The following is a 108,913-nucleotide window of genomic DNA, read 5'->3' on the forward strand; positions in this document are numbered from 1 at the left end:
CACCGTTTCATGGATCTCTGGGTGATCTAACAAACGCTACGGAAACCCGCGCCGGTCGGCTTGCTTATCGATGCGTAGCGGTAAGCAGAAGGCCTCCGGCGCCCGCAAAGAATGCACCGGTGGCCTTATTGAGGCGGATCGCGCCGCGAGTGGTTCTAACCCAGCGGCGGATTTGTAGGCCAAACAGCGCATACACGAACGATGCTGCGTATTCCGCAAGCAGGTAAATGGCGCCGAGATAGACGAATTGCTCTGTCGTCGGCTGGCCCGGCTTTATGAATTGCGGGAATACGGCCGCGAACAGCAGGATTGCTTTCGGATTGCGGATACCAACCCAGAACTCCTGCAGCACTAATTTTCGGTAGGGCGCGCGTGCCTGCATCTCAGCCCGTGGCGGGCCGTCCTCCAGATCCAGACCGCAAAATACGCGGCTGCGCCAGCTCCGGATTCCAAGGTAGATGAGGTATCCGGCGCCGATCCACTTGATCGCGGTAAAGGCGGTTTCCGACGCCAGCAGCATGGCCCCAAGGCCGATGGCTGAGATGGCAAGAAAGAACGTGTAGGCCACCGCGCGCCCCGTCGTCCCAATGACTGCTGCCCTCACGCCATGGCGTATGCCGTGGTTGAGCGCACAAAAATTGTTGGAGCCGGGTGATAATGCAATGAGCACTGCCACGGGCGCGAACAGGACCGCATCCATCAAGGTCATCAAACCGCTCCGAGCCGTTATTTGAGTCGACGCTCGACCCCTTTTTCAACGAGGATCTTCGCGGATATCTCTTCGACAGAAAAATGCGTGGTATCGATATAGGCGATATTTTCGCGCTTGAACAGCAGTTCGACCTCCCGCACTTCGAAGTCGCATTGGTCGAAGCTTGCGTAGCGGCTGTTGGCGCGGCGTTCGTGTCGAATCGCGGCCAGACGCTCGGGGTCGATCGTCAGTCCAAACAGCTTGTGTCGGTACGTTTTCAGGGCGGCCGGCAATTGAAGACGCTCCATGTCCTCTTCGGTGAGCGGGTAGTTCGCTGCACGAATTCCGTATTGCATCGCCATGTACAGGCAGGTGGGCGTTTTTCCGCACCGTGACACGCCCACGAGGATGACATCGGCCTTGTCGTAGTGCTGGGTGCGAGCCCCGTCGTCGTTGTCCAGCGCAAAGTTCACGGCCTCGATGCGTTGCATGTAGTTCGCACCCTGGCCAATCGAATGTGACTTGCCAACCGAGTATGACGAGCTCGAAGACAGCTCATGTTCAAGCGGCGCGAGGAACGTCGAGAAGATATCGATCATGAAGCCGTTCGACTGCGCAAGGACGTCTCGTATCTCCTGATTCACTATCGTATCGAAGATGATCGGCCGTGCGCCGTCGCTTTCGGCCGCCGCATTGATCTGCTGGACCATTGCGCGAGCTTTTTCGATGGAATCGGTATAAGGCCGAGTCAGCTTATTGAACGTAATGTTCTCGAACTGGGCGAGCAGGCTCTGACCAAGGGTCTCTGCCGTGATGCCGGTGCCATCAGAGATGAAGAAGGCGGTTCTTTTCATAAGGGGAGCTCGATGCGGCCTCAGTTGTTTGCTCATCATAAGGCTCGGAGCGACGGTTCGTTAGACGCCTGCGACAAAAAAGGTAGTTGTGATTCGTTCGCACTACATAAGGTGTGACAGGCGGTGAACATTTGCGGCTATGATGAGTCGGAGATGTGTCTCGCGCCCGGGTCTCGACAGTTTCGAGCGAAACGAACGAGTCCGTCGGTGCTTGACGAACCAACAAAGGACAGCGGTTCAACCTATTGGAGAAATCACCTTGGTAGAGTACGTCGTTTCCCTCGATCAGCTCGGCAATCATGATGTTGAGCGTGTAGGGGGCAAGAACGCCTCGCTGGGCGAGATGATCAGCAACCTGGCAGGCGCGGGTGTCTCGGTACCAGGTGGTTTCGCTACCACCGCGCAGGCCTATCGGGATTTCCTGGAGCAGAGCGGTCTGAACGATCGTATCCATGCGGCCCTCGATACGCTTGACGTGGATGATGTGAACGCCCTGGCGCGCACCGGCGCACAGATCCGCCAATGGGTCATGGATGCTGAGTTTCCGGCCCAGCTGGACACGGACATCCGCGCGGCATTCGCCGACATGGCGGCTGGCAACGAGAACATGGCCGTTGCTGTGCGTTCCTCGGCGACGGCCGAAGACCTTCCGGATGCATCCTTTGCTGGGCAGCAGGAAACCTTCCTGAATATTCGCGGCGTGGATAACGTGATCCGTGCGGCGAAAGAGGTGTTTGCCTCGCTTTTCAACGACCGCGCAATCGCCTACCGGGTACACCAGGGCTTCGATCACAAGCTGGTCGCGCTATCGGCTGGCGTTCAGCGAATGGTTCGCTCGGAAACCGGTACGGCAGGGGTCATGTTCACCCTCGATACCGAGTCTGGCTTCCGTGACGTGGTATTCATCACAGGCGCCTATGGCCTCGGCGAGACGGTCGTACAGGGCGCAGTCAACCCGGACGAGTTCTACGTCCACAAGCCCACGTTAGAAGCGGGACGCCCCGCTATCCTGCGTCGCAATCTGGGCAGCAAGGCCATCAAGATGGTCTATGGCGAAGAGGGCAAGGCGGGCAAGTCGGTCAAGACTGTCGATGTGGACAAGGCGGATCGTGCACGCTTCGCCCTGACGGATGAGGAGGTCCAGAATCTCGCGCGCCAGGCCGTGATCATCGAGCAGCACTATGGCCGCCCGATGGACATCGAGTGGGCCAAGGACGGTGATGATGGCCAGCTTTACATCGTTCAGGCACGCCCTGAAACCGTCAAGAGCCGCTCGAACGCGACTGTCATGGAACGCTACCTGCTGAAGGAAAAGGGCAAGGTACTTGTAGAAGGTCGGGCGATTGGCCAGCGCATCGGCGCCGGCAGCGTGCGTGTGATCAAGGACGTATCGGAAATGGACAAGGTCCGCCCGGGCGATGTCCTTGTCTCCGATATGACCGACCCGGATTGGGAGCCGGTCATGAAGCGCGCCAGTGCGATCGTCACCAACCGCGGTGGCCGTACCTGCCACGCGGCAATCATCGCCCGTGAACTTGGGATCCCGGCGGTCGTCGGTTGCGGTAACGCAACGCAACTGCTGCAGGATGGCCAACGCGTCACCGTTTCATGCGCCGAAGGTGATACAGGCTTTATTTTCGAGGGTGAACTGGGTTTCGACATTCGCACCAACTCCATCGATGCGATGCCGGAGCTGCCGTTCAAGATCATGATGAATGTCGGCAATCCCGATCGGGCGTTCGACTTCTGCCAGCTGCCCAACGAGGGTGTGGGTCTGGCGCGCCTCGAATTCATCATCAATCGCATGATTGGCGTGCACCCCAAGGCGCTGCTCAACTATGGCGGGCTGCCTACCGATGTGAAGGAAAGCGTCGACAAGCGGATCGCTGGCTATGACAGTCCGGTCGATTTTTATGTCGAGAAGCTCGTTGAGGGTGTAAGTACACTCGCCGCGGCGTTCTGGCCCAAGAAAGTCATCGTTCGGCTGTCCGATTTCAAGTCGAACGAATATGCCAACCTCATCGGCGGCAAGCTTTACGAGCCTGAGGAAGAGAACCCCATGCTGGGCTTCCGCGGCGCTTCACGGTACATCAGTGAGTCGTTCCGCGATTGCTTCGAGCTCGAGTGCCGGGCGATGAAGAAAGTCCGCGAGGTGATGGGCCTTACCAACGTAGAGCTGATGGTGCCGTTCGTACGCACACTGGGTGAGGCCTCGCAGGTCATAGACATCCTCGGTCAGTTTGGTCTCAAGCGCGGCGAGAACGGCCTCAAGGTCATCATGATGTGCGAGCTGCCGTCCAATGCGCTGCTGGCCGACGAATTCCTCGAATACTTCGATGGCTTCTCCATCGGCTCGAACGACATGACCCAGCTTACGCTCGGCCTCGACCGAGACTCTGGGTTGATCGCGCACCTGTTTGACGAGCGCAACCCTGCTGTCAAGAAGTTGCTTGCCAGTGCGATTGCAGCCTGCAACAAAGCCGGCAAGTACATTGGTATTTGTGGCCAGGGCCCATCCGATCACCCGGACCTGGCGAAGTGGCTGATGCAGCAGGGCATCGAAAGCGTATCGCTCAATCCGGATTCCGTATTGGAGACCTGGTTCTTCCTGGCAGACGAGAAAGTCGCGTCGTAGTGCCGCGCCCCGGCCTCGTCCGTGTTTGGTGCGGGCGAGGCCATCTAGAGGAGATTACCGATGCACTATGTCACCCCAGATCTGTGTGATGCATATCCGGACCAGATCCGCGTCGTGGAACCTATGTTTGCCAACTTCGGCGGTCGCGTTTCCTTCGGCGGTCAGATCGTCACCATCAAATGCTTCGAGGACAACTCTTTCGTCAAGGAGCAGGTCGAGAAAGCGGGTGATGGAAAGGTTCTGGTCGTTGACGGCGGCGGTTCGCTGCGCTGTGCGCTCCTCGGCGACATGCTTGCCGAGAAGGCGGCTCGCAATGGATGGGAAGGCTTGGTGATCTACGGATGTGTTCGTGACGTCGATGTGCTGGCGCAGACGGAAGTAGGTGTCCAGGCATTGGCAAGCCATCCCATGAAGTCGAACAAGCGCGGGGTAGGCGAGCTGGACCTCGTCGTTACCTTCGGGGGTGTCACCTTCCGGCCTGGCGAGTATGTCTACGCCGACAACAACGGCATTATCGTTTCGCCTCACGCGCTGCAGATGCCCGCCTGACCCCATGGCGAACAGGGACGCCTTTCACTAAAGTAGCCACCCCCTCGGTTGCAGTGAGTGCGCTTTGTGAACAGTACGGCCAGTGAGCAAGGGTTGGTCCTCGGCTACCTTCTGGATGGTCAGGGCGGTGGACGACACCTTTTGCTCGGTGACCTGGGTGGCATTGATCCTGCGCCCGGCGAGTTTCTCTGGGTTCATTGGGATCGGAGCCACCCACAGGCGCAGACCTGGCTTCGGGATCAGTCCGGGCTCGACGAGTTCAGCTGCGATCTTCTTCTTGAAGAAGAAACACGGCCCCGGCTGCTGACGTCTGGCCAGCAGGGGATGCTGCTGTTTCTTCGCGGCGTGAACCTGAATCCCGGTGCGGACCCGGAAGATATGGTTTCCCTGCGTGTATATGGGGATGCCTCTCGAGTCGTGTCTCTTCGATTGCGCCCACTGCGGGCAATCGACCAGCTTCGAAAGGATATCGAACGTGGAGAGGGCCCCCGCAACACGTCCGAGCTGTTGCTCCAGCTGGCTTCGTATCTGACCGGCCGCGTCGATGACGTCAATGATGGCCTGTCAGACCAGCTTGATGCATTGGAAGAGGAAACCGACATGGATGAGCAGGCCTTGCCCAACCATGGAGAGTTGCTGGCTATCCGGCGTCGCGCTGCTGGCCTCAAGCGCTACCTTTCGCCACAACGTGAGATCTTCGCCCAGCTGGCCCGTCAGCGGTTTGAGTGGCTGGGTTTGCAGGATGCGGCCTACTGGAATGAGCTGCACAACAGCCTGACGCGCAACCTGGAAGAGCTCGACATGTCACGTGAGCGTGTCGCACAGCTGGAGAGTCTCGAGCAACGGCGGCTCGGCGAACGCACTAATCGAACGATGTACCTGCTTGCGATCGTGACGGGCTTTTTCCTGCCGCTGAGTTTTTTTACCGGCCTGCTCGGGATCAATGTCGGCGGCATTCCAGGTGGGGAAAACGACCATGGCTTCGCTTGGGCTTGCCTATTGGCGGGCGGAATTGCTGTCGTCCAGTGGGCAATTTTTCGCTGGCTTCGCTGGTTGTGATGTGACTCGCCCGAAATGTCACGCGTCTGTCACACCAGACCCGGTTAGTCATGTACGGAGGAAGCCGCATGCAAGACCCTTTTGAGCAATCCCTGCGAGAGCTGATGAATGCTCCCTCCGATACGCGTGACGACCGCGCAGCGCTGGGGCGTGTGCTCAAAACGGCCAACCGGCGCGTTGGTGCTGGCGAATTGTTCAGCCTGACCGGCCATTGGTTCGAAGCGATCATGATCGCACTGAATACCAAGGCGCGGCGCAGCGACGTTCGGCACTGCGCCGGCGAATCAACCGATCACCCATAAGGCAACTTTGACTATGCAATTCGAACCCTGGACGAACAGTCTGGTGAACGCGATGAGCACCATGTGGGCGTCCATTGCTAGCTTTATCCCCCGTTTGTTTGGCGCACTGTTGGTCGTGGTCATCGGACTGGTAGTGGCCAAGCTGCTCGACACGCTGCTCTCAAAGCTCCTTGCGAAGTTTGGGCTGGACCGCCTGATGGCGGGTACCGGTGTCACCAAAGTCCTGGCCAGGGCGGGGATTCATGCGCCGGTCTCAACGCTGATCGGCAAGATCGTTTACTGGTTCATCCTGCTGGTGTTTCTCGTGTCGGCGGCGGAGTCGCTCGGACTCGAGCGAGTTTCGGCGACACTCGATATGTTTGCGCTCTACCTGCCGAAGGTCTTCGGCGCGGCGCTTATCGTGCTTGCTGGGGTGTTGCTGGCACAGCTGGTCAACGGCGTGGTTCGTGGTGCCGCGGAAGGCGTAGGACTGGACTACTCGGCCGGCCTAGGACGAATTGCACAAGCACTGGTCATCATTATTAGCATTTCGGTAGCGATTGGGCAGCTTGAGATCAAGACAGACCTACTCAATACCGTTATCGCGATCGTACTCATCTCCTTCGGTGTTGCCGTAGCACTGGCTCTGGGCTTCGGCAGCCGTGAGGTCGTTTCCCAGATCATTGCAGGCATCTACGTGCGGGAACTCTATGAGGTCGGCCAGCAGGTTACGGTCGGGGAGGTGACGGGGCATATCGAAGAGATCGGTACTGTGAAGACGACGTTGTTGACCAACGATGACACCCACGTATCGGTAGCCAATCGTGCGCTGCTTGATCGCGAAGTGTCGAGCCGCTGAGCCGGGAACCTGATAACGTATGCCGCCCCCGATTCGGTGTCGCGCCGTGGCGCATCTTGGACCGACTGCTGAACTGTCTTGAAAACGCCTGCTTCGCCCTTAGGTTATGACCCCCGACTGCTCAGCGATGAGGAGCTGGTCGAGCGCGCGCGTGGCGAACTGTTTCATATCACCAGAGCATACGAAGAGCTGATGCGGCGTTATCAGCGCACGCTGTTCAATGTCTGTACACGGTATTTGGGTAATGAGCGTGATGCGGACGATGTTGCACAAGAAGTAATGCTTAAAGTGCTGTACGGCCTGAAAAACTTTGAAGGAAAGTCAAAGTTCAGAACATGGCTATATAGCATTACATATAACGAATGTACGACTCAGTATCGAAAAGAGCGCCGTAAGCGGCGACTTTTGGATGCATTGAGCCTCGATCCTCAGGAAGAGGCTTCGGATGAAAAATCGCCGAAAGTCGAGGAAAAAGGCGGACTGGATCGTTGGTTGGCGCATGTCAATCCGATCGACCGGGAGATCCTGGTCTTACGGTTCGTTGCTGAACTGGAGTTTCAGGAGATCGCAGACATTCTGCACATGGGCCTTAGCGCTACCAAAATGCGCTACAAACGGGCCCTGGACAGACTGCGAGAAAAATTTGCTGGCGAGGCTGAAACTTAACAAGATTTTCATGTCTCTATAGACCAGCAAGTTCGCTGAACTCCGCTGCCTGGTTGTCCATGAGATGTAAGGACAACGTACACCATCAAGATGGGGATTTAACGGAATGAAATTGAAAAACACCTTAGGCGTTGTCATTGGCTCCCTGGTGGCTGCCACTTCCTTGGGCGCACTGGCTCAGGGCCAGGGCGCGGTAGAGGTGGAAGGATTCGCCAAGCGTTACTTCACCGACAGCTATCGCCACATGGACAACGGCAACCTGTACGGTGCCTCGGTTGGCTACTTCCTGACCAACGACGTCGAACTGGCGCTTTCTTACGGTGAGTACCACGACATCCGTAGCGACCGTGACCGTGGCCACGACAAGATCAAGGGCAACCTGACAAGTCTGGACGCGATCTACCACTTCGGTACTCCTGGCGTTGGTCTTCGTCCGTACCTCTCGGCTGGTTACGCTTACCAGAGCCTGGGTCAGGCTGAGCCTCGCGGCGGCCGTAAGCACAGCAACTTCGCAAACATTGGTGCCGGTCTGAAGTACTACTTCACCGACAACTTCTATGCGCGCGCTGGTCTGGACGGCATGTACAACATCGACGACGACCAGGGCGAATGGGCCGCTGGCGTTGGCGTGGGTCTGAATTTCGGTGGCAACGCTGGTCAGCGTCAAGTCGCTGCAGTAGAGCCGGCTCCGGCTCCGGCCCCAGCTCCGGCTCCAGAGCCCGAGCCGACTCCTGAAGTCGTTCGCGTTGAGCTGGACGTCAAATTCGACTTCGACCGCGCTCAGGTCAAGTCGGAAAGCTACGCAGACATCCAGAACCTCGCTGACTTCATGCGTCAGTACCCACAGACTTCCACCACGGTTGAAGGTCACACCGACTCCATCGGTACCGAAGCCTACAACCAGCGTCTGTCCGAGCGCCGTGCAAACGCCGTTCGCGACGTACTGGTCAACCAGTATGGTGTCGAGTCGAACCGCGTCAGCTCGGTCGGTTACGGTGAGAGCCGTCCGGTCGCTGACAACTCCACTGAGCAAGGCCGCGCCGTTAACCGTCGCGTAGAAGCAGAAGTGGAAGCGCAGGTTAATCAGTAAGCTGCGACAGCGTGCCGGCTCAGTGAGCCGGCACCATTGATGATCTTCTGATCATTGAAGAAAACCCGGTCGGGTAACTGACCGGGTTTTTTATTGCTTCATTGATCTCAATGCTGGACTTCGAGCACAGGAACCTTCGTTTCGACCTCGTCGCGAAGTTTGCGTAGGACCTGGACAGGATCCCAGCGATTGGGATCGAACATGGCATAGGCTTCACCCTGATAGCCTACGATGTCGAGGCCCCGGTGATAGCCGGCTCGCTGAAAGAGTGCTTCGATTTCGGCGAAGCACGTATTGAAGTGCAGGCGTGTAAACGGTAACTCCGACTCGCTGATGAGCCCGTAGCGCTCAAGCGCATCGACCGCGCCTCTGATCTTGACGACGGGTGTCGCCTCCACACTTTCTTTAAGTTGCGCCAAGGCCTTCATGACTGCTGCTCCGGAACGGTTTATCGGTGCGCGGACATCATTCTCGCTACCTCGACGAAGTATACTGTACATCTATCCAGTGTTGGTCCATAGTTCTTCGCGTCCGAACCCTTCGGTCCAGTCGAACCTTCCGGTCAGAACGGAGACGCGTAGACAATGCAACATACTTTCATGATCGTTTTGTTAATGCTCGGTCTGTATGGCTGTGCACAGTCAGGTAGCGAGCCGGAGCGGCCTTCTGTGAAGGGGGCGTACCTTGTAATAGAAGGGCGCGACGCTTGGGCCGTATTAGTGGACGGATCCAGCCGCCATGAAGAGCGTGGTGTCGTCGTCAGTCGGATGATGATGAAGGGTGAGGGGGTGCAGCCCAGAGCTGCCTATGTTGTCCAAACCCCAAACTGCGGCGAGATCCAATGGTTGCCGGGTACTGGAAGGGCGGATGGAAGTACTGGCGGCGTACGCCTCTTCTTGCCGGCCGGTCAGAACACAATAGATTCTCCAGGATGCATACTGAGCCGCGTTCAGGCTGAGGGCTGGACCGCCTTGGACTACTCCGGTTGAGAAGGGCGCCTATGCGGCGCCCAAGCTCGTCCTAAGCGGTAGTAGACGCCCTAGTGCTGATGGAAGGGATAAGCCCGTCTGCGCGAAACATGGCTCTTAGTCCCCTCAGCGCCTGCCGGATACGATCCTGATTTTCGATCAACGCGAAGCGGACGTGGTCATCACCGTAATCGCCGAATCCAACTCCAGGCGACACGCACACCTTCGCCTCCGCGAGCAGTTTCTTCGCGAATTCAAGCGAGCCCAAGTGAGCATAGTGCGTCGGTATCTTGGCCCAGACATACATCGAAGCCTTGGGCTTCTCGACCATCCAGCCCATCTCATGCAAACCTTTCACTAGTAGGTCGCGACGACCACGGTATTGCTCCGCGATTTCCTTCACGCATGCTTGATCCCCTTCCAGTGCCGCAATAGCCGCGACCTGCAGCGGGGTGAACGTGCCATAGTCGTGATAGCTTTTGATCCGCGCTAGCGCACCCACGAGTTCTGGATTGCCGACCATGAACCCGATTCGCCAGCCGGCCATGTTATAGCTCTTCGAGAGGGTGAAGAACTCGACCGCGATGTCCTTCGCACCGGGCACCTGCATGATTGATGGAGCCTTCCAGCCATCAAACACGATGTCGGCATATGCCAGGTCATGAACCACGAGCACGTCGTAGCGCTTGGCCAATGCGATTACCCGCTCGAAAAAATCCAGTTCAACGCACTGTGCCGTTGGGTTGGATGGAAAGCCCAGAATCATCATCTTTGGCTTAGGGATGGACTCTCGTATCGCGCGCTCGAGCTCTTCGAAAAAGTCGATACCCGAAACCAGCGGAACGGAGCGGACCTGCGCGCCTGCAATCACGGCGCCATAGATGTGGATGGGATAGCTCGGGTTGGGCACCAGAACGGTGTCGCCATGATCAAGCGTCGCCAGCATCAGGTGTGCGAGGCCTTCCTTGGAGCCGATCGTAACGATGGCTTCGGATTCAGGATCGATATCTACCTCGTAGCGATCCGCATACCAGCGCGAGATCGCACGCCTAAGTCGTGGGATACCGCGCGACGTCGAGTAACCATGTGTATCGTCGCGCTGGGCGACGGTACAGAGTTTCTCAACGATATGTGGCGGGGTCGCTCCATCCGGATTGCCCATACTGAGATCGATGATGTCTTCGCCACGTCGGCGAGCAGCCATCTTGAGCTCAGCGGTGATGTTGAAGACGTACGGGGGGAGTCTATCGATACGCGCAAAGCGACGCGAAGCTTGATCAGCCATTTTATCCTCGGTTACGTAAGCGCCCGGAACCGTCCGAGCGACGCTGGCCATGTTGGGCCACTGCCGAAGATAAGCGAGGCGGCGTACGCTGTCGAGTCGCACTGTCGAGCCGTAGAGCGCCGTAGGAGCGCTCTACGAGTGACGCTGTGCTAACCGTTCAATCGTGGATGCAGGGAAAGTTGTCGACTCAGCGCTCAATGACTTGCTTCACATCGGTCATCGGGACCTGCTGCTTGCGACCCTCGTCGTCCTTGAATTCAAGCATGCCGGTCGTTTCATCGAACTGGGGCTTGCCCGAAGCGTTGAGCATGCGCCCGTCGTTGGTTGCGATGAAATAATCGCTCGCGCAGCCTGCCAACGTGGCTGCGCAGATCAGTGCTAGAAATGCTTTTCTCATTGATGCAATTCCTTGTAGTGCCGCGTTGCGGCGGACGCTTCATATGACACCGCAGCGAACCGTTCGCTCCCGGTCGGACTACCGTGTCGGCATGGCCACAATGAATTCTCGGCCCTGGCATCGGAGCGCATAAAAAAGCCCCGCACTAGGCGGGGCTTCTTCGTGATTGCTTGATCAGGCCTGGACGACCGGGATCTGCGCGTTCGATGCCGCTTCCTTGTACTCGGCGATCTGGTCGAAGCTCAGATAGCGATAGATGTCGCTCGCCATGCTGTCGATATTCGCCGCGTATTCCATGTATTCCTCGACACTTGGGAGCTTGCCCATAATCGAGGCTACCGCTGCCAGTTCTGCAGAGGCGAGATACACGTTAGCGCCATCACCGAGGCGGTTCGGGAAGTTACGGGTCGACGTGGAAACCACCGTCGAATTCGCCGCGACGCGCGCCTGGTTGCCCATGCACAGCGAGCAGCCCGGCATTTCCATCCGCGCGCCAGCCTTACCGTAGATTCCGTAGTAGCCTTCTTCGGTGAGTTGATGCTGGTCCATTTTGGTCGGCGGGGACAGCCAGAGGCGGGTAGGGATGCTGCCCTTGACCTTGTCCAACAGCTTGCCAGCGGCACGGAAGTGACCGATGTTGGTCATGCACGAGCCGATGAACACCTCGTCGATCTTGTCACCCGCGACCTGCGACAGCAGGCGTGCGTCGTCCGGATCGTTCGGTGCGCAGAGCACAGGCTCGTTGACCTCGGCCAGATCGATCTCGATGACCTCGGTGTACTCGGCATCCCCGTCGGCTTCTAGCAGTTCAGGGTTGGCGAGCCAGGCTTCCATGGCCTGAGCACGACGTTCGAGAGTTCGCGGATCGCCATAGCCTTCACCGATCATCCAGCGGAGCAGGGTGATGTTGGAGGACAGGTATTCGGCAATCGATTCCTTCGACAGCTTGATGGTGCAGCCGGCGGCCGAGCGCTCTGCAGACGCGTCCGACAGCTCGAAGGCTTGCTCGACGGTCAGGTCTTCCAGGCCTTCGATCTCGAGAATGCGGCCTGAGAAGATATTCTTCTTGCCCTTCTTCTCGACGGTCAGCAGACCCTTTTGAATCGCGTAGTACGGGATGGCATGTACCAGGTCGCGGAGGGTGATGCCAGGCTTCATCTTGCCCTTGAAGCGGACCAATACCGACTCGGGCATGTCGAGCGGCATGACGCCGGTCGCCGCGGCGAATGCAACCAGACCCGAACCCGCCGGGAAAGAGATGCCAATCGGGAAGCGAGTATGCGAATCGCCACCGGTACCGACCGTATCGGGCAGGAGCATGCGGTTCAGCCAGCTGTGGATGATGCCGTCGCCCGGGCGCAGCGAAACGCCACCGCGAGTGCGGATGAAGTCAGGCAGCGTGTGGTGGGTCTTGACGTCGATCGGCTTTGGATACGCCGCAGTGTGGCAGAATGACTGCATGACCAGATCAGCCGAGAAGCCAAGGCAGGCCAGGTCCTTGAGCTCATCGCGGGTCATCGGGCCGGTGGTGTCCTGGGAGCCGACGGTGGTCATCTTCGGCTCGCAGTAGGTACCGGGGCGTACACCCTGGCCTTCGGCGAGACCGCAGGCGCGGCCGACCATCTTCTGCGCAAGCGTAAATCCCTTGCCCGAATCGACAGGCGCTTCTGGCTTCTTGAACAGATCCGACGGCCCCAGGCCCAGTTCGGCGCGGGCTTTTTCGGTAAGGCCGCGACCAATGATCAGCGGAATACGGCCACCTGCGCGGACTTCGTCTAGCAGAACGTCCGTCTTGAGCTCAAACGTGGTGATGACGTCATCGGTCCCGTGCTTGCAAACCTTGCCGGCGTACGGGTAGACATCGATCACATCGCCCATCTCGAGGCTTGAAACGTCGAACTCGATTGGCAGCGCGCCCGCATCTTCCATTGTGTTGTAGAAGATCGGAGCAATCTTGGAGCCAAAGCAGAAGCCGCCGGCACGCTTGTTGGGAACGTACGGGATGTCATCTCCGAAGAACCACAGCACAGAGTTGGTGGCTGATTTACGCGATGAGCCGGTACCCACGACGTCGCCAACATAGGCAACCGGGAAGCCTTTCGACATGACCTCTTCGATCTGCTTCAGCGGTCCAACATTGCCGGGCTGGTCGGGTTCGATGCCATCACGCTTCATCTTCAGCATCGCCAGGGCGTGCAGTGGGATGTCAGGGCGCGACCAGGCATCTGGAGCCGGAGACAGGTCGTCAGTGTTGGTTTCACCAGGCACCTTGAAGACGGAAAGGCTGTACTTCTCGGCGATGGCGGGGCGCTTGGTGAACCATTCGCCTTCGGCCCAGGACTTCATGACAGCCTGCGCAGCGGTATTGCCCGCCTTGCACTTCTCTGCCACGTCGTGGAACGCATCGAACATCAGTAGCGTGTGCTTGAGTTGTTCAGCAGCCGTTGTGGCGAGCTCGGCGTCGTCCAGCAGTGCGACCAGTGTCTCGATGTTGTAGCCACCCTGCATGGTACCCAGCAGTTCGGTAGCACGCTGCTTGCTCAGAAGGGGGGAGGTCGCTTCGCCCTTGGCAATCGCCGACAGGAAACCCGCCTTCACATACGCGGCTTCATCAACGCCCGGCGGGACACGATTGGTGATCAGGTCGAGGAGGAATTCTTCTTCACCGGCGGGCGGGTTCTTCAGTAGTTCGACAAGGCCGGCGGTCTGTTCGGCGTTGAGCGGTTGGGGAACGATCCCTTGCTCGGCACGCTCTTCTACGTGTTTACGGTAGGCTTCAAGCACAGTAATACCCTCATCAGTGGTCCCGGAAAACGTCCGGGACGCTTATCCTGGTGCCACGACGGCTGCGCGTGGGCGCTTCTTGAGCGGGTCTGCCAGCACGTCCGTGGCTGCCATCCAGAAGCTGTTTTCAAAGTTTGACGCCAGCTAACGAGAGGGGCGGAGTGGGGCGACAAGGTGTCGCATCCCCGAACTCCGCTACATGTGCTGGATCTACTGTGCTCGTGACGCTTTGAAAACAGCTTCAAGGGGCGGTGGTGCCGTAAACGGCGCGCTTATTCTAAAGCAAAGCGTTGCTCAAGTTAAGCTGAGCGATCATTGGGCCGGCGTGACCGCGCCCAGACAAAAGTCTAAGATGGCTGCGTTTCAATACTGCCTGCCGCTGCCAATTCATGTCCAATCACCGCGTTAAAACCCCCTGTGTCGGTCTCTGCTCGACGGTTTTCGGCGACCAGGTTTGCCGGGGCTGTAAGCGCTTCCATCACGAGATCGTCAACTGGAACCTCTATTCTGACGAGGAGAAGCGTGCCGTCTGGGAGCGGCTCGAGGTTTTGCTTGTGCAAGTGATGCAGGGCAAGGTGATCGTATTCGACGACGACATGCTCCAATCGCAATTGGTGAGTCGTCAGATTCGCTTCAATCCGGCGCAGTCGAGTTATTGCTGGGCATATCAATTGATCTCGCGCGGTGCGCGAGCTATCAATCAGCTCGATGCCTACGGTCTTGCGCTCATGCCGGAGTTCCGCGATTGGGCGCTGCCTGATTTGCGAGACGCGATCGATCGCGAATTCTTCATCCTTTCAGAGGCCCACTACGAGCGATACATTGCCCCTCGCTTCCTGCGAGAAGGCATGGAAATTCGCGTCTGACTCAGCGCCGCCTTATCATCGGCACTCTTCAACCTGCATGTTGCCTTATGACCATTGCCGCTCCTGCGCTGGCCGATACCCAAACCGCCACCGCCTATCCCGAACTTCACGCCTTCCTGGGCTGTGCCACGCCTCAATCCTGGGTTGAGGCCGCATTGGACGATCAGGAAACAATGCTGATTGACCACAAGAATTGCGAATTCAAGGCGGCTTCGACAGCCCTTTCGCTGATTGCGCGGTACAGCGGCCATCTCGACTTGGTGAACGCCATGTCACGGTTGGCGCGGGAAGAATTGCGTCACCACGAGCAGGTACTGGCGTTGATGAAGAAGCGCGGTATTGGGCCACGCCCCGTCTCCGCTAGCCGCTATGCGTCTGGATTGCGCAAGGTCGTACGGACATCGGAACCGTACAAGCTGGTCGACACACTGGTAGTGGGTGCGTTTATCGAGGCACGCTCATGCGAGCGCTTTGAAGCGTTGGTCCCGCACCTCGATGCGGAGTTGGCCAAGTTCTATTTTGGCTTGCTAAAGAGCGAAGCCAGGCATTTCGAAGGCTACATGAAGCTTGCTTATCGCTACGGCGACGAGGCTGACGTGCGCACCCGAGTGGCGCTCGTTCGAGAGGTCGAGCAGGAGTTGATTCTGGGTACAGACGATACCTTCCGATTTCACAGCGGCGTGCCTGTCTGAGTTTCGATATTCACTGAACAGGGTCGATCTCGAACGCCTCAAGATCCAGCACGCCTGACTCATTGCAGGTCAGCACCCAGCCCTTGCGGTCCCAGTCGCCCAGCACGATACGTGTGGCTGGCGTACCGTCCGATCGGGTGACGGCGTGCGCGGCAGGACGGTGTGTATGGCCGTGGATCAGCGTTCGGGTGTCGTATCGTTCCAGTAGGGGCGGCACCTCTTCTTCTGTCACGTCGATGATGTCGGACGCCTTCATCTTCGTCTTGGCTTTGCTCTCGCTGCGCAGCTTGCGCGCGAGTTTTCTGCGGGTCGACAAAGGGAGGTGCGTCAGTAGCCAGAGTACGACTGGATTTCTCAGCCAGCGCCGCAGACGTTGGTAGCCTTCATCGCGTGTACACAGGCTGTCGCCATGCATCAGCAGAACGGCGGTACCGTTGAGCGTAACTCGGCTTGGATCAGGCAGAAGCTCGCAACCGGCGCGGCGGCAGAAGCGTTCGCCGATGAGGAAGTCCCGGTTTCCATGCATCAGGTAGATGGACGTACCCGCGTCGCTCACATCGCGAAGGGCGTCAGCGATACTCGCCTGGTAGGGGGTCATACCGTCGTCACCGATCCAGGCTTCGAAGAAGTCGCCGAGAATGTAGAGTGCCTGGGCGTGGCGAGCACGGTTTTGCAGAAAATAGAGAAACGCCCGGGTTAGGTCCGGGCGTTCTTCCTGCAAATGCAAGTCAGAGATCAGCAGGATCACGTCATTCCTCGACGATTTCTGCCTTCTCGATCACGACGTCTTCAACCGGGACGTCCTGGTGGCCGGCTTTCGAGCCAGTCGACACGGCCTTGATCTTCTCAACAACGTCCATGCCTTCGACAACCTCGCCGAATACGGCGTAGCCCCAGCCCTGGGAGGTCGGTGCGGTATGGTTGAGGAAGCTGTTGTCGGCCACGTTGATGAAGAACTGCGCGGAGGCCGAGTGTGGGTCCATCGTGCGCGCCATGGCCACGGTGCCGACCTTGTTCGAAACGCCGTTGTTCGCCTCGTTCTTGATCGGTGCGCGGGTGGGCTTTTGCTTCATGCCGGGCTCGAAGCCGCCGCCTTGGATCATGAAGTTACCGATCACACGGTGGAAGATGGTGCCGTCGTAGTGGCCCGACTTCACGTACTCGCGGAAGTTGGCAGCAGTCTCTGGGGCTTTGTCATCGAACAGCTTCAGTGTGATAACGCCATGGTTGGTATGCAGCTTGATCATTCGGACGGATTCTCCGTTGGGGGCTGAGCGCGGCACGCGTGCGTCGTAGCAGGTGACGCGTGCCGGGTGTCAGGGGTTGACCGGTTGGGTATGATACGGACTTTGACATGACCGGCCTACCGGGCCGCGGCATTTCCGCGCGAAAGATCGCACGTAGCCGCCGACTGTCATTCACGCCTACTTGAAAGCAAGGACCCCATGAGCACCAAGCCCGAGACAGCTGTCGCCGCGAACTTCCTTCGACCCATCGTCCAGGCCGACCTGGAAAGCGGCAAGCACGCCAGGATCGTCACGCGTTTCCCGCCTGAGCCCAATGGGTACCTGCACATCGGTCATGCGAAGTCGATCTGTCTGAACTTCGGTTTGGCCAAGGAGTTCGGTGGTGAATGCAACCTGCGGTTCGATGACACCAATCCCGCGAAGGAAGACCAGGAGTACATCGATGCGATCAAGGCCGATGTGCGCTGGCTCGGGTTTGAGTGGGCAGGTGAAGAGCGCTATGCGTCGAACTACTTCGACCAGTTGCACGAGTGGGCCATCCATCTCATCAAGGCCGGCAAGGCCTATGTTTGTGATCTCTCGCCCGAAGAAGTTCGCGAGTTTCGCGGCTCGCTAACCGAGCCTGGCCGTAACAGCCCGTTCCGCGATCGCTCCATTGAAGAGAATCTTGATCTGTTTGCGCGGATGAAGGATGGCGAGTTCCCGGACGGCGCCCGGGCGTTGCGCGCAAAGATCGACATGGCCTCCCCAAACATCAACTTGCGTGATCCGTTTCTATATCGCATTCGTCATGCTCACCACCACCAGACCGGTGACAAGTGGCGCATTTATCCGAGCTACGACTTCACTCATGGTCAGTCGGATGCTATCGAAGGCGTGACGCATTCGATCTGCACACTCGAGTTCGAAGACCACCGTCCACTTTATGAATGGTTCCTCGCCAATCTGCCCGTGCCGGCTCAGCCACGTCAGTACGAATTTGCCCGCCTGAATCTGAACTACACGATTACCAGCAAGCGCAAGCTCAAGCAGCTCGTTGACGAAAAGCACGTCGACGGCTGGGATGATCCCCGCATGTCGACACTGTCCGGCTATCGCCGCCGCGGCTATACGGCGGCGTCGATTCGTACATTCTGCGACATGGTGGGCGTTAACCGTGCCGGTGGGATCGTCGACATCGGTATGCTGGAATTCGCGATTCGGGAAGATCTGGACGCCAATGCCACCCGCGCCATGTGCGTACTCAAGCCGTTAAAGGTCGTGATCACGAACTATCCAGAGGGCAAGGTCGAGACCTTGCAGCTGCCGCGCCACCCGAAGCAGGACATGGGCGTACGTGAACTGCCGTTCAGTCGCGAGCTGTTCATCGATGAGAGCGACTTCGAAGAAACACCGCCTGCAGGCTACAAGCGCCTGGTGCCGGGTGGCGAGGTGCGACTGCGTGGCAGCTATGTGATCCGTGCGGACGAAGCCATCAAGGATGCCGAAGGCAACATTATCGAACTGCGCTGCAGCTATGACGAGAACACGCTGGGCAAGAACCCAGAGGGGCGTAAGGTAAAAGGCGTTATCCACTGGGTGCCTGCTGCCGAAAGCGTCGAGTGCGAGGTTCGACTTTACGATCGCCTGTTCCGTGCCGCGAATCCGGAGAAGTCGGATGAGGGAGGTACCTTCCTGGACAACATCAATCCGGAATCCCTGACGGTGCTGAAAGGATGTCGTGCGGAGCCTTCTTTGGCGAGCGCCGGTGTGGACGACCGCTTCCAGTTCGAACGCGAGGGTTACTTCTGCGCTGACTCGAAGGATTCGCGTCCAGGCGCGCTGGTTTTCAACCGTACCGTGACGCTGCGCGACTCGTGGGGTGGCCAGTAATGGGTTTGGCGCTTTACAACACGCTTACCAAGCGCAAGGAGCCTTTCGCTCCGCTCGAGGGTAACCACGTACGGATGTACGTCTGTGGAATGACGGTCTACGATTTTTGCCACATCGGGCATGCTCGCGTCATGGTGGCATTCGATGTCGTTGCGCGGTGGTTGCGCTCGAGCGGCTACACGCTGACCTATGTGCGAAACATCACGGATGTTGATGACAAAATCATCAGGCGTGCGCGTGACAATGGCGAATCCTTCGAAGCGCTTGTCGATCGCATGATTGCGGCAATGCACGAGGACGAAGCCCGGCTCAACGTCTTGAGGCCAGATGAAGAGCCGCGCGCAACCGGCCATATCGCCGGGATGCACACGATGATTCAAACGCTCATCGACAAGGGCTTCGCCTACGCGCCGGGGAACGGCGATGTCTATTACCGGGTGGGAAAGTTCGCTGGCTACGGAAAGCTTTCGCGCAAGAAGATCGAAGATCTGCGTATCGGTGCGCGCATCGAGGTGGACGAGTCGAAAGAAGACCCGCTGGATTTCGTGCTCTGGAAGGGCGCCAAGCCTGGTGAACCCAGCTGGGCGTCACCATGGGGCGATGGACGCCCGGGCTGGCATATCGAATGTTCGGTGATGTCGACGTGCTGCCTCGGGGACACCTTCGACATACATGGAGGCGGACCTGACCTGGTATTCCCGCACCATGAGAACGAGATCGCTCAGAGTGAGGCTGCTACGGGCAAGCCCTACGCCAACGCATGGATGCATGCCGGCGCGGTACGTGTCGACGGCGAGAAGATGTCCAAGTCGTTGGGCAATTTCTTCACTATTCGTGATGTGCTGGAGAAGTACCATCCGGAGGTCGTTCGCTACCTGCTTGTCTCCAGCCACTACCGCAGCCCCATCAACTACTCTGAGGAAAGCCTCAAGGAAGCCAAGGGGGCGTTGGAGCGTTTCTATAATGCGCTTAAAGGCTTGCCTGAGGTTCCAGCGGCGGCAGGGGGCGATGCCTTCGCCGATCGATTTGCGCTTGCGATGAATGACGACTTCAATACGCCAGAGGCATGTGCGGTCTTGTTCGAGATGGCGCGTGAAGTGAATCGGCTTCGGGAATCAGACGCAACGGCCGCGGCCGGGCTCGCTGCTCGTCTGCGCGCATTGGCATCGGTCCTGGGCGTTCTTCAGCTCACACCTGAAGCTTTCCTTCAGGCTGGGGCGGAAGGGCGAGTGGATGCCGAGAAAGTCGAAGCGCTCATCGCGGCCCGTCTGCAGGCGAGAAGCGAGAAAAACTGGGCAGAGTCGGATCGCCTTCGCGACGAGCTGACCGCAATGGGAGTTGTTCTGGAAGACGGCAAAGGCGGCACGACCTGGCGACTCGCCGAGTGATCAACCCTTCATCTGGAGCTGATGCATGACCATCCCGTTCTGGTGCCTGTTCATTAGCGTACTGCTTATCTATGCCAGCAAGCTCCCTGTCGCAAAGGCAATGAGCGCAGAGGGCAAAGGGTACGACAATAGTGATCCACGCGGCCAGCAAGGGCGTCTGACTGGGCGAGGGGGACGGGCAGTGGCCGCCCACCAGAACGGGTTTGAAGTATTCCCCATCTTTCTTGCCGGTGTCATGGTGGCTCATGTCACCCAAACCCAAGGCTGGCTGATCGATACACTGGCGGTTGTGTTCGTGGTCAGCCGTGCGCTCTACGTCGTTCTGTATCTTGCCGATCTCGCCTGGCAACGGAGCCTGGTGTGGATCGCTGGGCTCATTTGTTGCCTTTTGCTGATGCTCAGTCCATTGCTGCGGTAATAAAAAAGCCCGCTAATGCGGGCTTTTTTTTTATTTACTGCTGTGGGGCGCGAGGTGCGTCAGGCTGCGGAGCGTTAGCCGGGGGCGGCGTCGGCTCATTGTTGTCCTGAGCTTCCTCAGCCGCCTTTTCATTGGCTTCCTGCGTCGCCTCAGCGGCTTCTTGCTGCTCTTCAGCTGCCTCTTGCATGTGCTCTTGAGCGTTCTCGGCGTGATCCTGCGCCTTTTCCATCTTGTCTTCAGACGAGTCGTTGCAGGCAGCGAGGCCCATGGTGGCAGCGAGCAGCAGCGAATAGAGAAGGGGTTTTTGCATCGGGGGGCTCCTTACGGCTTTCCTTGTGTATGCGGCTTGGATCGACTGCTCCCCGTCAAGTTCCTTACACCATTACTGTGAACCGAATCATGTGATTCGGCTAAGCACTTGAAATTTCGACTGAAGCCCACATGTTGGCGGCAAGCGTCGCCTCGGGTGAAGGCGGCATAAGCCATCGATGTGGAGTTTGACGACCATGAGTGTGGAAACTCAAAAAGAGACCCTCGGCTTTCAGACCGAAGTGAAGCAGTTGCTTCATCTCATGATTCATTCCCTGTACTCGAACAAGGAAATCTTCCTTCGCGAACTGATTTCCAACGCATCCGACGCGGCGGACAAGCTGCGTTTCGAGGCGCTGGCCAAGCCGGAGCTGCTCGAGGGCGGTGCGGATCTGAAGATTCGATTGTCGTTCGACAAGGACGCTCGCACCGTTACGATCGAAGACAACGGTATTGGAATGAACCGCGAGGAGGTCATCGCTCACCTTGGGACAATCGCGAAATCCGGTACAGCGGATTTTCTGAAGAACCTGTCGGGCGATCAGAAGAAGGACTCGCATCTGATCGGCCAGTTCGGCGTCGGTTTCTATTCAGCCTTCATCGTAGCCGACCAGGTCGATGTCTATAGCCGCCGCGCCGGCGACGCTGCCTCTGAGGGCGTGCATTGGTCCTCGAAGGGCGAAGGCGACTTCGAGGTCGCTACCGTCGAAAAGGCTGAGCGCGGCACCCGTATCGTGCTGCATCTCAAGAGTGGCGAAGACGAATTCGCCGATGGCTGGCGCCTGCGTAACATCATCAAGAAATACTCCGATCACATTGCGCTTCCCATTGAGTTGCCAAAAGAGCATATGGGTGAGGAGGCCGACAAGCCGGCCGAGCCTGAGTGGGAAACCGTTAACCGTGCCAGCGCCCTCTGGACACGCCCTCGTACCGAGATCAAGGACGAGGAATACACGGAGTTCTACAAGCACGTCGGCCACGATTTCGAGGACCCGCTTGCCTGGAGCCACAACAAGGTCGAGGGCAAGCTCGAATACACCTCGCTTCTCTACGTTCCAGGGCGCGCGCCGTTTGACCTGTACCAGCGCGAAGCACCACGCGGCCTTAAGCTGTACGTCCAGCGCGTCTTTATCATGGATCAGGCTGAGCAGTTCCTGCCGCTGTATCTGCGCTTCATCAAGGGTGTGGTCGACTCGAACGACCTGTCGCTGAACGTCTCGCGCGAAATTCTCCAGTCGGGCCCGGTTATCGACTCGATGAAATCTGCGCTGACCAAGCGTGTGTTGGATATGCTGGAAAAGCTGGCGAAAAACGAGCCGGAGAAATACACAACGTTCTGGAAGGCGTTTGGCCAAGTGCTGAAAGAAGGCCCGGCCGAAGATTTCGCCAACAAGGAGAAGATCGCCGGTCTTTTGCGCTTCGCCTCTACGCATGATGCCTCCGGTGATCAGTCGGTTTCCCTCGCCGACTACGTCAGCCGAATGAAGGAAGGTCAGGACAAGGTCTACTTCCTCACCGGCGAATCCTACGCGCAAGTCAAGAACAGCCCGCATCTCGAGGTCTTCCGAAAGAAAGGCATCGAAGTGCTGCTGCTGACCGACCGTATCGACGAATGGCTCATGAGCTACCTCACCGATTTCGACGGCAAGCAGATGGTCGACGTTGCCCGTGGCGATCTCGACCTCGGCAAGCTTGACACCGAGGAAGACAAGAAAGCCCAGGAAGAAGTCGCTAAGAGCAAAGAAGCGCTGGTCGAGCGCTTGAAAGGCGCGCTAGGTGATCAGGTCGCTGAAGTGCGAGTGTCGCATCGTCTGACCGACTCGCCCGCTATCCTCGCGATTGGTGAGCAGGATCTGGGCCTGCAAATGCGGCAGATCCTCGAAGCCAGTGGCCAGAAGGTACCCGAGTCCAAGCCGATCTTCGAAATCAATCCGTCGCACCCGTTGATCGAAAAGCTCGACGCTGAGCCAGACGAAGATCGCTTCGCTGACCTTTCCCTCGTGTTGTTCGATCAGGCCGCGCTCGCGGCCGGCGATAGCCTCAAGGATCCGGCGAGCTACGTACGCCGACTCAACAAGCTACTGATCGAGCTGTCTGCCTGATCGGATCGCCCGATACCGAAAGCCCACCGCGATGCGGTGGGCTTTTTCATTTTGGGGTCGTTATTTTGTCTGCAAGAAAGCGGGCTATGCTCAGTCGGTACTTCTTACCCGAAGGCCGCACCGGTGCTTGATTGCTCGATGCGCCATCCTCAGAAACGAAGGATCTGCTCATGATGATCAAACGATTGCTGCCATTGTTGCTCGCTGGCTCGGCTGGGCTTACTCATGCCGCGACCATCAATGAGGAGGTAGCCTACGAGATCGATGGCAAGCCTTACCAAGGCGTGCTGGTCTACGACGATTCGATCGAGACGCCACGGCCAGGCTTACTGATGGTGCCGAACTGGATGGGCGTGAGTGAGGCCGCCGTCAAGAAAGCTACGGAAATCGCCAGTGATCGCTACGTGGTGTTCGTGGCCGATCTCTACGGCCGCGATATCCGCCCGAAGAATGCTGACGAAGCCAAAGCGGCTGCGACAACCGTGCGTAGCGACCGATCCATGATGCGTTTGCGCGCCAACGAGGCGGTAGAAGTGTTCGGTCAGGAAGCCAGGAAACACGGTCTTCCTATGCAGGGGATGGCGGCGATTGGCTTCTGTTTCGGCGGCGGTACGATCCTCGAGCTTGCGCGCAGCGGCGCACCGCTGAAAGCGTTCGTGTCCTTTCACGGTAACCTGGACACACCGACGCCCGACGATGCCAAGCAGGTCAAGGCGCCGATCCTCGTGCTTCACGGTGCGGATGATCCGTCCGTACCGCCTGCGCAAGTTGATGCATTCGTGAAAGAGATGCAGGCAGCAAAGACCGATTGGCAGCTGGTGAGTTATGGTGGTGCAGTCCATTCCTTCACGGATCCGGACGCGAATGTGCCTGGCCGCAACCAGTATCATCCTGTGGTGGCTGCTCGTGCATTCCGCGAGATGAACAACCTCATGGATGATGTCTTCGACAATTGACTGCCGACCGACCGTGACCATTTAGCGTGGGTCCGCCCAGCGAATTAAATCTTTGCGTGTCACCGCCGATACTCCTTCCACGGCATCAAGGCGCTCGCTGTAGCGCCCTTGAGCTTTAAGAGGGATGGCTATCTAATGTCACTTTGCGTCGGTTACAGCGCGGCGAATACTCGCCGGCGTCAGCATGCGGCCAGCTGTGCCCGCATCCGTTCGCGCCCTATTTGCCTTGGCGGTACGGAGACGTAATGCGGTACTTGGAAGGGTTTTTCTTTTCCTCTGATCAGCCCGATGCGCTGCTATTCGGTAGCCATGATCCATGGTTGGTCGCCCTGTCGGTCTCCATCGCGATCCTGTCCTCTCTCATGGCCTTGCAAGTGGCCGGCATTGCCCGTCGGGCGCAGAGTGGCTGGCATCGTCACGTTGCACTGCTCAGCGGTTCCGTTGCCTTGGCAGGCGGCATCTGGTCGATGCACTTCATCGGCATGCTCGCCTTTAGCTTCTGCACGACAGTCCACTACTCGACAGGCCTAACCCTCGTCTCGATGCTACCGAGCCTTGCAGCCTCGTGGGTGGCGCTACATGTGTTGACTAGGCCACGTATTGGCGCAGCTACCCTAATTCTTGGCGGCTCGCTTATGGGGGCTGGGATCGGAGCGATGCATTACAGCGGCATGGCCGCGATGCAAATGGCTCCTTTGCTGCGCTATGACCCATTCGGATTCTTGCTGTCGGTCTTCGTAGCGATCGCATTGTCCATGCTCGCCTTATGGATTCGATATGGCCTCAAACGCTGGATTTCTTCGGGAAGCTCCCTTGTTATAAGCGCGATCGTGATGGGGCTCGCGATAAGCGGTATGCACTATACCGGCATGTCTGGCGCACGCTTCGTCGGCGCCGAGGAGGTGGGTGCGGGCCGTTCGGACGTGGCATTCCTGGCAGGCGCTGTAACCGTCGTCACGTTGATGCTGACAGTGCTGGTCGCCATCACCAATGGCTTATTAAGGTTCCGCCAGCTCTACACCCAGCTGCAAGCGCATGAATCCAGGCTTCGCGCCACGCTCGATACCGCTGTCGATGGCGTCGTCACGTTCGACGACAATGGCCGCATACAGGCATGCAATCCCGCACTCGAAAAGATGCTGGGATACGACGCCAAAGCGCTCATAGGGCAGTCGGTGGCCCGTATCATTCCCAGTCTGGATCGAGACTCTACGGTCGGCGCAGTCGTTCCTGAGAAAGGCGCCGTCGGAAAAGGCCGGCAGGAGACGGCGATCCGCTTTGATGGCGCCGAAGTGCCGGTGCGTCTTGCGTTGGGTAGGGCAGAGCTACCCGATGGGGCGCTTTATCTTGGCTACGTAACGGACCTGACCGAGAGCAAGCAGATGGAACAGGCGCTGCGCGACAGCGAGCTGCAGTTCAGGTCACTGATCCGAAATATTCCTGGCGTCTCGTTTCGATGCCTGATGGACGAAGACTGGAGTGTCCTGTTCATCAGTGACGCCGTAGAACGTCTGACAGGCTGGCCAGCCGAGGATTTTGTTACCAAGCGGCAGTCATTCATCAGGCTCTTCCATCCTGACGACTTAGGTCGGGTAGAAGCAATCATCCGTGAAGCCATCAAAAAAGGGGTTGGCTACACGGCCGAATTTCGACTCTTCGACCGGGCGGGCCGTGAGCGTTGGGTACAGGAAAGCGGTAGCGTCATTCTCGATCAGAGCGGATGTGTACGCTGGATTGATGGCGTGATGCTGGACATCACCGACACCAAGCGCAGGAACGCGGAATTCGAGGCAACGGTGCGGGCTATCAGCCGCGCGCTGGGCGTCATCGAGTTCGACATGAATGGGATCATTCTCACCGCGAACGACAATTTCCTTCGGATGATGGGATACCGCCTGGACGAATTGCAGGGCCGGCACCACCGCATGTTCTGTGATCCAGAATACATCTACGGCCCGGCTTACCAGGAATTCTGGCACTCACTGGCGAGCGGCACCCTCAACGCTGGCGAGTACCGCCGCCGAGGCAAGGATGGCCGTGTACGTTGGATTCAGGCCACTTATAACCCTGTTTTTGACAGTGATGGCAAGCCTTTCAAGGTCGTAAAGTTCGCAACTGACGTCAGCCTGCGGCACGAGATGGAAACCGCTCTGCGCGAGGCCAAGGACAGAGCCGAGCAGGCAGCCGCGTCCAAGACCACCTTCCTGGCCAACATGAGCCACGAGATCCGGACTCCGATGAACGCCATCATCGGGTTCACCGAACTGCTGCTCGATTCTGAGCTGGATAGCGCCCAACGGGGCCACCTGAATACCGTCCGCTACTCGGCGCGGTCGTTGCTCGGTTTGCTAAACGACATCCTGGACACCGCAAAGCTGGAAAAGGGTGCGCTCGAATTGGAGCAGGTCGACTTCTCGCTCTTCGACCTCTGTCAGCATATTTGCACGTCTCTCAGGCTCAGTGCCCAGGCGAAGGGGCTGACACTGACACTGGATTACCAGCCTGGCCTCGCCCGTTATTTCAATGGGGATCCTCTGCGTATCCAGCAGGTGCTGACCAATCTGGTGGGCAATGCCGTGAAATTCACCGAAACCGGTGGCGTGCGCCTTGAGGTTTCGGAAGAGGGGGACGAAATTCACTTTGCGGTTCGCGACTCGGGCATCGGCATTCCGGAAGACCGCCTGGAGCGAATTTTCGCGCCATTTGCCCAGGCAGACGCTTCGATGAGTCGTCGCTTTGGTGGAACAGGACTAGGCACAACCATCGCACAGCAGCTCGTCGACCTCATGGATGGGCGGTTGCGCGCCGAAAGCAAGCTGGGCGAGGGAAGCGTCTTTCACGTATTCGTTCCGCTGGCGTTCGCCTCCGGTGCCCCGGAGCGGGAGGGCACGTTTAACGAGAACCTCTCACCTCTGCATATCCTTGCGGCCGATGATGTCCCGCAAAATCTTCAGTTGCTTAGCCTGAGCCTCGAGCGTCGGGGTCACACCGTCGTGACTGCACGTAACGGAGAGGAAGTAGTTGTAGCCTTCCAGCAAGAGCAGTTCGATCTGCTCCTGCTCGATGTTCAGATGCCGGAAGTTGACGGTCTCGAAGCGGCCAAGCGAATACGCGCGCTAGAGGTAGGCCAGTCACGTCCGCGCGTTCCGATCATCGCGCTGACGGCCAGCGTTCTGGAAGAGGACCGTGTGGCGGCGCGGAATGCAGGAATGGATGGGTTTGCCTCCAAACCTCTGGAAGTGGACAAGCTTATCCGGGAAATCGCGCGCGTAACGGGCCATCATCCCTCCTTCCCAGAAGTCGTTGCAGCCGTGGAGCTTACCGATCCGCACGCCATTATCGATTGGGCACAGGGATTACAGCTATGGGGTGGGCGCGACAAACTGCTTACGGCGGTTCGCCGCTTCTACGGTGACAATCGGCGCGCAGCGGTATCGATCGCCGAACTGAACGCTAATGGTCTTTTTGTCGAGGCGTCCGAGGCCATCCATAAGATCCGGGGTACCTCGGGCAATCTATCGCTCGTTCATATCTGCAAGCTGGCGGGGCAACTTGAGCATGCGTTCAGAGGCAAGCCAAAGACGCGCCCCATTGAGGTACTCATCGAGGAACTTGCTGGCGCGTTCGATGCGCTAGGACATGAACTCGACCGATTGGCGCCGCCGGCTAGGCTTTCGTCGGCCGTTGATGGCATCGAGCCTTCAGAGCTGGCCACGCTTGCCGAACAATTGCGTCAGAGCCTTCAGCGCGGTGAGCTTGACGATCAGGTACTTGAATGCCTGATCGGCGTATTGGTCGCCCAGGGGCGCCGCGACGAGGTCGACGACATCGACCGTGCAATCAACGATTTCGACTTTGCGTTGGCAGATGAGCTGCTTGGCAAGCTCATCGCCACGCTCAGTCCGGCTGCTGAGGAATGCTGAATATGCCCTCAATCGACAACCGGCCCAAGCTTTTGTTGGTGGACGACGAGCCCTTGAATCTTCAAGTGCTTCGCCAGATCCTCCAGGAATCGTATCGGCTGTTCTTCGCCAAGGACGGGATTCGTGCAATTGAGCTTGCCGAACAGGAGCACCCGGATCTCATCCTGTTGGATATCATGATGCCCGGGCTGACGGGCTATGAGACATGCAGTCGACTCAAGCAGAACAGGGCAACCGCTGCGATTCCCATAATCTTCGTGACGGCGCTCTCGGATATTGCCGATGAGGCCAGGGGCTTCGAGGTTGGCGGGGTTGACTACATCGCCAAGCCAGTGAGTGCTCCGATCGTCCGGGCCAGGGTAAAGACACATCTCTCACTGGTTAGAGCAGATGAGTTACGTGAAAGCCGCCTCTACATCGTCCAATGCCTCGGACTGGCCGCAGAGTACAAGGACAACGAAACCGGGATGCATGTCATCCGGATGAGCCACTACTCCAAAATACTCGCTCTTGCCGCAGGGCTCAGCGAGGCGGATGCAGACGAACTGCTGCACGCTGCCCCCATGCACGACATCGGCAAGATCGGCATCCCGGATCGCATCCTCCAGAAGCAAGGAAAGCTCGACGACGAGGAATGGCGAGTCATGCGTCAACACGTGCAGATTGGAGCCGACATCATCGGCGTGCATGAGCGCGGGTTATTGAAGATTGCGCGACTCGTGGCGCTTACCCATCACGAGAAATGGGATGGGTCAGGCTATCCAAATGGACTGAAAGGAGAGGATATCCCGCTGGAAGGGCGCATCGTTGCGATAGCGGATGTCTTTGACGCGCTCACAAGTGTCAGACCATACAAGAGGGCATGGTCCGAGAGCGAAGCGCTGGAGCTTCTTGTCCGGGAGAAGGGCAAGCATTTCGATCCGCGCCTGGTGGATCTATTTTTGACTCAGCTGCCCGCGATTCGTGAAGTGCGCCTGCGCTGGCCAGATGTCGAGGAAGAACTGGCCGCCCTGGTACCAGAAGCGACTCCGGCAGCATGAAAAAAAGGCGCTTTTCAGCGCCTTTTTTCTTCCATCGCGAGCTGACTGGCTTAAGCCTGATAGCGCTTCAGCACGAGCGTGGCATTGGTGCCACCGAAGCCGAAGCTATTGCTCATCACGGTATTCAGCGTCGCGTTCTCACGGGTTTCTCGCAGGATCGGCATGTCGGCGACTTCGGGATCCAGCTCGTCGATGTTCGCAGAGCCGGCCATGAAGTTGCCTTGCATCATCAGCAGGCAGTAGATCGCCTCCTGTACGCCGGCCGCACCGAGCGAGTGACCCGACAGGCTCTTCGTGGAGCTGATCGCAGGGACCTTCTCGCCGAACATGTTACGTACGGCTTTCATTTCGGCTACGTCGCCCACTGGCGTAGAGGTTCCGTGGGTATTCAGGTAGTCGATGGGCGTGTCTACGTTCTCCATCGCCTGCTGCATGCAACGCAGCGCACCCTCACCGCTCGGCGCGACCATGTCGTAGCCGTCGGACGTTGCGCCGTAGCCGACAATCTCAGCATAAATCTTGGCGCCACGAGCAAGGGCGTGCTCAAGCTCTTCCACGACGACCATACCGCCGCCACCGGCGATAACGAACCCGTCTCGCTTGGCGTCATAGGCACGTGAAGCCTTTTCAGGCGTCTCGTTGTACTGCGTGGACAGTGCGCCCATGGCATCGAATAGGCAGCTCTGGCTCCAGTGCTCTTCTTCGCCACCACCGGCGAAAACGACATCCTGTTTGCCCAGCTGGATCTGCTCGACAGCGTTACCGATGCAGTGCGCGCTGGTCGCACAAGCCGAGGAGATCGAGTAGTTGATACCCTTGATCTGGAAGGGCGTGGCGAGGCAGGCCGAAACCGTGCTGCCCATGGTGCGGGTTACCCGGTAGGGGCCAACGCGCTTCACGCCTTTTTCACGCAGGGTGTCGATCGCTTCCATCTGATTGAAGGTCGACGCACCACCAGAGCCAGCAATCAGGCCGGTACGTGTGTTAGAGACCTGCTCGGGCGTCAGGCCCGAGTCCGCGATAGCCTGCTGCATGGAGAGGTAGGCATACGCTGCCGCATCACCCATGAAGCGGAACAGCTTGCGGTCGATCAGTTCTTCCAGGTTCAAGTCAACGGAGCCGGATACATGGCTACGCATACCCATCTCGGCATAGCTCGGGTTGAAGCGAATCCCCGGCTTGCTTTCGCGCAGGCTTTTGGAAACGGCTTCTTGGTCATTACCCAGGCAGGAAACGATGCCCAGGCCGGTGATCACGACGCGACGCATTGAAGAGTCCTTCAGAAACTGTCTGTGGAAGTGAAGAGGCCGACGCGCAGCCCTTCTGCACTATAGATCTCACGTCCGTCCACGGCGACATTGCCGTCGGCGATGCCGAGGACGAGGGAGCGGTTGATCGTGCGTTTGATGTGAATGTTATAGGTAACTTTCTTGGCCGTGGGCAGAACCTGACCGAAGAACTTGACCTCGCCGGAGCCCAGGGCACGGCCGCGGCCAGGGTTGCCCTGCCAGCCAAGGTAGAAACCTACCAGCTGCCACATCGCGTCCAGGCCAAGGCACCCCGGCATGACAGGATCGCCTTCGAAGTGGCAGCCGAAGAACCAAAGGTCCGGATGGATATCGAGCTCGGCCACGATTTCGCCCTTGCCATACTTTCCGCCGACGTCGCTGATATGTGTGATGCGGTCCATCATCAACATGTTGGGGGCGGGCAGTTGCGCATTACCCGGGCCGAATAGCTCGCCGCGACTGCAGCGCAGCAGGTCTTCCCGGGAAAAGGCGTTCTGTTTGGTCATGCGTGCTCCTCAATAACCCCTTGGCAGGGAACCCATATTTACGGTGCTAGCGAAAGGCAAAGCCGGCGCCGTCAGCCTAGTCATAGACTGTCTTATAGTGATTCAGGTCACAGCGGTAACTTTCCCGCCATGAACGTCTGGGCGCTGCACCTCGAAATCACCTGATTTCGGTTTCGGCGCGGGATAATGGACATCTTGGCTCGTATTTCCAAGTGTTGTTTGCCGACCGGCACATCGGTCGAACACATAGGCCCTGGAAAAAAGGCCGCCAGCATAGCCGGAAATGGCTGGTTCCGGGCAGCATCTGAACGATAAAAAGTCAAAATTACGCCGAGAACGGCGCGGCAGGGCATAAGTTCGACACAGGACCCGGGTGGTGGGTCCTGCCGGGGGCCTTATAATAGTCGCACAAGCCTGTCGGCCAATCGGATGACGCATGACATCACAACAACCTATTGCCGTGCTCGGTGGCGGAAGCTTCGGCACTGCACTTGCAAATCTGCTGGCCGAAAACGGCCACCACGTAAAGCTCTGGATGCGTGACGGAGAGCAGGCCGAGGCAATTCGCCTCCACCGCCGCAACCCGCGCTATCTAAAGGATATAGATGTCCACCCCGCCGTTAATCCAACGACGGATCTCTTCGGTACAGTATCCAGCACGGACCTTATCTTCGTTGTGCTCCCGTCAAGCGCCCTGCGCAAGGTCTTGTCACCGGTAGCCGAGCAGCTTGCGGGCAAGTATCTGGTCAGTACGACGAAGGGGATCGAGGCCGAGACCTTTATGCTCATGAGCCAGATTATCGAGCAGATTGCGCCCAAGGCACATATCGGTGTCATTTCCGGGCCGAACCTGGCAAGGGAAATAGCAGAGAAGGCGCTCACTGCGACTGTGGTAGCAAGTGAGGATGAAGCGCTCTGCGACAAAGTACAGGCAGTGCTTCATGGGCGCACGTTTCGAGTCTATGCGAGCACGGACCGTTTGGGCGCCGAGTTGGGCGGAGCGCTGAAGAACGTATATGCCATTATTGCCGGGATGGCGTCGGCCCTGGGCATGGGTGAGAACACCCGCGCGATGCTGATTACACGGGCCCTCGCCGAGATGACGCGTTTCGCTGTGACGATGGGGGCCAATCCATCAACCTTCATTGGGCTGGCCGGCGTCGGCGATCTCATGGTGACCTGTTCTTCGAGCAAAAGCCGTAATTACCAGGTCGGGTACGCGCTGGGTGAAGGGCTCTCGCTGGACGAGGCTGTAAGTCGCCTCGGCGAAGTCGCCGAGGGTGTGAATACGTTGAAGGTCCTTAAAGTGAAGTCGGATGAAACAGGCGTATACATGCCGCTTGTTGCCGGTCTCCACGCAGTCGTATTCGAAGGGCGGACGCTCTCGCAGGTCATCGAGGCATTGATGACCGCTGAGCCGAAGACGGATGTTGATTTTCTGCCATGACCCACGTGGCTCTGATTCTCATGTCGAAGCAGGCCGTTGAGCCTGTTGGAGGAATACCATGAACGCAGGCGAAAAGCTTGCCCGCGAAGGACTCATACTTCGCATCATCTGGATGCTGTTGTTTTTCTTGGTTTGGCAAGCGGCAGAGCTTCTTTTGCTCGGTGTTGCCCTTGCCCAGCTAGTCATCCGTATCATCCGTGGGGCGCCCAATCTGGCGTTGATGAGCTTTGGCGGTAGCCTAGCCAGCTACCTTGCCCAGATTGGCCGATTCGGCACATTCCAGACCGACGACAAGCCTTGGCCCTTTGCGGACTGGCCGCAAACGACTAAAGGATCGGCTCCAGCCGCGGCGGCCTCGGCCGCACCGCAGGATGTCCCGAAGGTGACGCCATGAAGCTATGGCTGCTCCGACACGGGGAGGCAGAAGCCCAGGCCGATCGCGACCAGAACCGTAGACTGACGCAATACGGACAGGATCAGGTCAGGGCCGTGTCGGCGAAGCTGGCGCAGCAGCGACTGGGACGAATACTTGTGAGCCCGTATGTCCGCGCGCAGGAGACTGCGCACATCGTGCAGGATGCCCTGAAACACGACGTCCAGATGACTACCGTGTCCTGGCTGACACCGGATACGCCGGTTGATGAAACGTTCAGCCATCTCGAGGCTCCGGATAGCGGCGACTTGCTACTGATTGCACATCAGCCCCTTCTCGGCACGTTGTGCAGCCTGCTCGTCTATGGATCGACCGACCGTGCCTTTCCATTGAGCACGGCGGCACTGGTAGAGTTGGAGGCTGAACTCGTCCTTGCGGGCAGCATGGCGCTACGCGCTATCCATTAAGCTCGCCACGCTCTATCGCTTGCCGAGAGACAACAATAACGATGCAGGCTCCTGAAGCGCTTACGATCAACCTACCGCATATTGAACTGGCCGCGCTCGCCTATGGGCCCCATAACGGCCCACCCGTGCTTGCGCTACATGGCTGGCTGGACAATGCCGCGACGTTCAGCAAGCTTGCGCTTCGTATGCCAGGGCTCCGCATCATCGCGCTGGATTTCGCTGGGCACGGCCTGTCGGGCCATCGCCCACGGGGCTGCGAATACCACTTGAGCGATTACGTGATTGATACCCTGATGGTCGCTGATGCGCTCGGCTGGGAGCGGTTCTCGTTGCTCGGCCATTCGCTGGGTGCGATTGTATCGACACTCCTCGCCGCGGCAAGCCCGGAGCGGGTCGAACGAGTCGCGTTGATCGATGGCATGCTACCTCTCTTCGACAAGCCGGAGTCCGCTCCGGAGCGCCTGGGCCTGGCATTGCGCCGCCGCATCGCGCCGGGGAAGGGCAAATCGATCTACCCCGACGCCGAGGCGGCGATCGAAGCACGTATGGCTGGGCATCGTGCGGTAAGCCGGGAAGCAGCCGAGTTGCTGGTTAAGCGGGGGTTGATGGACGCGGAGGGTGGCGGTTATGTCTGGCGAAGCGATTCGGCGCTGACACTGCCCACGCCTATCAGAATGACGCTTGAGCAGGGAATCGCTTTCGCCAAGGGCATTCGGTGTCCGGCGGTATTGGTCGCCGCACAGGATGGCATCCGGCAGGATTTTCCGGGTTTGGATGCACTGTTAGAGCGGCTGCCAGTCACGGTAGAGCACGTTGCTGGGGGACATCATCTGCATCTCGACGACGACGCAGGAGCGCAGGCCGTAGCAGACTGTTTCAAAGGACTTTTTGCCATTCCTTGACTTGATATCGCTCAGCCGTGACGCTGAGCCGATTGAGCAAGGAGATACTTATGACCGGTGGTTTCAACACCGCACGGCGAACGGAACGCCGCGATCGGCATTCTGGGGGCACATCTGGCAGGCTTGCATGCGTGGTCGGTTTGTCCTTGTGCATGGCAGTGGCGGCTTCGAATGCGGCCGACAAGGCTGGGGGCAAGGATCTGGATATCCTGCCGCGCTTCCAGCATTCCGAGATCGTCGACTACCGCAACGTGGAAAACGAAGAGAAGCGCTATCCCCTTGGTCCGATCCGGCGCATAGGCGGTCAGCTTCGCTACGAAGGGGAGGTCATTGCTCAGGGGGGGCTAAACAGCATTACCTATCGGGTTCCCTCCGAGTACCGCGCCACTGACAGTTTCGAATATGCCCGAGAGACGTTGCTGTCAAAAGGGGGCCAGCTACTCTACTGGTGCGTCGCGCGCGATTGCGGATCGAGCAGCCTCTGGGCCAATACCGTATTTGGTCGTTCCTCTCTTTATGGACCCGATGATGGCCAGGCCTACGCAATCTTGCGACTGGAGGCGCCTGGTGAGCGTGACAGGCTGGTAGCGCTGTATTCCATTACCCGCGGAAATCGTCAGGCGTACCTTCAGGTCGAACAACTGACCCCCGCTGAGCCGATAGCTGAGCTACTACCGAACCCGGCGACGCTGCTAAGGCAGCTTCGGGAAGACCGTAAGTTGGTCTTGCCCGAAACGGCTGGACCTGATGGTGCTGATTGGTCGGCGCTGGTGACCCGGGCATTGAGGATGGACAGTACATTGCGCGTCGTGCTCAATGGCCCCCAAGCAGCGGCTTGGCGAGAGATGCTCGTTTCGAATGGCATCAGGCAGGGCAGGATCGAAGTCGATGATTCAGACGGCGACGCGCCCGGCCTGGAAGTGCGTGTGATCCGATGAGCCGCATCGCTTGGCATGCCGGCACTTCGATCGCATGCAACAGTCGAACTGCGTATTGATCCCGAACCGAGGTGCTGAATCATGAGGGCGTTGATCGCTTTAGTCTCCATGGCAGTGTTGGCAGGTTGCGCCGGCAAGACCGCATACCGCGACAATTGCGCGGCCGAGCTTGATGCAGGATGGAAAGAGCAGAGCCTGGCCGAAGCCGAAGGGTTTGCCGGTACGGTCAGCTACTCCAAAGCGATCACGTTGCTGAGCGCGGCAAAGACGCAACAGCAGTTCGAAGGTTTTCAGGGGTGCGTGAACAAGGCTAAACGCGCGCGCTTCTATCTCAAGGAGTCCCGGGCGGGCCGATGAGCGCGACGACCGGCCACATGCGCGGTGTGGTCGGTCAGTTTTCATTCCAAACGTTTCCGCTGCTTTGCCGTCAGGCCAAGGTGCATTAGCATCAGCCGCGCCGACAAAAGGAGAGTTGGATGCGGACCAGGCTGAGCGACTGCCTTCAGGCCGTCAATGAAGTACTGCTAGGCAAGGATCAGCAAGTCAGATTAGCTTTGACGTGCATACTGGCCAAAGGGCATTTGCTCATCGAAGACCTGCCCGGGATGGGCAAGACCACGCTGAGCCACGCGCTGGCGAAGGTGATGGGTCTGGGCTTTCAGCGTATCCAGTTCACGTCGGACCTATTGCCTGGCGACATCCTTGGCACATCCATCTTCGACCGAAACACCAGCCAATTCGTCTTTCACCCGGGCCCGATATTCGCAGAGTTGATCCTCGCGGATGAAATCAATCGCGCAACGCCCAAGAGCCAGAGTGCGCTGCTCGAAGCGATGGAAGAGGGCCAGGTGACCATTGAGGGCGCCACGCGCCCCTTGCCTGAACCGTTCTTCGTAATCGCTACACAAAATCCCATTTCGTCGGGTGGTACGTTCGCGCTTCCGGACTCCCAGCTCGATCGTTTCCTCATGAGGCTGTCGCTGGGTTATCCGGCAAAAGCAGCAGAGCGCGCCTTGCTGCTGGGCGAATCGCGGCGAGACCTGATGCCCCGTCTGAATACGGTTCTTGACCGAGACGCGTTGATCTCATTGCAGGCGCGCGTACCCGGCATCCGGGCAAGCGATGCGTTGATCGACTACGTGCTGCGTCTGGTGGATGCAACGCGCACCCAGCCGCAATTCGCCCTCGGGCTTTCCCCCCGAGCAAGTCTCGCGCTGCTGGCCGCTGCACGGGCCTGGGCAATGCTGGAGGGCCGCGATTATGTAATTCCAGAGGATGTTCAGGCCGTGCTTCCCGCGGTAGCTGGGCATCGTCTTCGAGAGCGGTCGGAGCAGGGGATGGCCCAGGGCAATGGCAGCCTGGTTCGCTGGCTGCTGACTGAAGTTCCTGCGCTTTGATGCGGCGCCCTAACCGGCGCCGTGGCTGGGACCGCTGGCTGGCCAAGCGTCTGCAGCCCGCCAATCCAACGAGGCTTACGCAACGCCGCATCTATATCCTGCCGACACTACAGGGGGTTGGTTTCGCTGCCGTGTTGGTAGTGATGCTCTTGGCTGCCATCAACTACCAGAACAGCCTGGCTTATGCCCTTACGTTCCTGCTGGCCGCTGTCGTATTCGTCTCGGTCTTGCATACCTATCGCAATCTCGTAGGCCTCACATTGAGCGCTGCTTCTACTCCAGCGGTCTTCCTCGGCGAAGAGGCCACCTTCGGCGTTCGTCTCGATGGGCTCGGCCGTACGCGGCACGCGGTATCGTTGGGTTGGCAGGCGCTGCCCGAGTCCGCCCAATGGGTGGACGTCGAGTCCGATGTGTTGGCAGCCGTCAATATTCCTCTCGAAGCGCGGCAAAGGGGCCGGCTACATCCGGGGCGACTGCGCGTCGAAAGCCGATTTCCGCTTGGTCTGATACAAGCGTGGAGCTGGGTGGATCTGGATCAATCGGTTCTCGTCTACCCTCGGCCAATGGAAGGTCAACTTCCCTTGGCGCAAAGGGTTGATAGTGAGGTGCAGCCTGGCGAACACACACCTGCCAGCGTATCTGGAGTGGACGATTATCAGGGCTTGCGGGTCTACCAGCCCGGTGACCCGAAGCGTCGTTTGCACTGGAAAGCGTATTCGCGAGGGCAGGGCTTGATGGTGAAGGATTTCACCTCAGCGGCTGGCCAGGAGCTTGCGCTCGACTTCGATGTAATGGATGGCCCCGTCGAGGCGCGGTTGTCGCTGTTATGCCATGCCGTACTGAACCTTTCCGAGCGCGGCCAGGCCTTTTCGCTCAGCCTTCCGGGCATGCACGTGGCGCCGGGGCAGGGAGAGGCCCATCGGGCATCCTGCCTTGAGGCCCTTGCGCTTTACGGAGCGCCCGCATGAGCCGGTATGGTTTGAACGCAACCATACCGCGGACAAGCCTGACCTGGCTGCTGGTCGCCCAGTTCCTTGTGATACTCCCGCACCTGGCCTACCTGCCGCTCTGGGTCTCGTTGCTCTGGGTCGGCTGTGCGATCTGGCGCATCCAGATGTATCGCATGCGTGCCCGCTATCCGAATGGCTGGATCAAGGCATTTCTCATGGGAGGGACGATCGCGGGTGTGTACCTGTCGCGTGGAGGGCTGGTCGGGCTGGATGCCGCAGTGGTGCTGTTGATATCCGCGTTTGTCCTCAAGCTCGTTGAAATGAAATCACGCCGCGATGCACTCGTGGTCATCTACCTCGGCTTCTTTGCAGTCCTCACGCGCTACCTCTTCGATAGCGAAATCGCCACGGCCGCCATCAGCTTGCTTCCCACGATTGCTTTGCTCTCTGCGCTGGTAGGGCTCCAACACAGCGGTTTTTCAGGCCGAATCAAGGGCCCCCTGAAGTTGTCGCTCACATTGTTGGCCCAGGCCGTTCCACTCATGCTTGTGCTGTTTCTGTTTTTTCCTCGCCTGGGGCCGCTCTGGTCTCTGCCACAGCCGAGCAATAAAGGGGTAACCGGACTGTCCGACAGCATGGCGCCGGGTGAGATCGCAGAACTCAGTCAGTCAGGCGAGCTGGCTTTCCGAGCCAACTTCGAGACGCCGCCGCCGCACCGAAGCAAGCTGTATTGGCGGGCGCTGACGCTCGATCAATTCGACGGCAGGCGGTGGTCACGCACTCCGTCGGATATGGCTTCGCCACCACCAGTATGGGAGCGAGAGGGGCTGGCGATACATTACAACGTCATCATGGAGCGAAGCGCGAAACCGTGGCTCTTCGTGCTCGATGTGGCAGCACCCGAGTCATCCGATGGCAGGCTGTTCGAAGATTTTCGAGTGGAGCATCCTCGACCTGTTGACCGCACGTTGCTCTACAGGATGACATCGTGGCCTTCAGGCGTAATGGAGCCAGACCAGGCAAGTAGGGCTGTTGTGCGAAGCACACACTTGCCAACCGAAGGCGAACCCAGGGCCCGATCATGGGCTTCGCAACTACGGGCGCAGTACTCCGACGACAACGCGTTGGTCGACGCGGTATTAAGGCATTTCCGCGAGCAACCCTATGTCTATACGCTGCGGCCGCCTGTACTGGAGCGGAACGCGATCGATGGATTCCTTTTCGACACACGTCGGGGCTTCTGTGAGCATTATGCTGGCGCTACCGCCTTCGTATTACGCGCCGCGGGCATCCCAGCCCGTGTGGTCGTGGGGTATCAGGGAGGGGAGTTCAATCAGGCAGCGGGATACGTGCAGGTCCGCCAGTTCGATGCCCACGCCTGGGTTGAGTTCTGGACCGACGCCTCGGGCTGGAAACGTATCGACCCAACCTTCCAGGTGGCGCCTGAACGTATCGAGCGGGGTCTTGAGGATGCTGTCGCAAACGAGCGTAGTTTCCTGGAAAACACGCCGTTTTCGCCGCTCCACTATCGGCACCTGGGCTGGATGAACACGCTGCGCATGGAATGGGACGCCGTTAATTACGGCTGGCAACGGTGGGTCCTGGGTTATCAGGCAGAGCAGCAAAACCATTTCCTTCAGCGCCTGACCGGTGAGCGGGACACGCTCACACTCATCATCGTCGCTGCAGCTGGGTTGGCGCTCATGTTCGCAGGGCTATGCATAGTGGTTTTGAAACCATGGCGACGCCGATTGCCCGCGGAGCAGCGGGCGTTCGAAAGCTATGAAAGGATGCTTCGTCGTCACGGTGTTGTGCGCCTCGCATCCGAAGGGCCCCGCACCTTCGCGGACCGCGCGGCTCGTGAGCTACCTGCCGCAGCCGCCCCGATACGGTTGTTTGCCCTTGCGTACGAACAACGCCATTACAACGACCCGCAGGCGCAGGGCGAACCGGAGTCACTGATAACCCTTTTGAAGGAAATGCGCCGTGCGCTTGGCGGACGACGCTAAGCGTCCGCCAAGCGCACTGATCATAGCTTGAGCTGCCCGATTGCCTTGTTGAGGTCACCCGCGAGCGTAGCCAGCTCGCCGCTTGTTGCGGCAGATGCCAAAGTCTGTTGGACGGTTTGCTCCGTAACGTCGCGAATACCGGTGACCGAGCGAGTCATTTCCTCAGCCACTTGGCTCTGCTGCTCCGCCGCCACAGCGATCTGCGTATTGCTCTCACGCATCAGAGCAACAGCGCTTGTGATGTTAGCGAGCGCAGTGCCTGCCTCGTTGGCTTGTCTTACGCAGTCGTCAGCGCGCAACGAGCTTTCCTGCATGAATTCGACGGCGTCGCGCGTTCCGGCCTGTAGGGTATCGATCATGCGGGTGATCTCGTCGGTCGACTCCTGGACGCGTTTCGCCAGGCTACGGACCTCATCGGCGACCACCGCGAAACCTCGGCCCATCTCGCCAGCGCGAGCAGCCTCGATTGCGGCATTGAGCGCGAGGAGATTGGTCTGCTCGGCGATGCTGTGAATGACGCTCACCACACTACTGATATTGCGGCTGTCAGCCGCAAGGCGCTCGATCATTTCAGCCGTTTGCTGAACACCCTGGGATAAGTTAGAGATCGATTCGCCCACGCGGTGCACGACGACCTGACCTTCGCCCGCGAGGGCGTCGGCGGACTGAGATTGGTCACGGGTGTCAGCAGCGTGTTGCGCGATGTGGTGAACGGTTGCGGACATTTCATTGATCGCGGTTGCAGCCTGGTCCGTTTCGCTCTGTTGGCCGAGCATTCCCTGACGTACATCTTTCATGCTGGCGGCGAGCTTGGCGGCGCCCTCGTCGAGGCGCGAGGCGGTTTGCGCAACGGTCTGTACGATGCGCTGGTAACCGGCCTGCATGGCGTTGAAGGCCTTAGCCATCTCACCAACCTCGTCGCGACTGTCGAGCGGGACGCGTGCAGAAAGGTCTCCGCTGCGCTCCACCTCGAGCATCACGTCCCGCAACGTATTGAGATGGCTCAAAATGAACCTGATCAGGAGCTGGGAGGCAGCGAGCAGAAGCACCATCAGTATGCAGACAACGAAGGCATAGCTAAGCAGTCGCTCTTCGAGAACCTCGGTGACGCTCGGCGCGTTTGCCACCACGGCCACGCGGCGACCATCCGAAAGCTGTGCAACCGCTGCGCCGACGGGTGGATTACTCCCCCAGACGCGCTCGGAATCGAGTTCTACCCAGCCCTGAGCGCTCCCAGGCAAGACCTTTAGATCAGCAGGCAGCGCGGCGGACTCGGAAAGATCGAACCAGCGCCCATTGCTAGGAAGAGGTGCGCCGCTTGGCCAACTGGTAAGCGATTGTGCTTCTGCGCGTGCAAAGGATTCTGCGGTCTCTGCACGACCATGCTGCTCCTGGAACAGGGCATGAACAACGAGCATCAGTGTCGTAAAAAACGCAACGGCATTGACTGCCCAGAACTTGTACTTCAGTGAGATATCTCGCATCAGGCCTGCCATCAAATGCACTGCTGTTGTTCGAATTGCCTACCGTAGCCAATTGCTATGGCGCGCTTGGAGCGAGAGCCTGGTGTTGGCTCAGTCTGGCCGCTCGTACTGTCATTAGGTTAGCGGCCGTATGAATCTAATCTTTAATACAGATCAAGCGTTTGGAGGTATCGCAAAAAAACGCCGGGCGCACTCGGTCGTATGCGCTGCCAGCGCTACCAGCGATTCGCCCCGATGGTGGGCAATCGTTTCCGCGACATGAGGCAAATAGGCTGGTTCATTCCGACTACGCTTCGGTTTCGGCCGTAATGAGCGAGGCAGAAGATAGGGCGCGTCGCTTTCAATCATCAACCGGCCGGCAGGGATGTCCCTGACCAGTGCATGAAGATGGCTGCCACGGCGTTCATCGCAGATCCAACCCGTGATGCCGATGTGAACATCCAGATCAAGATACGCGTGCAGCGCATCCCTATCGCCTGTGAAGCAATGGACCACAACGCTTGTCAACGCATCGCGGTGCGCTTTGAGAATAGCCTCAACACGGGCAGCGGCGTCCCGCTCATGAACGAACACGGGTAGCCCGTGGCGCGAGGCCAGCGCCAATTGAGCCTCGAATGCGCGTTCCTGCTGAGGACGTGGCGAAAAGTCACGATTGAAGTCGAGGCCGCATTCGCCCACCGCCTTGATGCGCGCGTGTCGCAGGAGCGTATCGAAATGCTGTTCGAGCGCGTGATCCCAGTCGCGAGCATCGTGCGGATGAAGCCCGGCCGTAGAGAAAAGCGTCTGCCCTGATGCATCCGCCTCCTGACAGAACGCCACTGCAGCATCGCTGGTCCTGCGATCCGTTCCGGTCAATATCATCTGCGCGACGCCCGAGGCGCGGGCGCGGTCCACGACCGCTGAACGGTCTTCGTTGAACTGCTCGTTCAGCAGGTTCAGGCCGATGTCGATTAATTCCATGGATTCGCTGTGATGCCGGCTGGCTTAGAAGGATGGTCAGTCTATCGAAAAATCCCACCCGCCGCCGCGGCGGCTGAGCTGCTAGGCCTTGCTCTCGAGACGCCAGGTCTGCAGAGGTTGGTAGCGTGCCGCCGGCGCTGTGACGCGTATTGATTCGTACAGCACGATGTCGCACACGGACCAGGAAATGGCCGGAATACGGGTCGGCTGGCGCATCGACGCATGCCGAGCCAATGTCACATGTGGTGCGTAGGGGCGCTCGTCCAAAGTGAAGCCGAGTGCCTGGAGTCTGCCTGCCAGTGTGGCTTGAAGCTGTATAAGGGCGTCAGGCGGAGAGGAAGGTGCAAGGTGCAGCAACCCGCCGGGCCAACAGCGGCACATGTCGAATTTGATTTGGAAGCGAGACGGGAGGGGCAACTCATCGCACATGCGCTGCAGCGCAGTCAGATGTATATCCGGGACGCAACCCAGGAACGCCAGGGTAACGTGGAAGTCCGCTGCCGGCGTAGCTCGGCCCTGCGTAACGCCCGATTGATGCGCCTCCACGAGCGGTGCGATGTCGGGCGGGCAGGGTAGCCCGAAGAACAGCCGTTTCGGCATGGCGTTGCCTTGACAGTAAGGAGGGCGCTGCCTAGCATGCCACCTCAGCGCCGATTTAGTCAGCTACTTGCGGGGCGCCGGAGTGATCCGAAATACCGCTAAAGCGCTGGTTCGGTGATGCCTCCCACCGCTTTCCAGCGGTTCGAGAGAGGCGGAGATCATCTGAATGTCCAACCCCTTGCCTTCGCTGAGACTGGCCCCCATCACCAGCCTCACCCTTCGAAACCCGCGCATACTGCTGGTTGGTGCGCATCAGCCTACGTTGCTGCGCTATATCGATGGCTGGCCACGTCGATGGTCGCGCCCTCACAATTGTCTTATCCGCTTCGCCCAGTCGGCTGATCAGCTGCATGCGTACGGCAGCGACAGCTTCGACTTTGCGGTCGTGCATGCACCTGAAGCCGGCGACGTCGAGCGGACGGTTGGCGAGCTGGTACGGGTGGCTCGCCAAGGATTGATCACAAGGCGATGAGCTAGCTTGGGTATTGGATGTCGATGATATAGCAGATCCGTTCGCCTGCCGGGGTATGGACCGTTACTTCGGCATCCAGAGCCTTGCCCACCAGTGCTCGCGCCAAAGGCGAGTCGATGCTGATGAGGCCCTGCTTAAGATCCAGTTCATCTGGGCCAACGATTCGATAGCGGGTTTGCTCCCCATCCTCGTCCTCCAATGTCACCCAGGCGCCAAAGTACACCTTGCTTGGATCAGACGGGCGCTCGCTCACTACCTTCAGCTTTTCGAGCCGCTTGGTGAGGAACCTGACGCGACTGTCGATTTCCCGCAGCATTTTCTTGCCATAGGTATATTCGGCGTTTTCCGAACGATCACCCTGGGCAGCAGCCTCGCTCACCGACTGCGTAACCTGCGGACGGCGGACATGCCACAGTTCATGTAGCTCGGCGCGTAAACGCGCCTCGCCTTCGGGCGTGATCAATGGCGTCCCAGCGGGGCGAGGCGGGCGGTAGCGACTCATTGAGATATCTCGATTCGTTGAGCGCCCGCAGTCTAGGGGCGCTCCTGATTGCCAGCAACCACTTCCATCAGCCGCCTCGGAGGACTTGCAAGGGCGATGCTCGAACAGCGCGACGCGTTCCGAACAAACCGGCGGATGTTATCAGGATTGCAGCCACGATCGGCAGAACGGCCAGCCAGGGGTGGGGCGCCCAGGCGAGTTCGAGAACATGTCGATAAAGCAGATAGCTGGCCAGCTCGCACGCCAAAGCGGCCAGTGCGCCACTGGCGGCGCCCAGCACGACGAACTCGCTGCGCCGGGCCCGGCGCAGCAGCACACGTTCGGCGCCCAGGGCACGGAGCAGCCCGTCCTGCCGGATGCGGTCGTCGATCGTGGATTGCAAGGCTGCGAACAGTACAGACATCCCAGCGGCCAATACGAACAGGAGCACGCACTCGATGGCGAGGCTTACCTGTTCAAGGATACCGCGCAACTGCGCCAGTAAAGCAGTGACGGGGAGGATGGAAACCGTAGGATAGTGCCGGGCGAGCTCGATGATGGATCGCTCTTCCTGCTCCGGTACATAAAAGCTCGTAAGATAGGTCACGGGCACATCCGTGAGGCTGCCAGGTCTAAAGATGACGAAGAAGTTAGGCTGAAAGTTGTTCCAATCTACCGATCTCAGGCTCGATACCTCCACCTCGTATTGTGCGCCGCCGATATCGAACGTGAGTACATCACCGACGACTACGCCGAGCCCCTGCGCGAGCCCTTCTTCCAGCGAAACGCCTCTTCCATTGTCCTCCTGCCACCACTCGCCCTGCGTAATCGTGTTGTCCTGCGGAAGCGCCTCAGACCAGGTGAGGTTCAGGTCGCGCCGTGTGGCGCGTTCTCCGCGAGAGTCTTCTTCGAAGAGCCCTTCAACCGGTTCCCCTTTTACCTTGATCAACCGGCCGGCCACCATCGGATAGAGCGGCGCGGCCCTACTGGAAATCGCGTTGATCTCCTTCTCGAAGGCGTCTCGCTCATGCGGCATGATGTTCAGCGCGAAATGATTGGGGGCATCCACCGGCAGCTGTGCTTGCCAGTCATCCAGCAGCTCGCCGCGTAGCAGGCCGATGAGACCCATCGAGAAGAAGATGAAACCGAATGCCAAAATTTGACCGATCGCCATTCCAGGCTGGCGCAACAACTGGCCGAAGCCAAGCCGCCAGTGCAGCGGCGCTTTTGTCAGTAGTTCGCGGATGGTTCTAAGGACAATAAGCAGTAGCGCACCTGTTACAAGCGCTGCGATAGCTCCCCCGGCAAGCAGCCCAAGCGTTAGGCGGACGTCCAGGCTCAGGCGCCACATGATTATGCCAAGCGCCAGGAATGCCGTGCCATAGACCGCGAGTATTCCAGCGGGCGTAGGCAGCGTATCGCGTCGTAGAACGCGTATTGGCGGCACCTTGCTGAGCGTCAGTAGGGGCGGCAATGCAAACCCCGCCAGTGCGGTCAAGCCTGTGGCCATGCCTGCGATCGCGGGGGCTATGCCACCAAAGGGCAGATCCGGCGGAAGTAGGCCTTTTAGCAGACCGAACAGCCCCAACTGAATGACCCACCCCAAAGCTGCGCCCGTAATACTGGCAAGCAGTCCGATCGTCAGTAACTGTACACCGTGGAACAGGGCCAGCTGGCGGCGGGACATGCCCATGCAGCGGAGCAGGGCCCCGCTATCAAGCCTTCGTGCTGCATACCGATTCGCAGAGAGTGCTGCCGCTACCCCTGCGAGTAATACAGCAGCGAGGCTTGCAAGGTTCAGATAACGCTCGGCCCGCTGCAAGGCGTTGCCCAGTTGCCGGTTGCCCTCCCGTACACCTTCGACGCGCTGGTCGGCGCGTAGAGTGCCGTCCACCGATAGCCTGTAAGCATCTAGCTGGTCCGGAGCGCCTCGCCAGAGGTCGCGATAGCGAACGCGACTTCCGGGCTGGACGATGCGAGTGGATTCGAGATCGTCTAAATTGACGACGACGTGCGGGTTAAGACTGTAAAGGTTCCGGCCGCGGTCGGGTTCGTCGGTAAGGATCCTGCTGACCCGAAGGGTTCGGGCTCCGATATCGATCGTTGCGCCAATATCGATAGACAAGGCCGCCAATAATCTGGATTCGGCCCAGGCCTCACCCGGCCCAGGTACTCCACCAACGAGTTCTGCGCCTTCCGAAGAGGCTCGACTCCGAAGCTGACCGCGCAGCGGGTAGGCTTCATTGACGGCCTTCACCGAAGCCAGTTGTATCGCATCGTCCGTCGCAATGACGCTGCCAAATTCAATCGCGGTTGCGTGATCCAACCCTCGAGCCCTGCCGGCTTCGACTTGCTCGGCTGTCGCCGGCGCGCTTCCTTCCAGAACCAGGTCAGCGCCGAGAAACTCGGTGGCACGAAGCGCCATCGCGCCATTCAGGCGTGCACCGAAGTAGCCGATGGCACAGCTGACAGCAACGGCGATCACTATCGCCATGAAGAGCACCCGTACCTCACCCGCGCGCGCTTCGCGGAATGCATGAGTGAGCGAAAGCCGCATCAGGCCGAGCAGGCGTAGCCGATTCATCGCGTCATCTCGGTTGCGACCATTCGGCCCATTTCCAGCTCGATGGATTCGGAACAGCGCTCGGCCAGGCGCAGATCGTGCGTGACGAGAACGAGCGTAGTCCCTCGTTCGGCATTCAGATCGAATATCAGGTCACTGACCGTTTGCCCTGTGCGCGTATCGAGATTGCCCGTAGGTTCGTCGGCAAACAGGATGTCGGGCTCGGCGGCAAACGCGCGTGCGATGGCCACGCGTTGCTGTTCACCGCCTGAAAGCAATCGAGGGGGATGACGAAGCCGGTGGCCGAGCCCGACGCGCTCAAGCAAGGCAACGGCCTTCTCGCGGGCGGACACATCACCGTGAAGCTCCAGCGGCAACATCACGTTTTCGAGCGCAGAGAGGTGGTCCAGCAGCTGGAACGACTGGAAGACGAAGCCTACGTGTTCTGCGCGCAAACGGGCACGGCCGTCTTCGTCGAGCTTTGAAAGGGCATGTCCTGCCAGATACACGTCCCCGGACGAGGCAGTGTCAAGCCCGGCAAGTAGCCCAAGTAACGTGGATTTGCCGGAGCCGGAACTACCGACGATGGCCAGTGTGGCGCCCCTCGCGAGAGAAAATGAAACGTGGTCAAGGATTGTGAGGTCACCTTCCGCGCTCGGAACCACTTTGCTAAGGTCATGGGCAGACAAGATGGTTGAATTCATGGGGATCCGAATGCGTCGTTTTGGGATAGGAGCGTTTGCGCTGATGCTGCTTTTGCAGGCACCGGGCGCGCTTGCCGGCACGGTGCTGATCGTCGGTGATAGTATCAGCGCCGGTTTTGGACTCAATACGGCGCAGGGCTGGGTAAGCCTCTTACAGCAGCGCCTGAAAAGACACGATCCTTCCTTCGATGTAGTGAACGCATCAATCAGCGGAGACACGTCGGCAGGCGGGTTGACGAGGCTTCCGGGGTTGCTCGATCGCCACAAGCCGGAGGTCGTCGTGATTGAGCTGGGAGGCAATGATGGATTAAGAGGCCAGCCACCCGAGCAATTGAAACAGAACCTTACCGCAATGACGGAAGCTGCACAGTCTGCCGGGGCGCGCGTGTTGATATTAGGTATGCAGCTTCCGCCTAATTATGGCCAGCGTTATACCCAAGCGTTCGCTCAGACGTTCCGTGATGTGTCTGCTGAACAGAACGTCGCAATCGTTCCGTTCATGCTCGACGGGGTAGGGGCGGTCGAAGGCATGATGCAGCCCGATGGCATACATCCGAATGCCGCAGCGCAACCAAGGCTGCTGGAAAACGTCTGGCCTGCGCTCGTGCCTTTACTTCAGTAAAAACACCGGCGAAGCGCCATCAGACGCTTTTTTATCGACCCGCTTTAGGCTAATGTCGCGCCCCCAAATCTGGGAGCCACCCATGCCGCGCCTCACCTGGTCGCTCGATGCCTATCGCCTCATCGAGCCTGATGAACAGCTTGACCTCTTCGCTTGTCAGGAGGTCCGCGTGCATCTGATCGGCCGGCAGCTGGAGCTGGATAGCGATGTCGATCGGACACTCTGCGGAGGGTTGTTACCGGCCAACCCCAGCATGCGAGAGCTCGCCATGGAAACCCTGTCCAACCCCTTTCTCTGCCCGCTTTGCAGGGAAGCACTCGGCCGTGCACGGCGTGAGGACCGGCCAGGGTGGCGCCGGATGAAGTCCTGAAGTTGCCTCAATGCGTGCCACTCCCGGCGCCGCGCGTGGTCGGTGTACACTTCCGGCGTTCGCTTCTACTCGTGAAGGTTGTTCGCAATGGGGCTTCGCTTTCCCGCAATCACACGCTTTATCGCGCTGACGGCAACCTGTGCTGCCGCGCCTGCGCAGGCGCTTGAACTTCCGTTGCCACCTCCGGGTGAGGACATCGTAGGGCAGGTCCAGGTCGTCCAGACGCGTTATGAAGATACGTTCGCTGATCTGGCAGAAGCGAACGATCTTGGATTTACCGAGATTGTTGCAGCCAATCCAGGGGTCGATGCTTGGCTGCCAGGCGCGGGAACTGACGTGGTGCTACCAACGCGCTATATCCTGCCGCCAGGGCCGCGGGAAGGGATCGTGATCAACATCGCTGAGTATCGACTCTATTACTTCCCGAAAGGCAAAAACGTGGTGTACACCTATCCGTTGGGCATTGGCCGCGAAGGATGGGGTTCACCTATTGGTACGACGACGGTGACCGCCAAAACAGCCAATCCGGCGTGGTATCCACCGGAATCCATCCGGGCTGAGCATGCTGCAGATGGCGACCCATTGCCCAAGGTAGTGCCACCCGGCCCGGATAATCCGCTCGGTCCCTTCAAATTCAGCCTCGGAATGCCTGGGTACCTCATTCATGGTTCGAACAAGAAGTTCGGCATCGGTATGCAGGTCAGCCATGGCTGTTTCCGTATGTTGAACAACAATCTGCTCGAGCTTGCTGACCTGGCCCCAGTCGGCACCAAGGTCCGCATCATCAATGAGCCGTACAAGTTTGGAATGTCGGGCGGACATCTATATCTGGAGGCCCATGCGCCGTTGAATGAAGACGGTGCACCGACTACCATCGATCGCCACGCAGCCGTCGTGAATGCGCTGCTTCAGAATGACGAATTCGCTGCAGCGAACTTGCAAATGGACTGGGATGCCGTGAAAGCAATCGTGGAAGCCCAGGACGGGCTTCCGGTAGAGATATCGATAGCACCGCAGACTGTGGCGGGCCACTGAGACCCTCGGTGACGGGCGCGTGCCCGCCACCAGCGCGCTGTAACTACGCGTGCAGATGCTCGGCCGCGTAGAGCGTATTTTCCAACAAGCAAGCACGCGTCATCGGGCCTACACCGCCCGGGACGGGTGTGATCCAGCTCGCCCGCTGGAATGCGGCGTCATATTCAACATCGCCTACCAGTCGACCATCGGCCTGTCTGTTGATGCCGACGTCGATCACGATTGCGCCTGGCTTGATCCATTCGCCTTTGACCAGGCCTGGCTTCCCGGCTGCCACTACGACCAGGTCCGATCGTTTGACGTGATCTTCGAGCGAGCGTGTGAAACGGTGCGTGGTGGTGACGGTACATCCGGCGAGCAACAACTCAAGCGCCATAGGCCGTCCGACGATGTTGGACGCACCTACAACGGTGGCGTCAAGGCCATATAGGTCCACGCCCGTGCTTTCCAGCAAGGTCATGATGCCTTTCGGTGTACAGGGGCGTAGCAAGGGCATGCGCTGAGCGAGCCGGCCGATGTTGTAGGGGTGGAAGCCATCAACGTCCTTATCAGGGCGAATGCGCTCAAGCAGCAGCGATGCATCGAGATGCGCAGGCAGTGGCAACTGGACCAGGATACCGTCGACCGCGTCGTCTTCGTTGAGTTCTTCGATCAGTGATAGCAACGCATCTTGCGTCGTGTCGGCCGGAAGGTCATAGGCGCGGGAGGCGAAGTTTACTTCCTCGCAATCCTTGCGCTTATGCGCAACGTAGACTTCCGAGGCAGGATCATTGCCGACAAGGATTACCGCGAGGCCTGGAGCCCGCAGTCCTTGTTCGAGTCGCTGCGCAACCCGGCCGGCGATCTGCTGCCTGAGTGTCGATGCGATCGTTTTACCATCGATCAATTTGGCGGTCATGAGACGGTTGAAACCATTTGCGGACGATAAAGAGGGCGCGCATTCTCTCATGTACATAGAGGAGGGCAAAGCTGTCCCCAGCGCCGCCAGAGCTAACTCCTTTAATAAATTGAATTTTTTTTCAAAAGACCATTGACGGGTAGTAGGTCCCTCTATAACATGCGCCCCGCTTGTCGAGCACAGCCTGACAGCGGCGAAGCAGGGCTTGAGTCCTTCTTCTGCGTCGTAGGGTCTGAGTCCGGAAGGGTGAAGGTTCAAGGCGCCCGTAGCTCAGCTGGATAGAGCATCCGCCTTCTAAGCGGATGGTCGCAGGTTCGAGTCCTGCCGGGCGTGCCAATACGGCCGGTGCAAGCGTTATATGGTGGGCGTAGCTCAGTTGGTAGAGCACAGGATTGTGGCTCCTGGTGTCGTGGGTTCGATTCCCATCGTCCACCCCATATATCTCGAACGCGCCAGGCAATGCCTGGCGTTTTCGTTTCAGAGTTACCACGCGGATGTGGTGGAATTGGTAGACACACTGGATTTAGGTTCCAGCGCCGCGAGGCGTAAGAGTTCGAGTCTCTTCATCCGCACCACTTTAAAATCAAGGCTTTACGAGCCTTAGGGCACCTCCCTCTTGCTGCACTGGATTTTCACTGTAGCGAGAATGTGACACGGGGTTATCGAGGAACGCGACGGCGCTTCTGACCCTGGCAGGTGCCAAATGGGCGTATTTTTCTGTCATCTGCACAGTCGAATGGCCCAGCAACTCCCTCACTTCGATCAACGGCACTCCAGCCGTTACAAGCCAGGCCGCACACGTGTGTCGCAGGTCATGGATTCGGAAGTTCTCAATCCCTGCCTGTTCGCACGCTGATTCAAAGCCGGCCCTGATACTCGTCGCTCGGTCTCCTGATGCTCGGGCAAACACCCATGGCGTAGTAGGGCAGTGCTCAGCACGAAAGGCCATTCGGCTCTTCAGTGCAGCAACCGCGCCTTCATTCAATGGAATGCTTCGTCGCTTCCCGGCCTTCGTATGCTCACCCTCGAGCACGACCAAGCGGTTATGCAGGTCGACCCGCCTCCATTCCAGCCCTAGCATTTCCTCTTTCCGACAGCCGGTATTCACCGCTAATCGGATGAAATCCTCGAGCATGGCCCCGTGACGCTGACTTCTCGCTGCCCGGCACAAGGCTTCCACCTCGGCCCGGTTGATCCAGCGAACACGTCCCTCCGATTCCCTGAACGTCCTTCCCTTTACCGGATTCGGTAGCTGCCACTCCTTTTCCTTGTTGCACCAGTTGATGGCCGCTGACAGCGCTGCGAGCTCACGATTGACCGTGGCCTGCGACGATCCCGCGTCCAGCCTCGACTGGGCGTACTCCCTCACATCCTTTCCCGCTAGATCATTCATCACGGTTCCCGCAAAATGGGCCCGTAATGCTTTCACTCTGTACTGTGTGGTCTGGTAACTGCGCTGATGCTGGCAGGCGTGGCGCAGGTATTCGATCACCACTTCTTCGAAGGTCCTGGACGGATTGGCGCCCAGTTCCTTTTCCCTCCAGGCCTGAGCCCGTTCCTGCTGCTCTATGGCCTTGGCTGCTTCGTAGTCGGACGTTCCAGCAGAGCGTCTAACGTACTTGCCATCTGACTTCTTGTAGCTGATCCACCAATAGGCGGAGCCTTCTCTCTTGTACGGCATACACGTGGTTCCTCTGTATGTACGCCGCCCGCGCCGGCGAAGGTATCAGGGATGCCCTCATCGATCATCCGGATCAGGGCTTCGCGGTGTACCCGCACGGGGCCAAAGGCGCGATTGACGGGCAATACGCCGTCCTTCGCCAATTGGTAGGCCTTGGTGCGCCCGATACCGAGCAGCGCCGCCGCCTCCATGACGGTGATGAGTGACATGGGATAGATCCTCTGCCGGCTGGCGGCGGTTATGCGATGCACTTGAAATCAATGACCCAGACCCATGGGTTCGCTGCCCATGAACCGGCTCCATAAATCGAGTCCCAAAGCTCTTCGAAGGCGGGCAATGCCAGCGTGACGGGTCTCAAGTCATAGATGAACTCAGCCAACCCTTTCTTCTCGATCTGCGATAGTGATCATCTGCAGCTGCTCAATGCGCACATCTTCGATCTCAATCGCTGCCTCTATGCCTGGAGCACCAACCTTCAATCGGTCTCCAATCTTTCCGTACGGGCATGCTCCGTCGATGAAGCTAGCTCGCCATGCATTGTTGAGGTGGTCCGAAAGGGTGATCCCTTCAACCCAAGCGCCACGCTCGCGCAGGTATTCTTCGGTGCTGACAGGCTGTGGCTTGATAAGGCGCTGCGTGACCGTCTTGTGTCCGGCCAGTAATGCGCCAAGCATCTCGTCACTGAACTTGATCGACGTTTTTGCAGGCATAGCAAATCCTCACCCGCCATCCGGCAGGGTCATAAGTGTGGGGGAGGGGCTGGGGAGGGGCTTAGCCCATGAACATAAAGACAGTTGCTACCGCGGCGAACATAGCCGCGAGCTGGAATTGCTTGCTGATGAAGCAGTAGACGGCGGTGCAGAACATTGAAACGGCAACTATGGTCATTGTCTGTCTCTGCATTTGGCGCTATGACCCTAGTATGGCGACTGTGTGAGGCATTGCGAGCGCCCTTATGCCCTACAGCAGAAACGGGACCGTCACGCGATGACGGCAGGACCTACCAGTGCGATCGTTCAAGATGTTCGATATGGGCCCTTAACCTGTCGTTCTTTTGCGTGCCCTCAGATCCGAAATGAACCTCTCGATGACACGCGGGGCACACCGCTCCAACGAAGTTCGGATGATCTAGGCCGCCGTCCGAAATCCTGTTTATATGGTGGGGCTCAAGATACGGCGACCAATCTGCGCGTTGGAACGGCGCTGGTGCTCCGCAGCTCTCGCAGATCCCGTTAGCTCTCATAAGAACGTAACGCCGAACAGCTTCGCTGCGCTTGTATATGGTCCGCTGCGACTGAGCAGGGTCTGCGGTATTGGAAGGGCTTGCCGCTTCAACTGCGGCTAAACGGGCCTCAAGCAAAGGCATTGCGCCTTGCACCTCTGGTTCAACGCTAAGCTCCGGTATCGCTTCAACCCTGACGAGGAGGAAGCTAATAGTTTCTCGATTATTGCCGACTCGGTCAGGGCTAGTGCGCTTCGCCCATCCAGCGCAGGCGAACTCCCCTAGATACAGATGACCTTTGCCTTTGCCCAGCGACCTGAACAGGTGCAGTGCCTTCCCTCGCTTAGCATGCTCCGCTATCGCAAGGCTGCCTCCGGTCATCGTCATATCGCCAACTTGGCCCTCACCGGTGTAGGTGAGCTCGGTACCTAAATCGTTGAAATGATCCCGGTAGCCATATTATTCGCCTGAATCCCCTGTAAATAGGAATACCGCGGGTGTCTTCGCCGAGCTCGAGATACCGCTTTGCCAGCTCCCGCCATACGGAATGTGTATGTCCGGCTGGCGGCGGTAGGTCTGGCCGATTTCGAATGTGGGATAAAGCGATGTTTGGTTCAGAGGTTCCATTGCGCGCCTAAGTCATCCCTAAAGGCATGCGAATGTATAGGACGCAGGTCATCCATGGGTAGGGACAAATTGATAACAACTTCGGCGTTGCCCGGACAAAGTCCGTTTCGTGGTGCAGGCAGCAGGTTAAGCGTTCGTCACGCGACCCGTCGCCTTGCAGCGCTTGGCAATCAGCGGGCCCCACTGCAGGATCTGCTTTACGTTCTCCAGGGTGATCACTAGGGGGCACTCCTTGCCGGCCCACTTCAGCCCGATCTAGGACAGGCTTCGAATCTCCCGTTTCGGGGCTAGCCACCGGCGGCTTGGCTGTGGTGCGTGCAATCTGGACGAATGTGGAGCGGTCCCATCGGACGGCTAGTGCATTCGACGTCCGGACTCGCCGTCGAACACGTCGGTGGTGAAGTGGCGGGCGGCGGGGTGGTTTGCGGTGTGCATGCTGATCGCCGCGGCACTGTGGTTCTTAGTGACTGCGCCACCGGCCGGTCCAGGCCTATCTCAAGGCCGGTACCGGCCCCGCCACCGTACCAGAAGAAGTCCACGATGATTTCGTCGTTCTGGCGGGTGAAGCCGAGACCGTACTGTGTTTTGAAATCGAGCGAATTCCGCTGCAGCAGTGCAATCATGACTAGCTCCTCCTGAGATTATGGTTTACTTATCAGCTATGCTGAGGTCCACAGATATCGCTAGCCCTGCGATAACTATCCCTCAGTGCGATGTAATAAGGGCGAATTACTGCAAAGGAAATATGATATGAATAATCCATACGTAGAAAACCAGTTTCCAACTCATCACGGTAGTACGTTCGCTGGATCCAATATTACGGTTGTTAGCCAATGGTTCAATGGTCAAAATGTTAAATTGGATGGATGGATTTTTAAGTCGTGCCGATTTGATAGATGTGTATTATTTGTCGATACACTTGAATTCACATTGCTTAACTGTTTTCTCGATCCCAGTACGCAGTTTGTGCTCGGAGAGAAGTTGGCTAAGGTTGTAAAGGCTTATAATTGGCAGCGGCAATACAGTAGGGGTGGGCTTCCGCCAATTTTTGACCCAATATGGAATCAAGATGGCACGGTGACCATCGCCAATCAGGGATGAAATGATGAAGTCTATAAATGGACTTTTTAAAGTCCGGGTGAAGCCAGAGGGAAGTCAGGCGTATCTGGTAGTCTTGCTGACTGGAGGAGTCGCAAGTCTTATCACTTCATTTATCTTTATATGGTACGATAAGCCAAATTGGACGATCCCTTTATATGTGGGTCTTGGTTGTATAGCATTTTCGGCCCTGGGCTGGTTTCTTTCGCGTAAAGATGTTGATCTACGTGATGCGGAGCCTACGAAGATATCCATTAGGGCCAATGGGTTCGATATAGAAGCAGACGCCCGTGTAAGAATTGACCAGGAAATACTTCAAGATCTTGCGAGACAAGCGTCGATCGTGGCAAACAGAAAGCCACTACCGGAATCGAGCGGCCTAATTGATGGCCGCGGTAATCCTGTTTTAGGGTCTTCTAATCGAGCCAACGAGAAAATAAGTGAGTTGAATAAAATTGCGAAGGAGCAGGTTGAAGCTATTGAGCGCCTTCTTGATAGCCGTAGAAAAGATCATAAGCCTTAGTGAAGCTCGCCATACTGTACGACGCCGTAGATGATTACTCCGCCTGCTTCGGTCAACAGGGTTGGCCATCGCAGAAGCCCTTCCAATTGTTCGTATGTCAAGGCAGTAGCTATCCGACGGGTCACCAGCGTGGGGTAGGAATTAGACTACTTGTCGGCTAGTACAGCGTGCAGAATTACTTCCTGCTGGCTGACGCTCATGAGGGGGACGTTTTAGTAATTGTCTTCGGTAGGACTGACCATGATTAGGGCGTCCCAGCGCCGCAGACGTGTTCCCGTCTCGTTCATTGCGCCGTATCAAGTTACCGCCACCTCATCCCCGGCGGCCGTCTCTACCGCCTTACTCCCTATGCTTATTTGATTCGTCCTTTTAAAGTCGGGATAGTGTCGGCGTAGCTCATGCGCTCAACTCCTGAGTGCCGCGGCAATAGATGGTCATGGGGTACTCCTGCGTCGGGGTGGCGCGAAGGCGCGCTAAATTGTTGTGAGAAAAAGGGGCGGCTGGCATGATCGCTGGCCACGAAATGTCAGGGAGCGACGATGCAGTACCATCTCTTCAATATTGGTAGCCCTTGGACGCAGAACCTTTGGGACTGGATGCTTACCGAAGGGGTCGTAACGCTCGGCTACCGCAATGAAGCAGGGGACGCAGGCGAAGCTAAGATGCGGACGCTGGCGCCGGGAGACATGGTCATCGCGTATGCGAATGATGCCGGATATCTTGGCATTGGAATGGTATCGACACCGTTCAACTATCAGCTTGTTTCCGACGCCGAAGTACCAGCCCACACAGGTAGCGGACACCGGCATTGGCTGAAGGTCGATTGGGTAAAAACGGTAAAGCTAGTCCGCGATGCGCTGCCCATATCTGTTGGTGACCAGCGCGTACCCCACCATGGCGTCGAGAAGCTCGCCGAGTCGACTGCAACTAAGATCGAGGCGGCCCTTTCGGGTGCAATTGAGCTTTCAGGCAATAAATATTGGTGGGTTAACCACAAGCAGACGTCCCGCTCTGAGCTGGAGGGCGGATATATCTGGTCTCCAAAAAAGAATGCAAACGGTAGACGGAACCAAACCTACGAAAACCTCTTAGTTGTTGAACCTGGTGACATCGTCTTTTCCTACGCAGCAACCAAAATCCGTGCAATCGGGCGTGTTACTGCTCGGGCGCATGAGGCGGCGAAGCCTCAATTCGGCTCGGCCGGCGAGAATTGGGATGATCTCGGGTGGCGAGTTGCTATTGAATGGACTCAGCTAGATCACCCGCTGATACCTAAGGAGCATATTTCTGCTATCGCTCCTCTGCTTCCAGAGAAGCATGCGCCCATCCGTCCTGATGGAAACGGTAACCAGGGCTGTTATCTCGCCGGTATCTCTCAAGATCTAGGCGAACTACTTCTCGGCCTGGCCGGGCGCAATGTTGTCGAGGGAGGCTCCCTGTCTGCGGAGCTCGAGGCTTTTCAAGCAGAGGAGTTAGCACAAAAGCAGCTGCTCCAAGATTCGTCTATATCAGCGACCACAAAGCAACAATTGGTTGAGGCTCGAATAGGGCAGGGAAGATTTCGATCCGCGGTTCTTCGGATTGAGCATAAGTGCCGAGTGACAGGCCTAGCTGATGAGCGCTTCCTAATCGCCAGCCATATAAAGCCGTGGAAGGACTGCGATAATGCCGAGCGGCTTGATGGGAACAATGGGCTTATGCTGGCGCCCCATATCGATAAGCTGTTCGATCGCGGATGGATTACCTTCACGGATGCCGGTGCCCTCGTAGCCAAACCTGACGCGCAGGTCGCGCTGAGCGCTTGGGGGATTGCGCCAGGGATAAACGTTGGGCCGTTCAACAGCCAACAGGCGAGCTACCTGGCTTATCACCGCTCTGACGTCTACGCGAAGTGATTGGTAAGGCCTAATCGCCGCAGAAGCAACCAATACCTTCGTCAGCTTCTGCAAACAGATCAGTCTGCAGCTCTGCGTAATTCAACATCTGCTGGTAGCTCGGCCTGTCTTTTCGAAAGCGGGCGCCATCGCCGGCGAACATTCCGGTGGACTCCGTTGAGGCCTCTTGCGCCGCCCACCATTCGCCTTTGCGTTGATCCGACGCAATGATTGAATAGACCTGGTTCAGCGGCTTGAGAAAGCAAAGGTCGCAGTTCCCCTCAAGCGTGCGGCCATTAACAGTCGTCAGGTTAAGGTTGAAATCCTGCGCAGCCCAAAAGTGCCCAACTTCATGAACGGTGACCCCGGCGTCTGCTAGCGGCATTCGCATGTGCTCGCGTGGGGTTTCGGTGCTCGTGCCGCGATTTCGGATCTTCGCAACACGCCTCTGTTCATCGGCGCGTATGCCGACCATCTGGTCCCATTCACCGTCACTGTTTGTCCAGCCAATGGCCTTCAGGTAGCGGTGCATCGTGCGGATCTTCAGCTCGACTGTGCAGAAGCGAGTTACAGGATTTGGAAGGTACTTACGCTTTCGAATTACCGCTTCGAACGGCTCACCATGGCGGCTAGCAGTGTTGTAGTCGACTATTGCGAAGCCGGCATCATTGTCCCGGTACTCCAGCCAGGTAATCGGCACGCCCCAGTGGTCGGCGCAATTCTGTACAAACATCAGGGTGGCCGGGTGCTCCTTGCCCGTATTGGCAAATAGCACCAGTAAGTCGCTGTGATCCACGTTAGCGTCGAGTACTTGGCGAAGCATGTAGGCACTGGTGCGGCCTCCTGAAAAGCTGAGCACTGTCTTGCCGTTGATCCGGTAAGGAGAGCGCTCAGGGCGAATTTGGCAAACAGCAGGCACAGCGCCTCCCTGCCTTGCGGCACAAGTGATTGGGAGATGGATAACCGAATCGATATGTGGGAGATTTTCCGGATCGATAACGGAGGTCATTTATGAAGAAAGGACTTTTAGCGTTGGCGACGATGGCTCTGTCTGGGCATCTCGCTGCCGAACCTACCCGCGCCGATCAATCAGAATTCGCGAGAGATGAGTTCAAGGCGAATACAAGCCGCAACCTGTCAAAGGCGGATCTGGCTTGGCACGCCCTGAATTCATATGGCTGGAACTGCCCTGAAGTTATCCAGCAGACCGGCGTAAACAAGCAGGGCTATTCGGTCATCACCTGTAAGAACGGCACGAAGCTGCGCGTATATCTCAGAAGCGATGCGCATCCTCGGATCACGAACATCAACGGCGGCTATGAATAGCTTGATTCGGTCACTATCGGACTGAAGGGTGGTGGATTGCCCGTTGCGGGCTATGCTTGGGGTCCGGCATTGGGCCGGATCAAGGAGAGATAGATGTCGAATCAAGCCCAGGTAGATGCGCTAGAACATATGCTTATTGCACTGCTAAAGCGGCACAAGATGACGTTATCCACGAGCGGAGTATTCGAAGATGCACACGCTTCGTTGATGAGCGAGGATGGACCGCATAGCACTACAAATAAGACGGAAGCCGTGGATTACCTTCATACTCTGAAGGATCGCCTGAAGTGACCTTCATTGCTTCGCGCTGATACGCCAGCATCAGTTTCCGCTCCACGTTCGGCGATATGCTGATTTCGTGGCGCGGGCTGGCGAAGTAGGACGCCGATACTTTCGGTCCAAGGGCATGTAGGTGATGAAGCATCAACGTCATCGCCTCGCCCTGTTCCTCGATGCCATGCCACCGCATCAGGTCGGCCAGGCATTGCCGGGTACCGGCCAGGGTACGCATGCGCAGCTCTTCCTCGCCTCGGGCCTTGCGGCGGTCCGCGCAATCGGATGATCTTTGCTGTTGGGTTTTAGCCATGAGCCACCTCAATGCGTCTGGTAGTGCAGGACTTTCTCAATCGTCCGCACGTGCACGCCGAACTTGGATGCGAGGGCTTTGGCGCTCGCGATCGAGTTGATGCGCTCGATCTCTGCCTTCTTCCACTCATGCAGGCGCCGGATGTTCTCGGCGTCGCCAGGGGTCAGGGCTTGGTTGTGGCGAATCTTCACGGTGCGGTACTCCAGCGCCGGATTGGCGCGAAGGCGAGTTAGTATTTCTTGAGTGATGCGCCGTGGTTCAGCTGGCGGAACTCGGTGCAGATGACGATCACGTCGGCGCCGTCGCGGCGGTGGACGGGCATGCGATCGAAGGGGAGGCTGCTGCAGTTCTCTGCGCGCTTTGCGCAGCCTTTGCAGCGGCCACCCTTGGGGAAGAAGTTAGGCACAGCGCCTCCCAGCCTTGCGGCACGAACTGATAGGTTGTTGATTTGCTATGCGGCTATCATTTTGAGCCGTGTAGGCAGCTGGATAAGCGTATGGAATATGTTTGGGAAGCATGCTCGGCGATTAGCACAGCCGCTGCCGTTGTTGTGGCGCTTTGGCTCGCCCAGAAAAGCGATCGGAAACAGGCCAAAGCTGATAAACATAAAGCGCAGTTAACTGCCGCCAGACTGATCGAAAAGGTGCGGTTTCTCTCTGATCAGTTTCGACTCACTCATGCTGGCATGGCCTTCTATGTTGACGCACATAGCGGCTCGGACAACTTGGTTCCCGAGCGACTGACAAGAATCGGAGGCCATGCACTTTTAATCAGCAACGACGAGTTACACTCGTTGTCACCGCTGCCTGGTAACTGCGCTAACCGACTAGCAATGGCACTTGGAATAGCGGAGGCATTACATGGGGAAGTTAATGATTTACTGAGCCGCATCATGTGGTCTGATTTGTCCAGCGGGCAGCGGACGGCACACGTTGAGCGATGGGGTTCCATGTGCAGCCGTGGTTCTGACTTTTGCATCACCGCATTACGAGAGCTGGAAGTTGCTTCAAGTGAGGTTGCGCCCAGGCCTTCAGCGGAGGAAATACACGGCATTGATTAGGTTAATCCTCGCCTGAAACCCGCAGAGCTTCCTTCTGGTACGCCAGCATCAGTTTTCGCTCCACGTTCAGCGATATGCTGGTTTCGTGGCGGGGGCTGGTAAAGTAGGGCGCCGATCCCTCGGGGCCCAAGGCATGCAGGTGATGAAGCATCAGCGTCATCGCCTCGCCCTGTTCCTCGATCCCATGCCACCGCATGAGGTCTGCCAGGCATTGCCGTGTGCCGGGCAGGGTGCGCATCCGCAGCTCTTCCTCGCCACGTGCCTTCCGCTTCGCCGCCGTCGCAGCTGAGCGTTCCGCCTGAGTCTTCGCCATCACCAGGCCTCCCGAAGGGTGCGTTTCTCGCGGGTACGGCGTGCATGATTGCGGGCTTTGGTCGGCAGATTGAATTTCGTGACCAGGCGGCGAAGCGATGCTCGCGAGATCTTCAGGTCGTATGCGACTGATATCTGAGTCTGCCCATTCTCCAGCATCACCCGCGCGAGGTCGGCAAGCTTCCGCTGTTCTTCGCTAGGCCGAGCGGCGTACGGCTGGTGCTGGACCCTGAGCCCATTCCTGGTCAGGAAGGCATTGAGACGGGGCGTACCCCAGCTGAGCTGACGGGCAATGCTATAGATGCCGCCACCTGCCGCAATAAGGCCTTTCACACGGTCGATTAGATCGGGGCTGTCTGGCTCTGGGGATGCCGCCGGCTGGTTGTTGTAACCAGCGCGAGAAGGCGAGCGCACGATTATTGGTACCACCTGAATGATGCCGCCCTTGGCCAGGAATGCAGCTTTGGCTGCGTCGAGCTCGGCCTGGCGCTTAACGCCTGCCTGAATGGCTGGATCCGTCATGGCATTCACACACGGTTTGATAGTTGAGAGGACTGCGTTGACGAGCTGACGACCCGGTACTGCAGCACCCAGGTAAAGCCACCGCCTAGGATCGGCTCCTGGTAGGTGTGAATAGGCGCATCCCGGTATCCCAAACCCTCTGCGGTTCGGAATGCTTCCCTGATGTCACGCCCGACCACTTCCTCGAGCTGGTCGTCTGTGATGGTTGGGACGAGAGTCGTAGTCATCAGAAATACTCCTGATGAAGCGCGAGCGCGCGGCAGAGGATCTTTGCTTCGTGGCGAGCGTCATGCAGCGCGTGGTGGCGAGTTCCTTCGAACTCGATGCGCTTGGCTTGTGGGAACAGGGCGCTCAGAGTTCGAATGTCTCGATCGTTTGGGTATGGCCACAGCTCCGGTACGTTCCAGTCACGCAATGCATGGCGCATGATCACGTTGTCGAAGCTGGGCCCATTGCCCCAGACATAGCGGTCTGCGCGCGGTGCATGCGCCTCCATGAACCGCCTGAAGCCTTCAAGAACAACCGACATAGTCAAGCCCGGCTGAGAGCCGTCGACCTCGGCACGAGCCTCTGCGCTTTGGCCAAGCCACCACCGCACGGTGGAATGCGACAGGGTCCCGGTGGGCTCTGCTGTGCGGACGTAGAACTCGTCAACGATCTGCCCACGTTTCACCACTGCGCACCCAATTGAAGCGATTGCCGCGGTAGGCAGCGTGTCATAGGTCTCGAGATCGAGGACGAAATGCGTCTGGTCAATCATGCGGGGATTCTCATTCTGCGGCGGATTTCGGCAACCTGGATGCGCCGGCTGTACTGGCGGATCTGGAACGGTTCCAGCAGATTCACCACGTCATAGCCCTGTACCAAAGTGCGCACCACGTCGGGCGAAGGCCATTCGCAGTTACGCTCGAGCATTTCTAGGTGCTTCATAACGTTCTTCTCAGCCTTGGCCTTTAAGGCCAAAAGTTCGGCTTCTGCCATAGCGGCTCCAGATAGCGGCCGCTGGCGCGGTCCTGGGCAAGGGGGGCTGGTGCGGAGCACCGTGTGCATCAAGGAAGCCGCCTGTTTTCCGCAGGACCTCGCTGGCTGGTCCTCAAGCGGCTTTCTTGATGCGCCTGTCTTTCCAGGCTGTCCGCAACGCAACTACCGCCCGCACCCCAATGCACGGGTCTCGGCAGTCACGAATGAGCGCTCGCATGCAGGTAGCTGGACGAGTCCCATGCTGCCGGTGATGGAGCGCTCTACCGGCTCACGCTTCCGGCGATCGCCTGGCTTCAGGCGGTCCGCACCGGCACGGAGGATCTGTCAGATCGTTGCGAGAATGAGCGGGATGCTGAAGCCCACGTAGAACGCGAGCATTGCAATGGCGTGTCTATACATGGCGCCTTCTGCCGCTACGCGTGCGCTGCGATCAGCTCGTATCGTGAATAGGCGCGCTGCTGCGCTAGCCGTCGCTCGATAGGCGGCCGGCGATACGGCGTAGCAGGCTGGGTGTGTTGGGTCACCAGTACGGTGCAGAGCGCCAACATCAGTGGGGAAATGATTCCGCGCTTCATGGCTTCAAGGCATAGGCCGCGCACGGTGCGCTGCATGCCGAGCTTGAAGCGGGCATTGCCGAGCCGATCCGAAACGGTCGCTGGGGAGACGCCCATCTTCCGCGCGATCTCTTTCATCGTCAGTCCGTTAGCGCACCAGGCCGTGGCCTCCGTTTCCTTTGGGCTCAGCCCTGCATTGAGGCGGGCTGTCCATTCTCCGCAAGTGATCATGTGGATACTCCTGTGATTCCATCCCGCTACGTCCTCGCAAAGACGTACTGGTGATGAAGCCGCTGCGCCCTATGGGTCATTCGCACGGTTCGGTCAGCACCTCGGCAGGTTCAGTCCCTCTGTGGCCTACACCTGTCGCCGGTCGCCATACATGCGCAGCGGTTTGTCTCATCGGATTTACTGACGCCCCTCCGATGACCACCGGGGCTGACCTAGCCCGTTTCCGGGTTAGTCGTTCATGGCGCTAGTTGTTAAAGAACAGTGGCGGCTTTCGCTGCCTGCCGGTGTGTGCCGGCGATGGGTGAAATATGCACTTGTGCAATTTAACTGTCAATGCACGTGTGCATATATTTTTCGATTGGGTGCGCTTGCATCGATGCACGGTCACGGATACTGTTTATTCATACAGTATTGGCCGGGGAGGGTTATGGAATGTCGTTGGGCGGGGAAGGGAAGTTGTCAGCGCAGGAGCGCTTGGCTATTCGGATATCGAACATGGTGGGGGCGCCGCGGGCGCAGATGGAGCGGCGGGTGACGATCCACCGGCTGGATTCAGAGCCGGACCAGGTGTGGGAAGAGGTGCTGGAGATACTGGCTGAAACGGAGGGGCTGGACATGACGCTAGAAGACGACGGCTCGCTCACGCTGATGTGGGAGCTAGCAGACGCGCCAGATGTCGAGCGGGTAGAGCATGAGCCCGTTGCTGTAGAAGCGGCGCCGTTTTGACCATGTACTTCAACATAGTGCCAATGCGCGAGCGGGGCCGGCCTCGCGACCAGAAGGAGATCAGGCTATCGAAGCCGATCAGGGCGGACGTGCAGATCCGCCTGGAGACGCGCACGCCGCTCGGGAGGGCTTCCACCGTCGCAGAGGTCCACGTTGTGCCTCCTTATGAGATCGAGCCAATGGTGCTTTACGACGCCTCGGTCGAAAGCATGGCGACAAATGCAGGAACGATCACCGGCGTTGAAATCATCGATGGTGTCGCCTATGCGCAGAGTTGGTGGGTGAGGTCGCTATAACGCGGGCAAAGAAAAGCCCGCACGAAGCGGGCTCAAGCTCACACACCATAGGAGCATCGGATGGGCCGATGTGTGAAGACTACGCCCGGCCTTGTGAAAGGCATGTGCCCGCAATGTGAAAACGGTGTTTAGGCGAGCGGCTCGGTTTCTCTAGCGATCAGATGCTCACCTTCGTTGCGTACATTGCCGATCGCCTTCTGCACCGGGTACCACTCGAACGCGTCTACGGGCGTGGCGTGGTGGATCGCCAGGTCTTCGGCGCGCTCCGGCAGCAGGCCAGGGTCCAGCCACTCTCTGGCGACATCCGGCGGCAGCACGACGGGGCGCCGATCATGTATATCGACCATGCCTTCATCGGAGTCAGCCGTGACGATCACAAAGCCGTCGTGCTCTGATCCGGTGAATTGGCCAATGCCAGCAAAGAACATCGGCTGGTCACTCTTCAGATGGATCAGATAGGGCTGCTTCACCTTGTCGCTGTGCGGGTCGCGCTTCCACTCGTACCAGGAGTCGGCCGGAACTAGGCATCGTCCGGACTTCCAGATGCCGCAAAAGTAAGGCTTCGTCGCGGCGGTCTCGACACGGGCATTGATGGAAGGAGGGCGCTTGCCGGCCCAGTGGGGCGCGTAGCCCCAGGGTGTCATCGCGAAGACGGGCTGGTCTCCGTCCATGCGAACAACGAGGCAGCGGGAGCGGGGCGGGACGTTGTAGCGCGGCCCGACCTCAATTGGCGGTACAGGCAGGCCGAGCTGCTCAGCGTAGCGATGGGGTGTTCGATATTGGCCGTAACGTCCGCACATGTGCCCTCCAATGTCTACGTATAGACACTAGGGCTAGGCAAACTGCTCTATGAACAAGGGCTTTTCCTCGGTGTCAAAATCTATTTGCAGGATTCGTTTGACGAATTAGCAAAATCTGCTAATCTAGGTTTCAGCGAGCTAATCAGGCTTGCTTGGAGGGTGAGAAATGTTGACAGAAATCGGGAAATTCCTTCGTAAGGCAAGAATCGATAGGGGCTTACTCCTTAAAGATATGGCCGAAGGAGTGGGAGTATCAGCAGCCCATCTCTCGACTATTGAAACGGGTAAGCGGCACCTAACCCAGGATCTCATTTTGCGTTTAGGCCATTACCTTGGCATTAGGCAGGGAAGCGGAGAATTTGCTGAGTTGGAAAAGGCTGCTCTTCTGAGTAGAGGGCAAGTCGAAATCGAGACACGAGGCAGATCGGTTAAGCATCAAGAGGTGGCACTAGCCTTCTCCCGGCAGTTTGATGAAATGGACTCTAGTGATATCGACAAGATTTTGAAGGTGCTTAATTCGGCGAATAAGAAGAGGTAGTAGAAATGAGTGGACCATCCTTTGAAGTTCCACCGAGAAGCGAAGCCGAAATCTTTCGTCTAGCGGAGACGATCTGGACGGATTTGAAGCTTCGTGACGATGAATTTCCGATAGTGGAATTTCTGGAGCTCGGGATGCCGCTCTTCTTTGACGGTTTCGTTTTTGATATCTGGGATCAAAGCCGAATGGGCAGCAATCACGGCCTGACGATACCGTCTGAGAACAGCATCGTGTTGCGCGAAGATGTTTACTACGGCGCGTGCGAAGGCAGGGGTAGAGACAGATTTACAGCTGCGCATGAGCTGGGGCACTACCTAATGCATCGAAATGCACCTATGAAGTTCCACCGCGCCGAGACTGGGCGCTTGCCTGCGTATAAAGACAGTGAATGGCAAGCGAACAGGTTTGCCGGAGCATTGCTGATGCCAGAAGCTAAGCTGGCATCGTGCAGAAGCTTGCGCGAGGTAGTAGAAAGGTTCGGGGTAAGCTACGACGCAGCCCAGGTCCAGAACAAAGTTCTGGCCAAGAGAAGGAATATGAGAATTTTGAGCTAATTGGAGTTGCCGCTCCAATCAGCCCGGTGAGCTGAGGTGAGGGGGCTCGCCCTTGCAGTGTGGCTGCGAAAGGAATGTTAGTCATTTCTTAGCAGATGGCAAGAAAAAATTTCCCTCTGCTAAGGAGGTGACGATGAACAGTGCCTAAAAAACCGGCTCCGAAAGGGTTCCGCTGGGTCTGCTGCCGCTATCGCAGGGTGAAGAATTCGGACCGCATGCTGGACGCTTGGGATTACGGCCACGAAGCTTGGTGCTTCCTGGTGCGTGCCTAGTTAGTGAGATAACCCCGTGCGCTGACTAACAGCGCGCGGGGCTTTGCCATATCGGTTGAGTCGATCTGCGCTAATGCGCAATCGATTCGACCGAAATGCAGGGTAAGGAATGGCGAGGCCACATATACCGCCCCATCACTGAGTGCTCAACACCGCGCACCACCTATTTCTCAGCACCGGTTTGCTCAGTGACGAACACCAATAGCCCCGCAGCCTAGCCCAGGAACGCGTCTCCTGAGCTGAGTGAAGGTGCGGTTACAGCGGCGTATAGCATGAAGAAAAACTGGAGCATCGCGAATCATTGCTATCAAACCGGCCTTCCGTCGTATCTCACTGTATGCGAGTCATCCGCAGGGTGATATCTGACGGGATTAGCACCCTGTATACCCGAGCGTCGCCACGCTTCAGCGTGGCATCTTCCGAGATAGCAACATTTGGGCATGCGCCACCACCGGTCTCTAGGCGGAAAAGGTATTCCCCTGGCTCCAATGCCAGACTGATTCCCTCTCCGGCCCTAATCGCAAACGCCTTTCTATTGTTCACGTAGAGGTCGTGCGAGCACCCAGACCCGAGAAAACCACTGTCGCGAAGGAAGGTCACCTGCGCTCCGTCCGGCTTCGTAGAACCGACGATCTCCGGTGCATAGATCCTTTCGCTAGGAACACGCTTTGCGGATTGTTACGTCACCAGGGAAGTCGAGCACCCGGCTAATCCAATCAACATCAAACTCAAAAACGTTATGCGCATGTCGTTCCCTTGAGCATTACCGAGGTATTAAAGCTTCCGTGCATTCCAGACCAGCAACACCTTGCACTGGATGTACGTCTCATCGATCCGGATCGTGACCGGGTCGTAGTCAGGATTGGCCGACTTCATCTTGAAGTGGTCCGCATCCAACATCTGCAGGGTCTTGATGTAGAAATGCCCCTGCCACACGAACGCGTAGACACCGTCGCCGGCGAACTCGCGAATGCTGGCATCCACCATCAAAGGATCGAGATCCTGAATCAGCGGCGCCATTGACTGGCCTTTACCGGTGATCAGCTTCAGGTGAGAAGGGTCTTTGTACGTCACCCCCAGCTCACGCAGGTGCGCCTGGCTCACGGTGATGTCATGGAACATCTCAGGGTAGTCATGAACGACCTTCCCGCCGCCCATCGCCCCAGCCACGTCGTAGTGAGCGATCCTGATCTCATCACCCACAAACGGGCGCTTCGAGAAGTCAGCCGTAATCACGTTACCGGTAACGGTGGGTGTCGCGGGCTCAGATGGTTCTTCGGCTGCGGCCAGTAGGCGCTGACGGGCTGCTTCGGAAAGAGTCTTATTGCCTGCAACCATCTCCTTCACAAAGTCGAGCGTTGACCGGCCGGCGTCCGACTTCACTTCGACCGCTGGCTCGACGGAAAGCGATTCGATAGGCGCAAAGCCGCGAAGCTGATCCGTCGTAACGCCAAAGAAGTCAGCAAGCGGGCGAACCTGTCGGTCAGTTGGTTCCTTGATCCCCTTGGGGCCGCTAGGCTTCAAGATCCGCGATATTGTGTACTGCTTGACGTCTGTCAGACGAGCGAGCTCAGCCTGCGAAATGCCTTTCGCTGACATGAGTTGAGCCAAGACTTTATCGATAGAATGATGCATGCGTGCAATGCTGCCGATGGCCGGTGCATAGCTCAACGGATTTGTGCATTGACGGATATGCACGGGTGCATGATCATGTGCATACCCAAGCTGGAGATAGCCCATGAGCGCTACCAACCTTCCTGAGAAATTGGATGAGTTGTTCGAGATGGGGATGACCTACAAGGCCATCGCCGAACGAGCCAACTGCGACTCGTCCACCATCTTCCGTATTCGCACCAAATCCATCACGAACCCTAGCTACCTGGTTGGGGCGGCTATCGACGCTTTGCACGCCGAGGCTACTAAGCGCGCCCGTAAAGCTAAGCGGGCCGCTGCGTGATGGACACGTCCATGTGCTCTCTGTCCATGGCGCCCATTATCGGTGGGACGCCGTCCTCGTTGCAGCAGCGCAATGCAGGTGGGAATTCATCCAGTAATCGCGGCTACAACCGCAAGGTGTTCTGACATGCAGTACACCATTACGATCAACCAGGCGAAGGCGCTAGAGTGGGGGCTTAATGCCTCTCAGGCCCTGTTGTTCGCTTTTGTCTACGAGTGCCCCAGCTGGGCACGCGTGATGCGCACGCCGGACGGCGACTTCCATGCGTTGAGCAAGGCCAAAATCCTCGAGGAGCTGCCGTTGCTGACCGACAAGCCAGATACGGCGTATCGGTTACTGAAGCAGCTGCAGGCTGTCGGCCTGATCGACGTTTCACATACCCAGACCATCACGCTGGTCCGCGTAACCCAAAAGGGCAAAGGGTGGAACCGCAAAGTCGATGGGTCGGAAAAATATCCGAGCCAACCCGCACAGCTCGGAAAAATCTCCGACCACCCACGGAAAAAAATCCGAGCTGGGTCGGAAAATAATCCGAGCAGCCTCGGAAATGAATCCGAGCAGGGTCGGAAAAATATCCGTCAGGGGTCGGAAAAATCTCCGACAAATCAGGTAACCAGTAATCAGGTAACCAGTGATCAGGGTATGGAGCCCGTTCCCGCCGAGCGGGACCGGACCCAGCCGGATGACGCTGGCCAACCTGATACCCGTTCCCCTACGTTCGGCATCCGCCAGATGCTTGCTCACAACCCTCACAACCTGAGCGAGGCCCTGCTCACCGACTGGGTGAAGTTGCGCAAGGCCAAGCGTGCTGGCGTCAGCGAGACCGCTTGGTCCGCCCTGAACACGGAGATCGGCCGCTGCATGGAGCATGGGCTCGCACCAGACCTCGTGCTGGCCGAGGCGGTGTCAGCTGGCTGGCAAGGCTTTCGTGCCGACTGGATCCTTCGCCGCTTGAAAGCGGCCGCTCCGACTTCCCGCCACCACGAATTCGATCAACGTGATTACACACATGGCCTCCAAGACCGAGGAGACGGCACCTATGCTTTCTAACAACGTAATCGCCATGAGTGACGCAACGCAGCCGCCTGAAACTCGCCATGCCATTTGTGACGTACACGGTCCGTTCGAGCAGAAAGTGACCCGGCTTATGGGCCGACCTATCTCTTCGCTCTGTCCGGTTTGCGAAGCGGAACGCAAATCGCGCGAGTCAGCTGACGCGAAGGCGCGCGATGCTTGGGAGCGGCGGCGGAGCCTCGAGCAGCGCCTGGGCGCCGCTGCAATCCCGAAGCGCTTTCAGCAAAGAACGTTGGACCAGTACCGCACGGAACGCAAAGGGCAGGAGAAGGCCCTGAAGGCCTGTCGCGAGTTCGTGAATGAGTTCCCGGCGATTGCCGAATCGGGTCGCTGCCTGATGATGCTCGGCACACCTGGTACCGGCAAAACGCACCTGGGTGCAGCAATCGCCAACCAAGTGATCAGTGACCACGGCGCGACCGCGGTGTACCGCGTGCTTGGGGACATCTTCCATGCAATCCGTGATAGCTACGGTCCCCATAGCGAGAAGACCGAGCGCCAGATCCTTGCGCCGCTGATCGCGGCTGACCTTCTGGTGCTCGACGAGATCGGGGTCACTAAGGAACAGCCAAGCGACTTCGAACTGCGCACGCTGTTCTCAATTATCAATGGCCGCTACGAGCAATGCCGGCCGACGATCGTCATCTCTAACTTGGGCGTCGATGAGGTGAAGGCCTCGCTGGGTGAGCGTTGCACTGACCGGCTAAGAGAAGGAGGCGTGATCGTCCTGCTGTTCAACTGGGCATCCGAGCGGGGAGTGATCCTGTGAAGTGGCGCGAGGAAACGCGGTGGCTCGCCGTGAGCGATATGGGCTACAAGGTCGCGCGGTTTGTTGTCGGCGACGAGAGTCAGTATCGCGCAAGCATTCGCGGCGAGTTCATTGGCGAGGTCGTTCAGTCCTTCGCAGAAGCCAAAGCGATCTGCGAGCGCCATCTACAGATCATGGGTGTGGGGGATGCGGCGTGAGTGCATCCATGCGCACCACTGGCCAGGTGCTTACCTGGTGGGCTGCACGCCTCGACCAAAACCGGTCCGTCTCGGACAGCTACCGCCGAACCATGCGCAGTCTCGTTTCACGCCACGTTATGCCATCGCTCTCAAATGTGGCGCTGAAAAAACTGACCCGAGCTGTGGTGGACGACAAACTGGTTTGGCCGATGCAGCAAACGCATTCGCCGCACACGGTGCACAAGGCCGTCCAAGCGTTACAGCAGGCCTTGGCGCTGGCTGAGCGGCAGAAGCGCATCGAGGCAAACCCGCTTGCCACAGTGAACTGGCGCGACTTCTGGACGGGACAGCTACCGCCACGCCCGGCCGGGCTGCTGCCCGTCGATGTTCCAACCCTGATGCCTTCGCTGACTGCTGCGTTTGAGCGCGATTCCGTCGGCGGCCTGCTGGCTCTGATGATGTTGGCGCACGGTACCCGCATCACGGAAACCTGCTTAGCCAGATGGCAGCACATCAGCATGGCCGAGCGGGTATGGATCATCCCAGCCCAGAACACGAAGACCGGCCAGGAGCTGGTCGTGCCTCTCACCGAGCAGACGTGCGCACTGCTGGCCCGTTATCGGCAGCTGCAGCATCCGGCGCGCAAGGGCAGCCCGTGGGTATTTGCAGCGCAGGGCGGCGAAGCGCTTTCGAAGGAGCAGGCCAGCTCGCTCATCCGCGGCATCAGTCGGAGGCAGTGGCGCAGCCACGACCTGCGCAAGCTGGCACGAACGGTGTGGGCAGAGATCGGTATTGATTACTTGGTGGGCGAGCTGCTGCTGAACCACTCGATGGGCAAGTTGGCTGGCACGTACATCAAAACGACGGTTATCGATCTGCGCCGCGATGCGCTTGAGCGTTGGCATAGCTGGCTCGATGAGCGTGGTTTCGCCGATGCGCACAGGTTGAGAACGCCTGAAATCACATCTTCCACGAATGATCGCGCGGCCTAGTGCCACGTGGCTTTCCAGTATTTTCACCGTTTCCGATAGAGGTAGATGGAAATGAAGGTTTATCCAGGCGCGACCGGCGCACGCCGCACGGTCGTCGACTACGAAGGGAAGGAGCAGGCAGCGCTGTTCCGTTGGCTACAGGTCCGTCACCCCGCGGCATTCGACGTCACCTACCATGTCCCAAACGGAGGGCATCGTGCCAAAGCGGTCGCGGCCAAGTTGAAGGGGCAGGGCGTAAAGGCCGGAGTTTCCGACATCTGCATGGCACAGGCGCGCGGCGGGTTCTTCGGTCTGTACATCGAGTTCAAGGCGACGCCTCCGCATGACTCGGCCGTATCGACCGCACAGAAAGCGTTTTTGGCGCAGATGGAACAGCAGGGCTATCAGGCGCTGGTGTGCCGGGGCATGAACGCCGCGATGGCCGCTATCGAACAGTACCTGGCATTACCTGCCACGAAGGTGGCTGCGCAGTGATGCCGAAGCATCGCGGGCGGGCCCTGCGCATTGAGCCGATCGCTCTTGCCACTTGCACGGTGTGCGGTGGCGAGGGAGTCGTGCGCGGGATCTTCCACGAATTCCCCTGCGATGCGTGTAACGGATCTGGGGTTGTAGGCAAGGAGGGCGCCGAAAAGCTTTCGGCGGAAGTGCTGGTCCAGCAGCTACGCCTACGCCTCCGGCAGGCCACGCGACAGATTGAACGGCAGGCGGAACTGCTGCGCGAAGCCGGATTGAATGACGGTGCGGCGAGGGATTACGTCGGCTCAAGCAACAGACATCACAGAGGCGGCGGCAACTGGACCGGCGATTGACTGGCCGCTGATCAGCAACTTGGAGAGCCCATATGATCTACACCAGCACACGCGCAGCCGTCGTATCGGCCCTTGCCGCTGAAGCAATTGATAACACCAATAAACAGGCCTGGCAGAAGCTTTATCGCCCTGGCTATGCCGAAAGCAGCGACATCGCCACACTGATGAATTCGTGCTCGAGTGAAGCCATCGGCCGAATGTATGCGGACTGCTGGGTCCACGCGCGGCTACACAGTATGTTGAAACCGCGTCATTGGAACGCCCTCGTCGCGCAGTTCAGCACTCATAAGGCGCGCAAGGTTAAGGCGATCGGCGATATATGCCCCGTGATCGCATCGCATGCACCGCGACTTTTCGTTCAGAAAGCCGTAACGGCCTGGGCAATCCCGCCTTTAAAGGGCGCGGAGGGGAAACGGTCGACGGACATGATCGTGTTGCCTGCCCGGTTCTACGACATGAATGGATGGGATACGGAGGCGCGACCGGAGCGCACTCGGCGCCGGTGGAGGCAGGATGTCAATTCGAAGTTAGATGGCTTGGTAGAGGAGGGGCTGCGTGAAGCGGAGCGAATATTGGTAGCCGAAGGCGTTTTGTTAGATATGGCCGCTTGACACTAGCGGCCGCATGGCCGAAGATTTACCCATCCTGTCATTTCTGCGCCTCGAGTAGGAGTGACAATCCAAAGCCCAGCAATAGCTGGGCTTTGTTGCTTTTGCGACATATCGGTAATGCATAAGGAAGTGTGAGATGGGTAAGAATGGATTGATTCTGCTAGCCGCGTTTTTATCTGGCTGCTCCCTAGGCATCCCATCTACGGCCTACATCGAGCCACCTGACGGGCACGATATCGCACGTGTTCGCATCATCACCAACTCAACTGTCTTCGGCGACAGTCTTAACGGTAATTGTGCGCCTGCCGAGCGGCATAAGATGGCGGAAGCCGGACGATTTTCACGTGACGGCCGGAACAACATAAACTATCCACAGTTTCCCGCTGTCGGCGAGACGAAGGCGCTTGGGATGCCGAAGCGCGTCATGCCTAAGCTGGCTGAGTACATTGGTGCTGTCCGCATGGGTGAGGGCTCGTATAAAGAGCTTGTCACCGAATACCGTGTTCGGACAGACGCGCCTTTCCAACTCGCGACGCTAGGTGCGGCAATGGGTAGCTATGGCAGCACGTACTACACCTGTCCCGGCGAGGCGAAGATATACAAGCTCGAGCCTGGTAAAGACTACGAGATTGTCGTAGGGCCAGCGATAAAGTCAAACGTCGACGGTACGGCTACGACTGGCTGTATGTTCGGCATGTTTGAATACGTAACGCTTTCCAATTCCGGGGAAACCCCGATCGTTGTGCCAAAGATAATGGCAGGGACCCCAGCGCCTCAGAATATGTGCAACCAGTGATCCGAGCCCAGCCATAGAGCTGGGCTTTTCCGTTTTCGTCAGGCGGCTTCTACCGAGACAGATAGCCGGCAACCGAGCGCGGCCAGTGCAGATTCAACCTGATCCATCTTGGACGTATGCAGAAAGTCGACGAGTCGATCGCCCTGGGTCTGCTTGACCCCGAGCAAGCGGCACAGATCAGCCTTGCGCATACCGCGTTCCATCATCGCGTTCCATAGGTAGATCTTCGCCACGGTAACCGCTGGCAGGTGCACTACGTGCTCGCCATCCTCGGCGGGGGTCGCTGCTGGAATCGCGCGGCGCTGATCAACGTATAGCGATAGCGTCGTCTCAATAGCGTCGACCGCTTCACTGATCGCGTGGTCCCGGTCATCACCGAAGCTATTCAGCTCTGGAAGATCCCGGCAGAACACGGCCACACCTGGTTCGTCGTCAGACTCGAAACGGATTGCAAACTCGTACATGCGTGTCTCCTGCGGAGATGACTAAACAGCGAGTGCGGCGAAGGGGCTCTTAGAGCCCCAGTTGCTTGATGATCGCCTTGCGGGTCGGTTCCTTCATTTCCTTGGCTCCGTGGTCCGCGAAGATCGTCGATTTGCCGTTTGGTGCGGTGATCTTGAAGTGGCTTCCTTTGCCAGCTTCGAAGGTCACCCCTTGGGCCTTCAACCATCGCCTGAACTCGCTGTGCTTCATCACCTCTGCTCTGTTGTGTTGATGGGATCATTATACAACAGATATGTAGTAATACAACACTTATGTTTTATAAAGGTTAGCCACGTGGACGAATTCCTCATGCAGGCCATCGCGTGGTCGATCCCCGGCTGGCTGGGGATGATGGGCGGGCTGGTGAGCTACTTCTATCCGCCGTCCACCGAGATGCGCTTTCACGCGTGGCTGTTCGTGGGGAAGTTGCTGCTCTCATTCTTCGTCGGCAAGGTCGCCGGCGAATTCATCGCGCTCGATAACACCTACCGAACCGGCTACATCATGCTGCTGGGGTTCTTCGCCTTCCCTGTAATGGGAGAGGTTGAGAAGAAGCTGAAGGTCTGGCTCGACAAGCTATCCCCTGGAGGCGTCTGATGCTGATCATCTCAATTGCAGCGGTGCTGGCCTATACGCTGGTGATTGCGCGCTGCATCTGGTTTGCCATGAACGGCGATCGATTCCGGCAGGACGACCGAGCGGAATCAGCATTCATCATCTCGGCTTCATGCCTCTACATGTTAGGCCATGTCGCTGTATGGGCATATGAGCCATGGAAGTTCGTATCCAACAGCGGCGGCGCGGCGATCATCATTGGATTCACATTGTTCACGGCGGCTTACTTCTGGCACCGAATCGGCTCGCTCATGATCGGGCGCGATCGCAGGGTCGGTCATCGCCGTCTTCGGAGGGCGCATGGCTAAGGTGAAACGCCTCAGCCATTGGCTACTGGCGAGTCTCATCGTATTCGTGATCGGTAATGGGATTGGCTATGTCGGCCGCACATGGGAATGCCGCGGCGACCTGCAGACGGTATACCTCGCTGCCCCAGGGTATGAGGCCCGGCACGGCGTTCTTCCACCGAAGCTGTACGAGGTGAGCGTGACCAAGTGCACGCTACCTGAGCAGTGGGGTGGAGATCGTCCCGCACTTACCCGGTACCCATAAATAGGCAAGCCCGGGCTGAGGAAACAGCTACCGGGCTCTGGCCATCTGGGAGAATGCGCAACTCCGACGGCGTGAAGCTATGGTATCGCGCTGCCTCTAAGCGGTCCGTGATCGGAACACGTCAATCGCCGAACAGGGTTCACGGTTTGGCGAAGGAACGAGCCCGGCGCCGTCGAAAGCAACCGGGCTCTAGCGCCGCAACCGGGGGAAGGAATCAACCCCATGACGCATGCGCGGCATGTTATCCGCACAGCTGATACGGGTCCGTGACTGTGGCCTCATCCTTCACCAGGGGCATTTATGTTTCGCGTCGATGCTTGGGGAATCGAGCAGCAGATCGCTGAACTGACGGACCTAGAACGTGAGCAACTGCCATTCGCTGCGGCGCTCGCCCTTACGCGGACAGCACAGGACGTTGAGCAAGCTCTCGTGTCTGAGATGCGCAACGTCTTTGACCGCCCCACACGCTGGACACTGAACAGTCTTCGCGTATTCCCCGCGACTAAGCAGAAGCTTGTTGCTCGGGTATGGATGAAGAACGAGTCGGATAAGGCAGCACCCGCAACCACCTGGCTAACACCAGAGGTATACGGTGGTCCTCGCCGTGACAAGCGCACCGAGTCGATGCTCAAAGCCAAAGGCATCCTGCCAGCTGATCGCTACGTCGTCCCGGGTGACGGCGCTGAGCTCGACCAGTTCGGAAACATGAAGCGCGGCCAGCTCACTCGGATGCTCTCCGGTGTGCGCGGATTCACCGAGACCGGGTACAGCGCTAACGCAACCGGCAGCGTTCGAAGTCGAAGGAAGGGGAACGCCAAGTCATTCTTCGTAATGCGTAAGGGGAAGGATCCAATCGGCATTGCTCAGCGGGTAGGCCGTAAGCGCGATGACGTGAAGATGATTGTCGCCTTCGTGCGTAAGCCCAACTACACCAAGCGGTATCGGTTCTTCGAAGTGGCGGATCAGGTTGCAGAGCAACGATTACCCGAGCGATTCAGGGAAGCGATGGCTCAAGCGATGAGAACCCGGCGCCAAAGCTGACGCACCAGGGCGGTGCATGGGTCCTCCCGAGCCGCCCCCACCCGTTGCGGGTAATTCGAGGCTCGACCTTTCGCTTCATACGACTTTTTTCTGACGCCACGACTTCCGGTTCCGCGTCGTACCCAATATGGCCACACAGAACGAAATCGCCCAGCACCTGGACATCACTGATCGCCAGGTTCGCAGCCTTATCGAAAGCGGCGTGCTTTCAGGCTCTCAGGGGCGCGGCGGGCTCGATTTCGATGAATGCCGGATCGCGTACATCCGATATCTGCGCGGAATTGCGCAGGGCCGTGTCAAGCAGCCGCAAGAAACGGAACCTGACGAGTCCCAAGCCGAAATCGACAAGCGCTATGCAGAAGAGCGCCTGCGCCTCACCGCTGCACAGGCAGAAGGCCAGGAGCTCAAGAACGAGGTGGCCAAGCGCAAATCGGTCCCGACCGACTTCGCGATGTTCGCGCTTTCCCGACTGGCATCCGAAATTGGATCGATCCTCGACACGCTTCCGCTCACATTGAAGCGAAAGCACCCTGAATTAGAAGTCCGGCATATCGAGTCCGTACAGCGAGAGCTATCGAAGGCCCGCAATCGCGCCTCTAGCCTGGATGACCGCCTGATCGGACTGTTGAATGAATATCTCGAGCTTCCAGATTGAGGAATTTGCCTCTGCTGTGAAGGCGGGACTGATTGCACTTGCCCGGCCGGCCCCACAGACCCCTGTCGAATGGGCGGACGAGCATTTCTACCTTTCGAGCGAGTCGTCGTATCAAGAGGGCGCCTGGGAGACGCTGCCGTTTCAGGTAGCGATCCTGAACGCCATGGGCAACGACGAAATCCGCACGGTGAACGTGCTGAAGTCGGCCCGCGTCGGGTACTCGAAGATGCTGCTGGCTGCAGCGGCGTACCAAACGCAGCACAAGCGCCGGAACATCCTCTTTTTGGTGCCTACTGACGGTAGCGCCGCGGGCTTCATGAAGTCTCAGATCGAGACAATGATCCGTGACGTACCTTCGGTGCGTGATCTGGCCCCCTGGTACGGATCGAAGCACCGGGACAATACGCTCGACACGAAGCGCTTCACTCACGGCAAACAGCTGTGGTGCCGCGGCGGTGCGGCGGCGAAGAACTATCGCGAGCTGTCGGCGGATACGGTCATTTATGACGAGCTGGCGGCTTTCGAGCCGGACGTCGAGAAAGAAGGTTCGCCGACCTTCCTTGGTGACAAGCGCATTGAGGGATCGACTTTTCCGAAGTCGATCCGGGGAAGCACCCCAAAGATCAAAGGTACCTGCCAGATCGAGGCAGCTGCTAGCGAATCCCCGCATTTCTTCCGGCTTCACGTGCCATGCCCTCACTGCAGGGCAGAACAGAGCCTGAAGTGGGGCGGTAAGGACTGCGACTACGGCATCAAGTGGGATCCGGAAAAGCCGCAGGATGCCTGGTACATCTGCGAGGCCAACGGATGTCGTGTAGTGCAGCACGAGATGCAGGCAGTACAGGCCGAAGGCCGGTGGATATGCGAGAAAACCGGCATCTGGACGAACGACGGAATCGATTTTCATGATTCCGAAGGAAACCCAAGACCGGCGCCTGACTCGGTGACCTTTCACGTGTGGACGGCATACAGCCCGTTCACGACCTGGGGGCGCATCGTTCTGGACTTCCTGCTCGCCAAGACCGACCGGAACAAACTGAAGACCTTCGTTAACACCACGCTTGGCGAAACCTTCGAAGAAGACGAAGGCGAGAAGCTGGAGTGGGAACACCTCTACGCGCGCCGCGAAGTATGGCAAGCCTTCCCCGAGCGAGCCGTTCTACTCGTAGGGTTCATCGATACCCAGGACGACCGCTACGAGGGTCGAGTCTGGGCGTTTGGGCCGGGTGAGGAGAGCTGGTTGGTCGACCGCTGGATACTCTACGGCGACCCCGCCGGGGAAGAGCTCCGCCGCAAGGTCGGGGAACGCTTACACAACACCTACCGTAGAGCGGACGGCCAAGTCCTTCGCGTAGCGCTGTGGGGCTGGGACTCCGGTGGCCACTACACCGATGAGGTGTACGCCGAGAGCCGTAAGCACGGCATTCGTTGGGTGATCCCTACCAAGGGCCATTACCTGCCGGGCAAGCCGATCGCAGAATTTCCCCGCACCAAACACAAGTCGGGCACCTACCTGACGATGCTGGGTACCGACAACGCCAAAGAGCTGATTTACAGCAGGCTTCGCATTCAGCCTCAGCTTTGCGAGGCAGTACCTGGCTGCGTCCACCTTCCTGCGAATGACGACATCTGCGACGAGGCGGAGCTGAAGCAGCTCACGGCCGAAGTGAAGGTGCTCAAGATCGAGAAGGGCAAGCGGGTCCACAAGTGGGATGCCAAAGGGCGCCGGAACGAAGCACTGGACTGTTTTGTGGGTGCGGTAGCGATGGTTCGAATCGCTCAGCAGCACTTCGGGGTGGACTTGAGCGTCACCCAGCCAATCACGACATACCGGCCGACTCGCGGAGTACGCAGTTCGGTTCGATGAGGAAGGCCATGATCCGAAAAACAGACGCTCAGATCCGCCTCGAGCAAGTCCGAACTGCCATCAGCAAGATCCTGACCGGCGCCCAGTCGGTGAGGTACGGCGATCGGCAGCTAACCCGGGCCGACTTGGGAACGTTGCGGGATCTAGAGAAGGAATACGCGCTTGAAGTGAGCGCTGAACAAGCCCGCCTGAAGGGGCGAGGTCGCAACCGAATCACCTACCTAGGAATCTGACATGGGCTTGTTCAACCGCACGCCGGAGGAAAAAGCGCTCCGCGCGGCGATCAAACTCGTCCAGAGCCAGCAGCCAAAGGCCCAGGGTGGGGGTGGCGGAAGCGAAACCCGCTGGCGGGGCGCGTCCCGCATGCTGCGAAGCATGGCCAGCTGGATACCGTACCTCGGTAGCCCGTCCAAAGACCTATCAGCGGTCGAGCGCAAGACCCTGGTCGCTCGTTCGCGCGACGCCATGCGTAACCACCTGCTGGGCCGGGCCGCTGTCGTCCGTGTTCGTACCAACGTTGTCGGCACCGGCCTTATCTGCCGACCACAGGTGGACTTCGAAGCACTCGGAATCACAGAGGAAGAGGGCGAGCAGCTAAACGCCCAGCTTGAACGGGAATGGACGCTGTATGCCGAAGATCCCCGTGAATGTGACGCCGAGGCAAGCAGTACGCATTACCAGCTCCAGGGTGTCGCACTGATCTCGGCTTTGACTGGTGGCGATGTATTCGTCACCACTCCTGACATTGAGCGCGAAGGGACGGTCTTCAGCACCCGGCTTCAACTGATCGAGACGGATAGGGTCTGCAACCCGAACGGAACGCCTGACACTGACAACCTGTGCGAAGGCATCGAGTTCGACAGTGCTGGTGCGCCGGTTTACGTCCACGTCTGCAGCGGGTATCCGAACGAGAAACGCTTGAGCGCGCCACTGAAGTGGGAGCGGCTTGAGGTGTTCGGGTCCGAAACCGGTCGCCGTCGCGTGATGCAGATCTGGTGCGATAAGGAACGACCCGGCCAGAAGCGCGGGGCGCCCTACTTGGCGCCGGTGCTGGAGCCCTTGCAGAAGCTTGAACGCTACAGCAGCGCCGAGCTGATGGCTGCGGTCATCAGCGCCATGTTTACCGTCTTCCTCAAGAAGGGGGAGAACTTCAACCAAGGTAATTTGGGCCTCACTGCACTCTCGAATGAGGACCAGCAGGGCGGTCAGGCTGAGCTTCCACCGGTGCAACTCGGTGAAGGTGCGGTAGTGGACCTGGCGCCTGGCGAAGAGCCGATGGTGGCCAACCCGGCGCGCCCGAACGCCCAGTTCGATCCGTTCTTCACGGCAGTCGCCAAAGAGATCGGCGCCGCGCTGGAGATCCCACTCGACGAACTCATGCTGCACTACAGCAGCAGCTACAGCGCCGCCCGCGCAGCGATGCTGCAGGCCTGGCGCATGTACCTCACCCGCCGCTGGTGGCTGGTGTGTGACTTCTGCCAGCCGAGCTACGAGCTTCTGGTCGATGAAGCGGTGGCACGCGGGCGTATCCGCGCACCGGGGTACAGCGATCCGGCTCGCCGGCGCGCCTATACCCGCGCGGTGTGGATCGGCCCAGCCAAAGGCGCCATCGATGAGCTCAAGGAGGCAAATGCAGCCGGCAAGCGCATCGAGATAGGCGTCAGCAACGAAACAATCGAAGCCGCCGCCATGACCGGCGAGACCTGGCAGCAGATCTACCGGCAGCGCCGTCGCGAGATTCAGCAGCGAGAGAAGGACGGCGTTCGCAACCCTGCTCCTGCTTCGGCGAATGACCTGCCGGACGATGACCCGGCTAACCGAGAGGAATAACGATGCCTAGTGCATTCGAAATGGCCGCGTCCCGGCCATGGCTCATGCTGCCTGACTCGCTCGATCAGCTGATGGCGATTGCCGATCGGCAGGGCGATCCAGAGGCACTTGAGGCCCGATTGGGCCGGCCGCTGGAAAACACGCGCACCGTCACCGTGCGTGATGGAGTGGCAGTGATTCCAGTGGTCGGCCCGATCATGCGGTACGCCAACATGTTCACGCGTATCAGCGGCGCCACGAGCACTCAGGAGCTTGCGACCGATTTCCAGACGGCCCTGGATGATCCCAAGGTCAGGGCCATTGTTTTCAACATCGACAGCCCGGGCGGCGAAGCAAACGGGATCAACGCCTTGGGCGACATGATCTATGCAGCCCGAGGCAAGAAGCCAATCAAGGCCTTCGGTGGTGGAAGCGTCGCCAGCGGCGCCTATTGGGTTGCCAGTGCCGCCGACGAACTTGTTGTCGACGACACGGCGCTGGTGGGCAGCATTGGGGTGGTGGTTGAAGTCCTGACCCGCGAGGCCAAGGCCGGCGAGAAGCGCTACACCATCACCAGTAGCAACGCCCCCAACAAGCGGCCGGACATCGAGACCGATGCTGGCAAGGCTGAAATATCAAAAAGCATCGACGCACTCGCGGGTGTCTTCGTGGCCAAGGTCGCGCGGAACCTGGGCGTCGATGAAAAGGAAGTCCCTGCCATGGGTGACCACGGCGGACTGCGCGTAGGGGCTGCGGCTGTTGAAGCCGGCCTCGCCCACAGACTGGGCTCACTCGAGGGCCTGATCAATGAGCTGGCCAAACCAGCAGCAAACACTCCCAGGAGTCGCACGATGAACGTAAGCAGCACCGAGGATCTGCGCGCAGCACTAGCCGCGGGCACCGATCCGAACACCATTCAGATCACCCAAGCGCAGCAGCCTGATGTTGCAGCAATCAAGGCAGAGGCAGCCGAAGAGGGCGCCAAGGCCGAGCGCGAGCGAATCCAAGGCATTCAGGCCCTTTCGCAGCCCGGCTTCGAGCAGGAAGTCAGCGCGGCTATCGAAAGCGGCATGACCGTCGAGGCGGCGGGCCTTTCGCTCTTCAAAGCGGCTAAAGACCGGGGCATCACCCTGGCTGCCATCAAGAACGACGCCACCAAAGCGAAAGGCACGACGCCGCCCGCTGCCGAGGCGAAGCATCCCATCTCTACCAGCTCGATCTGGGCAAGCCGTAAAGGAGCGAAAGCATGACCATTCTCGAACAAGGCGCACGCGCCGGTGATTTCCTGCTGAGCGAAGCCAAGGGCGAGCGCTCCCGCGAACAGGTCGACCTGCTTGCGCTGACCGAAGCTGCGCCGGCCGGCACGATCATCATCTTGGATGGTGACGGTTACAAGCCCTACGAATCCCCGGAAACGCCCGCTGCGATCACTGCGCCGCTGGCCATTCTGTTCAACAACAAGCCCGCTAGCGAAGACGTGCAGTACGCTGCCGTTATCGTCCGCGATGCCGAGGTCGACGGTGATTTGCTCTTTGGTCTGGATGGCGCGGCACTGACCGCACTCGCCAGCCAGGGCGTAATCGTCCGCTAACCACACAAAACCTTTCCAAAGCCCGCCATGAGCGGGTTTTCTCGTTTTTGGAGGCCAATAAATGGCATCGCTCGATATCTTCAATGACGACGCGTTCAGCGTCACCGGCCTGACCACGGCCATCAACATGCCCCAAGAAGGGCAGCAGCAAGCCACTCGCCTGGATTCGCTCTTCGAAGAAGAGGGCGTCACCAGCACGTCCGTGTACATCGAGCGCGAGCACGACACGCTGACGCTGGTGCCGGCCAAGGACCGCAACGCTCCTGCCGACCCGACCTCGGGTGATCGCCGCGACATGATCCCGTTCAGCACCATCCACCTGCCCACCCGCGCCACCATCATGGCCGACGAGGTTCAAGGTGTGCGTGCGTTCGGCACAGAATCCGAGCTGGAAACCATTCAGGCTCGCGTTCAGAAGCGTCTGGACAAGATGCGCCGCCGTCTGGACGCAACGATCCGCTACCAGCGTGTCGGCGCTGTCACCGGTAAGGTGTACGACGCGGACGGCCAACGTGTGCTGCTCGACCTACACAAAGCCTTCGGCATCCAGGAAAACACCGTCGACCTGAAGCTGAGCGTTTCCGAGCAGAAATTGCTTCTGGCGATCAACGATGCCAAGCGCAAGTCCGAAGACGTAGTTGGCGGCAGCGGCATCATCACTGGTTGGCTGGGCCTGGCAGGTCGCGGCTTCTTCGATTCCCTGGTCACCCACCCGGTGGTGGAAAAGGCCTACGATCGTTGGAACGATGGTCAATTCCTGCGTGAAGGCGGCTGGAACGCGTTCCGCTACGGCGGTGTGGACTGGGAAGAGTTCTACGGCAAGGTCGGCGATGTCACCTACGTCGATCCGAACGTTGCCTACCTGATCCCGCTGGGCATCGACGGCATGTTCCTGACCAAGTTCGCTCCGGCGAACTACATCGAGACGGTCAACACCGAAGGCCTGCCGTACTACGCCAGCCAAGAGCTGCTGCGTCACAACAAGGGCGTTGACCTCGAGGCGCAGAGCAACCCGCTCAGCCTGGTGACCATGCCGCGCGCCATCATCAAGCTGACCAAGTCGTAATGGCTTCCGAGTTCGATCGGCTGATGGCCGAGGCGGACGCGGAGCTGTTCGAGACTTTCGGGGAGAGTTGCCTGGCGCAGTACATCGCGCCCGGTAACGCGCCGGTACCGGTAACTGTCGTCCTGCAACGAAACGTCGGGGCGAACGATGGCGCCGGCTTCATTGCGGTTGAGCTGGCTGCGGACATACGGGTTTGCGAGGTTCGCGACCCGGCTCTCCGCAGCACGCTGATCATTGGGAAAGACCGCTACCTGCTCGACGAGCACCTGGGTACGGACGGCCTCGTAAACCGCTACTCGCTGATGCCTGTGAGGTGACCATGAACATTCTCACCGAAGGGCGTAAGGCGCTTGTGGCGCGTCTCGAAACCATCACCCAGGCGAACGGCTACCGCACTAACGCTGGCCACACGGTGAAAAGTGGCTGGCTGAACGAGGTGCTGAAGGAAGACCAGACGCCTTTCCCGTGCATCGTCGTCCAGCCGGCACGCGGTACCACTCCAGGGCGCGGCCCGAACGCGCTGATGCTCGGCAAGGGCTTCAGCGTGACAGGCGCCGTCAGTGTTGGCGTGGAGTACGAAGTGGCTCTCGAAGACCTCGAACTCGACATCCTCAAATGCCTCATCCCTGAAGTGGGCCGCTTTCCCAAGTGGCTACCTTTGGGCATCACCAATATCCAGATCGGCGCACCCGACGCATTCCCTCCAGGCGAGGGCGTTGCCGCGGCCGCCATTCTTATTCCGGTGCACCTCAGCACCATCGTGGAAGGAGTTAGATCATGACTACCAAAGCCACCGAAACCACCGCCAAGGATGAAGCCAAGTCCGAGGTAAAGAAGGCGCCGCGCACTGAAGTGAAGCTGGCCAAGCCTCATCGCCACGAAGGCCAAGATCTGGCTGTCGGGTCCACCATCAAGGTCACTGCTCGCCAGCGTAAGTGGCTGCAAGAGCTCGAAGTGATCGAGCAGGAGAGCAAGTAATGGCCAAGAAAGTCGAAACCGTCATCCTTGGCGGTCTTCTGAAGATGCGCCCGGCCGGTACGGGTTACCCGTTCCGGGACGTCGGCCTGGTCTCCACTGTTCAGCAGTCGACCGAGACCAACGACATCACGCTGCCGAACACCCGCACCCCGGAAGGCGGCAACTACGACAAGCTGACGCGCATCAACGCGATGAACCTGTCGATCAACTTCCGCGAGTTCGACGCCGAGAACATCGCCGCTAACCTGTGGGCGACGGTCACCGACGTGCCGAGTGCTGCCGTTACTGGCGAAAAGCACATCGCCGAGGTCGGCAAGACCTGCGTTCTGGACCGCATGCCCACGAGCATCACGTCCGTCACCGGCGCTGGTGGTACGACCGAGTTCGAAGAAGACGAAGACTTCCGCATGACCGGCTCAGGCATTGAAGTGCTGGTCGGCAGCGCGCTCGCCCAAGCCATCGAAGCGGCTACAGGTAACTATGAGGTCGAGATCGACTACATGGGTGCCAGCTTTGACGAAATTGAGGCCCTGACCGACTCCGGTCAAGAGTGGGAGATCCTGCTCGAAGGCCAGAACGGCGCCGGTACCAAGCAGCGCATCAACCCGCGTTTCTGGCGCTGCAAGTTCGCGCCGGCCGAGACGCTGGACTGGATCGGTACTGACGACTTCATGGGCATGACTGTTGCGGCGGAAGTGCTGGCCGACCCGACTCGCGGTACAGGCAAGTCGGCGTACATGAAGGTGCAGAAGGAGAAGGCTGGGGCGTAGAAATACGCCGCTGGTCTGAGGTGGCCCGGCTACAGGCTGGGTCTCCTATATGGCGCTCTGCTACATTCCGCCCTTTTCAGGGAGCTGTGACATGGCGCTGATGAAATGCAAGGAATGCGGACACCTTGTTTCGACTACTGCAAAGGCCTGCCCAAATTGCGGGGCCAAGCCTTCAAAGCCTTCTGGTGGAAGCTTCTTAATCACCTGTGTGGGCCTCGCAGTATTCCTAGTCGTTATCGTCAAGGCCTGCTCTTCGAACTCGGAACCTGCGCATACAGCAGCGCCCTACAAGGCGCCCATCGAGGCTGGCGCTATCCCGTCGCGGATTGGCTGCGACGAAGGGTGCGACAAGCTCAACAAATTCGAGCAGTGGCAGCCCTATCTTTCGAAGGTGGCTGAGCTCCATCGTGAGCAACGGAAATGCAAAAAAGTTGTTTATGTAAGCGTCGATCACGAGAGCAACCCTTCCGATCCTGAATTTTTTGTGATGTGCGAGAACGAGAAAGGCCAGTCCTACAACACTTTTTACACGCGATCGCAGGTGGAAAGCTCTCAAGTCGCTTCGAGTGAAGACGTGAGCAGGTCGACCGCGTTCGCTAAATGCGATGCAGAGCTCCCAGCGTATTTCCCGAATTACTCTAAAGATACGCCTACCAGTAGGGGCTTTTATGTGGCGCCGAATGGTGTTGCTCGCGTGACTTACGATCTGGTGATCTCAGGTAGGAACCGCAAGGCTAACTGCCTAGTTGGCCATGATTTTCTTGAGTTCACTGTCGTCCAATAACCGGAATCTTAATGAAACCCGCTTCGGCGGGTTTTTTATTGGCCAGGAGAAATGAAGTGAGCGACCTTGCTGTGAAGGCTGTCGTGACTGTCGGCGAAGGCAGCGGACGCCGGGACATAGTTGTAACCGAGCTAACCCCTGCGCTTATGCGGCAAGTGTTGATGAACAATCCATGGCCTGGCGATCAGCCAGACGACGAAGCCGTAGCCCGGTATCAAGTGGACGTTTGGCTCTTCGACGATTGCCGACTATCTGACCTTGCCGTGTTCACAAACCTGACCATCTTCGATCTCGAGGCTTTGCCGCCAAGCCAGTTGAGAAAAGTCCTCTCAAAAGCGAAAGAGATCAACCCGGATTTTTTCAGCGCTCTGGATCGCATGAAGTCAGCGCAGCCCAAGCACTGAGCGACTTGGAGCGATGCCTCTCTCTTTTGGGGCGGCATGGGCACCCCAACGCAATTAACTACCCCTGGCGCCTGTTTCTGCGCTGCCTCAAGGAATAATCAAGATGGCTGATGTCGAGCTACGCATTGTTGCGGACATGGATAACGCTCTTAAGGGCGTTTCCGGTTTCCGTAAGGAGTACCAGGACCTAGTCCGCGCGATAGCGAAGCCAATCCGCCAGATTGATGCCTTTCAGCAGCTTCAGCAGGATGCGAAAAAATCCGCCGCTGAGTTCTTCTCAGCCCGCAGGTCTGTGGATGCGCTGAAAGAAGCGATGAAGCAGGCAGGGCAAGATGTAAAGGGTATGGACCGTCAGCTCGTTGCGGCTGAACGCTCGCTGGCGAAGGCTACGCTTGAATTCGACCGTCAGAAGACGAAGGTCCGCGAACAGCGCGCCGAGCTTCGCGCTGCTGGCGTGGATGTTCGAAATTTGGCCGGCGAGCAAAAGCGGCTGCAGGAATCCCTCGCAGGTGCGCTCGGGAAGGGGCGAGCTGATAGGTCCATCGCGCAGGCCATGGATACATTTGGCGTCACGCAGTTGCGGAATCTTCGCACGCAGCTCGTAGCGCTGCAGGCCGACTACAAGCGGCTCGGACAATCCGGACAAATGTCGGCGACAGAGCGTGCGGCGGCAGAGATTCGGTATCAGGCTAAGCTCGCGGAAACAAAGCGTGCCATCAATGAGATGACCAATGGAACCGCTGTCGGCGGCGGTGAAGGCATCGCAGGAGTTACTGCGCGCCTCGCGGCTATCACCGGCGTTGCATACGCTGTTCAGCGGACGGCAGGCGCGTACTTCAATATCGCGGATGCGGTGAACACCCTGGAAGACCGCATGAAGAATGCTCTTCCAGTGCACGAGGAGTACGAGCGCGCCCAAGAGCGGCTGGAGCGGATATCTAAAAGTGTGCGTACTCCAATTCAGCAGACATCCGAGCTATTCTTAGGGGTTGTCGGTCCCCTTAAGGAGATGGGGTATTCCACGAAGACAGCTACCGACCTAGTAGGCGCGCTGTCCGCTGGCCTCGTCGCAAACAGTGTCAAAGGTCAGCAAGCAGCCTCGGTTATTGATCAGTTCAATAAGGGCCTGCAAACAGGCGTGATCCGCGGGGATGCCTTCAATGCAATCCTGCAAAATTCACAGGCTCTCACCGGTGCACTGCAACGAGGGCTTGGAGTAACAAGGGCCGAACTGATTCGCATGGCAAATGCCGGCGAGCTCACAACAGAACGTGTAGTGACCGCGTTCACTGGGCAGGCTGAGGCACTGCTGAAGCTTACTGACGCAATGCGCAATACCACTGAGGATGGTAGGACGACGCTTAGCGATTCGATATCCAGGGTAGTTAAGTCAATCGACGATCTTCTGGGCGTGTCTGACGAGGCAGTGAAAGAGCTGGACCGCATCTCAGACGCACTGGACCAAGCCGCGAAAGGCGACGGAAAAGCGATATTCGATACGGCATCTGTACTTGATCCGTACTCAAAACTGCGGCCAGCCGCTATTACGGACTTTTATAGAAACCTGTTCAGCAGCGCGGTCGATGCCAACGAAAAGATCGTTGAGTCCGAGAAGAAGGCTGCTGTGGAGATCGAGGCAGCGAACGAGCGAAAGCTGGCAGCGCAACGCGCCTACGCTACCCAGTTCAACTCAATCCAGGAAGGGCTGAAAAACTCGTTCGAAACGGCACTTCGAGACCAGATAGCGGCACAGACAAAAGCCAATTCGAAGCTCGAAGCGGCTAAAAAGGCGCAGCTTGATACTGAGAAACGTTACAACGATGCCCTTGAGAAGCTACGAGTTGGCGCCACAGGGCCGGCAAGTTTTGGTAATGCTCAGCGGCTCCAATACGCTGCTAACCAGGCGCTTCAAAGCGGTGACGTAGAGCGAGCCAAGAAGAACGCGCAGGACGCGCTCAAAATGCTGTTGGATCTGGCGGAGGCTGGTGAAAACACATACGGATTCGAGGGCTTCATTAAGAGCCTCCAGGCTATCGAACAGGAAGCAGATAAGGTCGCTGTCGATAAAGCAGAAAAGGCACGACAGGTCGAGATCGACAAGGTCAGGGAGTTCAAGAAAGAGTTCGAAGAGCTAAAGAACTTCAAAATCACGCCTTCGATTGACGACGACGCGTTGGCCAAGGAAACGGCCAAGATGCAGCGTTGGGCAAAGATGATCGGTAAAGACCTGATCATTGAGCCTCGCTCTGCTGATGCTTCGGTCAGTCGTCCTTCGCCGCTTGCTTTGCCGAAGGACGGTCAGTCTGCGGTGCCGGTGGCAATCAAACCAGTGGCGGTCGACCAGCCAGCAACGGCACCGAAGCCAGTAGTTGAGGCCGAGATAAAGCCTTCGACGACGTATCGAAAGGATGGGCCTAATAGCTTCACGAACTTGCCTGATCGCTCGGCGGCACAAGTCGCCGGGATCCGCCAGGACGGGTCGAATGGCTTCACGAACCTACCTCCGGTAAAGGTTGATATCCAGCCGGCTGGCATTCGGCAGGATGGAGAAAACAGCTTCACAAACCTTCCACCGGTGCCGGTCGACATCGCTCCGAAAGGCATCAGCCAGGAGGGGGACAAAGCCCTAGCTGACCTGCCTCCGGTCGATGTCGGGCTCGAACTGGATAAGGAATCTGCGGCTCAGACGTCTCAGGCAATTGAGGCTATCGCGCAAGAGTTCAAACGGTGGTTGACGGTGCCGGTAACCCTCGCAGGCACGGCTGGCGCAATAGCGGCCAGATCAGCCGGCGCTGACGGCTTCGCCACCGGTGGCTGGACCGGTCCCGGATCGAAATACCAGCCGGCCGGCATTGTTCACGCGGATGAGCACGTCCAGCCGAAGCGAGTCGTCAACGAGCCCGGCGCGCTGCCTTTCCTCGAGCGCGTCCGCCGTAATGGCTTCCAGAACACGATGAGCATGCTTCAGCAGCGCATCGCTTCTGGAATGCGGGGTTACGCCGAGGGCGGGCTGGTCGGCGCCAGGATGGTGCCGGCTATTCCGCAGATGGATCCGTCCCTCCTGGGGACAGGCGCGTCCTCCAATGAAGATTGGGGAACGATGGTCTTTGATTTGGGCGGCTACACGCATCCAATCAAGATGCCCCGAAGCGTTGCTGAGGAAATGCGGATCGCCAAGTTGAAGCGCGGGCGGACCCACACCCGCTAGAAGCCAAACTTATTGCAGGCGATCCCTGCATTGCAGTGTGTTAAATCGGAGTCTCAATGTCCCAACCCATGATCATGCTCGGCGGTGTGCCGATCGTGCTGCACGCTGGCGCGCCCGAAATGGCGTCGCAGCCACTTGAAGGTGCAACTGTAGTCCGCATGAGCAATGGCGCAGGCGTGAAGATGACGCACTGGGCAGGGAAGGCTGCAGGCTCCATCAGCGGTACGGGCTGGATGCCACCGGGCCTGGATGGTCTGGATTTCAGCCGAGCGCTCGAGCTGTACTGCACCAAGCAGGAAAGCGTCACCACAACGGTGACGACGGTGGTCCTCGGCAGCACGCCGCGGCCAGACGTAGACCCTTGGGCGCTGGCGTTGGTACGCGGCCAGTGGATCGGAACGGCATGCAGCTACGCAGAAGGCGCGGTGACCATCACGCCGGTACCGGGCGCGGTGCTCTATTCCGTCGCTTGGCTGCCCGTTTACTGGGTTTTTGCCACGAAGCCGCGCTCTACACTTTCGGCCGGTAGTGCAGCACACGGCTGGACCCTGGACTGGGAAGAAGTCTGATGCTCATCAATGGATACCCACTTGGCAGCGTACCGCTGGCCGGGCTTGGTGGCTCATCGTCTTCCGATCCGACGCCGGTGGCGCCGAATGCCGCTTTTCAGTGGAGGCCGGTGGTCACCGTAGGCGGCGTAGATTGGACGGCCCGTATTACCGGCACGGTCGAAATCGATAGAGAGGAGGGCAATGCCGGTATCGCTTCATTCGAGATCTGCATGCCGCCCGGGCCTGTCACGCCGACAGATTGGAAAGGGCGCGCGGTGACAGTCGACTTTGTTAGCCAAGATCAGGACGGCGAGCGCGTCCAGCGGCTATATACGGGCCGCATCGCTGACCCTTCGTGGGAGCGCACCGCGCGCACGCTCAGCTGCACATGCAGCGACAGCCTGCAGCAGAGGGTGGAGGCGCTGACGATCGCTGAGATCGACGCCCTGACGCCCTCGGCCCATTGGTCGCCGGACGTGTTCCAGCCTGTCGAAGGGCGGTCCCGCTGGGACTACATGAACGAACGCCTCGGTACGCTCACGGCCAGCCTGGACAGTGACGTCTACGGCGGCATGAGGGTGACAAGCTGGTTCGCGAAAGGATCGGCGGACTTCGTGTTCGGGCTTGGTTCGACGGTGCACGCATCACTCGACGTGCAGCTGAGCGATATCGGCGCCGAGACGAACGTTGTCGAGATCGATAGCGACTACCGGTTTTCACGCCTCCGGCAGCACAACGAGCGCTACTACTGGCAGCATCCCAATACCTTCGGGGTGGGTGGCGAGCAGGGGTTCTGTAACTGGATCTCCGAACGCGACGGTACCGAGCTGCCCGATATCCAGATGGTGAAGGATGCGGTGGCTGACACCGGGCAAACGCTGCTGAGCGCTGCCTCCTGGTATCGCCAGCTGCCGACCGGTGTGTATTGCGGCGGCGAGGTGCCTTGGTCGAACGACTACCTCGATTTGCTCCTGGGTGCCTCCTTCAGCGGCGGCCGGCGTTGGGTGCAGACTGTCACTGAGCAGTACCGGCTTCGCGTCGTTGCGGAAACGAGCGTAGCGGCAGTGGGTGAAGTGGTGTCCCGCCAGAGCGCGAACGTCGAGATTGAGAACGAGCGCGCGGAAGAGTGGGGGTCGAAGCCTTTTGGTATCGACACGCAAGGAATACCCAAGCAGTCGAACGGCAATGGCATCCCTGTCATTGATGGCTGGCCAGGCAACAAGCCGGACGACGGCAAGACCGGTCACGAGGATCTGCGCGACGAAGAGCGGCGGCAGGCTCTGCTACGAACTCTGCTGGCTGAAGGCTACTCGCAGGTCATATCCGCCCATCGTGGTACCGCCCTTAGTTGGCAGGTTCCAACAGGCTGGATCGGTGAATTGGATCTGGTCCATACGATCGAGCTGAATGACCAAGATGTTCACGCCAAAGGCAAATGCGTTCGGCTGCAGCACGCACTGGACATGGCATCCGGCAGCGCGCTGTCGACAGTGACCATGGCTGTCATGCGTGGCGGTGGCAGCGTCACTGATCCACTGGTCCCTCCGCCGTACCACGACGAGCCACAGCCTGAACCCGAGCCGGAAAGCCCGATTGCCACCAGCCTGCCTACACAGCTGGGTGGCAAGATCTCCAGCCCTGCGTACAAGGAGGACCTGCCCGGGTTCTCGGGCAACTACAGCGTGCCGGAGATCACCGATGCGGAGTTCCCGCGCCGGTTCGACCTGGACTCCCGCGAGATCCCAGCCGAGCAGACCGACGAACAGCAGATCGAGATTGCCCGGACCTACCGGGTCGCCATCCCCAATGACTTGCTTGAGATGACGTAATGAGCAGAGGAAGCGAAATGCAGGCCGAGCGCCGTGCTATCGGTCAGCGCAATGAGGCTGAGCGGCGCGCTGGTGGGAGGGCGATGGAGGAACGGCGCCGCGGTACGAAGGCTGTCGATGACCTCAACAGTCTGGTCGAGCCGCCGCGGCGGACGACAACCCTCAGTCCGGTGGCACCCGTAGGCGGATTCCCGACTTCGAGAGGTCGGGGCGTATGGAATGAGTCGCGCGCTCCGAGGGGTGGCGGCAACATCGCCAGCCCCCTGAAGGAAGTCACCAAGGATGAAAACGGCACGCAGGTGCCAGACCGTGAGCACTGGCCGAACATGATCATGACCAGCTCTGATGGGCTCTTCGTCTTCGAGGTCAAGCCGATCAAGACCTGGAAGTTCAAGGATGCCAATGGCGACGCCGTACAGCTTCAGATCGCCCAACCCAAGAAGGACGAAGCGTGATCGATCTTCCATCTACCACGGATGAAACGGTGGCGCTGGGCTGGCCCTGGCATGGAAGAATTGTCACGCGCCCGCGTGAAGAGGCCATTGTAGAGCTGCCCAACGGAAAGACCGTGCCAGTGGGTTTCGACGCCAGCCGAAACACATACCTGTTCGACATCGGCTACCCCGACATTCCATCCGAAACGATAGAGGCGGCCGGTGGGAAATGGTGGGGCCGGGCAATTCTCCGGGGCGGCCCGCTTAACTTGAATTACGCAGAGCATGTTTCGTATTACGGCGCCGGCGTGAAGCTGGCGAATACCACGAACGACTGGTTGCCAGGTGTGCCCCTTGTTTTCGATCCGGTAACAGAAGGTGGGCGACGGCGTATCGTCTTTGTGTCAGCGGCCTTCATGGGGCAATCCGAACTCGAGTTGACACTGAACTACCAGGGCGCTGTAGACCGAAAAGTCCGCATACCCATCACGCTAGATCAGCTTGGCAATGGCGCTGGACAGCCGGAGTGCGTTACTCGACAGCAATCCGCTGGACGCTATGAGAGTTACGGCCAAGTAAATGACCAATTTCTGCCAAATCCCGATTTGGAGATAGCGGACTTTCGGGCGAACAAGCTGCTTGTCGTCATAGCCGCAACCGCGCATGTCCGCGCGCCCAACGTGCCATATCCAATGGCCTACGAAAGCAGTTCCCCAAAACCTGCAACGGTCATCGGTTTATTGGAGATCGTGCTGCAGCCGGGCGTGCTGGACACAACGATTGATCCCAGGCCGCACGTCCAGCTTCGACTCATCGAAGATAGGGCCAGCGCGCTGGGAAACCCGGTTTACGAGACGCACGACGAGACCGGCCCCCAGTTCCGGGACTACCTCGCCAAATGGACACAGCAGCGGGGGTTGCTTAATGCTTGGTATGCCCCGGACGGTACTGTTCGAACGGCCCGATTTGATCGGATCCAGTCATCGGTGCAGGAACGGTGGCCGGCATCCTCGGAAGGCCCGGCCGGGCAGCGGGACATCATTGAGACCACGATGCGGATTCGGACCGACAGCGGTACGGTCATAGACGAGATGGTCATGCGCGATACGCGGGAACGTTTTGATCACGGCGCTAACACGATTCAACTCATACGCACCGTGGAAGTAACAGGGGAAGACCCTGATATCGCCGATTCTGGGCGCGTGACGGCTACGTTCGAGTACTTTGACCCGGCCCCAATTTTTCAGCCAGGCTTCCATGCCGACAGCATTGTCGCGTACATCTCAAGGGTGAGCGGCAGGAACATCATCCGAGAGCAGGATATCCGCATGCTCTGGCTGCTGCGCTGCAGCAATACGCTGTCTTGCCTCGGCTACACCCGTGAGCCGTTCGCGTACGCAGACGGCCAAGACACCATGCCTGTGAAGATCCGGAGGGGGCCGCTCATCTCGCCGAAGGGATCGGTTATGGAAGTGGACACCCGAACGTTATTGCACAGCCGCAGCGCAAATCCCGACTACGAATACTCCCGCAGTTTCTGGTGGTTCAGCGGGCTGCGGTACGCAAGCTACAACCCCGTCACAGGCGAGATTGCCCGTAACGACGAAACGGCCTCCTATAGCTGGGTCTGAGGACAAAACATGAACTTCGTCAACAACTGGCGCCGGGATATCACCCTGGCAGCCGGAGCGGTTTCGGCTGCGCTGGATTTGCCGAATGGCACCTATCGATTGACCCTGGCTGATGCAGTGCCGCCAACGCGTTTCGAGATCATCGAGGCGGTCGTTGCCAATGGTAACGCCTCCCTGACCCGCGGAATGGAAGGCACGACAGATCAGAACTGGCCGGCTGGTAGCCAGGTATTCGCATCGGTTACGGCAGGGATTCTACAGGCACTTTCGCAGGCTGGCGCAGGCGGCGGTGCCGCCCCCATCGTATCGGAAGACGCTCCAAATCAGCCCCCGGAAGCGATTGGGCAGCTCTATCTCAGGCAGCCGTTTGAAGCGCCACGGATCGTTTACGTTGCGTCTGGAACGACGTCCCCGGAGGATTGGGTCCTGGTCAGCGGGCAAGAGCGCGCCGACACATTCGGGTATAGCAGTACGTTCGAGGTTGAGCGATACCGTCGCAACTTCGTAGTAAACATCCCGGGCGCAACCAGCGATGAGCCCACCACGCTGCTATTGCCGCCATGGACAGCTACCCCGTCTGGGTGGTCGTGCAAAGTAAGACAGCCGATGTCTCTTACGCTTGATTTCAGCTCAATGGGCCCATCAGTTGGAGCGGATATAACCGATCACCAGACTGGTTCCTCAGCGAGTGTCCGCGGTGCAGCACTCGCGCTATCCACGACGCAGCCTGTCGAAATCGTCATCGATATGCTCGCTATATATGAGGATGCCCCGCCGAACGTCTATGTAGCGATGGAAATAAAGCCGTACATACCGACTACGTTCGACTACGTGCTGGAGGGTGTATGACGCCTTCCCGACTGGATTTCCCAATTACACCCGGCGCCACCAACCGAAAGCCGCTCTGGCTGATGCAGCCTGACTACGACTATCGACCCATCGCCGAGATCCGTCAGACCGCACCCCTAACCCTCACCGTACCCGAGCATGGTCTGCCTGGCATGTGGCCGGTCTGGATCGACGGTACATCCTCAAGCCAACTGAACCGATCGCCCGCGCGCGAGCCGTTCCGTATGGCGAAGGTCATCGATGCGGACACGATCGAATTCAATGACATCAACGGCGCGGCGCTCAAGGCCAACGGTGGGCAGCTGATCTACCAGAAGCCCGTAGATCTGACCGGCTGTACCGGGCGGCTACTCATCGCCGGTTCGGATGGCTCGACGCTCGAACTCACGACTGACAACGGCGGCCTGGTCATGGAAGGGCTTGGCCAGATGCTCATCGTGGTCACGGCAGAGCAAAGCGGGGCGCTGACCTTCGAGCGCGGCACGTATGACCTCGACCTGACCATGAGCAATGGGGACGTGATCCGCTGGCTGCAGGGTGATGTCACGACCCGGCCGGAGGGATGCCATGCCTGCTGACGTCATTGTCGCCGGCCAGCCGTTCGTGCTGGTCGTCGAGCCTCGCGCGGCGCCCGCTGTAGTGGTGGCTGCTGGCAACCAAGGCCCGCCCGGTCCTGCCGGGCAAGGTCTCGCCGAAATCAGTCCCGATCAGGACAACCAAATCGAAGAGCGGCCCACCGGCCTCTACGTCGCCCCGCATCGCTGGGCCCTAAATCAGTGGTAATCAGGAGGCCGTAATGGCTCATGTCAAGTTCTACAAAGTCACTTCTCTGCCCGCAACGCTCGAGCCGGACGCGCTCTATTTCGTTGCAAACGGCGCCTATGCCGAAACCTACGTCACGGACGGATCGGGTGCGGCAAAGGGCGTCGGCAACACGCCGATGATCAACTCGCTGATCGATGCGGCTTTAGCGAACTGGGGCGGGGCTGCCAGCACCGTATCTATCGTGGCAGACATTGCCGCGCGCGATGCGCTGATTGCCACGCTCGAGTCGAACACGATGATTCTGGTGATCGACGCATCGGCCGACCCGACCGTAGGCGAAGGCTCAGCCCTCTACGCGTACGCGGCGGACACCGACACCATCTACAAGGTGGCCGAATACGAGTCCATGGACGTGATTGTCCAGTGGAATGAGATCGAGGGCCGTCCAACATCGACACCGGCGCAGATCGACAATGCCGTAGCTCAGGCCCACAGCCACGCCAACAAGGCCGTGTTGGACCAGTTGAGCGACGTGAACAACGAACTGCACTACCGCGGCGTCCGCGTCGGCGGCGGCGCCGAATGGAACACGACGAACTGGTGATCAGATGGCCCAGGTGAAGTTTCACAAGTACGTCGCCGCGCTGCCGGCGCAGCTTGAGCCGAACGCCGTTTACTACGTCCGAGCGGGTGCGGGTTTTGACGCATACGTCACGAACGCTGCGGGTACGGTAGTCGCCTATCCAGCCAACAAAGGCTCGGCGTCGGACGTTGGCGCGGAACCTGCAATTTCTTCTGGCTCGACCGATCAATATTGGCGTGGCGATAAGACTTGGCAGAGCCTAGCGGCGGCCGTTCGCGCGACCGTCCTAACCGGGGTTTCGACGGCTACAGCGGCTGTCATTACGGCGACCGACACGGTGCTCGTAGCGCTTGGAAAGCTCCAAGCGCAGCTCGGCAACAAGGTCGACAAGGAAACGGGCAAAGGCCTGTCCACCAACGACTACACCTCGGCGGAGAAAAACAAGCTGGGGGGTATTGCTGCGGGCGCTACGGCGAACAGCTCGGATGTCTACCTGCTCAGCCGTGCGAACCATACTGGCACTCAGGCTATCAGCACGGTCAGCGGGTTGCAGACCGCTTTGGACAGCAAAGCAGCGACCACCGCTGTTCTCCTGAAGGCTGGCGATACCGCCACTGGCACTATCAATTTCACACAAGGCATCAACCTGTCTGGCTCGTTCACGGACGCAGCTGGCGGGCTGTACTACGACGCGGCAAACGCCAGATTGCGCGCCAAGCTAGGAGATAGGTGGGGGACGGTAGTTACCACTGCTGGTGACATCGAAGCACCGATTGTTTCTGCAGCACTGAACTCGATCATCATGAAAGGCGGTGGCGGCAAAGGCATCATCCATCGTGTAGATAGCAGCAACTATTACTTCTTGGTGTCGGACACCAACGACGGCACGTTTAACAGTTTGCGCCCTTTGTTCATGAACCTGACTACAGGTTTGATTTACATGCGCCAAGGGCTGGATGTGTCTGGCGGCGTGAAGTCCGACACCTTCACGGGTAACGGCGCAGGCCTCACAGGAGTTAAAGCCGATTCCCTGACTACCCCCCGAACGATCAACGAGGTGTCCTTCGACGGTACGGCCAACATCACATTGCCAGGCGCTAACCTTGGTATTGGGGCGCGTAGCACCACGTCCGTGGAAGTGACGTCGAGCACTGGGACCAACACCAATCTCCCCGCTGCTACGGCGTCGCTTGCTGGTCTGATGACGTCTGCGGACAAGACGAAGCTCGATGGCGTTCAGGCCGGCGCCCAAGCCAACGTCGCGACGAACCTAAGCATCGGTACTCGAACAACAACTAGCTTGGAGGTGGTGTCGAGTACAGGCAGCAACGCGTCCTTACCAGCGGCCTCCACGACGCAGGCTGGGGTGATGGCCTCAGCAGACAAGTCCAAGCTGGATGGGGTCCAGGCGGGCGCACAAGCAAACGTTGCTACCAACCTGTCAGTTGGGACGCGCTCGGCGACTACCTTGGAAGTCGTATCGAGCACCGGAAGCAATGCGACCCTGCCGTCCGCGTCCGGCACACAGGCAGGGCTGATGGCAGCCGCGGACAAATCCACGCTGGACCGGGTGTCCGCGGCGGTCGATGCCCCATACACGCCTACCGAAGGCATAGGGGTAAGCAGGGCGCTGGGCCTGGGTGACTCTGGGAAGTTCCTGTGGAACTCAAGCACAGCCAACCTTGTGGTGACGGTGCCAACCAACGCTACCGCCGCATTCCCTGTGGGCGCTGAAGTACACCTTCGCGCCCGGGCAGGCAGGTACATCCAGATAGCAATCGCCTCACCGACCGTCACGACCGTGGAGCTGCCCACCGGCGGTACGTACTTCGTGGACGACCGAATGACAGTAACCCTCAAGAAAATCGCAGCCGATTACTGGGTTCTGATTGGCCAGACCCGACCAGCATAAGGAGACCTCTATGGCACTCGAAGAACGGACCCGCCCATACCAGACGGTCATCAATCACGATCCTGTCAGTGGCGTTTATGTGACCCACAGCGACATCTATGAGGTTCTGAAGGACGGCGTCGTGATCACCCAAAGCGTCAGCCAGCCGAAAGTGCTTGATGGTGGTGACGAGGCGCTAGGCGAAGTACTCAACAAGCTCCTCGGCGACACTGCGACGGAAATCCTGCTCCAGGCCAAAGCGTCGGCTGTAGAGCTGGACGCTGCGCTGCAAGCACGAGCTCAAGCGGAACTGGAGAGAGACGAGACGGAGAAACGGCTTAGTAATCGCGCGAGCCAGCTTGAACAGAACCTACAGGCTATGGAACTGCGGGCGAAGACAGCGGAAGAGAAGCTAGCAGCTATTTCCCGGACAATCTCCGAGCAGGACGCGCTACGCTCGGCTAGCGCGGTCGCCGAGTGATACCGAGCATATCTGGGTGGTCACGTGCGCAGTCGCCCACGTCCACGCCAGTGGCCACACCCGGCGCGCCGCGCAACCTTCAACCAAATGGATTCGGCTACGGGCCGCCTAGCGCGTATTACGACCTCGTATGGCAACCGCCTGCTACCGGTAGTGCGCCTACTGCATACCTCGTTTTCATGCGTGTGAACAACGGAGGGTACAGCCTATACGGCGAGACTGCCGCAACTTCAATGCGCGTGAGCGGAGTTTCGTTTGGCAATACCACGTATTTCTACGTGACGGCCAAGAATAGCGCGGGGGAAGGGCCTGCATCCAATGTTCTGCAGATGGAACCGTTCTAGCAGCTGACCATACATTCAGCCCGGCCAAGTGCCGGGCTTTTTATTGCCTGGAGAAAAGCATGGCAGTCATCAAAGAGCACCCGAACGTGGTCGCCTTCCTCGACATGCTCGCGGTGTCAGAGGGCACCGTGCGCTATGGAGATCAGGACGGGTACAACGTCCTGTTCGGCGGCGAGACGTTCAGCAGCTACGCGGACCACCCGCGTCGCAAGATCACTAAAACCATGAAAGGTAAGCCCATTACCTCCACGGCGGCCGGGCGGTACCAGTTCCTTGAGCGGACATGGGACGCGATCGTGAAGGCATACGGATTCAAGGGTCGGTTCATTCCCGAAGCCCAGGACTTGGCGGCGATCAAGCTGATCAAGGAGCGCCGCGCATACGAAGACGTAGTGGCCGGACGTTTTGATGAGGCGGTCATGAAGTGCCGGAACATCTGGGCGTCCTTGCCTGGCGCCGGGTATGGGCAGCCTGAGCACCGCCTTGAGACCTTGGTGGCCGCTTACAAGCTGGCCGGGGGTAAGTTCGCATGACCTGGCTTCGCGCCACTCCGCTGTGGGCGTGGCCGCTCGTGGGTGGCCTGTTGGTGGGTGGTGCTATCGCAGCAGGCATTCAAGGCCTGCGCTGGGACGCTGATGTATCGAAGATTCGGGAGGAGTGGAGCAAGGAGCGTGAGGATTTGGAGAGGCGCGCACGTACCGCAGAAGCCGAGCAGCGGGCAATAGAGCGTGACCGTCAGAGCGCAGTCGACGAGGCAGCAAGGAATGGAAAGGAACAGACAGATAGGGCGGTGGCTGATGCCAATAGCCTTCGCGATGAGCGTGACAGCTTGCAGCAGCAATTCGAGGCCGCCGAGCGTCGTAGTCGCGCCTGCGGCAATTCCCTCACTGCCGCCTACAGCCAGGCAGCCGATCGCGCCGCCCGAGTGCGTGCCGACGTGTTCGGCCGGTGCACAGCGGCTGTTGCGCTCTATGCGGGAATCTCTGATGAGCGTGGAATAGCGGGCAATGTCTGCACCGCCTCATACGATTCACTAGAAGGAGGTAGCCGATGACGATCCAGACGAAAGACGCGTTTATCGAACTGGCCGGGCGCTTGTGGGATGAGGCGTTCCCTCAACAGCCTGAACAGCCGAAGCCGGCCGAGGGTGCCAAGCCCGTGGCAAGCCTCAGCATTGGCGGCAGCACCGACGGGGAGTGGGTGAAGGGCTTCAGCAAAGACCGCAACATGATTGCGTTCGCCGCCACGGCCGACAACAAGAAGCACCTGATCGTGGGCCGAACGATGAAGTTTGCCAGCGGCGAGACCCGCAAGATCACCGGCAACGGCACGTCTATGGGTAAGGTCTGGCTGGAGTACGACGGGACTAAGCTTGCGCCGGTAGACGGCCCTGTCGAGATCTACGAGGGGCAGAGCGTCCCAAAGCTTGAGGGGGTGTCGGAATCGATCGTTGCGCCGGCGCCCCAGGCCAAAGGCCGGATTCTGCTGAACATCGGGCTAGGGTCGGGTGGAGATTGGATTCTGCCTGGCAAGGACGGCACCGAATACCGGCTACCCACTCGTCGAGACTGGGAAGGCGCGGCGAAGCATGGCTTCAAGTCCACCCGTCTGGGGTTCTTATGGGAGCGGATGACGGGCGGCGGTGCCCCGGGGCGGGGGCAGGTCAATGGGTATTTCGTCGATCGGTTGCTGAAGTCGCTCGAGATCGGCCGCGAGGTCGGTATGGACGTGTCAGCGCTCGACATGCACAACTATGCCGGGTACAGCACGACGGATACGTCGAAGGACCGGAAAAAGATCGGCACAAGCGCGGTACCGATCCACGCTCTGGGCGATGACTGGGCTGCCTTTCTCACCGAGCTGATGAAGAACGACGTCGCGCGGACGATGATTACCGGCATCGATGTGATGAATGAGCCGGTCGGCATCAAATGGGACGTCTGGAAACAGGCCCTGCAACACGCCGTAACGAAGATCGCCGGCGTCGTGCCTGACCTACCGATCCACCTCGAGGGGATCAACTACTCGTCGACGATCGACTGGGTGAAGAACAACCCGACGATGCATGAGATCGTGCATCCGAGGGGTAAAGACTTCCTGATCCCGCACGGCCACCTGTATCTCGACGAACGAGCGTCAGGCTTCTGGGAGACTGCGAAGGACAAGGCCGACGACTTCCAGCCAGATGACGGGATCAAGTCCCTACAGTCGTTCTATAACTGGTGCGTTCAGAATGGGTATAAAAGGAGGGCGATCGGGGAGACGTGGGTGCCTGGTGGGTTCCCGCGCAGCCAGAAGAGCCTGGACAACATGCTGGGCTGGTGTATCGACCACGGCGTAGACGTTTACCTGTGGTACTGGTCGGAAGGCGCCAATGGAAGCATCCAGGACATGCAGTCCGCAAAGAACCGCTCGACACTCGATATCGCGCTCAAGCACCTGAAGGTGTCGCCGTAACCCTCACCCTCTGAGTTCACGCTCAGTCCTGTCTATCTCCATCTTCAACCTCAGCGCGTGCATCTGTACGACGGTGTCGCCTTTCTGTGGGCGGCATTTGTCGAGCTCGCGTTTGAGGTTACGCAGGCGGCGGTAGAGCAGGGTGCGGTTGTGGTCGCATATTTGGTCCATGGCATGCCCCTCTGTGGGGTTGCCAATGAGACAGCGAGACGGGAAATAGGTGCTGTGCGCACCTGTAGCAGGAATGTGTCACACAGTAGATTACACTGTGACATAGAGCGGTATTTCGTGAACACGTTACACAGTGGCGGGCGGCGTAACCTGTTGATATTGAAGGGTTCTAGCTTGGCGCGTAGGATTTAGGTTCCAGCGCCGCGAGGCGTAAGAGTTCGAGTCTCTTCATCCGCACCATATACCTTGACGCACCGACTTAGGTGCGTCGTAGGTATCTCTCCTCGATTTACTCCCGTATTCCTTTTTTTCGAACCCCCGATGTGTGCTCTCAGGCGCGAAATTCGTGGCATTGCGCGCTAGTCAGGCAGGTGACTTCTGGTCTCCGTGCAACTAGAATGCATGCCCTTGAATTGGGGCCGGATAGCCGGCTTATGTCTGTGCAACGAGGATTATCCATGCAAGTTTCTGTTGAAAGCACCTCTGCTCTTGAGCGCAGGATGACGATTGGCGTCCCTGCCGAGCGCATCGAGACCGAAGTCGACAAGCGTCTGCAGCAGACAGCCCGCCGCGCCAAGATCCCTGGCTTCCGTCCCGGCAAGGTGCCGATGAGCGTCATCCGTCAGCGCTACGAGGCTGCTGCGCGTCAGGAAGCGCTGGGTGACATCATCCAGGCCACGTTCTATGAAGCCGTGGTCGAACAGAAACTGAATCCAGCCGGTGCGCCTGCGGTCGAGCCAAAAGTGTTCGAAAAAGGCAAGGATCTCGAGTACACCGCTACGTTCGAAGTATTTCCCGAATTCAGCGTTTCTGGGCTTGAGGACATTGCGATCGAACGTCTGAGCGCAGACGTGGCCGATAGCGACGTTGACAACATGCTGGAGATCCTGCGTAAGCAGAACACCCGTTTCGAGAAGGCTGATCGTGCCGCTCAGGATGGCGATCAGCTGAACATCGATTTCGTCGGCAAGATCGACGGTGAAGCTTTTTCGGGCGGTTCTGCCCAGGGCACTTCGCTGGTGCTGGGCTCCGGCCGCATGATTCCAGGTTTCGAAGAGGCTCTGATTGGCGCGCAAGCGGGTGAAGAGCGTGTGATCAACCCGACGTTCCCCGAGGACTATCAAAACCTGGATCTGGCCGGCAAGACCGCTGAGTTTACTGTCAAGGTCAACGAAGTTGCAGAGCCCAAGCTGCCAGAGCTGAACGATGATTTCTTCAAGCTGTTCGGCGTGACCGAGGGTGGCGAGGAAGGCTTCCGTGCTGAAGTGCGCAAGAACATGGAGCGCGAGCTGCGCCAGGCAATCAAGGCCAAGGTGAAGAACCAAGTCATGGATGGTCTGTTGAGCGCCAACCCGATCGAAGCACCGAAAGCGCTGATCGACAACGAGGTCAACCGACTGCGCGTTCAGGCAGTTCAGCAGTTTGGTGGCAACATCAAGCCGGACCAGCTGCCCGCTGACCTTTTCACCGAGCAAGCCAAGCGCCGCGTTGTCCTTGGCCTGATCGTGGCTGAGGTAGTCAAGCAGTTTGAATTGAAGCCGGACGATGCACGTGTTCGCGAACTGATCGAAGAGATGGCGTCCGCCTATCAAGAGCCTGAGCAGGTCGTCTCCTGGTATTACAAGAATGACGAGCAGCTCAACGAAGTGCGCTCGGTTGTGCTTGAAGAACAAGTTGTGGATACTGTTCTGGAGAAGGCCAAGGTTACCGACAAGTCGGTCTCCTACGAAGAAGCGGTCAAACCGGCGGAGGCTCCTGCCGCAGCCGCTTAAGCTTCACCCCTCTAGCACGACCATGAGCCAGCCTTAGCGCTGGCTCATGCGTTTCAGATCGATCATTCCAAGGAGCGACCGCAGGACATGTCCCGCAATCCGTTTATGCAAATGCCTGATATCGAAGCAGCTGGCGGCCTCGTGCCGATGGTCATCGAGCAGTCGGCTCGTGGCGAACGCGCGTATGACATCTATTCACGTCTGCTCAAGGAGCGTGTGATTTTCCTGGTGGGGCAGGTCGAGGACTACATGGCCAACCTGGTCGTGGCCCAGTTGCTGTTCCTTGAAGCAGAGAATCCGGACAAGGACATCCACCTGTACATCAACTCGCCGGGCGGCTCAGTCACGGCAGGGATGTCGATCTATGACACCATGCAGTTCATCAAGCCTGACGTCTCCACGATCTGTATCGGGCAGGCTTGCAGCATGGGCGCCTTGCTTCTTGCGGGCGGCGCAGCGAAAAAGCGCTATTGCCTTCCTCATTCGCGGATGATGATTCACCAGCCGCTTGGTGGGTTCCAAGGCCAGGCGTCTGATATAGAAATCCACGCACGTGAGATACTGACGATCCGCGAACGTCTCAACAAGATCCTGGCCGACCACACAGGCCAGCCGATCGACGTGATCGCGCGCGATACCGATCGCGACAACTTCATGAGCGGCGAGGAGGCCGTAAAATACGGTCTCGTGGATCAGGTACTGAGCCAGCGTCAGCTTGCAGTTTGACTGTAAGCGCATACCCGTGACGTGTCGTTACGGGTATGCCGACGCAACGTATCGCCTCGTTGGCAGTCTATCTACACGAGGCGCGTGATCACCTCGCGACATTCAAAACCTGCGATATGCGGCAAACCCGTGGGGTTGAAAATACCCGCGATTGCCTTCATCTTGTGTTTCAAGCCTACCGTATTGGATTGATCGATGACTGATACCCGTAACGGCGAGGACAACGGCAAACTGCTTTATTGCTCCTTCTGCGGCAAGAGCCAGCACGAAGTACGCAAATTGATTGCCGGGCCCTCGGTCTTCATCTGTGACGAATGCGTCGACCTGTGTAACGACATCATCCGCGAGGAGGTGCAGGAAGCACAGGCGGAGAGCAATGCGCACAAACTGCCGGCCCCCAAGGAAATCAGCGGCATTCTCGATCAGTACGTCATTGGTCAGGAGCGCGCAAAGAAGGTGCTCGCCGTAGCGGTGTACAACCACTACAAGCGCCTCAATCAGCGCGAAAAGAAAGACGATGTCGAGCTCGGCAAAAGCAACATTCTGCTGATTGGGCCGACCGGCTCGGGCAAGACACTGCTGGCGGAAACGCTTGCGCGCTTGCTTAATGTTCCGTTTACAATCGCTGATGCGACCACGCTAACCGAGGCTGGTTATGTTGGCGAGGATGTCGAGAACATCATCCAGAAGCTGTTGCAGAAGTGCGACTACGACGTGGACAAGGCCCAGATGGGTATCGTCTACATTGATGAGATCGACAAGATCTCACGTAAGTCCGACAACCCATCGATTACTCGTGACGTATCTGGCGAGGGTGTGCAGCAGGCGCTGCTCAAGCTTATTGAAGGAACGGTAGCTTCTGTGCCGCCCCAGGGTGGTCGTAAGCATCCGCAGCAGGAATTCCTGCAGGTCGATACGCGGAACATCCTCTTCATCTGCGGCGGCGCGTTCGCCGGTCTGGAGAAGGTGATCCAGAATCGTTCTACCCGCGGCGGTATCGGTTTCAATGCCGAAGTACGCAGCAAGGAACTTGGCAAGAGGGTCGGTGAGGCGCTGCGGGAAGTGGAGCCGGACGACCTGGTGAAGTTCGGTCTTATCCCAGAATTCGTCGGTCGCCTGCCTGTCATTGCGACTCTCGATGAGCTTGACGAGGCTGCGCTTATGCAGATCCTTACCGAGCCTAAGAATGCATTGACGAAGCAGTACGCCAAGCTTTTCGAAATGGAAGGCGTGGACCTTGAGTTCCGTGCTGATGCATTGAAGGCTGTGGCGAATAAAGCACTCGAGCGCAAGACAGGGGCTCGTGGACTACGATCGATCCTGGAGGGCATCCTCCTTGACACCATGTACGACATTCCTTCGCAGAACGATGTCAGCAAGGTGGTGATCGACGAAAGCGTTATCGAGGGCACCTCCAAGCCGCTGCTCATTTACGAGAGCAGTGAGCCTGCCAAGGCAGCGCCTGACGCATGATCAAAGGGGCCTAACGGCCCCTTTGTATTTCCCGTGCTTGTATTTTGCTCGATGCGCCCGCATCTTGGGTGAATACACTTTTCCGATCACGACCCTGTGGGTCGCAGTAGAGTCGAAACCATGAAGACAACCATCGAACTGCCGCTCCTTCCCCTGCGCGATGTCGTCGTTTATCCGCACATGGTGATTCCGTTGTTCGTTGGGCGTGAGAAGTCCATCGAGGCACTGGAAGCCGCGATGAGCGGCGACAAGCAGATTCTTCTGCTCGCCCAGCGCAATCCCGCTGACGACGACCCCGGCGAAGACGCCCTTTACCGCATGGGTACGATCGCGACAGTGCTGCAACTCCTAAAGCTGCCGGATGGCACCGTCAAGGTGCTTGTGGAGGGTGAGCAGCGTGGTGCGATGGAGCGATTTTTCGAGGCTGATGGACATTGCCGTGCCGAGGTTTCCGTCATTGACGAAACTGAAGCAGACGAGCGCGAGAGCGAAGTGTTCACGCGCAGCCTGATGAGCCAGTTCGAGCAATATGTCCAACTGGGTAAGAAGATTCCGTCAGAAGTGTTGTCGTCGCTGAACAGTATCGACGAGCCGGGCCGCTTGGTTGATACGATGGCGGCGCACATGGCGCTCAAGATCGACCAGAAGCAGAGCATCCTGGAGATCACGGAACTTAGCGAGCGAGTCGAGCATGTGCTCGCCTTGCTGGACGCCGAGATCGACCTGTTGCAGGTAGAAAAGCGTATTCGCGGCCGTGTCAAAAAGCAGATGGAGCGCAGCCAGCGCGAGTACTATCTGAATGAGCAGATGAAGGCCATTCAGAAGGAGCTGGGTGACATAGACGAGGGCCATAACGAAGTCGAAGAGCTCAAGAAGCGAATCGAGAACGCAGGGCTGTCCAAGGAAGCGCACGCCAAGGCAACAGCGGAACTGAACAAACTGAAGCAAATGTCACCGATGTCAGCTGAGGCGACAGTCGTGCGGACATACATCGATTGGCTTGTGAATGTGCCGTGGAAGGCTGAGAGCAAGGTTCGTCTCGATCTGTCCAGGGCCGAAGACATTCTCGACGCCGATCATTATGGGCTTGAGGAGGTCAAGGACCGCATACTCGAGTACCTTGCTGTCCAGAAGCGCGTTAAGAAGCTGAAAGGCCCTGTGCTTTGTCTCGTTGGGCCTCCGGGTGTCGGCAAAACCTCACTTGCGGAATCCATCGCCAGCGCAACGAATCGCAAGTTCGTCCGTATGGCCCTGGGCGGCGTGCGTGACGAGGCTGAAATCCGAGGCCATCGTCGCACCTACATCGGGTCCATGCCTGGCCGTCTGATCCAAAAGCTTACCAAGGTAGGTACTCGCAATCCGCTGTTCCTCCTTGATGAGATCGACAAGATGGCGAGTGATATGCGAGGGGACCCTGCGTCCGCCTTGCTGGAAGTGCTTGATCCTGAGCAAAACCATAATTTCAACGACCACTACCTCGAGGTGGACTTCGACCTGTCGGACGTGATGTTCATCTGCACCGCGAACTCGATGAATATTCCTGCGCCGCTTATGGACCGCATGGAGATCATCCGTCTCCCTGGCTACACCGAAGACGAAAAGGTCAATATCGCTACTCGGTACCTGGCACCGAAGCAAACCGCTGCGAACGGATTGAAGAAAGGTGAGCTGGAGTTCGAAGAGTCCGCCATACGGGACATGATTCGGTACTACACTCGGGAAGCAGGTGTGCGGAGCTTGGAACGTCAAGTCGCCAAAGTCTGCCGCAAGGCAGTCAAGGAGCACGCCAAGCAGAAGCGTTTCCAGGTGACCGTCACAGCTGAAAACCTCGAGCACTACCTGGGCGTACGGAAATTCCGTTATGGACTAGCCGAACAGCAGGACCAGATCGGCCAGGTAACAGGCCTAGCCTGGACTCAGGTGGGTGGTGAGCTGCTCACTATCGAAACGGCAGTTGTTCCGGGCAAGGGGCAACTGATCAAGACCGGTTCGCTCGGCGATGTGATGGTCGAGTCCATGACGGCTGCGCAGACAGTGGTTCGCAGCCGAGCACACGCCCTCGGCATTGCACCGGACTTCCATGAGAAGCGTGACATCCACATCCATATGCCTGAGGGCGCTACGCCCAAGGATGGCCCGAGCGCAGGTATCGGTATGTGTACCGCGTTGGTCTCGGCGCTGACCCAGATACCGGTTCGTGCGGATGTGGCGATGACAGGTGAAATCACCTTGCGTGGACAAGTGCTCGCAATTGGTGGCTTAAAAGAGAAACTGCTGGCTGCTCACCGGGGCGGAATCAAAACAGTAGTTATTCCTGAAGAAAATGTGCGCGACCTCAAGGAAATACCTGAAAACATCAAGCAAGCGCTCACGATAAAACCTGTCAAATGGATTGACGAGGTCCTTCAAATTGCGCTGCAATACGCGCCGGAGCCCTTGCCCGATGCGGCTCCGGAGATAGTAGCGAAGGAAGATAAGCGCGAATCCGAATCCAAGGAGCGGATCAGCACGCATTAGCTGGGTGGCTTCCTTGACCCACTTTCGAGGCCTTGATATAAAGCGGCCCTCGTGTTCTAGAGCCAGCCAGCGGCCACTCTTGCTTGATATTTAGACACTAAGAAATAACTCAACGGAAATAAGGGGACTTAGAGTGAACAAGTCGGAATTGATCGATGCTATTGCCGCATCCGCTGACATCCCGAAAGCTGTTGCCGGCCGTGCGCTGGATGCAGTGATCGAGTCGGTTACTGGTGCACTGAAGGCGGGTGACTCCGTCGTATTGGTAGGTTTCGGTACTTTCGCCGTGAAAGAGCGCGCTGCGCGCACTGGCCGCAATCCGCAGACTGGCAAGCCGATCAGCATCGAAGCAGCCAAGATCCCAGGTTTCAAAGCGGGCAAGGCTCTGAAGGACGCTGTTAACTAAGCGTACCTCGGGCTGTTGCCTGATGGTGGGGCCATAGTCAGATTCGGCAGAGTCCTCATCGGGATTGCAAACCGGATCCCCACCGTGTGGTATCGAGAAGGCGCATCCCAGGATGCGCCTTTTTTCTATCCAAACTCTATTCGTACGCTGCTGCTTGGCGCTTTCGCAAGCAGTTCCGGGGGATGAATGCTGCAAAATATCAGGGACAAGTCCCAGGGTTGGATCGCGAAGGCCATCATTGGCCTGATCGTGGTGCTGATGGCCTTCACAGGCTTCGAAGCGATTTTCAACTCGGTGACTCACAATCAGACGGCAGCCGAGGTCAATGGTGAAGAAATCACCATTCCTGAGGTGAACCAGGCCGTCGAGATGCAGCGCCGCCAGTTGGCGCAGCAGCTAGGGCCTGATTTCGACGCTTCCATGCTCGATGATCGCCTGCTTCGCGATAGTGCAGTCAACGGCCTGATCGACCGCATGTTGCTGCTGCAAGGCGCCCGCAACGCCGGTTTCGCCTTTTCTGACGCCGCGGTGGATCAACTGATCGTGCAGACGCCTGAATTCCAAGTGAACGGTGCGTTCGATGCCGTACGCTTCGATCAGGTTATTGGTCAGATGGGTTACAGCCGTCTCCAATTCCGTGACTTGCTACAGAAGGAGATGCTGGTAGCACAGCTTCGCGCGGGCGTTTCCGGTACGAGCTTCGTTACCGATCAGGAGATCGAAGCATTTGCAGCCCTTGAACGGCAAACCCGTGACTTCGCTATTCAGACGTTTAGGGCGAGCCCTGAAGCCGTGTCGGTATCGAATGAAGAGATCAAGGCATTCTACGACCAGGATCCGGCCCGCTTCATGAGCCCGGAGCAGGTCGTACTTGAGTACGTTGAACTCAAGAAGCAGGCGTTCATGGATCAGGTTGAAGTTACGGACGAAGAGCTTCAATCCCAGTATGCGAAAGACACAGCGAATCGTACGGAGCGCCGTCGCGCTTCACATATCCTTATTGAAGTGACTGACAACGAAACCGATGCCCAGGCAAAGACGGCGATTGAAAGCCTGCATGATCGTTTGAACCAAGGCGAGGATTTCGCAGCGCTAGCCAAAGAGGCGTCACAAGACCCAGGTTCAGCGCCTGAAGGTGGCGACCTCGGGTTTGCAGGCCAAGGTGTATACGACCCAGCGTTCGAGAAAGCGCTTTATGCATTGAAAGAGGGTGAAGTCTCCCAGCCGGTTCGGACCGAGTTTGGCTGGCACCTCATTAAACTCACCGGGGTCCAAGCCGCAGACCTGCCTTCGTTCGAAAGCATGAAGAGTAAGTTGGCTGAAGAAGTTAAGGCACAGCGTGCCGAGGCTCGCTTCATTGAGGCGAGCAAGACGCTGGAAAATTCCGCGTTCGAGTCAGCCGATCTTTCCCAGCCCGCTGAGGAGCTGGGGTTGAAGATTCAGACTTCCGGTCCGGTTGGCCGCGAAGGTAGCGAAGGTATTACTGCAAATCGACAGGTCATGCAGGCTGCGTTCAGTCAGGAAGTGCTCGAAGAGCGCGCGAATAGCCCGCTGCTGGAGCTCGACCCAGAGACTGCCGTCGTGGTTCGCGTCAAGGAGCACCGCCAGCCTGAGCAGCTGCCGCTGGAACAGGTCAGCGACCAGATCCGGGGGCAGCTCGTGCAGCAAAAGGCAAGCGAGCATGCGCGCAGCGAAGGCGAGAAGCTGATCAGCGAGCAGCGCGGCAAACCCGCGGACAATGAAGGCGGAGCTTGGCAGGTGGTCGAAGCAGCTGATCGCAATCAAGAGGGTGTCGATCCTGTGGTGCTGCAACAGGTCTTCAGAATGGCCAAGCCTGCAGAC

At 58.5% G+C, this 108,913-nt stretch carries 121 protein-coding genes, 3 tRNA genes and 2 pseudogenes (2 of these 126 only partly in view); 88 read left to right on the forward strand and 38 right to left on the reverse strand.

Annotated elements, in window-relative coordinates; translation table 11 throughout:
- Positions 1 to 30: pseudogene (prpD, locus tag ACY8D3_RS08160) on the forward strand (2-methylcitrate dehydratase) (it extends 1,456 nt beyond the left edge of the window).
- Between the two features lie 34 nt (positions 31 to 64).
- On the opposite strand, the gene ACY8D3_RS08165 reads toward prpD, so the two are convergent.
- Together ACY8D3_RS08165 and ppsR are read right to left on the reverse strand one after the other, a co-directional pair.
- Complete coding sequence (locus ACY8D3_RS08165; protein WP_462383211.1) at positions 65 to 709, reverse strand: LysE family translocator; 645 nt, start codon at positions 707 to 709, stop codon at positions 65 to 67.
- A 17-nt stretch (positions 710 to 726) separates the two neighbouring features.
- Positions 727 to 1,545 (reverse strand): posphoenolpyruvate synthetase regulatory kinase/phosphorylase PpsR, encoded by an 819-nt coding sequence (ppsR, locus tag ACY8D3_RS08170; RefSeq protein ID WP_462383213.1) that lies wholly within the window; start codon positions 1,543 to 1,545, stop codon positions 727 to 729.
- Positions 1,546 to 1,804: 259 nt separating this feature from the next.
- Here ppsR and ppsA point away from each other — a divergent pair, with 259 nt between their 5' ends.
- The 7 genes from ppsA (at position 1,805) to ACY8D3_RS08205 (ending at position 8,684) form a co-directional block, all read left to right on the forward strand.
- The gene (gene ppsA / locus ACY8D3_RS08175; protein ID WP_462383215.1) at positions 1,805 to 4,180 is read left to right on the forward strand and encodes a phosphoenolpyruvate synthase; all 2,376 of its coding nucleotides are present in this window, start codon (positions 1,805 to 1,807) and stop codon (positions 4,178 to 4,180) included.
- A 60-nt stretch (positions 4,181 to 4,240) separates the two neighbouring features.
- Positions 4,241 to 4,729, forward strand: a complete 489-nt coding sequence (gene rraA / locus ACY8D3_RS08180; RefSeq protein WP_462383216.1) for a ribonuclease E activity regulator RraA — start codon at positions 4,241 to 4,243, stop codon at positions 4,727 to 4,729.
- 66 nt (positions 4,730 to 4,795) lie between these two features.
- On the forward strand, positions 4,796 to 5,788 hold the full coding sequence (locus ACY8D3_RS08185) for a zinc transporter ZntB (RefSeq protein WP_462383217.1): 993 nt from the start codon (positions 4,796 to 4,798) through the stop codon (positions 5,786 to 5,788).
- A gap of 68 nt (positions 5,789 to 5,856) precedes the next feature.
- On the forward strand, positions 5,857 to 6,090 hold the full coding sequence (locus ACY8D3_RS08190) for a CrfX protein (RefSeq protein ID WP_462383219.1): 234 nt from the start codon (positions 5,857 to 5,859) through the stop codon (positions 6,088 to 6,090).
- 13 nt (positions 6,091 to 6,103) lie between these two features.
- The gene (locus ACY8D3_RS08195) at positions 6,104 to 6,928 is read left to right on the forward strand and encodes a mechanosensitive ion channel family protein (RefSeq protein WP_462383221.1); all 825 of its coding nucleotides are present in this window, start codon (positions 6,104 to 6,106) and stop codon (positions 6,926 to 6,928) included.
- Positions 6,929 to 7,006: 78 nt separating this feature from the next.
- Positions 7,007 to 7,594 carry an RNA polymerase sigma factor SigX gene (gene sigX / locus ACY8D3_RS08200; protein ID WP_462383223.1) on the forward strand — a complete coding sequence of 196 codons (588 nt, stop codon included), beginning with the start codon at positions 7,007 to 7,009 and terminating at the stop codon, positions 7,592 to 7,594.
- A gap of 106 nt (positions 7,595 to 7,700) precedes the next feature.
- Complete coding sequence (locus tag ACY8D3_RS08205; RefSeq protein WP_462383225.1) at positions 7,701 to 8,684, forward strand: OmpA family protein; 984 nt, start codon at positions 7,701 to 7,703, stop codon at positions 8,682 to 8,684.
- A 107-nt stretch (positions 8,685 to 8,791) separates the two neighbouring features.
- Here the strand turns inward: ACY8D3_RS08205 and ACY8D3_RS08210 are convergent, their stop codons facing one another.
- The 4 genes from ACY8D3_RS08210 to acnB all read right to left on the reverse strand — a co-directional run bounded on the left by ACY8D3_RS08210 (position 8,792) and on the right by acnB (position 14,118).
- Positions 8,792 to 9,112, reverse strand: a complete 321-nt coding sequence (locus tag ACY8D3_RS08210) for a transcriptional regulator (RefSeq protein ID WP_462383227.1) — start codon at positions 9,110 to 9,112, stop codon at positions 8,792 to 8,794.
- Between the two features lie 592 nt (positions 9,113 to 9,704).
- Complete coding sequence (alaC, locus tag ACY8D3_RS08215) at positions 9,705 to 10,937, reverse strand: alanine transaminase (protein WP_462383229.1); 1,233 nt, start codon at positions 10,935 to 10,937, stop codon at positions 9,705 to 9,707.
- A gap of 187 nt (positions 10,938 to 11,124) precedes the next feature.
- A complete protein-coding gene (locus ACY8D3_RS08220; RefSeq protein ID WP_462383231.1) occupies positions 11,125 to 11,334 on the reverse strand; it encodes a YgdI/YgdR family lipoprotein in 210 nt (69 codons plus the stop codon).
- A gap of 174 nt (positions 11,335 to 11,508) precedes the next feature.
- The gene (gene acnB, locus ACY8D3_RS08225; protein WP_462383233.1) at positions 11,509 to 14,118 is read right to left on the reverse strand and encodes a bifunctional aconitate hydratase 2/2-methylisocitrate dehydratase; all 2,610 of its coding nucleotides are present in this window, start codon (positions 14,116 to 14,118) and stop codon (positions 11,509 to 11,511) included.
- Between the two features lie 389 nt (positions 14,119 to 14,507).
- Here acnB and ACY8D3_RS08230 point away from each other — a divergent pair, with 389 nt between their 5' ends.
- Both ACY8D3_RS08230 and ACY8D3_RS08235 read left to right on the forward strand, forming a co-directional pair.
- Positions 14,508 to 14,984 (forward strand): DUF1289 domain-containing protein, encoded by a 477-nt coding sequence (locus ACY8D3_RS08230; RefSeq protein ID WP_462383235.1) that lies wholly within the window; start codon positions 14,508 to 14,510, stop codon positions 14,982 to 14,984.
- Between the two features lie 47 nt (positions 14,985 to 15,031).
- A complete protein-coding gene (locus tag ACY8D3_RS08235) occupies positions 15,032 to 15,676 on the forward strand; it encodes a MiaE family protein (protein WP_462383237.1) in 645 nt (214 codons plus the stop codon).
- A gap of 10 nt (positions 15,677 to 15,686) precedes the next feature.
- On the opposite strand, the gene lpxH is transcribed toward ACY8D3_RS08235, so the two are convergent.
- Complete coding sequence (gene lpxH / locus ACY8D3_RS08240) at positions 15,687 to 16,424, reverse strand: UDP-2,3-diacylglucosamine diphosphatase (RefSeq protein WP_462383239.1); 738 nt, start codon at positions 16,422 to 16,424, stop codon at positions 15,687 to 15,689.
- A 1-nt stretch (position 16,425) separates the two neighbouring features.
- The gene (locus tag ACY8D3_RS08245) at positions 16,426 to 16,923 is read right to left on the reverse strand and encodes a peptidylprolyl isomerase (protein ID WP_462383241.1); all 498 of its coding nucleotides are present in this window, start codon (positions 16,921 to 16,923) and stop codon (positions 16,426 to 16,428) included.
- A gap of 198 nt (positions 16,924 to 17,121) precedes the next feature.
- On the opposite strand from ACY8D3_RS08245, the gene ACY8D3_RS08250 reads away from it, so the two are divergent.
- Genes ACY8D3_RS08250 through ACY8D3_RS08260 form a run of 3 tightly spaced genes read left to right on the forward strand, consistent with a single transcriptional unit; the run spans position 17,122 to position 20,601 of the window.
- Entirely contained in the window at positions 17,122 to 18,795 is a 1,674-nt protein-coding gene (locus tag ACY8D3_RS08250) for a glutamine--tRNA ligase/YqeY domain fusion protein (protein ID WP_462383243.1), read from the forward strand.
- Positions 18,795 to 20,183, forward strand: a complete 1,389-nt coding sequence (cysS, locus tag ACY8D3_RS08255) for a cysteine--tRNA ligase (protein ID WP_462383245.1) — start codon at positions 18,795 to 18,797, stop codon at positions 20,181 to 20,183. Before ACY8D3_RS08250 ends, cysS begins: the two co-directional genes overlap by 1 nt.
- A 25-nt stretch (positions 20,184 to 20,208) precedes the next feature.
- Positions 20,209 to 20,601, forward strand: a complete 393-nt coding sequence (locus ACY8D3_RS08260; RefSeq protein WP_462383247.1) for an MAPEG family protein — start codon at positions 20,209 to 20,211, stop codon at positions 20,599 to 20,601.
- Between the two features lie 34 nt (positions 20,602 to 20,635).
- Here ACY8D3_RS08260 and ACY8D3_RS08265 read toward each other — a convergent pair whose 3' ends face one another.
- A complete protein-coding gene (locus tag ACY8D3_RS08265; RefSeq protein ID WP_462383249.1) occupies positions 20,636 to 20,911 on the reverse strand; it encodes a hypothetical protein in 276 nt (91 codons plus the stop codon).
- A 196-nt stretch (positions 20,912 to 21,107) separates the two neighbouring features.
- Here ACY8D3_RS08265 and htpG point away from each other — a divergent pair, with 196 nt between their 5' ends.
- From htpG to ACY8D3_RS08285, 4 genes are all read left to right on the forward strand, one after another.
- Complete coding sequence (gene htpG / locus ACY8D3_RS08270; protein ID WP_462383251.1) at positions 21,108 to 23,012, forward strand: molecular chaperone HtpG; 1,905 nt, start codon at positions 21,108 to 21,110, stop codon at positions 23,010 to 23,012.
- Between the two features lie 170 nt (positions 23,013 to 23,182).
- Complete coding sequence (locus ACY8D3_RS08275) at positions 23,183 to 23,968, forward strand: dienelactone hydrolase family protein (RefSeq protein WP_462383253.1); 786 nt, start codon at positions 23,183 to 23,185, stop codon at positions 23,966 to 23,968.
- Between the two features lie 245 nt (positions 23,969 to 24,213).
- Positions 24,214 to 27,891: a PAS domain S-box protein gene (locus tag ACY8D3_RS08280; protein ID WP_462383255.1), complete on the forward strand. Its 3,678-nt coding sequence runs from the start codon at positions 24,214 to 24,216 to the stop codon at positions 27,889 to 27,891.
- A 2-nt stretch (positions 27,892 to 27,893) separates the two neighbouring features.
- Entirely contained in the window at positions 27,894 to 28,931 is a 1,038-nt protein-coding gene (locus ACY8D3_RS08285) for a response regulator (protein WP_462383257.1), read from the forward strand.
- A gap of 50 nt (positions 28,932 to 28,981) precedes the next feature.
- Here ACY8D3_RS08285 and fabB read toward each other — a convergent pair whose 3' ends face one another.
- The gene (gene fabB / locus ACY8D3_RS08290; protein WP_462383259.1) at positions 28,982 to 30,199 is read right to left on the reverse strand and encodes a beta-ketoacyl-ACP synthase I; all 1,218 of its coding nucleotides are present in this window, start codon (positions 30,197 to 30,199) and stop codon (positions 28,982 to 28,984) included.
- Positions 30,200 to 30,210: 11 nt separating this feature from the next.
- On the reverse strand, positions 30,211 to 30,726 hold the full coding sequence (gene fabA / locus ACY8D3_RS08295) for a 3-hydroxyacyl-[acyl-carrier-protein] dehydratase FabA (RefSeq protein ID WP_462383261.1): 516 nt from the start codon (positions 30,724 to 30,726) through the stop codon (positions 30,211 to 30,213).
- A 436-nt stretch (positions 30,727 to 31,162) separates the two neighbouring features.
- On the opposite strand from fabA, the gene ACY8D3_RS08300 reads away from it, so the two are divergent.
- The 9 genes from ACY8D3_RS08300 to ACY8D3_RS08340 all read left to right on the forward strand — a co-directional run bounded on the left by ACY8D3_RS08300 (position 31,163) and on the right by ACY8D3_RS08340 (position 39,209).
- Positions 31,163 to 32,173: an NAD(P)H-dependent glycerol-3-phosphate dehydrogenase gene (locus tag ACY8D3_RS08300; RefSeq protein ID WP_462383263.1), complete on the forward strand. Its 1,011-nt coding sequence runs from the start codon at positions 31,163 to 31,165 to the stop codon at positions 32,171 to 32,173.
- A 58-nt stretch (positions 32,174 to 32,231) separates the two neighbouring features.
- On the forward strand, positions 32,232 to 32,567 hold the full coding sequence (locus ACY8D3_RS08305; protein WP_462383265.1) for a DUF4389 domain-containing protein: 336 nt from the start codon (positions 32,232 to 32,234) through the stop codon (positions 32,565 to 32,567).
- On the forward strand, positions 32,564 to 33,013 hold the full coding sequence (sixA, locus tag ACY8D3_RS08310; RefSeq protein ID WP_462383266.1) for a phosphohistidine phosphatase SixA: 450 nt from the start codon (positions 32,564 to 32,566) through the stop codon (positions 33,011 to 33,013). The genes ACY8D3_RS08305 and sixA overlap by 4 nt, the downstream gene beginning before the upstream one ends.
- Before the next feature lie 41 nt (positions 33,014 to 33,054).
- Positions 33,055 to 33,915 (forward strand): alpha/beta fold hydrolase, encoded by an 861-nt coding sequence (locus ACY8D3_RS08315; protein ID WP_462383268.1) that lies wholly within the window; start codon positions 33,055 to 33,057, stop codon positions 33,913 to 33,915.
- Between the two features lie 152 nt (positions 33,916 to 34,067).
- On the forward strand, positions 34,068 to 34,853 hold the full coding sequence (locus tag ACY8D3_RS08320; RefSeq protein ID WP_462384299.1) for a DUF4892 domain-containing protein: 786 nt from the start codon (positions 34,068 to 34,070) through the stop codon (positions 34,851 to 34,853).
- Positions 34,854 to 34,934: 81 nt separating this feature from the next.
- Positions 34,935 to 35,210 carry a hypothetical protein gene (locus tag ACY8D3_RS08325; RefSeq protein WP_462383270.1) on the forward strand — a complete coding sequence of 92 codons (276 nt, stop codon included), beginning with the start codon at positions 34,935 to 34,937 and terminating at the stop codon, positions 35,208 to 35,210.
- A 119-nt stretch (positions 35,211 to 35,329) separates the two neighbouring features.
- Entirely contained in the window at positions 35,330 to 36,250 is a 921-nt protein-coding gene (locus ACY8D3_RS08330) for an AAA family ATPase (RefSeq protein WP_462383272.1), read from the forward strand.
- Positions 36,250 to 37,218: a DUF58 domain-containing protein gene (locus ACY8D3_RS08335; RefSeq protein ID WP_462383274.1), complete on the forward strand. Its 969-nt coding sequence runs from the start codon at positions 36,250 to 36,252 to the stop codon at positions 37,216 to 37,218. Before ACY8D3_RS08330 ends, ACY8D3_RS08335 begins: the two co-directional genes overlap by 1 nt.
- The gene (locus tag ACY8D3_RS08340; RefSeq protein ID WP_462383276.1) at positions 37,215 to 39,209 is read left to right on the forward strand and encodes a transglutaminase TgpA family protein; all 1,995 of its coding nucleotides are present in this window, start codon (positions 37,215 to 37,217) and stop codon (positions 39,207 to 39,209) included. The genes ACY8D3_RS08335 and ACY8D3_RS08340 overlap by 4 nt, the downstream gene beginning before the upstream one ends.
- A 20-nt stretch (positions 39,210 to 39,229) precedes the next feature.
- Here ACY8D3_RS08340 and ACY8D3_RS08345 read toward each other — a convergent pair whose 3' ends face one another.
- The 3 genes from ACY8D3_RS08345 to thpR all read right to left on the reverse strand — a co-directional run bounded on the left by ACY8D3_RS08345 (position 39,230) and on the right by thpR (position 42,253).
- Positions 39,230 to 40,705 carry a methyl-accepting chemotaxis protein gene (locus tag ACY8D3_RS08345; protein WP_462383278.1) on the reverse strand — a complete coding sequence of 492 codons (1,476 nt, stop codon included), beginning with the start codon at positions 40,703 to 40,705 and terminating at the stop codon, positions 39,230 to 39,232.
- 141 nt (positions 40,706 to 40,846) lie between these two features.
- Positions 40,847 to 41,653 carry a TatD family hydrolase gene (locus tag ACY8D3_RS08350; RefSeq protein ID WP_462383280.1) on the reverse strand — a complete coding sequence of 269 codons (807 nt, stop codon included), beginning with the start codon at positions 41,651 to 41,653 and terminating at the stop codon, positions 40,847 to 40,849.
- 81 nt (positions 41,654 to 41,734) lie between these two features.
- A complete protein-coding gene (thpR, locus tag ACY8D3_RS08355) occupies positions 41,735 to 42,253 on the reverse strand; it encodes an RNA 2',3'-cyclic phosphodiesterase (protein WP_462383282.1) in 519 nt (172 codons plus the stop codon).
- Positions 42,254 to 42,419: 166 nt separating this feature from the next.
- On the opposite strand from thpR, the gene ACY8D3_RS08360 reads away from it, so the two are divergent.
- On the forward strand, positions 42,420 to 42,725 hold the full coding sequence (locus tag ACY8D3_RS08360; protein ID WP_462383284.1) for a class I SAM-dependent methyltransferase: 306 nt from the start codon (positions 42,420 to 42,422) through the stop codon (positions 42,723 to 42,725).
- 1 nt (position 42,726) lies between these two features.
- Here the strand turns inward: ACY8D3_RS08360 and greB are convergent, their stop codons facing one another.
- The 3 genes from greB to ACY8D3_RS08375 all read right to left on the reverse strand — a co-directional run bounded on the left by greB (position 42,727) and on the right by ACY8D3_RS08375 (position 46,473).
- Positions 42,727 to 43,227 (reverse strand): transcription elongation factor GreB, encoded by a 501-nt coding sequence (greB, locus tag ACY8D3_RS08365; RefSeq protein ID WP_462383286.1) that lies wholly within the window; start codon positions 43,225 to 43,227, stop codon positions 42,727 to 42,729.
- A 67-nt stretch (positions 43,228 to 43,294) separates the two neighbouring features.
- Positions 43,295 to 45,790 (reverse strand): ABC transporter permease, encoded by a 2,496-nt coding sequence (locus tag ACY8D3_RS08370; RefSeq protein WP_462383288.1) that lies wholly within the window; start codon positions 45,788 to 45,790, stop codon positions 43,295 to 43,297.
- The gene (locus ACY8D3_RS08375) at positions 45,787 to 46,473 is read right to left on the reverse strand and encodes an ABC transporter ATP-binding protein (RefSeq protein WP_462383290.1); all 687 of its coding nucleotides are present in this window, start codon (positions 46,471 to 46,473) and stop codon (positions 45,787 to 45,789) included. The genes ACY8D3_RS08370 and ACY8D3_RS08375 overlap by 4 nt, the downstream gene beginning before the upstream one ends.
- 10 nt (positions 46,474 to 46,483) lie before the next feature.
- Between ACY8D3_RS08375 and ACY8D3_RS08380 the strand changes: the two genes are divergently transcribed.
- The 3 genes from ACY8D3_RS08380 to ACY8D3_RS08390 all read left to right on the forward strand — a co-directional run bounded on the left by ACY8D3_RS08380 (position 46,484) and on the right by ACY8D3_RS08390 (position 48,500).
- Entirely contained in the window at positions 46,484 to 47,095 is a 612-nt protein-coding gene (locus ACY8D3_RS08380; RefSeq protein WP_462384301.1) for an arylesterase, read from the forward strand.
- An 82-nt stretch (positions 47,096 to 47,177) separates the two neighbouring features.
- Positions 47,178 to 47,465, forward strand: a complete 288-nt coding sequence (locus ACY8D3_RS08385; RefSeq protein WP_462383292.1) for a hypothetical protein — start codon at positions 47,178 to 47,180, stop codon at positions 47,463 to 47,465.
- Positions 47,466 to 47,552: 87 nt separating this feature from the next.
- On the forward strand, positions 47,553 to 48,500 hold the full coding sequence (locus ACY8D3_RS08390; RefSeq protein ID WP_462383294.1) for a L,D-transpeptidase family protein: 948 nt from the start codon (positions 47,553 to 47,555) through the stop codon (positions 48,498 to 48,500).
- Positions 48,501 to 48,543: 43 nt separating this feature from the next.
- Here ACY8D3_RS08390 and folD read toward each other — a convergent pair whose 3' ends face one another.
- Entirely contained in the window at positions 48,544 to 49,398 is an 855-nt protein-coding gene (folD, locus tag ACY8D3_RS08395; RefSeq protein WP_462383296.1) for a bifunctional methylenetetrahydrofolate dehydrogenase/methenyltetrahydrofolate cyclohydrolase FolD, read from the reverse strand.
- Between the two features lie 259 nt (positions 49,399 to 49,657).
- Between folD and ACY8D3_RS08400 the strand changes: the two genes are divergently transcribed.
- The 3 genes from ACY8D3_RS08400 (at position 49,658) to ACY8D3_RS08410 (ending at position 49,973) form a co-directional block, all read left to right on the forward strand.
- Positions 49,658 to 49,734, forward strand: a tRNA-Arg gene (locus ACY8D3_RS08400).
- A gap of 25 nt (positions 49,735 to 49,759) precedes the next feature.
- Positions 49,760 to 49,835: transfer RNA gene (locus ACY8D3_RS08405), tRNA-His, on the forward strand.
- A gap of 53 nt (positions 49,836 to 49,888) precedes the next feature.
- Positions 49,889 to 49,973, forward strand: a tRNA-Leu gene (locus ACY8D3_RS08410).
- An 8-nt stretch (positions 49,974 to 49,981) separates the two neighbouring features.
- Here ACY8D3_RS08410 and ACY8D3_RS08415 read toward each other — a convergent pair.
- The 5 genes and pseudogenes from ACY8D3_RS08415 to ACY8D3_RS08435 all read right to left on the reverse strand — a co-directional run.
- Positions 49,982 to 51,079, reverse strand: coding sequence for a tyrosine-type recombinase/integrase (locus tag ACY8D3_RS08415; protein ID WP_462383298.1), 1,098 nt, complete (start codon positions 51,077 to 51,079; stop codon positions 49,982 to 49,984).
- The gene (locus ACY8D3_RS08420) at positions 50,965 to 51,288 is read right to left on the reverse strand and encodes a helix-turn-helix domain-containing protein (protein WP_462383300.1); all 324 of its coding nucleotides are present in this window, start codon (positions 51,286 to 51,288) and stop codon (positions 50,965 to 50,967) included. Before ACY8D3_RS08420 ends, ACY8D3_RS08415 begins: the two co-directional genes overlap by 115 nt.
- Before the next feature lie 162 nt (positions 51,289 to 51,450).
- Positions 51,451 to 51,789, reverse strand: a complete 339-nt coding sequence (locus ACY8D3_RS08425) for a hypothetical protein (protein ID WP_462383302.1) — start codon at positions 51,787 to 51,789, stop codon at positions 51,451 to 51,453.
- Between the two features lie 290 nt (positions 51,790 to 52,079).
- Positions 52,080 to 52,688, reverse strand: a complete 609-nt coding sequence (locus ACY8D3_RS08430; RefSeq protein WP_462383304.1) for an HNH endonuclease — start codon at positions 52,686 to 52,688, stop codon at positions 52,080 to 52,082.
- Between the two features lie 378 nt (positions 52,689 to 53,066).
- A pseudogene (locus ACY8D3_RS08435) lies at positions 53,067 to 53,551 on the reverse strand (DNA cytosine methyltransferase); the annotation flags it as partial.
- A gap of 127 nt (positions 53,552 to 53,678) precedes the next feature.
- On the opposite strand from ACY8D3_RS08435, the gene ACY8D3_RS08440 reads away from it, so the two are divergent.
- The 3 genes from ACY8D3_RS08440 (at position 53,679) to ACY8D3_RS08450 (ending at position 56,444) form a co-directional block, all read left to right on the forward strand.
- The gene (locus tag ACY8D3_RS08440; protein ID WP_462383305.1) at positions 53,679 to 54,029 is read left to right on the forward strand and encodes a hypothetical protein; all 351 of its coding nucleotides are present in this window, start codon (positions 53,679 to 53,681) and stop codon (positions 54,027 to 54,029) included.
- 4 nt (positions 54,030 to 54,033) lie between these two features.
- A complete protein-coding gene (locus ACY8D3_RS08445) occupies positions 54,034 to 54,549 on the forward strand; it encodes a hypothetical protein (protein WP_462383307.1) in 516 nt (171 codons plus the stop codon).
- Positions 54,550 to 55,088: 539 nt separating this feature from the next.
- Positions 55,089 to 56,444, forward strand: coding sequence for an HNH endonuclease (locus tag ACY8D3_RS08450; protein WP_462383309.1), 1,356 nt, complete (start codon positions 55,089 to 55,091; stop codon positions 56,442 to 56,444).
- Positions 56,445 to 56,454: 10 nt separating this feature from the next.
- Here the strand turns inward: ACY8D3_RS08450 and ACY8D3_RS08455 are convergent, their stop codons facing one another.
- Entirely contained in the window at positions 56,455 to 57,246 is a 792-nt protein-coding gene (locus tag ACY8D3_RS08455) for an adenine nucleotide alpha hydrolase family protein (RefSeq protein WP_462384302.1), read from the reverse strand.
- 188 nt (positions 57,247 to 57,434) lie between these two features.
- Here ACY8D3_RS08455 and ACY8D3_RS08460 point away from each other — a divergent pair, with 188 nt between their 5' ends.
- Complete coding sequence (locus ACY8D3_RS08460) at positions 57,435 to 57,749, forward strand: hypothetical protein (protein WP_462383311.1); 315 nt, start codon at positions 57,435 to 57,437, stop codon at positions 57,747 to 57,749.
- 232 nt (positions 57,750 to 57,981) lie between these two features.
- Here the strand turns inward: ACY8D3_RS08460 and ACY8D3_RS08465 are convergent, their stop codons facing one another.
- From ACY8D3_RS08465 to ACY8D3_RS08475, 3 genes are read right to left on the reverse strand one after another with little or no spacing between them, the layout of a single operon-like run.
- On the reverse strand, positions 57,982 to 58,335 hold the full coding sequence (locus ACY8D3_RS08465; protein ID WP_462383313.1) for a hypothetical protein: 354 nt from the start codon (positions 58,333 to 58,335) through the stop codon (positions 57,982 to 57,984).
- A gap of 8 nt (positions 58,336 to 58,343) precedes the next feature.
- Positions 58,344 to 58,526 (reverse strand): hypothetical protein, encoded by a 183-nt coding sequence (locus tag ACY8D3_RS08470; protein ID WP_462383314.1) that lies wholly within the window; start codon positions 58,524 to 58,526, stop codon positions 58,344 to 58,346.
- Between the two features lie 38 nt (positions 58,527 to 58,564).
- On the reverse strand, positions 58,565 to 58,741 hold the full coding sequence (locus ACY8D3_RS08475; protein WP_462383316.1) for a hypothetical protein: 177 nt from the start codon (positions 58,739 to 58,741) through the stop codon (positions 58,565 to 58,567).
- 90 nt (positions 58,742 to 58,831) lie between these two features.
- Here ACY8D3_RS08475 and ACY8D3_RS08480 point away from each other — a divergent pair, with 90 nt between their 5' ends.
- Positions 58,832 to 59,395, forward strand: a complete 564-nt coding sequence (locus ACY8D3_RS08480) for a hypothetical protein (protein WP_462383317.1) — start codon at positions 58,832 to 58,834, stop codon at positions 59,393 to 59,395.
- 1 nt (position 59,396) lies between these two features.
- Here the strand turns inward: ACY8D3_RS08480 and ACY8D3_RS08485 are convergent, their stop codons facing one another.
- From ACY8D3_RS08485 to ACY8D3_RS08510, 6 genes are all read right to left on the reverse strand, one after another.
- Positions 59,397 to 59,708, reverse strand: a complete 312-nt coding sequence (locus ACY8D3_RS08485; RefSeq protein WP_462383319.1) for a hypothetical protein — start codon at positions 59,706 to 59,708, stop codon at positions 59,397 to 59,399.
- Complete coding sequence (locus tag ACY8D3_RS08490) at positions 59,708 to 60,229, reverse strand: hypothetical protein (RefSeq protein ID WP_462383320.1); 522 nt, start codon at positions 60,227 to 60,229, stop codon at positions 59,708 to 59,710. The genes ACY8D3_RS08485 and ACY8D3_RS08490 overlap by 1 nt, the downstream gene beginning before the upstream one ends.
- 5 nt (positions 60,230 to 60,234) lie before the next feature.
- The gene (locus ACY8D3_RS08495) at positions 60,235 to 60,456 is read right to left on the reverse strand and encodes a hypothetical protein (RefSeq protein ID WP_462383322.1); all 222 of its coding nucleotides are present in this window, start codon (positions 60,454 to 60,456) and stop codon (positions 60,235 to 60,237) included.
- A complete protein-coding gene (locus ACY8D3_RS08500) occupies positions 60,456 to 60,989 on the reverse strand; it encodes a 3'-5' exonuclease (protein ID WP_462383324.1) in 534 nt (177 codons plus the stop codon). The genes ACY8D3_RS08495 and ACY8D3_RS08500 overlap by 1 nt, the downstream gene beginning before the upstream one ends.
- Entirely contained in the window at positions 60,986 to 61,210 is a 225-nt protein-coding gene (locus ACY8D3_RS08505; RefSeq protein WP_462383326.1) for a hypothetical protein, read from the reverse strand. The genes ACY8D3_RS08500 and ACY8D3_RS08505 overlap by 4 nt, the downstream gene beginning before the upstream one ends.
- Positions 61,211 to 61,623: 413 nt before the next feature.
- A complete protein-coding gene (locus ACY8D3_RS08510) occupies positions 61,624 to 61,995 on the reverse strand; it encodes a response regulator transcription factor (RefSeq protein WP_462383328.1) in 372 nt (123 codons plus the stop codon).
- A gap of 432 nt (positions 61,996 to 62,427) precedes the next feature.
- On the opposite strand from ACY8D3_RS08510, the gene ACY8D3_RS08515 reads away from it, so the two are divergent.
- Positions 62,428 to 62,721: a DUF1654 domain-containing protein gene (locus ACY8D3_RS08515; RefSeq protein WP_462383329.1), complete on the forward strand. Its 294-nt coding sequence runs from the start codon at positions 62,428 to 62,430 to the stop codon at positions 62,719 to 62,721.
- Between the two features lie 2 nt (positions 62,722 to 62,723).
- The gene (locus ACY8D3_RS08520) at positions 62,724 to 63,017 is read left to right on the forward strand and encodes a hypothetical protein (protein WP_462383331.1); all 294 of its coding nucleotides are present in this window, start codon (positions 62,724 to 62,726) and stop codon (positions 63,015 to 63,017) included.
- Positions 63,018 to 63,145: 128 nt separating this feature from the next.
- Here ACY8D3_RS08520 and ACY8D3_RS08525 read toward each other — a convergent pair whose 3' ends face one another.
- Positions 63,146 to 63,817, reverse strand: coding sequence for an SOS response-associated peptidase (locus ACY8D3_RS08525; RefSeq protein WP_462383333.1), 672 nt, complete (start codon positions 63,815 to 63,817; stop codon positions 63,146 to 63,148).
- Positions 63,818 to 63,983: 166 nt separating this feature from the next.
- Here ACY8D3_RS08525 and ACY8D3_RS08530 point away from each other — a divergent pair, with 166 nt between their 5' ends.
- On the forward strand, positions 63,984 to 64,355 hold the full coding sequence (locus ACY8D3_RS08530) for a helix-turn-helix domain-containing protein (protein ID WP_462383334.1): 372 nt from the start codon (positions 63,984 to 63,986) through the stop codon (positions 64,353 to 64,355).
- Positions 64,356 to 64,360: 5 nt separating this feature from the next.
- Complete coding sequence (locus ACY8D3_RS08535) at positions 64,361 to 64,909, forward strand: ImmA/IrrE family metallo-endopeptidase (RefSeq protein WP_462383336.1); 549 nt, start codon at positions 64,361 to 64,363, stop codon at positions 64,907 to 64,909.
- Between the two features lie 1,046 nt (positions 64,910 to 65,955).
- On the opposite strand, the gene ACY8D3_RS08540 is transcribed toward ACY8D3_RS08535, so the two are convergent.
- Positions 65,956 to 66,816, reverse strand: coding sequence for a LexA family transcriptional regulator (locus ACY8D3_RS08540; RefSeq protein WP_462383338.1), 861 nt, complete (start codon positions 66,814 to 66,816; stop codon positions 65,956 to 65,958).
- A gap of 103 nt (positions 66,817 to 66,919) precedes the next feature.
- Here ACY8D3_RS08540 and ACY8D3_RS08545 point away from each other — a divergent pair, with 103 nt between their 5' ends.
- From ACY8D3_RS08545 to ACY8D3_RS08585, 9 genes are all read left to right on the forward strand, one after another.
- On the forward strand, positions 66,920 to 67,138 hold the full coding sequence (locus ACY8D3_RS08545) for a hypothetical protein (RefSeq protein WP_462383339.1): 219 nt from the start codon (positions 66,920 to 66,922) through the stop codon (positions 67,136 to 67,138).
- Between the two features lie 126 nt (positions 67,139 to 67,264).
- Positions 67,265 to 68,188: a hypothetical protein gene (locus ACY8D3_RS08550; RefSeq protein WP_462383341.1), complete on the forward strand. Its 924-nt coding sequence runs from the start codon at positions 67,265 to 67,267 to the stop codon at positions 68,186 to 68,188.
- Entirely contained in the window at positions 68,178 to 68,981 is an 804-nt protein-coding gene (locus tag ACY8D3_RS08555; protein ID WP_462383343.1) for an ATP-binding protein, read from the forward strand. Before ACY8D3_RS08550 ends, ACY8D3_RS08555 begins: the two co-directional genes overlap by 11 nt.
- Positions 68,978 to 69,178, forward strand: coding sequence for a hypothetical protein (locus ACY8D3_RS08560; RefSeq protein ID WP_462383345.1), 201 nt, complete (start codon positions 68,978 to 68,980; stop codon positions 69,176 to 69,178). The genes ACY8D3_RS08555 and ACY8D3_RS08560 overlap by 4 nt, the downstream gene beginning before the upstream one ends.
- Entirely contained in the window at positions 69,175 to 70,152 is a 978-nt protein-coding gene (locus tag ACY8D3_RS08565; RefSeq protein ID WP_462383347.1) for a tyrosine-type recombinase/integrase, read from the forward strand. The genes ACY8D3_RS08560 and ACY8D3_RS08565 overlap by 4 nt, the downstream gene beginning before the upstream one ends.
- Positions 70,153 to 70,203: 51 nt before the next feature.
- A complete protein-coding gene (locus tag ACY8D3_RS08570) occupies positions 70,204 to 70,626 on the forward strand; it encodes a VRR-NUC domain-containing protein (protein ID WP_462383349.1) in 423 nt (140 codons plus the stop codon).
- Positions 70,626 to 70,961 (forward strand): hypothetical protein, encoded by a 336-nt coding sequence (locus ACY8D3_RS08575; RefSeq protein WP_462383351.1) that lies wholly within the window; start codon positions 70,626 to 70,628, stop codon positions 70,959 to 70,961. The genes ACY8D3_RS08570 and ACY8D3_RS08575 overlap by 1 nt, the downstream gene beginning before the upstream one ends.
- Before the next feature lie 32 nt (positions 70,962 to 70,993).
- On the forward strand, positions 70,994 to 71,572 hold the full coding sequence (locus ACY8D3_RS08580) for a hypothetical protein (RefSeq protein ID WP_462383353.1): 579 nt from the start codon (positions 70,994 to 70,996) through the stop codon (positions 71,570 to 71,572).
- Positions 71,573 to 71,708: 136 nt separating this feature from the next.
- Positions 71,709 to 72,368 carry a hypothetical protein gene (locus ACY8D3_RS08585; protein WP_462383355.1) on the forward strand — a complete coding sequence of 220 codons (660 nt, stop codon included), beginning with the start codon at positions 71,709 to 71,711 and terminating at the stop codon, positions 72,366 to 72,368.
- A gap of 38 nt (positions 72,369 to 72,406) precedes the next feature.
- Here the strand turns inward: ACY8D3_RS08585 and ACY8D3_RS08590 are convergent, their stop codons facing one another.
- Together ACY8D3_RS08590 and ACY8D3_RS08595 are read right to left on the reverse strand one after the other, a co-directional pair.
- Entirely contained in the window at positions 72,407 to 72,832 is a 426-nt protein-coding gene (locus ACY8D3_RS08590) for a type II toxin-antitoxin system HicB family antitoxin (RefSeq protein ID WP_462383357.1), read from the reverse strand.
- A 49-nt stretch (positions 72,833 to 72,881) separates the two neighbouring features.
- Positions 72,882 to 73,061, reverse strand: coding sequence for a type II toxin-antitoxin system HicA family toxin (locus ACY8D3_RS08595; RefSeq protein ID WP_462383359.1), 180 nt, complete (start codon positions 73,059 to 73,061; stop codon positions 72,882 to 72,884).
- Positions 73,062 to 73,145: 84 nt separating this feature from the next.
- On the opposite strand from ACY8D3_RS08595, the gene ACY8D3_RS08600 reads away from it, so the two are divergent.
- The 31 genes from ACY8D3_RS08600 (at position 73,146) to ACY8D3_RS08750 (ending at position 100,006) form a co-directional block, all read left to right on the forward strand.
- Positions 73,146 to 73,448, forward strand: coding sequence for a hypothetical protein (locus ACY8D3_RS08600; protein ID WP_462383361.1), 303 nt, complete (start codon positions 73,146 to 73,148; stop codon positions 73,446 to 73,448).
- Positions 73,448 to 73,774, forward strand: a complete 327-nt coding sequence (locus ACY8D3_RS08605) for a hypothetical protein (protein ID WP_462383363.1) — start codon at positions 73,448 to 73,450, stop codon at positions 73,772 to 73,774. The genes ACY8D3_RS08600 and ACY8D3_RS08605 overlap by 1 nt, the downstream gene beginning before the upstream one ends.
- On the forward strand, positions 73,767 to 74,018 hold the full coding sequence (locus tag ACY8D3_RS08610; protein WP_462383364.1) for a hypothetical protein: 252 nt from the start codon (positions 73,767 to 73,769) through the stop codon (positions 74,016 to 74,018). The genes ACY8D3_RS08605 and ACY8D3_RS08610 overlap by 8 nt, the downstream gene beginning before the upstream one ends.
- 300 nt (positions 74,019 to 74,318) lie before the next feature.
- Positions 74,319 to 75,059, forward strand: coding sequence for a hypothetical protein (locus tag ACY8D3_RS08615; protein ID WP_462383366.1), 741 nt, complete (start codon positions 74,319 to 74,321; stop codon positions 75,057 to 75,059).
- A gap of 127 nt (positions 75,060 to 75,186) precedes the next feature.
- Complete coding sequence (locus ACY8D3_RS08620) at positions 75,187 to 75,714, forward strand: terminase small subunit (protein WP_462383368.1); 528 nt, start codon at positions 75,187 to 75,189, stop codon at positions 75,712 to 75,714.
- Positions 75,689 to 77,581: a phage terminase large subunit family protein gene (locus ACY8D3_RS08625; protein ID WP_462383370.1), complete on the forward strand. Its 1,893-nt coding sequence runs from the start codon at positions 75,689 to 75,691 to the stop codon at positions 77,579 to 77,581. The genes ACY8D3_RS08620 and ACY8D3_RS08625 overlap by 26 nt, the downstream gene beginning before the upstream one ends.
- Positions 77,582 to 77,589: 8 nt before the next feature.
- A complete protein-coding gene (locus ACY8D3_RS08630; protein WP_462383372.1) occupies positions 77,590 to 77,814 on the forward strand; it encodes a hypothetical protein in 225 nt (74 codons plus the stop codon).
- Position 77,815: 1 nt separating this feature from the next.
- Positions 77,816 to 79,411, forward strand: a complete 1,596-nt coding sequence (locus ACY8D3_RS08635; RefSeq protein ID WP_462383374.1) for a phage portal protein — start codon at positions 77,816 to 77,818, stop codon at positions 79,409 to 79,411.
- Between the two features lie 2 nt (positions 79,412 to 79,413).
- Entirely contained in the window at positions 79,414 to 80,640 is a 1,227-nt protein-coding gene (locus ACY8D3_RS08640; protein WP_462383376.1) for a S49 family peptidase, read from the forward strand.
- A complete protein-coding gene (locus tag ACY8D3_RS08645; protein WP_462383378.1) occupies positions 80,637 to 80,981 on the forward strand; it encodes a head decoration protein in 345 nt (114 codons plus the stop codon). The genes ACY8D3_RS08640 and ACY8D3_RS08645 overlap by 4 nt, the downstream gene beginning before the upstream one ends.
- A 61-nt stretch (positions 80,982 to 81,042) precedes the next feature.
- Positions 81,043 to 82,047: a major capsid protein gene (locus ACY8D3_RS08650; protein ID WP_462383380.1), complete on the forward strand. Its 1,005-nt coding sequence runs from the start codon at positions 81,043 to 81,045 to the stop codon at positions 82,045 to 82,047.
- Positions 82,047 to 82,364 carry a hypothetical protein gene (locus ACY8D3_RS08655; RefSeq protein WP_462383382.1) on the forward strand — a complete coding sequence of 106 codons (318 nt, stop codon included), beginning with the start codon at positions 82,047 to 82,049 and terminating at the stop codon, positions 82,362 to 82,364. Before ACY8D3_RS08650 ends, ACY8D3_RS08655 begins: the two co-directional genes overlap by 1 nt.
- A 2-nt stretch (positions 82,365 to 82,366) precedes the next feature.
- Positions 82,367 to 82,828, forward strand: a complete 462-nt coding sequence (locus tag ACY8D3_RS08660) for a hypothetical protein (protein WP_462383384.1) — start codon at positions 82,367 to 82,369, stop codon at positions 82,826 to 82,828.
- On the forward strand, positions 82,825 to 83,025 hold the full coding sequence (locus tag ACY8D3_RS08665; protein WP_462382300.1) for a DUF7210 family protein: 201 nt from the start codon (positions 82,825 to 82,827) through the stop codon (positions 83,023 to 83,025). The genes ACY8D3_RS08660 and ACY8D3_RS08665 overlap by 4 nt, the downstream gene beginning before the upstream one ends.
- Positions 83,025 to 83,795 (forward strand): phage tail tube protein, encoded by a 771-nt coding sequence (locus tag ACY8D3_RS08670; protein WP_462383386.1) that lies wholly within the window; start codon positions 83,025 to 83,027, stop codon positions 83,793 to 83,795. The genes ACY8D3_RS08665 and ACY8D3_RS08670 overlap by 1 nt, the downstream gene beginning before the upstream one ends.
- Positions 83,796 to 83,886: 91 nt before the next feature.
- Positions 83,887 to 84,579 (forward strand): hypothetical protein, encoded by a 693-nt coding sequence (locus tag ACY8D3_RS08675; protein ID WP_462383388.1) that lies wholly within the window; start codon positions 83,887 to 83,889, stop codon positions 84,577 to 84,579.
- A gap of 56 nt (positions 84,580 to 84,635) precedes the next feature.
- Positions 84,636 to 84,983, forward strand: a complete 348-nt coding sequence (locus ACY8D3_RS08680) for a hypothetical protein (protein ID WP_462383390.1) — start codon at positions 84,636 to 84,638, stop codon at positions 84,981 to 84,983.
- A 103-nt stretch (positions 84,984 to 85,086) separates the two neighbouring features.
- Positions 85,087 to 88,191, forward strand: a complete 3,105-nt coding sequence (locus tag ACY8D3_RS08685; protein WP_462383392.1) for a tape measure protein — start codon at positions 85,087 to 85,089, stop codon at positions 88,189 to 88,191.
- Positions 88,192 to 88,247: 56 nt separating this feature from the next.
- Complete coding sequence (locus tag ACY8D3_RS08690; protein WP_462383394.1) at positions 88,248 to 88,760, forward strand: hypothetical protein; 513 nt, start codon at positions 88,248 to 88,250, stop codon at positions 88,758 to 88,760.
- Positions 88,760 to 90,571, forward strand: a complete 1,812-nt coding sequence (locus tag ACY8D3_RS08695; protein WP_462383396.1) for a hypothetical protein — start codon at positions 88,760 to 88,762, stop codon at positions 90,569 to 90,571. The genes ACY8D3_RS08690 and ACY8D3_RS08695 overlap by 1 nt, the downstream gene beginning before the upstream one ends.
- Positions 90,571 to 91,026 (forward strand): hypothetical protein, encoded by a 456-nt coding sequence (locus ACY8D3_RS08700; RefSeq protein WP_462383398.1) that lies wholly within the window; start codon positions 90,571 to 90,573, stop codon positions 91,024 to 91,026. Before ACY8D3_RS08695 ends, ACY8D3_RS08700 begins: the two co-directional genes overlap by 1 nt.
- Entirely contained in the window at positions 91,023 to 92,636 is a 1,614-nt protein-coding gene (locus tag ACY8D3_RS08705; RefSeq protein ID WP_462383400.1) for a hypothetical protein, read from the forward strand. Before ACY8D3_RS08700 ends, ACY8D3_RS08705 begins: the two co-directional genes overlap by 4 nt.
- A gap of 9 nt (positions 92,637 to 92,645) precedes the next feature.
- Positions 92,646 to 93,485, forward strand: a complete 840-nt coding sequence (locus ACY8D3_RS08710) for a hypothetical protein (protein ID WP_462383402.1) — start codon at positions 92,646 to 92,648, stop codon at positions 93,483 to 93,485.
- Positions 93,482 to 94,063 (forward strand): hypothetical protein, encoded by a 582-nt coding sequence (locus ACY8D3_RS08715; RefSeq protein ID WP_462383404.1) that lies wholly within the window; start codon positions 93,482 to 93,484, stop codon positions 94,061 to 94,063. Before ACY8D3_RS08710 ends, ACY8D3_RS08715 begins: the two co-directional genes overlap by 4 nt.
- The gene (locus ACY8D3_RS08720) at positions 94,053 to 94,268 is read left to right on the forward strand and encodes a hypothetical protein (RefSeq protein ID WP_462383406.1); all 216 of its coding nucleotides are present in this window, start codon (positions 94,053 to 94,055) and stop codon (positions 94,266 to 94,268) included. The genes ACY8D3_RS08715 and ACY8D3_RS08720 overlap by 11 nt, the downstream gene beginning before the upstream one ends.
- A gap of 13 nt (positions 94,269 to 94,281) precedes the next feature.
- Positions 94,282 to 94,854: a hypothetical protein gene (locus tag ACY8D3_RS08725; RefSeq protein ID WP_462383407.1), complete on the forward strand. Its 573-nt coding sequence runs from the start codon at positions 94,282 to 94,284 to the stop codon at positions 94,852 to 94,854.
- Between the two features lie 4 nt (positions 94,855 to 94,858).
- Positions 94,859 to 96,745, forward strand: coding sequence for a hypothetical protein (locus ACY8D3_RS08730; protein ID WP_462383409.1), 1,887 nt, complete (start codon positions 94,859 to 94,861; stop codon positions 96,743 to 96,745).
- Between the two features lie 10 nt (positions 96,746 to 96,755).
- Entirely contained in the window at positions 96,756 to 97,205 is a 450-nt protein-coding gene (locus tag ACY8D3_RS08735) for a hypothetical protein (protein WP_462383410.1), read from the forward strand.
- A 403-nt stretch (positions 97,206 to 97,608) separates the two neighbouring features.
- A complete protein-coding gene (locus ACY8D3_RS08740) occupies positions 97,609 to 98,082 on the forward strand; it encodes a glycoside hydrolase family 24 protein (protein ID WP_462383412.1) in 474 nt (157 codons plus the stop codon).
- Positions 98,079 to 98,603 carry a DUF2514 family protein gene (locus tag ACY8D3_RS08745; protein ID WP_462383414.1) on the forward strand — a complete coding sequence of 175 codons (525 nt, stop codon included), beginning with the start codon at positions 98,079 to 98,081 and terminating at the stop codon, positions 98,601 to 98,603. The genes ACY8D3_RS08740 and ACY8D3_RS08745 overlap by 4 nt, the downstream gene beginning before the upstream one ends.
- A complete protein-coding gene (locus tag ACY8D3_RS08750; RefSeq protein ID WP_462383416.1) occupies positions 98,600 to 100,006 on the forward strand; it encodes a glycoside hydrolase family 5 protein in 1,407 nt (468 codons plus the stop codon). The genes ACY8D3_RS08745 and ACY8D3_RS08750 overlap by 4 nt, the downstream gene beginning before the upstream one ends.
- A gap of 3 nt (positions 100,007 to 100,009) precedes the next feature.
- On the opposite strand, the gene ACY8D3_RS08755 is transcribed toward ACY8D3_RS08750, so the two are convergent.
- A complete protein-coding gene (locus ACY8D3_RS08755; protein ID WP_462383418.1) occupies positions 100,010 to 100,177 on the reverse strand; it encodes a hypothetical protein in 168 nt (55 codons plus the stop codon).
- Between the two features lie 458 nt (positions 100,178 to 100,635).
- Between ACY8D3_RS08755 and tig the strand changes: the two genes are divergently transcribed.
- The 6 genes from tig to ACY8D3_RS08785 form a co-directional block, all read left to right on the forward strand.
- The gene (tig, locus tag ACY8D3_RS08760; protein WP_462383420.1) at positions 100,636 to 101,949 is read left to right on the forward strand and encodes a trigger factor; all 1,314 of its coding nucleotides are present in this window, start codon (positions 100,636 to 100,638) and stop codon (positions 101,947 to 101,949) included.
- Positions 101,950 to 102,036: 87 nt separating this feature from the next.
- Positions 102,037 to 102,675, forward strand: coding sequence for an ATP-dependent Clp endopeptidase proteolytic subunit ClpP (gene clpP, locus ACY8D3_RS08765; RefSeq protein ID WP_462383422.1), 639 nt, complete (start codon positions 102,037 to 102,039; stop codon positions 102,673 to 102,675).
- 195 nt (positions 102,676 to 102,870) lie between these two features.
- Positions 102,871 to 104,148: an ATP-dependent Clp protease ATP-binding subunit ClpX gene (gene clpX, locus ACY8D3_RS08770; protein WP_462383424.1), complete on the forward strand. Its 1,278-nt coding sequence runs from the start codon at positions 102,871 to 102,873 to the stop codon at positions 104,146 to 104,148.
- 120 nt (positions 104,149 to 104,268) lie between these two features.
- Complete coding sequence (lon, locus tag ACY8D3_RS08775) at positions 104,269 to 106,665, forward strand: endopeptidase La (protein WP_462383426.1); 2,397 nt, start codon at positions 104,269 to 104,271, stop codon at positions 106,663 to 106,665.
- Positions 106,666 to 106,798: 133 nt separating this feature from the next.
- On the forward strand, positions 106,799 to 107,071 hold the full coding sequence (hupB, locus tag ACY8D3_RS08780; RefSeq protein WP_028237830.1) for a nucleoid-associated protein HU-beta: 273 nt from the start codon (positions 106,799 to 106,801) through the stop codon (positions 107,069 to 107,071).
- Positions 107,072 to 107,257: 186 nt separating this feature from the next.
- Positions 107,258 to 108,913 carry the 5' portion of a SurA N-terminal domain-containing protein gene (locus ACY8D3_RS08785; RefSeq protein WP_462383427.1) on the forward strand. The gene runs 204 nt beyond the window's last position, so 1,656 of the gene's 1,860 nt are visible here — the first part of the coding sequence; it begins with the start codon at positions 107,258 to 107,260; the stop codon falls past the right edge of the window.

The sequence above is a fragment of the Pseudomonas sp. Marseille-QA0892 genome (assembly GCF_054950135.1).

Excerpts from the sequence above, each read along its gene's own strand:
- ACY8D3_RS08165 (WP_462383211.1), bottom strand. The coding sequence starts at position 709 with ATGACCTTGATGGATGCGGTCCTGTTCGCGCCCGTGGCAGTGCTCATT.
- ppsR (WP_462383213.1), bottom strand. The coding sequence starts at position 1,545 with ATGAAAAGAACCGCCTTCTTCATCTCTGATGGCACCGGCATCACGGCA.
- rraA (WP_462383216.1), top strand. The coding sequence starts at position 4,241 with ATGCACTATGTCACCCCAGATCTGTGTGATGCATATCCGGACCAGATC.
- ACY8D3_RS08190 (WP_462383219.1), top strand. The coding sequence starts at position 5,857 with ATGCAAGACCCTTTTGAGCAATCCCTGCGAGAGCTGATGAATGCTCCC.
- ACY8D3_RS08195 (WP_462383221.1), top strand. The coding sequence starts at position 6,104 with ATGCAATTCGAACCCTGGACGAACAGTCTGGTGAACGCGATGAGCACC.
- ACY8D3_RS08205 (WP_462383225.1), top strand. The coding sequence starts at position 7,701 with ATGAAATTGAAAAACACCTTAGGCGTTGTCATTGGCTCCCTGGTGGCT.
- ACY8D3_RS08210 (WP_462383227.1), bottom strand. The coding sequence starts at position 9,112 with ATGAAGGCCTTGGCGCAACTTAAAGAAAGTGTGGAGGCGACACCCGTC.
- alaC (WP_462383229.1), bottom strand. The coding sequence starts at position 10,937 with ATGGCTGATCAAGCTTCGCGTCGCTTTGCGCGTATCGATAGACTCCCC.
- ACY8D3_RS08220 (WP_462383231.1), bottom strand. The coding sequence starts at position 11,334 with ATGAGAAAAGCATTTCTAGCACTGATCTGCGCAGCCACGTTGGCAGGC.
- ACY8D3_RS08230 (WP_462383235.1), top strand. The coding sequence starts at position 14,508 with ATGTCCAATCACCGCGTTAAAACCCCCTGTGTCGGTCTCTGCTCGACG.
- ACY8D3_RS08235 (WP_462383237.1), top strand. The coding sequence starts at position 15,032 with ATGACCATTGCCGCTCCTGCGCTGGCCGATACCCAAACCGCCACCGCC.
- ACY8D3_RS08245 (WP_462383241.1), bottom strand. The coding sequence starts at position 16,923 with ATGATCAAGCTGCATACCAACCATGGCGTTATCACACTGAAGCTGTTC.
- ACY8D3_RS08250 (WP_462383243.1), top strand. The coding sequence starts at position 17,122 with ATGAGCACCAAGCCCGAGACAGCTGTCGCCGCGAACTTCCTTCGACCC.
- cysS (WP_462383245.1), top strand. The coding sequence starts at position 18,795 with ATGGGTTTGGCGCTTTACAACACGCTTACCAAGCGCAAGGAGCCTTTC.
- ACY8D3_RS08260 (WP_462383247.1), top strand. The coding sequence starts at position 20,209 with ATGACCATCCCGTTCTGGTGCCTGTTCATTAGCGTACTGCTTATCTAT.
- ACY8D3_RS08265 (WP_462383249.1), bottom strand. The coding sequence starts at position 20,911 with ATGCAAAAACCCCTTCTCTATTCGCTGCTGCTCGCTGCCACCATGGGC.
- htpG (WP_462383251.1), top strand. The coding sequence starts at position 21,108 with ATGAGTGTGGAAACTCAAAAAGAGACCCTCGGCTTTCAGACCGAAGTG.
- ACY8D3_RS08275 (WP_462383253.1), top strand. The coding sequence starts at position 23,183 with ATGATGATCAAACGATTGCTGCCATTGTTGCTCGCTGGCTCGGCTGGG.
- ACY8D3_RS08280 (WP_462383255.1), top strand. The coding sequence starts at position 24,214 with ATGCGGTACTTGGAAGGGTTTTTCTTTTCCTCTGATCAGCCCGATGCG.
- ACY8D3_RS08285 (WP_462383257.1), top strand. The coding sequence starts at position 27,894 with ATGCCCTCAATCGACAACCGGCCCAAGCTTTTGTTGGTGGACGACGAG.
- fabB (WP_462383259.1), bottom strand. The coding sequence starts at position 30,199 with ATGCGTCGCGTCGTGATCACCGGCCTGGGCATCGTTTCCTGCCTGGGT.
- fabA (WP_462383261.1), bottom strand. The coding sequence starts at position 30,726 with ATGACCAAACAGAACGCCTTTTCCCGGGAAGACCTGCTGCGCTGCAGT.
- ACY8D3_RS08300 (WP_462383263.1), top strand. The coding sequence starts at position 31,163 with ATGACATCACAACAACCTATTGCCGTGCTCGGTGGCGGAAGCTTCGGC.
- ACY8D3_RS08305 (WP_462383265.1), top strand. The coding sequence starts at position 32,232 with ATGAACGCAGGCGAAAAGCTTGCCCGCGAAGGACTCATACTTCGCATC.
- sixA (WP_462383266.1), top strand. The coding sequence starts at position 32,564 with ATGAAGCTATGGCTGCTCCGACACGGGGAGGCAGAAGCCCAGGCCGAT.
- ACY8D3_RS08315 (WP_462383268.1), top strand. The coding sequence starts at position 33,055 with ATGCAGGCTCCTGAAGCGCTTACGATCAACCTACCGCATATTGAACTG.
- ACY8D3_RS08320 (WP_462384299.1), top strand. The coding sequence starts at position 34,068 with ATGGCAGTGGCGGCTTCGAATGCGGCCGACAAGGCTGGGGGCAAGGAT.
- ACY8D3_RS08325 (WP_462383270.1), top strand. The coding sequence starts at position 34,935 with ATGAGGGCGTTGATCGCTTTAGTCTCCATGGCAGTGTTGGCAGGTTGC.
- ACY8D3_RS08330 (WP_462383272.1), top strand. The coding sequence starts at position 35,330 with ATGCGGACCAGGCTGAGCGACTGCCTTCAGGCCGTCAATGAAGTACTG.
- ACY8D3_RS08335 (WP_462383274.1), top strand. The coding sequence starts at position 36,250 with ATGCGGCGCCCTAACCGGCGCCGTGGCTGGGACCGCTGGCTGGCCAAG.
- ACY8D3_RS08340 (WP_462383276.1), top strand. The coding sequence starts at position 37,215 with ATGAGCCGGTATGGTTTGAACGCAACCATACCGCGGACAAGCCTGACC.
- ACY8D3_RS08345 (WP_462383278.1), bottom strand. The coding sequence starts at position 40,705 with ATGGCAGGCCTGATGCGAGATATCTCACTGAAGTACAAGTTCTGGGCA.
- ACY8D3_RS08350 (WP_462383280.1), bottom strand. The coding sequence starts at position 41,653 with ATGGAATTAATCGACATCGGCCTGAACCTGCTGAACGAGCAGTTCAAC.
- thpR (WP_462383282.1), bottom strand. The coding sequence starts at position 42,253 with ATGCCGAAACGGCTGTTCTTCGGGCTACCCTGCCCGCCCGACATCGCA.
- ACY8D3_RS08360 (WP_462383284.1), top strand. The coding sequence starts at position 42,420 with ATGTCCAACCCCTTGCCTTCGCTGAGACTGGCCCCCATCACCAGCCTC.
- greB (WP_462383286.1), bottom strand. The coding sequence starts at position 43,227 with ATGAGTCGCTACCGCCCGCCTCGCCCCGCTGGGACGCCATTGATCACG.
- ACY8D3_RS08370 (WP_462383288.1), bottom strand. The coding sequence starts at position 45,790 with ATGAATCGGCTACGCCTGCTCGGCCTGATGCGGCTTTCGCTCACTCAT.
- ACY8D3_RS08375 (WP_462383290.1), bottom strand. The coding sequence starts at position 46,473 with ATGAATTCAACCATCTTGTCTGCCCATGACCTTAGCAAAGTGGTTCCG.
- ACY8D3_RS08380 (WP_462384301.1), top strand. The coding sequence starts at position 46,484 with ATGCGTCGTTTTGGGATAGGAGCGTTTGCGCTGATGCTGCTTTTGCAG.
- ACY8D3_RS08385 (WP_462383292.1), top strand. The coding sequence starts at position 47,178 with ATGCCGCGCCTCACCTGGTCGCTCGATGCCTATCGCCTCATCGAGCCT.
- ACY8D3_RS08390 (WP_462383294.1), top strand. The coding sequence starts at position 47,553 with ATGGGGCTTCGCTTTCCCGCAATCACACGCTTTATCGCGCTGACGGCA.
- folD (WP_462383296.1), bottom strand. The coding sequence starts at position 49,398 with ATGACCGCCAAATTGATCGATGGTAAAACGATCGCATCGACACTCAGG.
- ACY8D3_RS08415 (WP_462383298.1), bottom strand. The coding sequence starts at position 51,079 with ATGCCGTACAAGAGAGAAGGCTCCGCCTATTGGTGGATCAGCTACAAG.
- ACY8D3_RS08420 (WP_462383300.1), bottom strand. The coding sequence starts at position 51,288 with ATGTCACTCATCACCGTCATGGAGGCGGCGGCGCTGCTCGGTATCGGG.
- ACY8D3_RS08425 (WP_462383302.1), bottom strand. The coding sequence starts at position 51,789 with ATGCCTGCAAAAACGTCGATCAAGTTCAGTGACGAGATGCTTGGCGCA.
- ACY8D3_RS08430 (WP_462383304.1), bottom strand. The coding sequence starts at position 52,688 with ATGACGATGACCGGAGGCAGCCTTGCGATAGCGGAGCATGCTAAGCGA.
- ACY8D3_RS08440 (WP_462383305.1), top strand. The coding sequence starts at position 53,679 with ATGAATAATCCATACGTAGAAAACCAGTTTCCAACTCATCACGGTAGT.
- ACY8D3_RS08445 (WP_462383307.1), top strand. The coding sequence starts at position 54,034 with ATGAAGTCTATAAATGGACTTTTTAAAGTCCGGGTGAAGCCAGAGGGA.
- ACY8D3_RS08450 (WP_462383309.1), top strand. The coding sequence starts at position 55,089 with ATGCAGTACCATCTCTTCAATATTGGTAGCCCTTGGACGCAGAACCTT.
- ACY8D3_RS08455 (WP_462384302.1), bottom strand. The coding sequence starts at position 57,246 with ATGCTTCGCCAAGTACTCGACGCTAACGTGGATCACAGCGACTTACTG.
- ACY8D3_RS08460 (WP_462383311.1), top strand. The coding sequence starts at position 57,435 with ATGAAGAAAGGACTTTTAGCGTTGGCGACGATGGCTCTGTCTGGGCAT.
- ACY8D3_RS08465 (WP_462383313.1), bottom strand. The coding sequence starts at position 58,335 with ATGGCTAAAACCCAACAGCAAAGATCATCCGATTGCGCGGACCGCCGC.
- ACY8D3_RS08480 (WP_462383317.1), top strand. The coding sequence starts at position 58,832 with ATGGAATATGTTTGGGAAGCATGCTCGGCGATTAGCACAGCCGCTGCC.
- ACY8D3_RS08485 (WP_462383319.1), bottom strand. The coding sequence starts at position 59,708 with ATGGCGAAGACTCAGGCGGAACGCTCAGCTGCGACGGCGGCGAAGCGG.
- ACY8D3_RS08490 (WP_462383320.1), bottom strand. The coding sequence starts at position 60,229 with ATGACGGATCCAGCCATTCAGGCAGGCGTTAAGCGCCAGGCCGAGCTC.
- ACY8D3_RS08495 (WP_462383322.1), bottom strand. The coding sequence starts at position 60,456 with ATGACTACGACTCTCGTCCCAACCATCACAGACGACCAGCTCGAGGAA.
- ACY8D3_RS08500 (WP_462383324.1), bottom strand. The coding sequence starts at position 60,989 with ATGATTGACCAGACGCATTTCGTCCTCGATCTCGAGACCTATGACACG.
- ACY8D3_RS08505 (WP_462383326.1), bottom strand. The coding sequence starts at position 61,210 with ATGGCAGAAGCCGAACTTTTGGCCTTAAAGGCCAAGGCTGAGAAGAAC.
- ACY8D3_RS08510 (WP_462383328.1), bottom strand. The coding sequence starts at position 61,995 with ATGATCACTTGCGGAGAATGGACAGCCCGCCTCAATGCAGGGCTGAGC.
- ACY8D3_RS08515 (WP_462383329.1), top strand. The coding sequence starts at position 62,428 with ATGTCGTTGGGCGGGGAAGGGAAGTTGTCAGCGCAGGAGCGCTTGGCT.
- ACY8D3_RS08520 (WP_462383331.1), top strand. The coding sequence starts at position 62,724 with ATGTACTTCAACATAGTGCCAATGCGCGAGCGGGGCCGGCCTCGCGAC.
- ACY8D3_RS08525 (WP_462383333.1), bottom strand. The coding sequence starts at position 63,817 with ATGTGCGGACGTTACGGCCAATATCGAACACCCCATCGCTACGCTGAG.
- ACY8D3_RS08530 (WP_462383334.1), top strand. The coding sequence starts at position 63,984 with ATGTTGACAGAAATCGGGAAATTCCTTCGTAAGGCAAGAATCGATAGG.
- ACY8D3_RS08535 (WP_462383336.1), top strand. The coding sequence starts at position 64,361 with ATGAGTGGACCATCCTTTGAAGTTCCACCGAGAAGCGAAGCCGAAATC.
- ACY8D3_RS08540 (WP_462383338.1), bottom strand. The coding sequence starts at position 66,816 with ATGCATCATTCTATCGATAAAGTCTTGGCTCAACTCATGTCAGCGAAA.
- ACY8D3_RS08545 (WP_462383339.1), top strand. The coding sequence starts at position 66,920 with ATGAGCGCTACCAACCTTCCTGAGAAATTGGATGAGTTGTTCGAGATG.
- ACY8D3_RS08550 (WP_462383341.1), top strand. The coding sequence starts at position 67,265 with ATGCAGTACACCATTACGATCAACCAGGCGAAGGCGCTAGAGTGGGGG.
- ACY8D3_RS08555 (WP_462383343.1), top strand. The coding sequence starts at position 68,178 with ATGCTTTCTAACAACGTAATCGCCATGAGTGACGCAACGCAGCCGCCT.
- ACY8D3_RS08570 (WP_462383349.1), top strand. The coding sequence starts at position 70,204 with ATGAAGGTTTATCCAGGCGCGACCGGCGCACGCCGCACGGTCGTCGAC.
- ACY8D3_RS08575 (WP_462383351.1), top strand. The coding sequence starts at position 70,626 with ATGCCGAAGCATCGCGGGCGGGCCCTGCGCATTGAGCCGATCGCTCTT.
- ACY8D3_RS08580 (WP_462383353.1), top strand. The coding sequence starts at position 70,994 with ATGATCTACACCAGCACACGCGCAGCCGTCGTATCGGCCCTTGCCGCT.
- ACY8D3_RS08585 (WP_462383355.1), top strand. The coding sequence starts at position 71,709 with ATGGGTAAGAATGGATTGATTCTGCTAGCCGCGTTTTTATCTGGCTGC.
- ACY8D3_RS08590 (WP_462383357.1), bottom strand. The coding sequence starts at position 72,832 with ATGTACGAGTTTGCAATCCGTTTCGAGTCTGACGACGAACCAGGTGTG.
- ACY8D3_RS08595 (WP_462383359.1), bottom strand. The coding sequence starts at position 73,061 with ATGAAGCACAGCGAGTTCAGGCGATGGTTGAAGGCCCAAGGGGTGACC.
- ACY8D3_RS08605 (WP_462383363.1), top strand. The coding sequence starts at position 73,448 with ATGCTGATCATCTCAATTGCAGCGGTGCTGGCCTATACGCTGGTGATT.
- ACY8D3_RS08610 (WP_462383364.1), top strand. The coding sequence starts at position 73,767 with ATGGCTAAGGTGAAACGCCTCAGCCATTGGCTACTGGCGAGTCTCATC.
- ACY8D3_RS08615 (WP_462383366.1), top strand. The coding sequence starts at position 74,319 with ATGTTTCGCGTCGATGCTTGGGGAATCGAGCAGCAGATCGCTGAACTG.
- ACY8D3_RS08620 (WP_462383368.1), top strand. The coding sequence starts at position 75,187 with ATGGCCACACAGAACGAAATCGCCCAGCACCTGGACATCACTGATCGC.
- ACY8D3_RS08625 (WP_462383370.1), top strand. The coding sequence starts at position 75,689 with ATGAATATCTCGAGCTTCCAGATTGAGGAATTTGCCTCTGCTGTGAAG.
- ACY8D3_RS08630 (WP_462383372.1), top strand. The coding sequence starts at position 77,590 with ATGATCCGAAAAACAGACGCTCAGATCCGCCTCGAGCAAGTCCGAACT.
- ACY8D3_RS08635 (WP_462383374.1), top strand. The coding sequence starts at position 77,816 with ATGGGCTTGTTCAACCGCACGCCGGAGGAAAAAGCGCTCCGCGCGGCG.
- ACY8D3_RS08640 (WP_462383376.1), top strand. The coding sequence starts at position 79,414 with ATGCCTAGTGCATTCGAAATGGCCGCGTCCCGGCCATGGCTCATGCTG.
- ACY8D3_RS08645 (WP_462383378.1), top strand. The coding sequence starts at position 80,637 with ATGACCATTCTCGAACAAGGCGCACGCGCCGGTGATTTCCTGCTGAGC.
- ACY8D3_RS08650 (WP_462383380.1), top strand. The coding sequence starts at position 81,043 with ATGGCATCGCTCGATATCTTCAATGACGACGCGTTCAGCGTCACCGGC.
- ACY8D3_RS08655 (WP_462383382.1), top strand. The coding sequence starts at position 82,047 with ATGGCTTCCGAGTTCGATCGGCTGATGGCCGAGGCGGACGCGGAGCTG.
- ACY8D3_RS08660 (WP_462383384.1), top strand. The coding sequence starts at position 82,367 with ATGAACATTCTCACCGAAGGGCGTAAGGCGCTTGTGGCGCGTCTCGAA.
- ACY8D3_RS08665 (WP_462382300.1), top strand. The coding sequence starts at position 82,825 with ATGACTACCAAAGCCACCGAAACCACCGCCAAGGATGAAGCCAAGTCC.
- ACY8D3_RS08670 (WP_462383386.1), top strand. The coding sequence starts at position 83,025 with ATGGCCAAGAAAGTCGAAACCGTCATCCTTGGCGGTCTTCTGAAGATG.
- ACY8D3_RS08675 (WP_462383388.1), top strand. The coding sequence starts at position 83,887 with ATGGCGCTGATGAAATGCAAGGAATGCGGACACCTTGTTTCGACTACT.
- ACY8D3_RS08685 (WP_462383392.1), top strand. The coding sequence starts at position 85,087 with ATGGCTGATGTCGAGCTACGCATTGTTGCGGACATGGATAACGCTCTT.
- ACY8D3_RS08690 (WP_462383394.1), top strand. The coding sequence starts at position 88,248 with ATGTCCCAACCCATGATCATGCTCGGCGGTGTGCCGATCGTGCTGCAC.
- ACY8D3_RS08695 (WP_462383396.1), top strand. The coding sequence starts at position 88,760 with ATGCTCATCAATGGATACCCACTTGGCAGCGTACCGCTGGCCGGGCTT.
- ACY8D3_RS08700 (WP_462383398.1), top strand. The coding sequence starts at position 90,571 with ATGAGCAGAGGAAGCGAAATGCAGGCCGAGCGCCGTGCTATCGGTCAG.
- ACY8D3_RS08710 (WP_462383402.1), top strand. The coding sequence starts at position 92,646 with ATGAACTTCGTCAACAACTGGCGCCGGGATATCACCCTGGCAGCCGGA.
- ACY8D3_RS08715 (WP_462383404.1), top strand. The coding sequence starts at position 93,482 with ATGACGCCTTCCCGACTGGATTTCCCAATTACACCCGGCGCCACCAAC.
- ACY8D3_RS08720 (WP_462383406.1), top strand. The coding sequence starts at position 94,053 with ATGCCTGCTGACGTCATTGTCGCCGGCCAGCCGTTCGTGCTGGTCGTC.
- ACY8D3_RS08725 (WP_462383407.1), top strand. The coding sequence starts at position 94,282 with ATGGCTCATGTCAAGTTCTACAAAGTCACTTCTCTGCCCGCAACGCTC.
- ACY8D3_RS08730 (WP_462383409.1), top strand. The coding sequence starts at position 94,859 with ATGGCCCAGGTGAAGTTTCACAAGTACGTCGCCGCGCTGCCGGCGCAG.
- ACY8D3_RS08735 (WP_462383410.1), top strand. The coding sequence starts at position 96,756 with ATGGCACTCGAAGAACGGACCCGCCCATACCAGACGGTCATCAATCAC.
- ACY8D3_RS08740 (WP_462383412.1), top strand. The coding sequence starts at position 97,609 with ATGGCAGTCATCAAAGAGCACCCGAACGTGGTCGCCTTCCTCGACATG.
- ACY8D3_RS08745 (WP_462383414.1), top strand. The coding sequence starts at position 98,079 with ATGACCTGGCTTCGCGCCACTCCGCTGTGGGCGTGGCCGCTCGTGGGT.
- ACY8D3_RS08750 (WP_462383416.1), top strand. The coding sequence starts at position 98,600 with ATGACGATCCAGACGAAAGACGCGTTTATCGAACTGGCCGGGCGCTTG.
- ACY8D3_RS08755 (WP_462383418.1), bottom strand. The coding sequence starts at position 100,177 with ATGGACCAAATATGCGACCACAACCGCACCCTGCTCTACCGCCGCCTG.
- tig (WP_462383420.1), top strand. The coding sequence starts at position 100,636 with ATGCAAGTTTCTGTTGAAAGCACCTCTGCTCTTGAGCGCAGGATGACG.
- clpP (WP_462383422.1), top strand. The coding sequence starts at position 102,037 with ATGTCCCGCAATCCGTTTATGCAAATGCCTGATATCGAAGCAGCTGGC.
- clpX (WP_462383424.1), top strand. The coding sequence starts at position 102,871 with ATGACTGATACCCGTAACGGCGAGGACAACGGCAAACTGCTTTATTGC.
- lon (WP_462383426.1), top strand. The coding sequence starts at position 104,269 with ATGAAGACAACCATCGAACTGCCGCTCCTTCCCCTGCGCGATGTCGTC.